This is a genomic window from Corynebacterium sp. KPL2825 (assembly GCF_037908445.1).
GTDB classification, from domain to species: Bacteria; Actinomycetota; Actinomycetes; order Mycobacteriales; family Mycobacteriaceae; genus Corynebacterium; species Corynebacterium kefirresidentii.
The window spans coordinates 1-115343 of sequence record NZ_JBBMGI010000002.1; the positions used below are offsets into that span (position 1 = coordinate 1).

At 58.2% G+C, this 115343-nt stretch carries 108 protein-coding genes and 4 tRNA genes (1 of these 112 running past the window's edge); 48 read left to right on the top strand and 64 right to left on the bottom strand.

Annotated features, from left to right (window positions below; genetic code table 11):
- The 3 genes from WMQ00_RS01570 to WMQ00_RS01580 form a co-directional block, all read right to left on the bottom strand.
- A tRNA-Gly gene (locus WMQ00_RS01570) sits at positions 1 to 76 on the bottom strand.
- Positions 77 to 114: 38 nt separating this feature from the next.
- A tRNA-Val gene (locus WMQ00_RS01575) sits at positions 115 to 186 on the bottom strand.
- Between the two features lie 46 nt (positions 187 to 232).
- Positions 233 to 308, bottom strand: a tRNA-Gly gene (locus WMQ00_RS01580).
- A gap of 245 nt (positions 309 to 553) precedes the next feature.
- Here WMQ00_RS01580 and WMQ00_RS01585 point away from each other — a divergent pair.
- The 5 genes from WMQ00_RS01585 to msrB all read left to right on the top strand — a co-directional run bounded on the left by WMQ00_RS01585 (position 554) and on the right by msrB (position 3964).
- A tRNA-Val gene (locus WMQ00_RS01585) sits at positions 554 to 628 on the top strand.
- Positions 629 to 700: 72 nt separating this feature from the next.
- Positions 701 to 1603, top strand: a complete 903-nt coding sequence (locus tag WMQ00_RS01590) for a DMT family transporter (protein ID WP_259824632.1) — start codon at positions 701 to 703, stop codon at positions 1601 to 1603.
- Between the two features lie 72 nt (positions 1604 to 1675).
- The gene (locus WMQ00_RS01595; protein WP_248098629.1) at positions 1676 to 2374 is read left to right on the top strand and encodes a pyrimidine reductase family protein; all 699 of its coding nucleotides are present in this window, start codon (positions 1676 to 1678) and stop codon (positions 2372 to 2374) included.
- A 6-nt stretch (positions 2375 to 2380) separates the two neighbouring features.
- The gene (locus WMQ00_RS01600; RefSeq protein WP_340440600.1) at positions 2381 to 3397 is read left to right on the top strand and encodes a glycosyltransferase family 87 protein; all 1017 of its coding nucleotides are present in this window, start codon (positions 2381 to 2383) and stop codon (positions 3395 to 3397) included.
- A gap of 144 nt (positions 3398 to 3541) precedes the next feature.
- Entirely contained in the window at positions 3542 to 3964 is a 423-nt protein-coding gene (gene msrB / locus WMQ00_RS01605) for a peptide-methionine (R)-S-oxide reductase MsrB (RefSeq protein ID WP_023021414.1), read from the top strand.
- A gap of 108 nt (positions 3965 to 4072) precedes the next feature.
- Here msrB and hemQ read toward each other — a convergent pair whose 3' ends face one another.
- Complete coding sequence (hemQ, locus tag WMQ00_RS01610; protein WP_034655844.1) at positions 4073 to 4774, bottom strand: hydrogen peroxide-dependent heme synthase; 702 nt, start codon at positions 4772 to 4774, stop codon at positions 4073 to 4075.
- Positions 4775 to 4987: 213 nt separating this feature from the next.
- Between hemQ and WMQ00_RS01615 the strand changes: the two genes are divergently transcribed.
- Positions 4988 to 5581: a DUF3000 domain-containing protein gene (locus WMQ00_RS01615; protein ID WP_232212620.1), complete on the top strand. Its 594-nt coding sequence runs from the start codon at positions 4988 to 4990 to the stop codon at positions 5579 to 5581.
- 1 nt (position 5582) lies between these two features.
- Entirely contained in the window at positions 5583 to 6827 is a 1245-nt protein-coding gene (locus tag WMQ00_RS01620; protein WP_340440601.1) for an HRDC domain-containing protein, read from the top strand.
- A 21-nt stretch (positions 6828 to 6848) separates the two neighbouring features.
- Here the strand turns inward: WMQ00_RS01620 and dxs are convergent, their stop codons facing one another.
- The 5 genes from dxs to dut form a co-directional block, all read right to left on the bottom strand.
- Positions 6849 to 8774, bottom strand: coding sequence for a 1-deoxy-D-xylulose-5-phosphate synthase (dxs, locus tag WMQ00_RS01625; protein ID WP_023021410.1), 1926 nt, complete (start codon positions 8772 to 8774; stop codon positions 6849 to 6851).
- 128 nt (positions 8775 to 8902) lie between these two features.
- Positions 8903 to 10126: a class I SAM-dependent RNA methyltransferase gene (locus WMQ00_RS01630; protein WP_340440602.1), complete on the bottom strand. Its 1224-nt coding sequence runs from the start codon at positions 10124 to 10126 to the stop codon at positions 8903 to 8905.
- Positions 10119 to 10847, bottom strand: coding sequence for a DUF3159 domain-containing protein (locus tag WMQ00_RS01635; protein WP_340440603.1), 729 nt, complete (start codon positions 10845 to 10847; stop codon positions 10119 to 10121). The genes WMQ00_RS01630 and WMQ00_RS01635 overlap by 8 nt, the downstream gene beginning before the upstream one ends.
- Before the next feature lie 17 nt (positions 10848 to 10864).
- Complete coding sequence (locus WMQ00_RS01640) at positions 10865 to 11812, bottom strand: DUF3710 domain-containing protein (protein ID WP_200288992.1); 948 nt, start codon at positions 11810 to 11812, stop codon at positions 10865 to 10867.
- 48 nt (positions 11813 to 11860) lie between these two features.
- On the bottom strand, positions 11861 to 12334 hold the full coding sequence (gene dut / locus WMQ00_RS01645; protein WP_340440604.1) for a dUTP diphosphatase: 474 nt from the start codon (positions 12332 to 12334) through the stop codon (positions 11861 to 11863).
- Between the two features lie 64 nt (positions 12335 to 12398).
- Here dut and WMQ00_RS01650 point away from each other — a divergent pair, with 64 nt between their 5' ends.
- Positions 12399 to 12935, top strand: coding sequence for a DUF3093 domain-containing protein (locus WMQ00_RS01650; protein ID WP_340440605.1), 537 nt, complete (start codon positions 12399 to 12401; stop codon positions 12933 to 12935).
- Positions 12936 to 13056: 121 nt separating this feature from the next.
- Here WMQ00_RS01650 and WMQ00_RS01655 read toward each other — a convergent pair whose 3' ends face one another.
- Positions 13057 to 13347, bottom strand: coding sequence for a DUF4193 domain-containing protein (locus WMQ00_RS01655; RefSeq protein WP_023021404.1), 291 nt, complete (start codon positions 13345 to 13347; stop codon positions 13057 to 13059).
- Between the two features lie 112 nt (positions 13348 to 13459).
- Positions 13460 to 14347 (bottom strand): inositol monophosphatase family protein, encoded by an 888-nt coding sequence (locus WMQ00_RS01660; protein WP_200288990.1) that lies wholly within the window; start codon positions 14345 to 14347, stop codon positions 13460 to 13462.
- Here WMQ00_RS01660 and ppgK point away from each other — a divergent pair.
- Positions 14346 to 15104, top strand: coding sequence for a polyphosphate--glucose phosphotransferase (gene ppgK, locus WMQ00_RS01665; protein WP_023021402.1), 759 nt, complete (start codon positions 14346 to 14348; stop codon positions 15102 to 15104). The genes WMQ00_RS01660 and ppgK overlap by 2 nt on opposite strands.
- A gap of 200 nt (positions 15105 to 15304) precedes the next feature.
- The gene (locus tag WMQ00_RS01670; RefSeq protein WP_023021401.1) at positions 15305 to 16783 is read left to right on the top strand and encodes an RNA polymerase sigma factor; all 1479 of its coding nucleotides are present in this window, start codon (positions 15305 to 15307) and stop codon (positions 16781 to 16783) included.
- A gap of 82 nt (positions 16784 to 16865) precedes the next feature.
- On the opposite strand, the gene WMQ00_RS01675 is transcribed toward WMQ00_RS01670, so the two are convergent.
- Together WMQ00_RS01675 and WMQ00_RS01680 are read right to left on the bottom strand one after the other, a co-directional pair.
- Positions 16866 to 18632 carry a DEAD/DEAH box helicase gene (locus WMQ00_RS01675; protein WP_023027865.1) on the bottom strand — a complete coding sequence of 589 codons (1767 nt, stop codon included), beginning with the start codon at positions 18630 to 18632 and terminating at the stop codon, positions 16866 to 16868.
- Positions 18629 to 18880, bottom strand: a complete 252-nt coding sequence (locus WMQ00_RS01680) for a DUF3039 domain-containing protein (RefSeq protein WP_340440655.1) — start codon at positions 18878 to 18880, stop codon at positions 18629 to 18631. Before WMQ00_RS01680 ends, WMQ00_RS01675 begins: the two co-directional genes overlap by 4 nt.
- A gap of 137 nt (positions 18881 to 19017) precedes the next feature.
- On the opposite strand from WMQ00_RS01680, the gene WMQ00_RS01685 reads away from it, so the two are divergent.
- The 9 genes from WMQ00_RS01685 (at position 19018) to galE (ending at position 28654) form a co-directional block, all read left to right on the top strand.
- Entirely contained in the window at positions 19018 to 19392 is a 375-nt protein-coding gene (locus WMQ00_RS01685; RefSeq protein ID WP_316328361.1) for a DUF3099 domain-containing protein, read from the top strand.
- Between the two features lie 15 nt (positions 19393 to 19407).
- Entirely contained in the window at positions 19408 to 20979 is a 1572-nt protein-coding gene (locus WMQ00_RS01690; RefSeq protein WP_200288972.1) for a DUF7782 domain-containing protein, read from the top strand.
- Positions 20980 to 21022: 43 nt separating this feature from the next.
- Complete coding sequence (gene dtd / locus WMQ00_RS01695) at positions 21023 to 21466, top strand: D-aminoacyl-tRNA deacylase (protein ID WP_200288971.1); 444 nt, start codon at positions 21023 to 21025, stop codon at positions 21464 to 21466.
- Positions 21467 to 21822: 356 nt separating this feature from the next.
- Positions 21823 to 23211, top strand: coding sequence for an HAAAP family serine/threonine permease (locus tag WMQ00_RS01700; protein ID WP_200288970.1), 1389 nt, complete (start codon positions 21823 to 21825; stop codon positions 23209 to 23211).
- 46 nt (positions 23212 to 23257) lie between these two features.
- Positions 23258 to 24631 carry an L-serine ammonia-lyase gene (locus WMQ00_RS01705; RefSeq protein WP_023021394.1) on the top strand — a complete coding sequence of 458 codons (1374 nt, stop codon included), beginning with the start codon at positions 23258 to 23260 and terminating at the stop codon, positions 24629 to 24631.
- A 146-nt stretch (positions 24632 to 24777) separates the two neighbouring features.
- Complete coding sequence (locus tag WMQ00_RS01710) at positions 24778 to 25569, top strand: helix-turn-helix transcriptional regulator (protein ID WP_023021393.1); 792 nt, start codon at positions 24778 to 24780, stop codon at positions 25567 to 25569.
- Between the two features lie 181 nt (positions 25570 to 25750).
- Positions 25751 to 26764, top strand: a complete 1014-nt coding sequence (locus WMQ00_RS01715) for a sigma-70 family RNA polymerase sigma factor (protein ID WP_023021392.1) — start codon at positions 25751 to 25753, stop codon at positions 26762 to 26764.
- Between the two features lie 223 nt (positions 26765 to 26987).
- A complete protein-coding gene (locus WMQ00_RS01720) occupies positions 26988 to 27665 on the top strand; it encodes a metal-dependent transcriptional regulator (RefSeq protein ID WP_023021391.1) in 678 nt (225 codons plus the stop codon).
- A 2-nt stretch (positions 27666 to 27667) separates the two neighbouring features.
- Positions 27668 to 28654: a UDP-glucose 4-epimerase GalE gene (gene galE / locus WMQ00_RS01725; RefSeq protein ID WP_248098650.1), complete on the top strand. Its 987-nt coding sequence runs from the start codon at positions 27668 to 27670 to the stop codon at positions 28652 to 28654.
- On the opposite strand, the gene WMQ00_RS01730 is transcribed toward galE, so the two are convergent.
- Entirely contained in the window at positions 28651 to 29751 is a 1101-nt protein-coding gene (locus WMQ00_RS01730) for a DUF4192 domain-containing protein (RefSeq protein WP_340440606.1), read from the bottom strand. The genes galE and WMQ00_RS01730 overlap by 4 nt on opposite strands.
- A 242-nt stretch (positions 29752 to 29993) precedes the next feature.
- Between WMQ00_RS01730 and WMQ00_RS01735 the strand changes: the two genes are divergently transcribed.
- Positions 29994 to 31058, top strand: coding sequence for a proteasome assembly chaperone family protein (locus WMQ00_RS01735; RefSeq protein WP_049361226.1), 1065 nt, complete (start codon positions 29994 to 29996; stop codon positions 31056 to 31058).
- A 34-nt stretch (positions 31059 to 31092) separates the two neighbouring features.
- Complete coding sequence (locus WMQ00_RS01740) at positions 31093 to 33636, top strand: DEAD/DEAH box helicase (protein WP_200288967.1); 2544 nt, start codon at positions 31093 to 31095, stop codon at positions 33634 to 33636.
- A gap of 88 nt (positions 33637 to 33724) precedes the next feature.
- On the opposite strand, the gene WMQ00_RS01745 is transcribed toward WMQ00_RS01740, so the two are convergent.
- Together WMQ00_RS01745 and WMQ00_RS01750 are read right to left on the bottom strand one after the other, a co-directional pair.
- The gene (locus WMQ00_RS01745; protein ID WP_049361224.1) at positions 33725 to 34249 is read right to left on the bottom strand and encodes a carboxymuconolactone decarboxylase family protein; all 525 of its coding nucleotides are present in this window, start codon (positions 34247 to 34249) and stop codon (positions 33725 to 33727) included.
- Positions 34250 to 34346: 97 nt separating this feature from the next.
- Entirely contained in the window at positions 34347 to 34940 is a 594-nt protein-coding gene (locus tag WMQ00_RS01750) for a peroxiredoxin (protein ID WP_023021385.1), read from the bottom strand.
- Positions 34941 to 35100: 160 nt separating this feature from the next.
- On the opposite strand from WMQ00_RS01750, the gene WMQ00_RS01755 reads away from it, so the two are divergent.
- Complete coding sequence (locus WMQ00_RS01755) at positions 35101 to 36045, top strand: hydrogen peroxide-inducible genes activator (protein WP_200288966.1); 945 nt, start codon at positions 35101 to 35103, stop codon at positions 36043 to 36045.
- A gap of 88 nt (positions 36046 to 36133) precedes the next feature.
- Here the strand turns inward: WMQ00_RS01755 and WMQ00_RS01760 are convergent, their stop codons facing one another.
- On the bottom strand, positions 36134 to 37042 hold the full coding sequence (locus tag WMQ00_RS01760; protein WP_340440607.1) for a hypothetical protein: 909 nt from the start codon (positions 37040 to 37042) through the stop codon (positions 36134 to 36136).
- 105 nt (positions 37043 to 37147) lie between these two features.
- Between WMQ00_RS01760 and hrpA the strand changes: the two genes are divergently transcribed.
- A complete protein-coding gene (hrpA, locus tag WMQ00_RS01765) occupies positions 37148 to 41035 on the top strand; it encodes an ATP-dependent RNA helicase HrpA (RefSeq protein WP_340440608.1) in 3888 nt (1295 codons plus the stop codon).
- Here hrpA and nrdR read toward each other — a convergent pair.
- Positions 41032 to 41490: a transcriptional regulator NrdR gene (gene nrdR / locus WMQ00_RS01770; protein ID WP_049361220.1), complete on the bottom strand. Its 459-nt coding sequence runs from the start codon at positions 41488 to 41490 to the stop codon at positions 41032 to 41034. The two genes, hrpA and nrdR, sit on opposite strands and share 4 nt — an antisense overlap.
- A 725-nt stretch (positions 41491 to 42215) precedes the next feature.
- On the opposite strand from nrdR, the gene lexA reads away from it, so the two are divergent.
- Both lexA and WMQ00_RS01780 read left to right on the top strand, forming a co-directional pair.
- Complete coding sequence (gene lexA, locus WMQ00_RS01775) at positions 42216 to 42920, top strand: transcriptional repressor LexA (protein WP_023021380.1); 705 nt, start codon at positions 42216 to 42218, stop codon at positions 42918 to 42920.
- A gap of 355 nt (positions 42921 to 43275) precedes the next feature.
- Entirely contained in the window at positions 43276 to 44058 is a 783-nt protein-coding gene (locus WMQ00_RS01780) for a DeoR/GlpR family DNA-binding transcription regulator (RefSeq protein WP_023021379.1), read from the top strand.
- A gap of 21 nt (positions 44059 to 44079) precedes the next feature.
- Here the strand turns inward: WMQ00_RS01780 and ptsP are convergent, their stop codons facing one another.
- A complete protein-coding gene (gene ptsP, locus WMQ00_RS01785; protein ID WP_316359948.1) occupies positions 44080 to 45768 on the bottom strand; it encodes a phosphoenolpyruvate--protein phosphotransferase in 1689 nt (562 codons plus the stop codon).
- A 194-nt stretch (positions 45769 to 45962) separates the two neighbouring features.
- On the opposite strand from ptsP, the gene WMQ00_RS01790 reads away from it, so the two are divergent.
- From WMQ00_RS01790 to WMQ00_RS01800, 3 genes are read left to right on the top strand one after another with little or no spacing between them, the layout of a single operon-like run.
- Complete coding sequence (locus tag WMQ00_RS01790; RefSeq protein WP_340440609.1) at positions 45963 to 46928, top strand: 1-phosphofructokinase family hexose kinase; 966 nt, start codon at positions 45963 to 45965, stop codon at positions 46926 to 46928.
- 13 nt (positions 46929 to 46941) lie between these two features.
- Positions 46942 to 49044 carry a PTS fructose transporter subunit IIABC gene (locus WMQ00_RS01795; RefSeq protein ID WP_340440610.1) on the top strand — a complete coding sequence of 701 codons (2103 nt, stop codon included), beginning with the start codon at positions 46942 to 46944 and terminating at the stop codon, positions 49042 to 49044.
- Between the two features lie 54 nt (positions 49045 to 49098).
- Positions 49099 to 49368 carry an HPr family phosphocarrier protein gene (locus tag WMQ00_RS01800; protein ID WP_023021375.1) on the top strand — a complete coding sequence of 90 codons (270 nt, stop codon included), beginning with the start codon at positions 49099 to 49101 and terminating at the stop codon, positions 49366 to 49368.
- Positions 49369 to 49436: 68 nt separating this feature from the next.
- Here the strand turns inward: WMQ00_RS01800 and WMQ00_RS01805 are convergent, their stop codons facing one another.
- The 3 genes from WMQ00_RS01805 to hflX all read right to left on the bottom strand — a co-directional run bounded on the left by WMQ00_RS01805 (position 49437) and on the right by hflX (position 53362).
- Positions 49437 to 50426: an HNH endonuclease signature motif containing protein gene (locus WMQ00_RS01805; protein WP_023021374.1), complete on the bottom strand. Its 990-nt coding sequence runs from the start codon at positions 50424 to 50426 to the stop codon at positions 49437 to 49439.
- A 131-nt stretch (positions 50427 to 50557) separates the two neighbouring features.
- Entirely contained in the window at positions 50558 to 51838 is a 1281-nt protein-coding gene (locus WMQ00_RS01810) for a uracil-xanthine permease family protein (RefSeq protein ID WP_023021373.1), read from the bottom strand.
- A gap of 30 nt (positions 51839 to 51868) precedes the next feature.
- Positions 51869 to 53362 (bottom strand): GTPase HflX, encoded by a 1494-nt coding sequence (gene hflX, locus WMQ00_RS01815; RefSeq protein ID WP_023021372.1) that lies wholly within the window; start codon positions 53360 to 53362, stop codon positions 51869 to 51871.
- A 75-nt stretch (positions 53363 to 53437) separates the two neighbouring features.
- Here hflX and WMQ00_RS01820 point away from each other — a divergent pair, with 75 nt between their 5' ends.
- Together WMQ00_RS01820 and WMQ00_RS01825 are read left to right on the top strand one after the other, a co-directional pair.
- Positions 53438 to 54235 carry a hypothetical protein gene (locus WMQ00_RS01820; RefSeq protein WP_340440611.1) on the top strand — a complete coding sequence of 266 codons (798 nt, stop codon included), beginning with the start codon at positions 53438 to 53440 and terminating at the stop codon, positions 54233 to 54235.
- A 35-nt stretch (positions 54236 to 54270) separates the two neighbouring features.
- Complete coding sequence (locus tag WMQ00_RS01825) at positions 54271 to 54876, top strand: hypothetical protein (RefSeq protein ID WP_034655392.1); 606 nt, start codon at positions 54271 to 54273, stop codon at positions 54874 to 54876.
- 23 nt (positions 54877 to 54899) lie between these two features.
- On the opposite strand, the gene dapF is transcribed toward WMQ00_RS01825, so the two are convergent.
- Genes dapF through WMQ00_RS01840 form a run of 3 tightly spaced genes read right to left on the bottom strand, consistent with a single transcriptional unit; the run spans position 54900 to position 57261 of the window.
- Positions 54900 to 55760: a diaminopimelate epimerase gene (dapF, locus tag WMQ00_RS01830; RefSeq protein ID WP_340440612.1), complete on the bottom strand. Its 861-nt coding sequence runs from the start codon at positions 55758 to 55760 to the stop codon at positions 54900 to 54902.
- A gap of 5 nt (positions 55761 to 55765) precedes the next feature.
- Positions 55766 to 56662 carry a tRNA (adenosine(37)-N6)-dimethylallyltransferase MiaA gene (gene miaA, locus WMQ00_RS01835; protein ID WP_239207608.1) on the bottom strand — a complete coding sequence of 299 codons (897 nt, stop codon included), beginning with the start codon at positions 56660 to 56662 and terminating at the stop codon, positions 55766 to 55768.
- The gene (locus WMQ00_RS01840) at positions 56662 to 57261 is read right to left on the bottom strand and encodes a hypothetical protein (RefSeq protein ID WP_200288947.1); all 600 of its coding nucleotides are present in this window, start codon (positions 57259 to 57261) and stop codon (positions 56662 to 56664) included. The genes miaA and WMQ00_RS01840 overlap by 1 nt, the downstream gene beginning before the upstream one ends.
- 136 nt (positions 57262 to 57397) lie before the next feature.
- Between WMQ00_RS01840 and WMQ00_RS01845 the strand changes: the two genes are divergently transcribed.
- A complete protein-coding gene (locus WMQ00_RS01845; protein ID WP_023021366.1) occupies positions 57398 to 58702 on the top strand; it encodes a DUF349 domain-containing protein in 1305 nt (434 codons plus the stop codon).
- Positions 58702 to 59832 carry a GNAT family N-acetyltransferase gene (locus tag WMQ00_RS01850; protein WP_284835397.1) on the top strand — a complete coding sequence of 377 codons (1131 nt, stop codon included), beginning with the start codon at positions 58702 to 58704 and terminating at the stop codon, positions 59830 to 59832. Before WMQ00_RS01845 ends, WMQ00_RS01850 begins: the two co-directional genes overlap by 1 nt.
- A gap of 40 nt (positions 59833 to 59872) precedes the next feature.
- Here WMQ00_RS01850 and WMQ00_RS01855 read toward each other — a convergent pair whose 3' ends face one another.
- The 5 genes from WMQ00_RS01855 to WMQ00_RS01875 form a co-directional block, all read right to left on the bottom strand.
- On the bottom strand, positions 59873 to 60499 hold the full coding sequence (locus WMQ00_RS01855; RefSeq protein WP_284835398.1) for an Rv2732c family membrane protein: 627 nt from the start codon (positions 60497 to 60499) through the stop codon (positions 59873 to 59875).
- A 22-nt stretch (positions 60500 to 60521) separates the two neighbouring features.
- Positions 60522 to 62084 carry a tRNA (N6-isopentenyl adenosine(37)-C2)-methylthiotransferase MiaB gene (miaB, locus tag WMQ00_RS01860; protein ID WP_340440613.1) on the bottom strand — a complete coding sequence of 521 codons (1563 nt, stop codon included), beginning with the start codon at positions 62082 to 62084 and terminating at the stop codon, positions 60522 to 60524.
- Positions 62085 to 62129: 45 nt separating this feature from the next.
- A complete protein-coding gene (gene recX / locus WMQ00_RS01865) occupies positions 62130 to 62732 on the bottom strand; it encodes a recombination regulator RecX (RefSeq protein WP_023021362.1) in 603 nt (200 codons plus the stop codon).
- A gap of 48 nt (positions 62733 to 62780) precedes the next feature.
- On the bottom strand, positions 62781 to 63917 hold the full coding sequence (gene recA, locus WMQ00_RS01870) for a recombinase RecA (RefSeq protein WP_200288944.1): 1137 nt from the start codon (positions 63915 to 63917) through the stop codon (positions 62781 to 62783).
- Between the two features lie 182 nt (positions 63918 to 64099).
- Positions 64100 to 64315, bottom strand: a complete 216-nt coding sequence (locus tag WMQ00_RS01875; RefSeq protein WP_005325117.1) for a DUF3046 domain-containing protein — start codon at positions 64313 to 64315, stop codon at positions 64100 to 64102.
- Between the two features lie 163 nt (positions 64316 to 64478).
- On the opposite strand from WMQ00_RS01875, the gene WMQ00_RS01880 reads away from it, so the two are divergent.
- Genes WMQ00_RS01880 through WMQ00_RS01890 form a run of 3 tightly spaced genes read left to right on the top strand, consistent with a single transcriptional unit; the run spans position 64479 to position 66366 of the window.
- Positions 64479 to 65042 carry a biotin transporter BioY gene (locus WMQ00_RS01880; RefSeq protein WP_023021360.1) on the top strand — a complete coding sequence of 188 codons (564 nt, stop codon included), beginning with the start codon at positions 64479 to 64481 and terminating at the stop codon, positions 65040 to 65042.
- The gene (locus tag WMQ00_RS01885) at positions 65042 to 65734 is read left to right on the top strand and encodes an energy-coupling factor ABC transporter ATP-binding protein (RefSeq protein WP_023021359.1); all 693 of its coding nucleotides are present in this window, start codon (positions 65042 to 65044) and stop codon (positions 65732 to 65734) included. Before WMQ00_RS01880 ends, WMQ00_RS01885 begins: the two co-directional genes overlap by 1 nt.
- A gap of 11 nt (positions 65735 to 65745) precedes the next feature.
- A complete protein-coding gene (locus WMQ00_RS01890) occupies positions 65746 to 66366 on the top strand; it encodes an energy-coupling factor transporter transmembrane component T family protein (RefSeq protein WP_023021358.1) in 621 nt (206 codons plus the stop codon).
- An 80-nt stretch (positions 66367 to 66446) separates the two neighbouring features.
- Here the strand turns inward: WMQ00_RS01890 and WMQ00_RS01895 are convergent, their stop codons facing one another.
- The 4 genes from WMQ00_RS01895 to pgsA form a co-directional block, all read right to left on the bottom strand.
- Complete coding sequence (locus WMQ00_RS01895; protein ID WP_023021357.1) at positions 66447 to 67307, bottom strand: PspA/IM30 family protein; 861 nt, start codon at positions 67305 to 67307, stop codon at positions 66447 to 66449.
- Positions 67308 to 67489: 182 nt separating this feature from the next.
- A complete protein-coding gene (locus tag WMQ00_RS01900) occupies positions 67490 to 67852 on the bottom strand; it encodes a helix-turn-helix domain-containing protein (protein WP_023021356.1) in 363 nt (120 codons plus the stop codon).
- A 26-nt stretch (positions 67853 to 67878) separates the two neighbouring features.
- The gene (locus WMQ00_RS01905; RefSeq protein WP_023021355.1) at positions 67879 to 68376 is read right to left on the bottom strand and encodes a CinA family protein; all 498 of its coding nucleotides are present in this window, start codon (positions 68374 to 68376) and stop codon (positions 67879 to 67881) included.
- A 7-nt stretch (positions 68377 to 68383) separates the two neighbouring features.
- A complete protein-coding gene (gene pgsA / locus WMQ00_RS01910) occupies positions 68384 to 68968 on the bottom strand; it encodes a CDP-diacylglycerol--glycerol-3-phosphate 3-phosphatidyltransferase (RefSeq protein WP_023021354.1) in 585 nt (194 codons plus the stop codon).
- Between the two features lie 59 nt (positions 68969 to 69027).
- On the opposite strand from pgsA, the gene WMQ00_RS01915 reads away from it, so the two are divergent.
- A complete protein-coding gene (locus tag WMQ00_RS01915) occupies positions 69028 to 69315 on the top strand; it encodes a YciI family protein (protein ID WP_316349122.1) in 288 nt (95 codons plus the stop codon).
- On the opposite strand, the gene WMQ00_RS01920 is transcribed toward WMQ00_RS01915, so the two are convergent.
- From WMQ00_RS01920 to dapB, 7 genes are all read right to left on the bottom strand, one after another.
- Complete coding sequence (locus WMQ00_RS01920; RefSeq protein ID WP_023027867.1) at positions 69312 to 70433, bottom strand: TerC family protein; 1122 nt, start codon at positions 70431 to 70433, stop codon at positions 69312 to 69314. The genes WMQ00_RS01915 and WMQ00_RS01920 overlap by 4 nt on opposite strands.
- A 169-nt stretch (positions 70434 to 70602) precedes the next feature.
- Complete coding sequence (locus tag WMQ00_RS01925) at positions 70603 to 73938, bottom strand: DNA translocase FtsK 4TM domain-containing protein (RefSeq protein ID WP_445293058.1); 3336 nt, start codon at positions 73936 to 73938, stop codon at positions 70603 to 70605.
- Between the two features lie 217 nt (positions 73939 to 74155).
- On the bottom strand, positions 74156 to 74791 hold the full coding sequence (locus WMQ00_RS01930; RefSeq protein WP_034655396.1) for a TIGR03085 family metal-binding protein: 636 nt from the start codon (positions 74789 to 74791) through the stop codon (positions 74156 to 74158).
- Between the two features lie 57 nt (positions 74792 to 74848).
- Positions 74849 to 76978, bottom strand: a complete 2130-nt coding sequence (locus WMQ00_RS01935; protein ID WP_023021349.1) for a ribonuclease J — start codon at positions 76976 to 76978, stop codon at positions 74849 to 74851.
- Between the two features lie 2 nt (positions 76979 to 76980).
- Positions 76981 to 77889, bottom strand: coding sequence for a 4-hydroxy-tetrahydrodipicolinate synthase (gene dapA, locus WMQ00_RS01940; protein ID WP_034655398.1), 909 nt, complete (start codon positions 77887 to 77889; stop codon positions 76981 to 76983).
- A 56-nt stretch (positions 77890 to 77945) separates the two neighbouring features.
- A complete protein-coding gene (gene thyX, locus WMQ00_RS01945) occupies positions 77946 to 78692 on the bottom strand; it encodes an FAD-dependent thymidylate synthase (protein ID WP_200288941.1) in 747 nt (248 codons plus the stop codon).
- 3 nt (positions 78693 to 78695) lie between these two features.
- Positions 78696 to 79442 carry a 4-hydroxy-tetrahydrodipicolinate reductase gene (dapB, locus tag WMQ00_RS01950; protein WP_340440615.1) on the bottom strand — a complete coding sequence of 249 codons (747 nt, stop codon included), beginning with the start codon at positions 79440 to 79442 and terminating at the stop codon, positions 78696 to 78698.
- A gap of 58 nt (positions 79443 to 79500) precedes the next feature.
- On the opposite strand from dapB, the gene WMQ00_RS01955 reads away from it, so the two are divergent.
- Both WMQ00_RS01955 and WMQ00_RS01960 read left to right on the top strand, forming a co-directional pair.
- Positions 79501 to 79971 carry a VOC family protein gene (locus WMQ00_RS01955; RefSeq protein WP_023021345.1) on the top strand — a complete coding sequence of 157 codons (471 nt, stop codon included), beginning with the start codon at positions 79501 to 79503 and terminating at the stop codon, positions 79969 to 79971.
- Positions 79972 to 80097: 126 nt separating this feature from the next.
- On the top strand, positions 80098 to 80793 hold the full coding sequence (locus WMQ00_RS01960) for an AMIN-like domain-containing (lipo)protein (protein WP_427846918.1): 696 nt from the start codon (positions 80098 to 80100) through the stop codon (positions 80791 to 80793).
- 94 nt (positions 80794 to 80887) lie between these two features.
- On the opposite strand, the gene WMQ00_RS01965 is transcribed toward WMQ00_RS01960, so the two are convergent.
- The 4 genes from WMQ00_RS01965 to WMQ00_RS01980 form a co-directional block, all read right to left on the bottom strand.
- Positions 80888 to 83134: a polyribonucleotide nucleotidyltransferase gene (locus WMQ00_RS01965; protein ID WP_023021343.1), complete on the bottom strand. Its 2247-nt coding sequence runs from the start codon at positions 83132 to 83134 to the stop codon at positions 80888 to 80890.
- A 144-nt stretch (positions 83135 to 83278) separates the two neighbouring features.
- Positions 83279 to 83548: a 30S ribosomal protein S15 gene (rpsO, locus tag WMQ00_RS01970; RefSeq protein WP_005278802.1), complete on the bottom strand. Its 270-nt coding sequence runs from the start codon at positions 83546 to 83548 to the stop codon at positions 83279 to 83281.
- 170 nt (positions 83549 to 83718) lie between these two features.
- Positions 83719 to 84651, bottom strand: a complete 933-nt coding sequence (locus WMQ00_RS01975; protein ID WP_023021342.1) for a nucleoside hydrolase — start codon at positions 84649 to 84651, stop codon at positions 83719 to 83721.
- On the bottom strand, positions 84652 to 85674 hold the full coding sequence (locus WMQ00_RS01980) for a bifunctional riboflavin kinase/FAD synthetase (RefSeq protein WP_023021341.1): 1023 nt from the start codon (positions 85672 to 85674) through the stop codon (positions 84652 to 84654).
- A 23-nt stretch (positions 85675 to 85697) separates the two neighbouring features.
- On the opposite strand from WMQ00_RS01980, the gene truB reads away from it, so the two are divergent.
- Entirely contained in the window at positions 85698 to 86591 is an 894-nt protein-coding gene (truB, locus tag WMQ00_RS01985) for a tRNA pseudouridine(55) synthase TruB (protein ID WP_023021340.1), read from the top strand.
- On the opposite strand, the gene WMQ00_RS01990 is transcribed toward truB, so the two are convergent.
- The 9 genes from WMQ00_RS01990 to rimP all read right to left on the bottom strand — a co-directional run bounded on the left by WMQ00_RS01990 (position 86588) and on the right by rimP (position 96142).
- On the bottom strand, positions 86588 to 87262 hold the full coding sequence (locus WMQ00_RS01990) for a 4'-phosphopantetheinyl transferase family protein (protein WP_023021339.1): 675 nt from the start codon (positions 87260 to 87262) through the stop codon (positions 86588 to 86590). The two genes, truB and WMQ00_RS01990, sit on opposite strands and share 4 nt — an antisense overlap.
- Positions 87259 to 88071, bottom strand: coding sequence for a metallophosphoesterase family protein (locus WMQ00_RS01995; protein WP_340440617.1), 813 nt, complete (start codon positions 88069 to 88071; stop codon positions 87259 to 87261). Before WMQ00_RS01995 ends, WMQ00_RS01990 begins: the two co-directional genes overlap by 4 nt.
- A gap of 84 nt (positions 88072 to 88155) precedes the next feature.
- Positions 88156 to 89496 carry an MATE family efflux transporter gene (locus WMQ00_RS02000; protein WP_023021337.1) on the bottom strand — a complete coding sequence of 447 codons (1341 nt, stop codon included), beginning with the start codon at positions 89494 to 89496 and terminating at the stop codon, positions 88156 to 88158.
- Positions 89493 to 90455, bottom strand: coding sequence for a DHH family phosphoesterase (locus WMQ00_RS02005; RefSeq protein ID WP_023021336.1), 963 nt, complete (start codon positions 90453 to 90455; stop codon positions 89493 to 89495). The genes WMQ00_RS02000 and WMQ00_RS02005 overlap by 4 nt, the downstream gene beginning before the upstream one ends.
- Positions 90456 to 90899, bottom strand: a complete 444-nt coding sequence (gene rbfA, locus WMQ00_RS02010; RefSeq protein WP_023021335.1) for a 30S ribosome-binding factor RbfA — start codon at positions 90897 to 90899, stop codon at positions 90456 to 90458.
- 263 nt (positions 90900 to 91162) lie between these two features.
- Positions 91163 to 94024 (bottom strand): translation initiation factor IF-2, encoded by a 2862-nt coding sequence (infB, locus tag WMQ00_RS02015; RefSeq protein ID WP_200288939.1) that lies wholly within the window; start codon positions 94022 to 94024, stop codon positions 91163 to 91165.
- 106 nt (positions 94025 to 94130) lie between these two features.
- Positions 94131 to 94478: a YlxR family protein gene (locus WMQ00_RS02020; protein WP_200288938.1), complete on the bottom strand. Its 348-nt coding sequence runs from the start codon at positions 94476 to 94478 to the stop codon at positions 94131 to 94133.
- An 84-nt stretch (positions 94479 to 94562) separates the two neighbouring features.
- On the bottom strand, positions 94563 to 95579 hold the full coding sequence (gene nusA, locus WMQ00_RS02025; RefSeq protein WP_023021332.1) for a transcription termination factor NusA: 1017 nt from the start codon (positions 95577 to 95579) through the stop codon (positions 94563 to 94565).
- A gap of 23 nt (positions 95580 to 95602) precedes the next feature.
- Positions 95603 to 96142 carry a ribosome maturation factor RimP gene (gene rimP / locus WMQ00_RS02030; RefSeq protein ID WP_023021331.1) on the bottom strand — a complete coding sequence of 180 codons (540 nt, stop codon included), beginning with the start codon at positions 96140 to 96142 and terminating at the stop codon, positions 95603 to 95605.
- Between the two features lie 38 nt (positions 96143 to 96180).
- Here rimP and WMQ00_RS02035 point away from each other — a divergent pair, with 38 nt between their 5' ends.
- The gene (locus tag WMQ00_RS02035) at positions 96181 to 97032 is read left to right on the top strand and encodes a DUF4439 domain-containing protein (RefSeq protein ID WP_200288937.1); all 852 of its coding nucleotides are present in this window, start codon (positions 96181 to 96183) and stop codon (positions 97030 to 97032) included.
- Between the two features lie 169 nt (positions 97033 to 97201).
- Positions 97202 to 97531, top strand: coding sequence for a transglycosylase family protein (locus WMQ00_RS02040; protein ID WP_023021329.1), 330 nt, complete (start codon positions 97202 to 97204; stop codon positions 97529 to 97531).
- A gap of 130 nt (positions 97532 to 97661) precedes the next feature.
- Here WMQ00_RS02040 and WMQ00_RS02045 read toward each other — a convergent pair whose 3' ends face one another.
- Entirely contained in the window at positions 97662 to 98024 is a 363-nt protein-coding gene (locus WMQ00_RS02045) for a DoxX family protein (RefSeq protein WP_034655866.1), read from the bottom strand.
- Positions 98025 to 98064: 40 nt separating this feature from the next.
- Positions 98065 to 99834, bottom strand: coding sequence for a proline--tRNA ligase (locus WMQ00_RS02050; protein WP_023027868.1), 1770 nt, complete (start codon positions 99832 to 99834; stop codon positions 98065 to 98067).
- 31 nt (positions 99835 to 99865) lie between these two features.
- Between WMQ00_RS02050 and yaaA the strand changes: the two genes are divergently transcribed.
- The gene (gene yaaA / locus WMQ00_RS02055; RefSeq protein ID WP_023021326.1) at positions 99866 to 100588 is read left to right on the top strand and encodes a peroxide stress protein YaaA; all 723 of its coding nucleotides are present in this window, start codon (positions 99866 to 99868) and stop codon (positions 100586 to 100588) included.
- Positions 100589 to 100618: 30 nt separating this feature from the next.
- Here yaaA and WMQ00_RS02060 read toward each other — a convergent pair whose 3' ends face one another.
- The 5 genes from WMQ00_RS02060 to WMQ00_RS02080 all read right to left on the bottom strand — a co-directional run bounded on the left by WMQ00_RS02060 (position 100619) and on the right by WMQ00_RS02080 (position 105647).
- Complete coding sequence (locus WMQ00_RS02060) at positions 100619 to 101932, bottom strand: DUF4921 family protein (protein WP_023021325.1); 1314 nt, start codon at positions 101930 to 101932, stop codon at positions 100619 to 100621.
- A 27-nt stretch (positions 101933 to 101959) separates the two neighbouring features.
- Complete coding sequence (locus WMQ00_RS02065; RefSeq protein WP_023021324.1) at positions 101960 to 102712, bottom strand: ABC transporter permease; 753 nt, start codon at positions 102710 to 102712, stop codon at positions 101960 to 101962.
- 45 nt (positions 102713 to 102757) lie between these two features.
- On the bottom strand, positions 102758 to 103657 hold the full coding sequence (locus tag WMQ00_RS02070) for an ABC transporter ATP-binding protein (protein ID WP_034655868.1): 900 nt from the start codon (positions 103655 to 103657) through the stop codon (positions 102758 to 102760).
- A 66-nt stretch (positions 103658 to 103723) separates the two neighbouring features.
- Positions 103724 to 104467, bottom strand: coding sequence for a response regulator (locus WMQ00_RS02075; protein ID WP_023021322.1), 744 nt, complete (start codon positions 104465 to 104467; stop codon positions 103724 to 103726).
- Positions 104460 to 105647: a sensor histidine kinase gene (locus WMQ00_RS02080; RefSeq protein WP_023021321.1), complete on the bottom strand. Its 1188-nt coding sequence runs from the start codon at positions 105645 to 105647 to the stop codon at positions 104460 to 104462. Before WMQ00_RS02080 ends, WMQ00_RS02075 begins: the two co-directional genes overlap by 8 nt.
- A gap of 67 nt (positions 105648 to 105714) precedes the next feature.
- Here WMQ00_RS02080 and WMQ00_RS02085 point away from each other — a divergent pair, with 67 nt between their 5' ends.
- Positions 105715 to 106536 carry a PhzF family phenazine biosynthesis protein gene (locus WMQ00_RS02085; RefSeq protein WP_200288936.1) on the top strand — a complete coding sequence of 274 codons (822 nt, stop codon included), beginning with the start codon at positions 105715 to 105717 and terminating at the stop codon, positions 106534 to 106536.
- Positions 106537 to 107892 (top strand): protein adenylyltransferase SelO, encoded by a 1356-nt coding sequence (locus tag WMQ00_RS02090; protein ID WP_200288935.1) that lies wholly within the window; start codon positions 106537 to 106539, stop codon positions 107890 to 107892.
- An 82-nt stretch (positions 107893 to 107974) separates the two neighbouring features.
- Here WMQ00_RS02090 and mqo read toward each other — a convergent pair whose 3' ends face one another.
- Entirely contained in the window at positions 107975 to 109471 is a 1497-nt protein-coding gene (gene mqo / locus WMQ00_RS02095) for a malate dehydrogenase (quinone) (RefSeq protein WP_248098775.1), read from the bottom strand.
- Positions 109472 to 109735: 264 nt separating this feature from the next.
- Here mqo and WMQ00_RS02100 point away from each other — a divergent pair, with 264 nt between their 5' ends.
- From WMQ00_RS02100 to WMQ00_RS02115, 4 genes are all read left to right on the top strand, one after another.
- Complete coding sequence (locus WMQ00_RS02100) at positions 109736 to 110767, top strand: alpha/beta hydrolase (protein ID WP_340440618.1); 1032 nt, start codon at positions 109736 to 109738, stop codon at positions 110765 to 110767.
- A gap of 27 nt (positions 110768 to 110794) precedes the next feature.
- A complete protein-coding gene (gene mtr / locus WMQ00_RS02105) occupies positions 110795 to 112198 on the top strand; it encodes a mycothione reductase (protein WP_200288933.1) in 1404 nt (467 codons plus the stop codon).
- 316 nt (positions 112199 to 112514) lie between these two features.
- Positions 112515 to 112892, top strand: coding sequence for a hypothetical protein (locus WMQ00_RS02110; RefSeq protein WP_340440619.1), 378 nt, complete (start codon positions 112515 to 112517; stop codon positions 112890 to 112892).
- A gap of 48 nt (positions 112893 to 112940) precedes the next feature.
- Positions 112941 to 113342, top strand: coding sequence for a hypothetical protein (locus WMQ00_RS02115; protein WP_248098788.1), 402 nt, complete (start codon positions 112941 to 112943; stop codon positions 113340 to 113342).
- A gap of 191 nt (positions 113343 to 113533) precedes the next feature.
- Here the strand turns inward: WMQ00_RS02115 and map are convergent, their stop codons facing one another.
- Positions 113534 to 114403: a type I methionyl aminopeptidase gene (gene map / locus WMQ00_RS02120; protein ID WP_238799681.1), complete on the bottom strand. Its 870-nt coding sequence runs from the start codon at positions 114401 to 114403 to the stop codon at positions 113534 to 113536.
- A gap of 78 nt (positions 114404 to 114481) precedes the next feature.
- Positions 114482 to 115343, bottom strand: the 3' end of a protein-coding gene (locus tag WMQ00_RS02125; RefSeq protein ID WP_340440620.1) for a penicillin-binding transpeptidase domain-containing protein. 992 nt of this gene lie beyond the right edge of the window; only the last 862 of its 1854 coding nucleotides appear in the window; its start codon lies beyond the right edge, outside the window; it ends in the stop codon at positions 114482 to 114484.

Below are 115343 nucleotides of genomic sequence, written 5' to 3' on the forward strand. Positions count from 1 at the left end.
TGGAGCGGATGACGAGACTCGAACTCGCGACCCTCACCTTGGCAAGGTGATGCGCTACCAACTGCGCTACATCCGCATGCGAAACCAGGCCCGGTTTCTAGGACAAAGTCCTTGTGCGCGATACTGGGATTGAACCAGTGACCTCTTCCGTGTCAGGGAAGCGCTCTCCCACTGAGCTAATCGCGCGCTATTCACTTAGAATCACTCTTCACAGGTAGCCCTTTGAAAAGCGTGGAGCGGATGACGAGACTCGAACTCGCGACCCTCACCTTGGCAAGGTGATGCGCTACCAACTGCGCTACATCCGCATTGCGCCGCAAACTTTTATTCCGTTGCGGTGCGAGAAGAAACATTATCGTGCTCCGCGCCAGTTTCCAAATCCCCAGCCCAGCGCCTTGCTTTTAACCGCCGATATTCCACGTTTGTACGTTCCCAAATCACACCGGTGTGATTCTTGTGGACCGCAGGCGCCCAGCCGCCTCCCGCTCATGAGTAGCCCTACGCAGCCAATTAGGTATTTGAATTTCAAGCGGTGTACATTTAGCCACCGCACGGTCCTATAGCTCAGTGGGAGAGCGTTCCGTTCACACCGGAAAGGTCACTGGTTCAATCCCAGTTAGGACCACCACTTCCCCGCCCTGCACTCCACTTCACAGGTAGCTTGGGCGGGTTTCTTTGTGTGCCGGTAAGGTGTTCCGTCGTGTTGTGGATCCTTTTAGGCATTTTTGCTGGGCTTGTTTTGCCCGTACAGACCCTGGTTAATACGCGCTTGCGCTTGTCAACAGGCACGCCCTTTTCTTCTTCGCTTATCTCTTTCGCCGTGGGCACGGTGACCTTGCTCGTTATCGCCACCGCTGTCACCGGCGGTGAATTCGGCCTTTCCCGCACAGCTGGCCAACCACTGTGGATATGGTTCGGCGGTTTGCTCGGCGTAGTTGCGCTTACTGGGAATATTCTCCTATTTCCCCACTTGGGTGCCGTCCAGACCGTAGTTCTTCCCATCGCCGGTCAGATCATCATGGGGCTCGTCATCGATCACCTTGGGCTCTTTGACTCCCCTATATCCCCGCTGACCGTGGTTCGCATGCTAGGGGCTCTCATCGTCCTAGGCGGAGTAATCGCCATCGTCGCCGGCCCCGGCGCGCCCACGAAGCATGAGGACAGTGCCACAGCGCTGTGGATGTGGCGCTTAGCGGGGTTTGTTTTTGGCTGTTTTACGGCAAGCCAATCCGCGATCAATGGTCACCTGGGCCAGATTACTGGCTCACCTGTTAGCGCGGCTTTAGTTTCTTTTAGCGTCGGGGTATCTGCCCTTGCCATTGTGAATATTGTTCTACGCTGGCGACCTCGCATTGAGCGCCCCGAGGGGAAGAACAATCCCTGGTGGATGTGGGTTGGTGGCGTCCTGGGTGCCTTGTTTGTTTTTGGCAACGCGGCCTTAGTACCGCAGCTGGGAACGGGGCTTACCGTGGTTGCGACGCTCCTCGGCTCCATGCTGGGGTCCGTACTTATTGATCGCTTGCGTGGCGCCCGCGTAACGCTGCGCCAGGTAGCCGGCATTGCAGTGATACTGGCCGGTGTGATTCTCATCCGTCTGGTGTAGCCCGTCTTGCTGAGGTTATGGCGCTGTTATTGCCATGCTGGGCACTCGCCGCTCTGGCTACACTGGGATGACATGGATATCTCTTCGCTTTTGGGTCCTGATTCCCGCGACACATTCACCATCCGTACGAATATGGTCAGCACGTTGACCGGATCGGCGACGATGAACCATGTCTCAGAAGACATGGGAAATGACACCGATGGACAACTTTTTGCAGCTCTACGGGACTGGGCAGACGTGGTGTTGGTGGGCGCGCAAACGGTGCGCGCAGAAGATTACTCCGGCGTTGTTCCTAGCACCGATGGCTCGCGCCCAGCTCCTATTGCAGTGCCTTCTCGCAGCCTTGATTTCGATATCGACTCGGACTTTTTTACAGACTTTACTACCCCACCTGTCATCTTGGCCCCACACAGCAGCTGGGAGGATGAAGACATCGTTACCCGAATCGAGGCTATTGAAAGCACGGGGGCGGAGGTCTGCGATGCCGGTGAAGGAAGCGTGCGCGACTACATATCCGTCCTGAAGGATCGCGGGTTTAAGCGCGTGCTATGTGAAGGCGGTCCAGGAATGATTGGGCAGTTGGTAGACGCCGATGCGATTGACCAGATGTATTTGACCCTGGATCCGCATCTGTCTACCGGCGTAGAGACTCCGATGGCTACTTTTAAGGGCGAGCATTCCCACCGCCGCATGCAGTTGGAAAATGTCGCGGCCGATACGGATGGCACGGTGTTTCTGCGGTATTCCCGCACCCGCGAGGACGTAGACTAAGGGCCCGTGAATTCCCGAATCAATGTTGCCGCTTGGCCCGTGGCCGTATTGCTCGTTGTGCACCGCGTATTCATCATTGCGCGCAACGGCACGCCAACGGATGATTTCACCACCGTGTATAACGCGGTGGCGCGCATGTCCAGCAGCCAGCCGGTCTACGAGCAGGCCTATAACCACGTTGACCCGCTGTATCTGTATACCCCGGGAGCCACGCTGCTGCTTGCGCCATTAGGGCACCTAGACTTCTCACTTGCGCGAGGACTATTCATCGTGGCGAATGCGGCCGCGATCATCGCGGCACTGGCGGTGCTTACCCTTATAGTGGACCGCAAGCTCACCTCGCCCGTGTGGCCGGTATCTATTGCGCTGGCGTTTGTCACGGAGTCAGTGACCAATACGCTTGCCTTTACCAATATCAACGGCGTTCTCTTGCTGTGTCTGGCCGTGTTTTTGTGGGCCTTTTTGCGGGCCGAGCGCACCCCGTGGTTGGGCTGGGTGGCAGGCGTGGTCATTGGCCTTGCCATCGTCATTAAGCCGCAGTTTGCGCCGCTGCTCTTCCTGCCCTTGGTAAAGCTCCAGTGGCGCAGTCTCGCCGAGGGCATCGGAGTTCCGGTGATTCTCAATCTACTGGCGTGGCCGGTGGTGCCGGGCGCCAGCGGCTTTTTCGAAAAGCTGCTGCCCTATCTTTCGGAAACTCGTGACTATGCCAATTCTTCCTGGGCGGGTTTCCACGCCTACGTTAATTTTGGCGCCGGGTTGTATTGGACCGTGTGGCTGATTTTTGCCGGCCTTACGGCCGCAGCGATTCTCGGGCTTTTACGCTGGCGCAACTCCGACCCAACCTTGTGGGCACTGACCACTAGCGGGGCGATAATGGTGGGAATTTTCTTCCTGTCTTCCCTAGGCCAGCAGTACTATTCCATGTGGCTTTTCCCGCTGATGTTTACCGTTGTGCTCCCGCGCTCGGTATTTCATTCCGCGGGAGCGTGGTTGGCGGCATTTCTCTTTTTGGCTCCGGTCTAGTGGGCGTCTACAGCGCACCCGGATGCTGGACGGTGGATGAATTTTTTCACGGCCACGGCAGGATGGGCGCTGCTTATCGTCGCAATTTTCGCTACGGTCGCTGGCTGGTGGCGTGCCGCGCGCAGAGCGGTTTAGACTCGGCCCATGACCGATTTCAAGCTCATTGCTGATACCGAATGGCGCCAGCGCTTAAGCCCCGAGGAATACTATGTTCTGCGTGAGGCAGGTACGGAGCCGCCCCATGTAGGCGAGTACACCAATACCACTACCGAGGGTGTCTATTCTTGCCGCGCGTGTGGAGCGGAGCTTTTCCGTTCCACGGAAAAGTTTGAGTCCCATTGTGGCTGGCCGTCTTTCTTCTCCCCGCTTGCCGGAGACAAGATCATCGAGCGAGAAGATAACTCGCTAGGCATGCGCCGAGTAGAGGTCTTGTGTGCCAACTGCGAATCGCACCTAGGCCACGTCTTTGAGGGCGAGGGCTACGACACCCCTACTGACCTTCGCTATTGCATTAACTCCATTTGCCTTGACCTGGAGGAAAAACCGGTAGAAGGTGGCACCGCTTAAAGGGCCCCGCCACAACTTACGCCCCGTCAACAGCCTGGCTGCCAGGCTAGTGAAAGGGGCGCAGCCCGGGACGTCGCCAAGCAGTGCTTCTGCTAGGCGGCGTTTCCTTTAGGGCAGTACTGCAATGAGTTCTGCCACGTCCTTGACGCGACGGCCGGTGTGGAAAGGAATTTCCTCGCGCACGTGGTGACGGGCTTCGGTATAGCGCATCAGGTACATCAGGTCGACGATACGGTGGAGCTCATCCGCCTCAAAGGCCAGAATCCACTCGTAGTCACCCAACGCAAAAGCCGGTACGGTATTAGCTCGCACATCAGGATAATCACGCGCTTGCATGCCGTGCTCCATAAGGATGCGGCGGCGCTTTTCCTCGTCCATGGTGTACCAGTCATAGGAGCGCACGAAGGGATAGACCGAAATCCACTCCTTTGGCTCCTCGCCCATGATGAAAGACGGCAGGTGCGACTTATTAAACTCCGCTGGACGGTGCAAAGCGTTGCCTACCCAGGTCACTTCGCTAACCTGGCCCAAGGTGGTCTCGCGGCGAAAGTCCCCAAAGACCTTCTGCAGGTCAGAGAATTCCTCGGCGTGCCACCAGATCATAAAATCAGCAGAATCGCGCATAGCCGTGAGGTCATAGATACCGCGCACCGTCACTTTGCCAGCCTCTTCAACGTCGGCGAAGAACTTCTGCGCTTGGGCGATGATTTCCGCTCGCTCGGTGCCGAGCGCCCCCGGGATCACCTTAAAAACTGCGTGCTGGGAATATTGCTGAACCGCATTGAGTTCCTTGTAGTCTAGCTTCGCCATTGCGTTCTCCTTTGCCAAAGCCTCTGGGTAATCGGACATATCCATCATAAGTTGGATATGAAACCTTGTCACTTCCCCCGCCGCGGGGATGCCGACACGCTCTCGCATCGGCGCGCCTCCCCCAGCTAGAGGCTGGGAAACTATAGCTTGAACGTCGTGAGCAATTCCGAATCGACCACCCCACGCAGCGCCGAGGCTTCCGCCCCCACTCCTTTGCACAGGCAAGCGGAAAGCCACGAACCAGCTACCCCCGCCGCATTCACCCAAGCAGTGGAGTCAATGCACGCGGCCGACCTGCGCCCCGAGATAACCCTGGGCTCCATTCGCCCACCGCAGCGCCTTGCGCCGTTTAGCCACGCTATCGGCCTCGAGGTGGGAGGCGAAGACAACCCAGACATCGTGCCCACTGATGCGGAAGGCGATGCATTTGGCCGCCTTATCTTGCTCCACGATCCGGGTGCTGAGGAAGCCTGGGAGGGCGCTATGCGCCTTGTGGCGTATATTCAGGCCGATATGGATGATGCCGTAGCAGGAGATCCGCTCTTGCCCGATGTGGCTTGGCAGTGGCTCAATGAAGGCCTAGAAGAGGAAGGCGCCGACCACACCAACTTGGGTGGCACCGTCACCTCTACCGCGTCCGTTCGATTTGGGGAGATTGGTGGCCCACCGCGCGCCTATCAAATTGAAATGCGTGCTTCGTGGACCGCTGAAGGCCTCGATCTGGCGCCTCACGTGCAGGCTTTTGCAAAGGTATTGGCTAACGTTGCCGGCCTCCCTCCTGAGGGCGTTACCAAGCTCGGCCACTAGAATGCCAGAATTGCGCAGCCGGCCGGTAGAGGGCATCCCGGCGGTCCTTGCTACCCGGGATGAATTCACCGCTGCCGCCGCACGCCTAGCTGCAGGTACGGGCCCGTTTGCCATCGATACTGAACGCGCCTCTGGTTATCGCTACGATGACCGCGCCTTCGTAGTTCAAATTCGCCGCTGCGGCGCAGGCACCATGCTTTTTGCCCCTGAAGGCCATCGCGCGGAGCTCACCGCTGCCCTCGCCCCAGTACTCAACGGGGCGGAATGGATAATTCATGCCGCGCATTCGGATTTGCCCTGCCTAGGGTGGCTTGGGCTATTCCCCGGCTCCATCTTTGATACCGAGCTAGCGGCGCGGCTCGCTGGTTTCGACCGCCCGAATCTGGGCACAATGGTTGCAGAGCTTTTTGATATCGAATTAGAAAAAGGCTACGGCGACGCTGACTGGTCAACCCCGCAGCTCAGCGAGGAACTCAAGGCCTATGCCGCACTAGATGTGGAGCTGCTCCTCGAGCTTGCCGATTCACTACGCGATATCTTGGCCGAACAAGACAAAATGGATTGGGCGCTAGAGGAATTTTCCTCCATTGTCCGCGAGCATGCCGGTGATACTCACCCGCAGCCACCTACTTGGCGCGACCTAAAGGGAGTCTCCAACCTGCGCAACGGCAGCCAGCTTACCGCCGCTCGTGCGCTATGGCTCAAACGGGACGCAATAGCTCGGCGCACCGATACTGCACCCGGCCGGGTTTTAGCGAATAAGACGCTGGTAGAAATTGCGCGCGCTCTCCCCACCTCTGGCAGCGATTTGGCCCGCATCAAGGGTTTTCCCCGCCGGCGCAAGGGGGCCACCGCCCGCTGGATGGCGGTGCTAAACCAGGCGCGCGCCATTCCCCCGCACCAGCGGCCTCGCGTGCACCGTACCCCGCGTCCGGTCCCTTCCAAGACCATCTGGACTAAGGACTACCCTGATCTCTGGGAGATATATCAAACTATTCGCGCCGACATCGCGGAACTAGGCGATGATCTTGGAATGTCCTCCGAGCTTATTATCCGCCCCGCCACCGTGCGCGCCGCAGTATGGGCGAAGGTAGGGGTACGTGCTGATAAACGCCACCGCGGACCTGATTCTGTTGCCGGTTCCATCCGCCAGCCAGACGACGTCGCTGCGTTTCTCCGCGCGGAAGGCGCGCGCGAATGGCAAATAGAATTGACCGCCCCGCTTATCGTGGACGGTCTTTTCTAGAAGATATTTATCAGGACAGGCCTAGCCTTCATTTCCCAGCTCATTGGCATCAGCAGTGAAGTTTTCTACCCACTCGCTAATCGAGGCCGCCATAAGTTCAGGGGTAAGCCCGAATTCCTCTAGGACCTCGCCGCGCGAGCCGTGCTTAGGGAAGTATCCCGGAACGCCAAGTCGGCGCACAGGGGTATTTACCTCGGCTGCGCTGAGGGCTTCAGAAATCATGGAGCCAATACCGCCGCGTACAAGGCCGTCTTCTGCCGTAACCACCAGATCGTGGTCAGCGGCGAGTGCCACAATAGAACTTGGAACCGGCACAACCCAACGCGGGTCAACGACGGTTACGTTAACGCCTTGCTCTCCGAGCAGCTTCGCTGCCTCGATGCTGCGCGCGGACATGGCACCGATAGAGACGATAAGCACCTCTGGGGTGTCCTCGCCAGCGTCGGCTTCGCCGTAGTGGAGGATGTCGACGCCATCCCCCAAGGTTTCTACCGCATCCATATCCGGCAGCAGGTTGCCTTTAGGGAAACGAACTACGGAGGGGCCGGATTCGATTTCTAGCGACTCCCGTAAGAGCTCCCGCAGGCGCGCGCCATCGCGCGGGGCGGCAATGTGTATGCCCGGTACGATGCTCATCAGCGCCATATCCCACACACCATTGTGTGATGCTCCATCGGAACCGGTAACCCCGGACCGGTCGAGCACGATGGTTACTGGCAGCTTCAGCAGCGCAATATCCATAATGACCTGATCCACGGCTCGATTTAAAAAGGTGGAATATACCGCCACGACCGGGTGCATACCCCCGAGCGCGAGACCAGAGGCGGAGGTCATCGCGTGCTGCTCTGCGATTCCCACGTCAAAGAAGCGTTCAGGAAAGCGCTCTTGGAACGGCGTGAGCCCAGTCGGCCCTGCCATGGCAGCGGTAATGGCCACAATGTCTTCGCGTTTTTCAGCAGCAGCTACAAGCTCTTCTGAAAAAGCTGCGGTCCAGCCAGGCTGCTTAGTTCCTTTTGCCACACCGGTGACCGGATCAATAGCACCGGTTGAGTGCATCTGATCCTTTGGCTCATTGACGGCTGGGGCAAACCCATGGCCCTTTTCAGTAACCACATGCACAATGATGGGTCCGTCATAATCGCGGGCATAGGTCAGGGCATGCACCAAGCTATCGATATCGTGCCCGTTAATGGGACCGATGTACTTCATGCCTAGTTCCGGGAACATCTCGGTTGGCAAGACCGTAGACTTGACGCCTTCTTTCATGGCATGCAGGGCATCGAAGGCTCGCTCGCCTACCCAACCCATTTGTTTCAGGCGGCGCTTGCCCTGCTCCATAAGTTCGTCATAGCCGTGCTGAGAGCGGATACGACCAAGATTTTCCGAGAGGCCACCGATGGTGGGCGAATAGCTGCGGCCATTGTCATTGACCACAATCACCGCATTGCGGTCCTTGTCCTCGGAGATATTGTTGAGTGCCTCCCAGCACATACCGCCGGTCAGGGCGCCATCACCAACGACGCCGATAACGTTGCGGTGACCATCGCCGCGGATTTTAAAGGCCTTTGACAAGCCATCCACCGTAGACAGCGAGGCCGAAGCGTGCGAGGACTCGGTCCAGTCATGCTCGGACTCGCCGCGGTCCGTGTACCCCGAAAGACCATCTTTTTGCCGCAAGGTATCGAATTGATCGGTGCGACCGGTAAGCATTTTATGCACATAAGACTGGTGCGAGGTATCAAAAATAATGGGCTCGCGCGGGGAATCAAATACGCGGTGCAACGCTATGGTCAGTTCCACCACGCCCAAGTTGGGACCCAAATGTCCGCCTGTGACGGAAACCTTATCAATGAGACGCTGCCGAATCTCTGCCGCAAGCTCTTCAAGCTTGTCTGCGGACAGTGCCTTGAGATCCTGCGGCGAGTTAATGGTATCCAAGATAGTCATGGAGCGGCCTTCAACTCCTTCTGTGCTTAGTTCTTCTTTTCTACCGTACCCGCGGCGGGCGGTGAATATTATATTCCGGCTAGGGCGCGGCACCGTACCCGGCCGCGCCTGGGCACCTATGCGGCGCATTAGGCAGGGGTAATGAGCGCAATCGTTTCGAAGTGATGCGTTCCGGGAAACGCGTTAATGAGCGCCATTTTTTCAATCCCGTACCCGTGTTCGTCCCAGTAATGCAGATCGCGAGCAAAGGTGGCTGGGTCACATCCCACGTGCACGACCGCTTGGGGTGCAGCGGCCGCCACGGAACGAATCACGTCTTTGCCTGCGCCGGTGCGTGGGGGATCGAGGACTACAGCGCCTGGTTTAGGTAACTGCACAGCAACCTGCTCCACCTTCGCGGATTTTAGTTCCACATCGCAGTCCGCCAGGCAGGGCTGCTCCGCTGCCGTTGCCGCTGGCGAATAATCCACGGAGATGACCTTGCCCTGCACGGCTGCTGCCAGTGCTGGAACGAAAAGCCCAACGCCGCCATAAAGATCCCAGGCGGTACGTTCCTGGTACTCACGTTGACCGAGCCACTCAGTTACCAGCTGGGTATACGCTGCCGGCGCCTGACTATGGGCTTGCCAAAAGGCAGTGGCGGGGAAGCTAAACGTCCTACTACCCACATGTTCTTGCACTTGGCCGCTGCCTTCTACCACCTCACGGATGGTCTCTACGCGGCGTCCGCGCGGGGCTTTGCGGGTTTCTACTACATGGCGGTCTCCCGCGCCATCGACAACAGCAATGACCTCTGCACCTGGGGTAAAACGACGTGCGCCTTCTCCGACGAGGCCGTCTGCCAATCCCGGAGCCAGCTGCGTACAGGCGGCTGCCGTAACGAGCTCATTGGACCGACGCTCACGGGTTCCAGCACGCCCTTGCTTGTCGACGCCCCACCGAACCCGAGTGCGCCAGCCCCTCACCGGCTCTAGGGTGTGTTGTTCAATGTCTAGGCCCGCACTGGTTTTAACGCCAGTGCGGCGCAGCTGCTCCGCTAAGATTTCTGCCTTAATCCCAGTTTCGGCCGCAGGATCTAGCTCTGCAAAATCGCAGCAGCCTGCCCCTTGTTCCGCAGCTGGGCACGACGATGGCACGCGCAGCGCACCCGGGGTCACTACACTGTCCAGGTCCGCCTTAATGAACGACTTCTTGACTCGGCCGGCCTTAGCCTTAACGACGTCTCCTGGAAATGCGCGTGGAACAAATACAACTCGCCCATCAGGCGCCTGGCCGATTCCTACCCCGCCGTGTGCCATGCGGTCAATTCTCACCTCAAGAATATCGCCCCGGCTAATCGTAGGTTCAGTCATTTTCTACCTCGGCCTCTTGTAGTGGTTCTGGTTGTGCCTGCGTACGCTCACCCGCGCCTGTAGCTTCCTCCACAGCTGTGTCCGCGCGCCGCACCATCCACACGGTAAGCGCCGTTACCAGAAGGGTCAGGGGCCATCCCATTAGGATTCTGGTCACTCCCAATGCTGTAGTTGCATCGGCATCATAGATGGCGCGCTGGACAATAAAACGGGCGAGAAAGATTACCGCCCACCCACCGGTAGCTATGGCATAGGCCCGGCGCGCTGGGGTAATCTTCTGCCACTGCGTTTCCTCGCCGTTAATCCCCTTCCAGATAACGCCCACCGCGGGCCACCGGAATAGGATCGAGAGTACGGCGGCAATGCATAGCGCCAACGACATCCAGATACCGTACAAGAAATACCCTTTGGCATCACCGGTAAACCAGGCGATTGCCGCACACAGAGCGACGCCCAAAAGCCCCGATATGGCTGGCTGAAGGGTCTCTTTGCGAAGCACCCTCCAGATAGCGATAGCAACGGCTACACCAAGCGCCGCTCCGAGGGCTGGGCCCAGCCCAAAAAAGTTATTGACTGGAATCAGCACAAGGACCGGCAAGGTAGCGGAAACGAGCCCGGATAGCCCACCCATTTGTTCCAATAGGGTGGGTTCGGCTTGAGACTCATTAGCGTCAAGGTTCTTTGCGTCCTGGGAGGACTGCGGCGAGGAAGAATGTGTCACGTGGTTTACTGCTTTGCCTAGTCTTTGGAAGTAGGTGCAGAACCCTCATCGGGGTCCTGCGGGGACGATCCATTCTCCCCCTCCTGTGGGGTGCCGCCCAAATCGCGCAAGTGCTGTTCCGCCTCTGCTTCTGCTGCAGGGTCTGGACCGCCAACGCCGTTTTCTGGGTGGTTCTGGGCATTAGCGGCTGCCTGCTGCTCCTGCTGGCGCTGGTCCATGGCCTGCTTGACTTGCTCTACGAGCTGCTCGGGCATGATGACCGGCAAAGCGTTTCCGGCCAAGATGGGGTCTTCTCCACGGTAGACAAAGGTGCGCGCGGCTACCTCGCGGGCCATTTCTGCCAGGTCAGCTTCCATTCCTGCCGGTGCCGCCAGCGTCATGCGCAGCATCCACCGTGGGCCATCTGCACCGATGACGCGAACCTGGCCATTGTCGTTTTTACCCACGACCTCAGCACCCCACGGGCCTGGCTCGGTAGTAACGGTGAGACCGTCGCGGCTCATGCCTTCCCTGATCTCCTCGACGGATTCTGCCCACTGGCCCGGCTTGCGTGGGGCGGCAAAGGCTACGGGGGTAATTCGGCCCACCTTGGTTACGATGTGCAGCATCCGCGGGCCTTGCTCGCCCATTTCTACTTGTACCTGGGATTCCTTTGGCAGTGGGATGCGCAGAGAGCCCAAATCTAAAATGCCGATGGAAAAGTCGCTGAAATCGAAAGTTTCGATATCTACGGAGTCACCATCAAAGGGGCCGGTCTGACCGTTGATAGCGTCATGGGCAAATTCGCGTGATTCATTGCCAGAAGCGGCCGCGGCATCGGCTGCGGTATCTTCTACCGGAGGATATGATTCCTGGGCATCTTTATCCACGGACTCGGGGCCCACCGGCTTTTCGCCCTTTGCTGCAGGCTTTGCCTGCTCCTTCTTCGCATCCTCGTTCTTCTTGCCAAAGGGCCAGATTCCCATGGTTGCTACATCCTTTCTAGAAGTTTCGTTAAGTCTCTATTGCTTTAGCTACACGCCGGTAGAGCCATAGCCACCGGCTCCCCGGTCGGTGTCATCCAATTCTTCGACCTCAGCAAATCCCACTAGTTCAACGCACTGGACCACGAGCTGAGCGATACGCATTCCGCGTTCGATTTCGATTGGGGTATGCCGGTCGTGGTTGATAAGGCAGACTTTGATTTCCCCGCGGTAGTCAGCATCCACTGTCCCCGGAGTATTAACTACCGAAAGCCCTTGTTTAGCAGCCAACCCGGACCGTGGATGAATCAAACCGACTGTTCCTAGTGGCAGCGCAATTGCAATCCCGGTGCCTACAAGGGCGCGCTCGCCGGGTTGCAACGTAAGTGCTTCTGCTGCGTAGAGGTCCGCACCAGCGTCGCCGCGATGGGCGCGTTTCGGCAGCGGAAGCTCCTTGTCTAGACGCTTGACTTTAATATCGCCGAAAGGGCTTTCTGGCTGAGAATATGGAAACGAGTCAGTCACCTGGCCAATCCTACCTGCCTTAGCAGGTTCATTCTGCGGTGCGTGTGGACTAGACTAGCTAGACGTGTCTGATACATCTGCTTCTTCCGCAACTCCGGCACCGTCGAGCTCCGCTTCTGCGCAGGGCACGATGGCCCCTCAGGTGCTCTACCGTGAACGCCAATGGGTGCCTTGGTGCTTTTGGCTTTTTGCCGCCGGCATCGTGGCACTTACTTCTGCTACCGCCGGGCTAAACCGCTCCATGTGGTGGACCATTATTCCTGCAATACTCCTTGGCGCCATCGCCGTGTGGGTACTTATTACGTGGTCCAATACGGTCATCGTGGTAGAGCGTGACCCAGACGGAACGCGTTGGCTCTCAGTCAAAGACGCCCAACTACCCAACGACGTGGTCTCGCGGTCTATCACGGTTCCTAAATCTGCACGGCGTAATGCGCTAGGCCCGCAATTCGATCCCGCGGCGTTCTTGGTCTCCCACGCTTGGATGGATGAGCACGCCATGATGGTGCTCAATGATCCTGAGGACGATACCCCTTATTGGCTCATCGCTTCGAAGGACCCAGAAGCTTTACTCCATGCCTTCCTGCCGGAACAGCACTAAATTTTAAAGACTTTGTAGGCATCCTCGAACCGGCAGATTCGAGGCGGCCACAACACCAAACCCCGCACTCGGCTTTAAGCAAGTTGCCGTGTGCGGGGTTTCTTTACTGCTGCGACTTCCTTTAAGCACAGTCCTTACAGATAGGCTGGCCATCCTCATCGTGGGAATAGCGCTTATTGGACTGCACTAGGAAACAAGAGCCGCAGGTAAACTCGTCTTCTTGGCGGGGAACTACCTCAACATTGAGCTCCTCACCGGTAAGGTCAACTGTTGGCGGCTGGAACGATTCGACGATTTCTCCGTCATCGTCCATGCCGTTGTTGTCGCTTTCAGCGGCTTTGAGCCCCTCTAGGGAGTCAGTTTCGAGTTCATCTTCCGCGCGCCGGCGCGGTGCGTCATAATCGGTGGCCATAATGCACGCCCCTAATGGTCAAATTGCTTTAAGGAATGGGTAATTATCGATCGCGCATAGTAAAGCACAAATGGCTAGATGTCATCTCACCGGCCGTTAGCGTGGAAAACTATTACCCCCGCAACGCGCCTGTGGCGTTGTGTGCTGCCAAAAGTTCCTCAAAGGCGGGGGCCAAATCTGCCCCCGCGGCCCAGGTAAGTTCGCCCTGAGCAGACCCCTTCTCAAAGCCTGGATGGTGCACCACCGCGCCTGCTTCGCGGGCAATAATTGCCCCGGCGGCAAAATCCCAAGCATTGATGCCGTGCTCAAAGTAGGCATCAACCGTGCCCTCAGCTACGCGACATAAATCCAGCGCGGCAGCACCGATGCGGCGAATATCTCGTACCTGGGGCAAGAGCTTGGTGAGCAGCTCGGCTTGCGCTGCTCTCCGTTGGGCATCGTATCCGAAGCCAGTGGCTACCAATGCCAACGCGGGATTTTTGGTGTGGGCGCACTGCAATGGGTGCGCCTTCCCGTCCGGGCCGGTGACCGTGGCGCCCTGACCGGCCGCGGCTGCATAAGTGCGCCCGCGGGCCACGTTGACCACCGCGCCAGCTACCAGGCGCCCCTGATATTCCGCACCGATAGAAACTGCAAAATCCGGCACCCCGTAGAGGAAATTTACGGTGCCATCAATCGGATCCACTATCCAGGTAACACCGCTGGTGGATTCCACATTGGCGCCTTCTTCCCCAAAGATTCCATCCCCTGGGCGTTGGGTACGAATGGTGGTGGCAATGAATTCCTCTGTGGCGGTGTCGACCTCAGTTACCGGATCCACATCACTGGACTTGGTGCTGGTATGCGCCGCGATGCCATCACCGGCGACAAGCTCTGCGCGCCGGGCGGCAATTAGTTCGGCCGCTCGCGTGGCGGTAGAGACGGCAAAATCCCGCAATTGGAGAAAATCGATGTGCTCAGTCATGCCAACTATTGTGCCTTCTTCTACACTGTCGGGCATGACTACTCTTTCTGGACATTCTTTTGGCGTCGATGTCGGCGGTTCGGGCATTAAGGGCGCAGAGGTGGACCTTGCCACCGGCGAATTCGTGGGCGAGCGTATGAAAATCGCCACGCCGCAGCCATCGACTCCGCACGATGTTGCCAAGGTGGTAGCCCAGATCATCCAGGAAAAGCAGTGGGAAGGCCCAGTAGGCATTACCCTGCCTTCCGTTGTCCGCAACCAAGAGGTAGAAACGGCAGCGAATATTTCCAAGGAATGGATTGGCATTAATGCTACAGAGCTATTCGCTGATTACTTGGATGCGGATTTTGCCGTGCTTAACGACGCCGACGCGGCGGGACTAGCCGAGGTTGCCTACGGAGAGGACATCGCCAAGCAGGGCTCCGTAATCTTTTTGACTCTGGGGACCGGCATTGGTTCGGCCTTCTTCTTGAATGGTCAGCTCTTTCCCAATACCGAGCTAGGGCACATGCTGGTGGGCGATGATGAAGCCGAAAGGATTGCATCTTCGGCCGTCAAGGACCGCGAAGGGCTCAAGTACAAGCACTGGGCTAAGCGGTTAAATAAGGTCCTTGCGGAGTATGAAAAGCTTTTTAACCCGCAGGCTTTCCTCATTGGGGGTGGTATCTCGCGCAAGTTTGAAAAGTGGGGCCCGCACCTTGACATTGCCACCCCCGTCATGCCTGCACAATTGCGCAATCGTGCAGGGATTGTTGGTGCCGCAATGGCGGCGGTAGAGGGCTTGAAACCATAAAATTTATGCACTGCTGGTGACCCTATCCACCGGCAGAGTAGAAAGATCCTCTATACTGGGCGGTCGATCCTAAGTTAAATAGCTCTAAGGCGTGTCTGGCCTGCATAAGGCCACAGCGCGTTAACATCACAGTGATGGACGAGCGCCCAGCTAGGGCGCACTGAGCTGTTTTAATCAAGAAGTAAGTCGAAAGGGCGTACGTGGCAGCCACTGAATCTTCAGACCAGGCACTCGGCGAGGGCGAAAACGCCGCCGGGGCATCTACTCCTGCAAAGAAGACCGCCAAGAAGACGGCAAAGAAAACCGCGAAGAAGACGGCTAAAAAGACGGCCAAGAAGACCGCTAAGAAAACAGCCAAAAAGACTGCGAAAAAGACCGCTAAGAAGTCGGCCAAGAAGACCACTAAAAAGTCTGCTAAGAAGGCCACGAAGAAGACGGTCCGCAAGTCCGCGGCGAAAAAGCAGGAATCCCCCGCTGAGTCCGAAAAGCAAGCACAGCCGGAGGTAGATGAAGAGCTCGACGAGGACGAGCACGACGAAGACGTCGACTTCGATCCCACCAATGCGGACATCGAGGAAGATGATGACTTCGCAGGCGGTGAAGACCTCGAGGACGAGGACCTCGAAGAGGACTTGGACGAAGACGATGAGGACGATGACGAAGAAGAGGACTCCTCCTCCGTCTGGGACGAGGAAGAATCCGCTGCACTGCGTCAGGCACGCAAGGATGCGCAGCTGACTGCCTCTGCTGACTCCGTTCGTGCCTACCTCAAGCAGATTGGTAAGGTGGCCCTGCTCAACGCCGAGCAAGAGGTTTCCTTGGCCAAGCGCATCGAGGCTGGTCTTTACGCACAGCACCGCATGGATGAGATGGAAAAAGCCCGCGCCGAAGGCGATAAGGCCGCTAAGCTCTCCCCCATGGAAAAGCGCGACCTGCGCAGCATCGCCCGCGATGGCCGCAAGGCCAAAAACCACCTGTTGGAGGCGAACCTGCGTCTGGTGGTTTCCTTGGCAAAGCGCTACACCGGCCGCGGCATGGCTTTCTTGGACCTCATCCAAGAAGGCAACTTGGGACTTATCCGCGCTGTGGAGAAGTTCGACTACACCAAGGGCTATAAGTTCTCTACTTACGCCACGTGGTGGATCCGCCAGGCTATTACCCGCGCCATGGCTGATCAGGCTCGTACCATCCGCATCCCGGTCCACATGGTGGAAGTCATCAACAAGCTGGGCCGTATCCAGCGCGAGTTGCTGCAGGACCTGGGCCGCGAGCCTACCCCGCAGGAGCTGGCAAAGGAGATGGATATCACCGAGGAAAAGGTGCTCGAAATCCAGCAGTACGCCCGCGAGCCCATTTCCTTGGATCAGACCATTGGCGACGAAGGCGACTCCCAGTTGGGTGACTTCATCGAGGACTCCGAAGCCGTTATTGCGGTCGACGCTGTCTCCTTCACTTTGCTGCAGGATCAGCTCCAAGACGTGCTGACCACCCTCTCCGAGCGCGAAGCCGGTGTGGTGCGCCTGCGCTTCGGCTTGACCGATGGCATGCCGCGCACTTTAGACGAAATCGGCCAAGTCTACGGCGTTACCCGCGAGCGCATTCGCCAGATCGAATCCAAGACCATGTCGAAGCTGCGCCACCCCTCTCGCTCCCAGGTATTGCGCGATTATCTCGACTAATCGTTTTACGTGGACAAGAACAAAGCCCGCACCTTTCTGGTGCGGGCTTTTGCGTAGCTGCCCTCAGGCGGTTGTGGCCAAACTACCACTTGCGCAGGTATTCGATGCGCTCGCGTAGCTGCTCAGCGTTGCACAGCGCGGTGGGCGGTCCACCGCAGGCCTTGCGGACCTCGGTGTGAATAGCACCGTGGGGGCGGCCAGAGCGTTGGGCGGCGATAGAAACCACCGTGTTGAGCTCCTTGCGCAGCTGGCCTAGCTCATCGACGACTCCGGTATCGCTTGACTCAGCTTCCACAGCCTTTTTCCGCGAGGCCGGGGCATAGTCCATGCCATAGAGCTTGCGACGGTGAGCCTCCTCGGCCTCAGCCGCGCGCCGCGCCTTTTCCTCCGCCTCGCGGCGGTCCATTTCCTCAGATTGCTTCTTGCGCAGCAGGTCCTTGACTTGTTCCGCATCGAGCAATCCGGGAATACCAAGGAAATCGGCTTCTTCATCCGTGGTCATGTCCCCAGTGTTGAACTGAGAACCGTTATAAAGCAGGCCCGAGAACTCTGCCTCGGCACCAAGCGACTCATAAGACTTCTCCAGCATGTCCGGTTCGGTCTTCTTCTGATTCGCTTGCTCTAGCAGCTCATCGTCCCAGCCCTCCTTGTCCGGCTTTTCCTCACCCAAAACGTGATCGCGGGACTTTTCCATATTTTCGGCCAAGCCCAGCAAGACAGGCACCGAGGGAAGGAAAACGGACGCCGTCTCCCCCGGCATGCGCGAGCGCACAAAACGGCCAATGGCTTGGGCGAAAAATAGTGGGGTCGATGCGGACGTCGCATACACGCCCACTGCTAGGCGCGGGACGTCCACTCCCTCAGACACCATGCGCACCGCCACCATCCACTCATCGGTGGACTCAGAAAATTCCTGAATGCGGTCCGAGGAGCCGGGATCATCAGACAAAATCACCGACACCGGAGTATTGGACAGCTGTTTGAGGATCTTGGCGTACGCGCGTGCGGTCGTCGTATCCGATGCCAACACGAGGCCACCGGCATCCGGCATATTGCGCCGCATTTGCATGAGCCGGGTATGCGCTGCCTGCAGAACTGCAGGGATCCATTCGCCCTTGGGGTCCAACGCGGTGCGCCACGCACGGGCGGTTTGCTCCGCATTCATAATGTCACCCAAGCGCGCGGCATGTTCCTCGCCAGCCGAATCCCGCCAGCGGGCCTCGCCGGAGTAAGAGAGGAAGACAACGGGGCGCACGACGCCGTCGGCAAGCGCATCGCCATAGCCATAGGTATGGTCCGAGCGGGATACCTTGTGCCCCTCCCCATCGTCTACATACTGAACAAATGGGATGGGCGAGTCATCGGAACGGAACGGAGTACCCGTCAGCGCCAAGCGATGGTTAACGTCGTCATATGCTTCCTTGACACCATCACCCCAGCTCTTGGCATCACCGGCGTGGTGAATCTCATCCAGGATCACCAAAGTGCGCCGAGCAGAAGCCACCGCGCGGTGCTTAAAGGGGTGCATTCCTACCTGCGCATAGGTCACCACAATGCCATCCATCGAAGGATTGACCGCGGAAGAATTGCTAAACGCAGGATCCAACGCCAAACCTACTCGCGCGGCAGCACTAGACCACTGGGTCTTAAGGTGTTCGGTGGGCACCACCACGATGACGCGCTCGACCGTGCGGTCTTCCATGAGCTCGGTTGCGATGCGCAGGGCGAAGGTAGTCTTTCCGGCGCCCGGGGTCGCCACCGCCATGAAGTCCTGCGGCTTAGTGGCGAGGAATTTATCGAGGGCGGATTGCTGCCAGGCGCGAAGGTTAGTCTTTTTAAAAGTCCTCACTTGCGGCGCAGACCCTTATACATACGCTCACAATCGGGGCACACCGGAGAACCCGGCTTTGCCTGCTTGGTCACCGGGAAGGTCTCGCCGCACAAGGCAACGACATACTTGCCGTTGACCGCGGAATCGAGGATGTGATCCTTTTTGACGTAATGGAAGAACTTCGGCGTGTCATTATCCGTCGTCGAAGTGTCTTCACGAATATCTGGCCGTTCAATTGTCTTCGTAGTCGTAGTCACGCCCTCCATTTTGCCGCATCGGCATCGAACTTTGCGAGTCAGGCGGCTACCCTTGGAGAACATGTACACGTCATGCTCGCCAGCCACTGCGCCCCACTCCCCTTATCGAGGGAACTCCGACGCACACGAGGGGAGCCGAGTCTAGGTTGTTTGGCAAAAAAGAGCGCTACCTCATCACAGATGCCAAGCTCACGCCTGGCCAGGACCGCAAGCGCCGCGAAATTCGGTACGGAATCTTCCAGTTTTTGCGCGTTCCTTCCCTACTCATCGCCGGCTATTTCCTTTATATGCATTGGTGGCTGTTAGCCGCAATCGTTGTGGGCGTGACTTTTCCCCTCCCGTGGATCGCCGTGGTAATTGGCAACGGCCGGGGAGAAAAGAAGGATAAGCGCGAAAAGAACGTGTACAAGCCAGCCATGAACCGGCAGCTTTATAGCCAAGCCCACGCCCCACAGGTATCCGGCGGCACCGCCCGGCCCATTGAGGCACACCACGACATCATCGATCACGAAGAAGAGTAAAGGATTCCTGCCCACATGACGACCGCTTTTGGCCCCGACTTTGATGCCCCCGCGCTAGCCAAGCTGGCCCCTGAGCTTTCCGACGTCTTTACCGCCGCCGGTTTTACTACCGATGGCGTGGCCGGGTACCTAGGGCCGGAGGTTACTGAAGCCCTATTCCGCGGCGAGCCGGCACCTGTTTCGCTAGCCGCGCACAGCGAATCTCAGATGGACTTGTTGATCCGCTTTTTCCTCCTGCACGAGCACCTGCCTGCCACGCTTTTGGGTGAGGCCGTAGGAGCGCGCCTGGCTACCCAGTTGCTGGATGCCAAGGTTGCGCTTGCCGACGCCCACGGCATGGCCTACATTGCCCTCGACATCCGCCCCCACACCATCGTGGGCGCTAACCGGCTCATCTTCTCCGACGTCGATGCCTCCCTCGTGGATCACGTACCCGGCCCTGACCATGTGCTGGGAGTAGGCGCGGCGAGTCTCTCTTTGCTGCAGTCCACGCCAGTAAGTCCAGTCAGCAGCGTTCTCGATCTGGGCACCGGCTCGGGTGTTCAATTGCTGGGGCAAATCGAATGCGCAGAAAAAATCACCGCGACCGATGTGCATGAGCGTGCCTTGGATTTGGCCACGGCCACCATCGCGGCCGCTGGTGAGGGCGACAAAGTGGAATTGCTCCCTGGGTCATGGTTTGAGCCCGTAGCTGGTCGCCGCTTTGACCGTCTAGTAGCTAACCCGCCTTTTGTTGTAGGCCTTCCCGAAGTGGGCCACGTCTACCGCGATTCCGGATTAAACCTCGACGGAGCCAGTGAATTGGTTGCCTCTCAAGCCACCGATCACCTGACGCCCGGCGGAACCGCTCACCTTCTGGCTGCATGGGTACACACCAGTGGCGAAACATGGCAGCAACGCGTTGCTTCCTGGTTGCCGGATAAAGGGATCGCCGCCTGGGTCATTCAGCGCGACGTTGCCGATCCCGCACTTTATGTGTCCACCTGGCTCGAAGATGAATCCCTCGATATTCGCTCCCCTGAGGGGCAAGAGCGCTCTCGCGCCTGGCTCGAACATTTCCAGGAACACGAAGTAAACGGCATTGGTTTTGGTTTCGTAGCTATTCAACGCATCGGTGACGATGAGCCTGCAGATATCTTGGCCGAAGAAATGCCGCAGGCCTTCAGCGATCCGCTTGGCCCCGAAGTGGAAGAATACTTTGCCCGTGTGGCGTGGCTGCGCGATCTTGTGCCGGGAGAACTGCAGGGAAAGCACTTCCAAGTAAGGCCCGGCTTGGCACGCGAAGATATCAGCACCCCAGATGAAGATTTGGGACAGGGATTCACCCGCGCCGCCTTGCGCCTAACCCGCACAGACGGCCCGCGTTGGAGCCACGAGGTAGATGAACACATTGCCGCAATTGTCGCTGGTCTCAACCCACAGGGTCTGAACCTAGAAGAGACAATTGGGCTGTATGCGGCGGCGCACGGATTCGATGAGGAAGAACTCACCGCCGCTGCCCTCCCTGCAGTCATCGATATGGTCCGCCACGGTCTGCTTATCCCAGCAGATCTCCTCTTGGACACCGGTTCAACGAACCTTAGCTGATACCGCATTTTCAACCCACTGGATAGATAAGGAGAAGTAAGCGGTGCGCGCAGTTTTGACTCGAGTTTCAGAGGCCACAGTAACCGTCGATGGAGAGACCGTCGGGGCCATTGATTGTCCCGATACCGGCGGTCTTCTCGCGCTCGTCGGCGTCTCGCGCGAGGATATGGATGATTGGCAGCCTCGAGCAGAGAAAATGGCGCGCAAAATTGCAGAACTGCGCATTCTTGACGGCGAGGTCTCGGTGCTCGATGCCGCAGCTCCGGTACTAGTAGTGAGCCAATTTACTTTGTATGGTCGCACTGCCAAGGGGCGACGCCCTTCATGGGCGGATGCCGCGCCAGGTCCGGAAGCTGAGCCGGTTGTTTCAACGATTATCAACCACCTCAAGGAACGCGGCGTGTCAGTAGAAACAGGCCAATTCGGGGCTAAAATGCGCGTCTCTTCTGTAAATGAAGGCCCTTTCACCGTTTTAGTTGAGACGTAATTTGCGCGCCCTTCTCCCGCCCCAACGATCCTCAAAACGTATTAAGCAGGACTTTCATTAGAGCACTTGTGACTGGTGCCACTCTCGGTGAAATTATATGGAACAAGCCATAAAGAACGGCAGATTGCAAATTTTTCGAGAGTGATAAATGCCCTACCTGTAGTGCAATAATTTATTATCATCCTGCAAGTTTCTGTTCTATACTGAAGGCACAGCGAAGCAAAAGGGCTGGACAAGCAGGATGAGAGAACTTTTCTCAAGGTCCTACTAACGCAAAGTTGAATGAGAATTTTTTTCTCAGTCACGGTTGCAGAAGCCCAAACGCTTCGGCCGACCAACTAGATGTAGGAAAGAAAATGTCCCACTCACTCAAGCGGCGCAATTCAGCCCAGCACCCAGAAAACAGGGCAGAAATGCCCGAAACCCCCAAGACAGCCGCACCGGCTCCTGGCATCGACACCCCCTTCGATGGCCAGAAGGGCGCACCGAAGTGGAATAAGGAAGACACCGTATGGATGCTCTCCCTGTTCGGCACCGCCATCGGCGCCGGTGTCCTCTTCCTCCCCATCAACGCCGGTATCGGCGGTATCATCCCGCTGCTCATCATGACGGTCGTAGCACTGCCTATGACCTACTGGGCTCACCGCGGAATGACCCGCTTGGTACTGTCCAGCTCCAAGCCAGACGGTGACCTCACGGACGTCGTCGAAGAGCACTTTGGCAAGAAGGCCGGTGTTCTCATGAACATCCTGTACTTCCTGTCGGTCTACCCCATCCTGCTGGTTTACTCAGTCACCATCACCAACACGGTCAACTCCTTCCTGGAGCACCAGCTCGGCGTTACCCCGCCGCACCGCTGGCTAACCTCTCTCTTGCTCGTTGGTGGACTCATCTTGATTGTCCGCATGGGCAAGGACGTCGTGGTTCACGTCATGTCCTACCTGGTATACCCGTTCATCGGCATCCTGGTTCTCCTTTCCCTTTACCTCATCCCGAAGTGGAACACCGCACTCTTCGATTCCTTTGACCTAAACGTTGCTCGCGAAGCCTCTGGTCACGGCATGGGCGTTACCCTGATGCTCTTGGTTCCGGTTATGGTCTTCTCCTTCAACCACTCCCCGATGATTTCTTCCTTCGCCGTTGACCGCCGCCAGACCTACGGCAAGTTCGCAGAAGCCAAGTCCCGCAAGACCCTGCTCCGCGCTGAGATCCTCATGGTCGTCGTGGTTATGTTCTTCGTCTTCTCCTGCGCCCTGAGCCTCTCCCCGGCTGATATGGCAGAAGCTAAGGCACAAAACATCACCATCTTGTCCTACCTGGCCAACCACTTCGATACCCCACTTATCCAGTGGATTGCTCCTATCATCGCCATGATTGCAGTTGCTAAGTCCTTCCTTGGCCACTACCTCGGCGCAGCCGAAGGCTTCGAGGGTCTCATCGTCAAGGGCAGCAAGAACGCAAGCAAGGATGACGCACAGTCGGCTCACAAGCTCGACACCATCACCCTCATCTTCATGCTGGTTACCGCTTGGCTCGTCGCTTGGGCTGACCCGTCCATCCTGGGCATGATTGAAACCCTGTGTGGTCCAACGATTGCCATCATGCTCTTCATCATCCCGATGGTCGCTATCCACAAGGTTCCTGCTCTCCAGCGCTACAAGGGCAAGGCTTCCAACTACTTCGTCTTCTTCATGGGCCTCGTCGCCCTAGCAACCATCATCTACTCCATCGTCCACGCCTTCTAAGCACCGCCGTAGACGAGAAATTCGCAGAGGATTCAAGGAAAGAACAATGTTCATCAGCATCTTCGATATGTTCAAGATTGGTATCGGCCCCTCAAGCTCACACACCCTAGGGCCAATGAAGGCCGGCAAGGCTTTCGTAGACGAGCTCAAGGAAAAAGACCTCTTTGACAAGGTCACTCGAGTGCAGGCAAATGTCTACGGTTCCCTCTCCCTCACGGGTATCGGCCACTCCACCGACAAGGCCATCCTCCTCGGCTTGGCCGGTGAAGAGCCAGAGACCGTTGATATCGACGGCATCTCCGAATTCATGAAGAACGTCCGCAGCAGCGAGAAGCTCATGCTGGGCGGCACCCACGAGGTAGAATTCCCCAAGGACGGCGGCTTCTTCTTCCACGACGAATACCTCCCGATGCACGAAAATGGTATGTGTCTTATCGCCTTCGCCGGCGAAGAAAACATCCTGCACAAGACCTACTACTCGGTCGGCGGCGGTTTCATCGTCAAGCAGGAAGACTTTGCAAAGCGGCAGGACGTCAAGGTTGATATCCCCTTCCCATATGCCAGCGCTGCAGAAATGCTCGAACTGTGCGAAAAGAACGATATGACCCTCCCCGAGCTGGGCTTGGCCAACGAATTGGCACTGCGCTCTGAAAATGAGGTCAATGAGCACCTGCGCAAGGTTCGCGATGTCATGTACACCGGCATCAAGCGCGGTTCCTCCACCGATGGTCCGCTGCCTGGTTCCCTGCTCGTTCCGCGTCGCGCGGCTGCCCTTAAGCGTCGTCTTGAGCAGTCCGAACCGCACGATGGTTTGAACATCCTCAGCTGGGTAAACATGTTTGCACTGGCTATCTCCGAAGAGAATGCAGCCTGCGGCCGCGTTGTTACCGCTCCTACGAACGGCGCCTGTGGTGTCGTCCCCGCAGTCCTGGCTTACTACGACAAGTTTGTCGAGCCAGTTACCACGGAGATGTTCGCTGACTACATCTTCGCCTGCAACCAGATTGCTTCCCTGTACAAGATGAACGCTTCCATCTCTGGCGCTGAGGTCGGCTGCCAAGGTGAAGTTGGTGTGGCGTGCTCCATGGCTGCCGGCGGACTCGCCCAGCTCATGGGCGCTACCCCAGAGCAGGTATGCATCGCAGCTGAGATTGGCATGGAACACAAGCTTGGCTTGACCTGTGACCCAGTCCTCGGACAGGTTCAGGTACCCTGCATTGAGCGTAACGCCGTTGCTGCGGTCGACTCCATCACCAGTGCTCGCATGGCGCTAGAGCGTGAGAGCAAGCCGTGTGTTTCTTTGGACGAAGTCATCTGGACCATGTACAAGACTGGTAAGGATATGAATGCCAAGTACAGGGAGACCTCACAAGGTGGTCTGGCCCTAGCAGTTCACCCACCAGTCCCGGTGTGTGGATAAAGAACACCCTGTAATGAAGCGATGAGCCGGGTGAGCACAGCGCTAAGCCGCTAGTGTTCACCCGGCTTTCTTCGGACTATTCCCTTTCTTCCACCGAGTCGCTTCCATGTGGTACCTTCGCTATAACCTGACAGGAATTAAAGGACATGCTTCAGCTAATGAATTTTCCTAGCGGCAGTGCCTCCGAAGAAAACTTCCTCGAGCAGTATATTCCCCTCGTCGAATTCCTCGGTAAGGCAATGGGCCCCAACACCGAAATCGTCCTCCACGATCTCGACGTTCCCGATAAATCCATCATGGCCATCGCCAATGGGCACATCTCCGGCCGGCAACTTGGCGGCCCGGTGACCGACTTCGCTCTATGGTTTATGAAACAGGGCGATGCCGCAGCAATCCCCATGATGACCGGCTACCGCGCCGTCAATGCGGAAGGCAAGATTTGCCGCTCCTCTAGCTACTTCATCCGAGACGACTCCGGGCATATGCGCGGCATGCTGTGCATCAATGTTGATGTATCCGAATTAGTACACATTCGCGATGCGGCCGCAGCACTCATCGGCAAGGCCGATGATCCCGCATTCGATAAGTCAAAGGCTTTCGGCGGCTACCCAGGTGAAACTGAGCTACCCAACCGCCCCGTTGCAGTACCAGACCCAGTTCCAGATAAGGAACCGGTAGAGGAAGAAGCGGACAAGGAAGGAGTCAGCGAGTCTTTGCGTTCCAACGTGGAACACCTTCTGGACTCAATGTTGGACTCCGCCATTTCTAACCAAAACACCCCTGCCCCTCGCATGCAGCGCGAGGAGCGCCTCGAGGTGGTCTCAGATTTGGAGGATGCGGGATTCTTCCTTCTTAAGGGAGGAATTGCCGCAGCGGCAGAGCGGCTAGGTGTTTCCGAACCCACCATTTACCGCTATCTCGTACAGGTACGCGGATAGTACTCCTACGTACCTGCCCCATCGCAGAGCGCGGCGTTCTCCGTGGCACATCTCCCCCGAAAAGGTGGAGTCGTACCACGGGGAACGCCGCGTTTTATCAATTCTTTCCACATTGGGAACTAAATCTCTAAAGACTCCGTTGTACCTTGTGAAACCGGCGACAAATTCAGGAGGCTTCACTATGACGAAGACATCTGCCACCACCGCCAAGGGCGCTTCAGCTGCCACTACTAATGAAGAACAGGAAGTAGATCGCGGTTCTCGCCGCAACCAAACCAACGACAACCCCTCTGCCGACCTCGTTCGTGTTTATCTCAACGGCATTGGCAAGACCGCATTGCTCAGCGCGGAAGATGAGGTAGAACTCGCTCAGGCCATCGAAGTTGGACTGTACGCGGAGTACAAGCTCAATAACGCTGAAAAGCTCACCCGTGCAGAAAAGCGTGACCTTAAAATCCTCGCCCGCGAAGGCAAAAAGGCACGCTCCCACCTGCTTGAAGCCAACCTGCGCCTCGTGGTCTCGCTGGCAAAGCGCTACACCGGCCGCGGTATGCCACTGCTGGATCTCATCCAGGAGGGAAACCTCGGCCTCATCCGCGCGATGGAAAAGTTCGATTACGCCAAGGGCTTTAAATTCTCCACCTATGCCACGTGGTGGATCCGCCAGGCAATTACCCGCGGCATGGCTGACCAGTCTCGCACCATTCGCCTCCCAGTCCACTTGGTAGAACAGGTCAACAAGCTGTCCCGCATTAAGCGCGAGATGTATCAATCCCTGGGCCGTGAAGCTACCAATGAAGAGCTTTCGGAGGAATCAGGCATTGACGAAAACAAGATTGAGATGCTGCTGCGCCAGTCGCGCGACCCAGTCTCTCTCGATATGCCGGTAGGTACCGATGAAGAAGCTCCTTTGGGTGACTTCATTGAAGACGCCGAAGCTACCGATGCAGAAACCGCGGTCGTAGCCTCCATGCGCCATTCCGATATTCGCGGAGTGATTGACACCTTGGAAAAGCGCGAGCAGGACGTAATTCGTCTGCGCTACGGCCTCGATGATGGTGTTCCGCGCACCTTGGATCAGATTGGTCGCCGCTTCGGTCTTTCGCGCGAACGTGTACGCCAAATTGAGCGCGAAGTTATGGCAAAGCTGCGCGATGGCAACCGCGCCGATCGCCTGCGCGAGTACGCTCTTTAATCTGGGCTGGCAGCGCTCCGCGCCCAGTCCCCCTCCCCGAGTCCATTCGGCACAATACTGCCACGGGCTCGGGGTTTGGCGTTAGAAAGGCAGCGGCTTAGTTCGACGCGGCGAGCAAGGGCTTAGGTAGGCTAATCTGGACTGCAGAGTCTAGAAAGCGCTTTCCCGTCCTTGGTCGGGAGATTAGCCGCGAAACTGTATTCACACAGAAAGGTATGCCCACGTGAGGGACCTAGTTGATACAACGGAGATGTATCTACGCACCATCTACGAGCTAGAGGAAGAAGGTATTACTCCCCTTCGCGCCCGCATCGCGGAGCGTTTGGAGCAGTCTGGGCCTACGGTTTCTCAAACTGTAGCTCGCATGGAACGCGACGGCCTTTTGCACGTGCGTACCGACCGCAGTTTGGATCTCACGGACAAGGGCCGCGACCTGGCTACCGCAGTCATGCGCAAGCACCGTTTGGCAGAGCGTTTGCTTACCGACGTCCTCGGGCTCGACATCGCAAAAGTTCACGACGAGGCCTGCCGTTGGGAGCATGTGATGAGCGAAGAAGTAGAAAAACGCATGGTCGCGGTTCTCGATGATCCAACCCGGTCACCATTCGGCAACCCTATCCCGGCGCTGTCTGCACTGGGCTTCGATGCTCCGCAGCCGGACCAGGGCACCCGCGCAGTCGATCTCCCCAATGGTGAGGAGGTCTCCGCCACCGTCATCCAGGTCAATGAGATTTTGCAGGTTGATGATGGCACCTTCCAGGAACTCACCGCTGCCGGAATCCGCGTGGGAGCAAAGGTATCGGTAGTCAATAACAGCGGCACGATTACGTTGTCGACACCGGATGGCGGCAGCGTCGTGCTTTCCGACGACTTGGCGCACGCAGTGCGCGTGGAGGTATAACCATGAAACTTCTTGTCACCGGTGGCGCCGGCTATGTCGGCAGCGTGTGCGCCGCTGTATTGGTCGAACAAGGCCATGATGTAACCATCATTGACAATTTCTCCACCGGAAACCGCGAAGCCGTTCCAGAAACAGCCCGCGTCGTCGAGGGCGACGTGGCGGATAAGGCCGCCGAGGTCCTGGGAGAAGGTGGTTTCGAGGGTGTCATCCACTTCGCGGCGCGCTCGTTGGTGGGCGAATCCGTGGAAAAGCCCGATGAGTATTGGCAGCACAATGTCGTTACTACCCTGACGCTGCTCAATGCCATGCGGGATAACGAGGTCAAAAATCTCGTCTTCTCCTCCACCGCTGCAACCTACGGTGAGCCGGACCAAGTGCCGATTACAGAGGATATGCCAACCCAGCCCACCAATCCCTATGGTGCAACCAAGCTTGCCATCGACTACATGATCACCTCTTTCGCCCACGCCTATGGATTGGGGGCGACCTCCCTGCGCTACTTCAATGTGGCTGGAGCCTACGGAAACATCGGTGAGAACCGCGAGGTAGAAACCCACCTCATCCCCATCGTGTTGCAGGTGGCCTTGGGCCACCGCGATAAGATCTTCATGTTCGGTGATGACTGGGATACCGCAGACGGCACCCCAGTGCGTGACTATATCCATATCCGTGATCTGGCCGATGCCCATGTGCTTGCTCTCGAATCCAATGAATCTGGTAGTCACCGCATTTACAACCTGGGTTCTGGTGATGGCTACTCCGTCAAGCAGGTCATTGAGATGTGCCGCAAGGTCACCGGCCACGACATTCCTGCTGAGGTGGCTCCGCGCCGCGCAGGCGACCCCGCCACCCTCATCGCTTCCTCAGAGAAGATCAAGCGGGAGCTCGGATGGAGCCCCACCCGCACGGATCTGGAAACGATCGTTACCGATGCATGGAATTTCACCCGCCAACTAGGTGATAAGGCACATTCAGCGAAGCGGGCCTAGCCTCCAAAGCTACTTTGCGGGGCATCAGCGCCAAGCCCCGCCGCTTCGCGGGCTAACTCACAGCCATGGCAGAGGCTCGTGACCAACCGCCTTCCCATGCCGCTGCGATACCCCTGCGCTATGAGGCGCCCCAAATTATGATGGGGCGCCTCTTCTACTAGTACAGAAAGCGCCGGACCCGCATAAATTCCGAATTCATGGGATACCTGGCTAGCTGCGTATAAGGCTAGGGCGTTATAGCGGATGGACCCCTGGAATGTACGTGCCACCGCTAGGAGGAGGTCCCCTGCTTCCCGCGGCGCAGACACCAGCTCTGTGATGACCAGGTCACGGGTCCACGTGGTAGACATCCACATGGCTGCTGCACACAGCAATTCCTCATTTTCCAAAGTCTCCTCCAGCGATTCCACCTCACTGAGCACGAAGCGGACATCAGCGATAAGGCGCTTGACCACCTGCACTGGATCTGAAGTTTGGTAACCGCGCCCGGCGCGCAGTTGGCGGGCGATTTCTCTGCAGCATCGCTCCATTGCGCTAATTTCTTCTTTCCCAAAGTATGGGTTGTGGTCCTTAAAACGCTGAACCAAGTCATTGCGGCTGAGTTCAGGAAGCATGCCATTATTCACGCACTCACGCATGGAGTGGCTCGTCGATATGGCGGGAATGGTTCCTTCCATCCAATTCTGCATCGGGCCCTCGCCGTCCTCGGACGCGTGGCCAAAAATAAGGTCGTAGGCGGTATCAGTAGATAGCTCTTCGGCCAGCCAACAGGCGTCAATGCCCACACCAGAGCGATCCTGAAAGCGGTAGAGGGAGTGCATGATATCCCATAGATCTTCTTCTTGGCGTTGAGAGAGAACGAAACCAAAGATGCTTTCGGGGTTGCCGCAGTGAAATGCATCCATCACTTCTTGCAAGGCGGCAGGGACATCGTTCAGATTGAGGCGAGCTACCGGCCCCATACTGAATCCGCGTGGGCTGGGCTGGATGGAAATGAGGATGACTGATTCGGAGGGGAAGAATCCGAGAATTCCTGGGATATTGGCGAGGATATCGCCGGGCGTACGAATGGGCTGAGTTGGTGTTGAGATGTTCATGGCCCCAGCTTCAGCCACGCGCGCAACCATGTATAGGACAAGCATCGAGAAGTGGTAAGAATCTGGGGATAGGCGGGGTGAGGGGGCGTCGGCAGGCGGCTTGTCCACACCCCGCCCGGGATTGCGCTGGCAATGTGCGGCGGTTTGGGGCACAATCAGTTATTTAACCTCCCAGTGCGCGCGGGAATACTGAGCCCGCCTGCGGCGTTGGGGTAGGTAAGAAAGCAAGGAGGTAACACAACATGCACGAAGAAGATCGCCGCATGTATGAGCTGGAGTATCCAGCCCCGGTGATTAGGGATGATTCCGGTGACGGACAAGGCCCCACCATGATTGTTGCCATGCACGGCTATGCAGACGCCGGCCAGGCCATCGAGGCTAGTGCGGACCACTTGAAGGCAGCTTTGGAAGGCCGCCAACTGGCCTCGTTTAACTCTGATGAGCTGATTGATTACCGCTCGCGCCGGCCAGCTGTCACCATCGATAAGGATCGGGCGCTAGAAATTGAATCGATGGACCTGGGTATCAAGGTCCTGCGCGATAATTCCGGCAAAACCTTCCTACTACTGTCTGGCCCAGAGCCCGACATGCGCTGGGAGGCTTTTACCACTGCTGTGGTCAAGCTGGTGGAAAAGTTCAATATCAATGACACCATCATGCTCTATGCCGCACCTATGCCAGTTCCGCACACCCGCCCCACGGTGGTCACTGCGCATGGCACTTCCTCCCGTCTGACTGAGCATATGTTGTCGATGGATTCCACCATGATGGTCCCAGGCTCTGCTGCACTGTATCTGGAAAAGGCACTGGCGGAGAAGCAGCGCACCGTAGCCGGATATACCGTCCACGTGCCGCATTATCTTGCGGCTTCGCCCTACCCGCAAGCCACTTTCCAGTTATTGAATTCGGTAGCTCGGGCTGCGCACCTCAATATTCCTTTGGGCAGCATCGAGGCTGATATTTCCCGCGTAGAAAACCAACTGGAAGAACAAGTTGGTGGCTCGGATGAGATAGAAAGCGTGGTTCAGCAACTCGAGCAGCAGTATGACGCCTATATGGAGCGCTACCGCAAAGAACACCCGCAGGCTATCATGCCCGGCGAGGAAGCCGTGCCTACCGGCGAGGAAATCAGCGAGGAATTCCAAGCCTTCTTGGCTTCTTTGGATAAGGAAGAAAGCCAGCAGATCATTAACTCTGACATAGATGACCGCGAAGATTCCGCCGATGGCGAGGGCTCTCAAGCCGATAACGGCAAGGATGATCCAGATTCCGCTCAGGGCGATAGCGACTTAGGTGACGATATCTAACTAACCCACCCTCATCACCGCTAAGGTGGTGGGGGTGAACTTATCTCAGCTGCTGCCAGATTTATCGGAAGTGCCCGAGTCCCTCGTAGATGAGGCAATCTGGGATACCTTTACCTCGTGGACCACCGGCCGGGGCATTAATTTGTATCCAGCGCAGGAGGAGGCCTCGCTGGGGATCTTGGCCGGCGATAATGTCATCCTCGCTACCCCGACTGGCTCCGGAAAGTCCATGGTGGCCAATGCCGCACACTTTATCGCCTTGGCCCGTGGCCAGCGCAGTTTTTATACGGCACCCATCAAGGCTCTAGTAAGTGAGAAGTTCTTTGCTCTCTGCGATATCTTTGGCGCGGAAAATGTGGGCATGATGACTGGTGACGCCACCGTCAACGGCAATGCCCCCATAATCGCCGCTACGGCTGAGATTGTGGCTAATATTGCGCTTCGCGATGGCGCCGAGGCCAATATCGACCAGGTGGTGATGGACGAGTTCCACTACTACTCCGAACCGGACCGCGGCTGGGCCTGGCAGGTGCCGCTGCTGGAATTGTCCAACGCGCAGTTCTTGCTTATGTCCGCCACCCTGGGCGATACCACATGGTTGGAAGAAGACCTTAGCCGTCGTACCGGCCGCGCTACCGACCTGGTTGCTGGTACCACGCGCCCCGTGCCGCTGGATTTTTCCTATGTCTTTAGTGCGGTACACGAGACCATCGAAGAGCTCTTGGCCGATAAGAAGGCCCCCATCTACGTAGTGCACTTTTCCCAGCGGGAGGCCGCCGAGCGCGCCCAGGCGCTCACCTCGCTTTCGGGGATAATCACCAAAGAAGAAAAAGAGGCCATTGCCCAGGAAATCGGCGGCTTCCGTTTCACCACTGCCTTTGGCAAGGATCTATCTAAGTTGCTGCGCAAGGGTATTGGCATCCACCACGCGGGTATGCTGCCCAAGTACCGCCGCCTAGTAGAGCGTTTGGCACAAAAGGGCCTGCTCAAGGTTATCTGCGGCACCGATACCTTGGGCGTGGGCATTAACGTGCCTATCCGTACCGTACTCATGACGGGGCTGGCTAAGTTCGATGGACAGCGCCAGCGCATTTTGAAATCGCGCGAATTTCACCAGATTGCTGGGCGTGCCGGCCGCGCCGGCTATGACACCGAGGGCACCGTGGTGGTCGAGGCCCCCGAGCACGAGATCGAAAACGCTAAGGAACGCCGCCGCATCGGTGATGACCCCAAGCGCTTGAAGAAGCTAAAGAAAAAGTCCGCTCGAGAGGGCGAGGTTTCGTGGTCCGAAAAGACCTTTGCGCGCCTTACTGAGGCTGAGCCTGAGCAGCTGACGTCTCAATTCCGCGTCTCTAACTCGATGCTGCTTAATGTATTGGCGCGGCATGGCAACGGCTATGAACACATGCGCCATCTGCTGCGGGACAATCACGATAATCGCAGCAAGCAGAATAAGGACATTCTCACAGCCCTCGACCTTTTCCGCGGGCTGGTGGATTCTGGCGTAGTGCAAAAATCCACCAAGGGCTTGGATATCTACGGCCGACCCTATCATTTGGTGCGAGAACTCCCCCGCGATTTCGCGCTTAACCAACCGCTGGGACCATTCGCCCTAGCCGCGCTCTCGCTGCTGGATCCGGAGGCGGACACTTATAACTTGGACGTTATTTCCGTATTCGAGTCCATCCTGGATGACCCGCGTCAGGTGCTCATCGCCCAGCAGAAACAGCGCCGTGGCGAGGAAATTGCCGCGCTGAAGGCGGATGGAGTGGACTACACCGATCGTATGAATATCGTGGAGGATATCACCTGGCCCAAACCGCTCGAGGAGCTTTTGGAGCAGGCCTACGATACTTTTGCGGAGACTAATGCCTGGGTCAAGGAATTTGAGTTGCGCCCCAAGTCCGTAGTCCGGGACATGCTCGAAAATGCAATGACCTTCTCGGACTTGGTGGCCACCTACGGCTTAGCCCGCTCCGAGGGCGTGATTTTGCGTTACTTGACCGATGCCTGGCGTACCCTCAAGCAATCCATCCCCGATGAGTACAACACCCCGGAGCTCGAGGACATCGTCATCTGGCTGGGTGAGCTTATCCGCCAGGTGGATTCCTCGCTTGTCGACGAATGGGCGCAGATGGCCGGCGAAGACTCCCCCATCGACCAAGACACTGTGGACCGCGAGCTTGCCTTCGGCGTGGAGGACCCCACCGCTCTTACGGCCAATCGCCGCGCCTTTACCATTATGGTGCGCAATTACATGTTCCGTTTGGTGCAGCTTTTCGCGCTAGAAAAAGAAGACCGCTTGGCGGAGCTGCTCGATTACCTGGACGAGGTGCCGGGCTTCGGCGCTATCCTAGATGATTACTTCGATGAGTATGATGACATCGATTCCGGCCCCGAGGCCCGCGGCCCGGAGTTTTTCCGCCTAGGCGATACTGACTCGCGTGCGTGGTCCGTGCGCCAGATCATCAAGGACCCAGACGGCGACCACGCCTACCAGTTCGTCGCTACGGTAGATCTCGATGCCTCCGATGAGGCTGGCGAAGTCCGACTGTCGGACCTGCGCGTGGAGTACTAGCCAGCCAAAACGACAAAGCCGCCCTAGCTGCCACGCCCCGAGTGAGGGGGACGTCGGCAAGCGCGAGGGCGGCTAAAGGCCGGCTATTTTAGCGTGCGGCCTCAATCTGGACAGCCTGTGCCACAGCCTGAACCACGGCAGCGACCTTGACGGCCTCCCAGACCTGCTCCTTGCTCAGACCAGCCTCGTTGAGCTCGTGAGCGTGAGCACCCAGGCAGTGCTCGCAGCCATTGATGGCGGAGACTGCGGTATTCCACAGCTCGAAGTTGGCCTTGTCCACGCCTGGCTTGGAGATGATGTTCATGCGCAGGCCAAACTTTACCTGTGCGTAGTCATCGCCCAACCAGCCCTTGGCGCGGTAAGCAACGTTATTCATCGCCATGACGGTGGCTGCGCCGTAGGCTGCCTCGATAGCCTCCTCGGAGAGGTGCTCTTTTGCTTCCTCAGCGATTTCTGCCAGCACGGTGTCATTGCGGGTTGCTGCGGCCGATGCCAGCAGGCAGCCCCACAGCTGCTCTTCGTCCAAGTCCTTGGAACGGGTCAGCGCACCGAGGTTGAGCTTCTGGTCCTTGGCGTACTCCGGCAGTGCAGACTTCAGATTATCAATAGACATAGCTTTTCTCCTTTTAGGTTTTGATAGGAATTTACTGCGCTGGATTTAAAAGGAAACCCCGCCACGAAAGCGGGGTTAACCTGCATCTCAGTGAGATTTAGAGCGCGGACTGAACGACGTCCATCTTGTTGATGTTCTTGGTGGGGTCGTTCTTCTCCCAGTTGCAAGCGCAGACCTCTTCGGACTGCAGGGCGTCGAGCACGCGCAGAACCTCGTCTACGTTTCGGCCGACAGCATCCGGGGTAACGGAGACGAACTGGATAACACCATCCGGGTCGATGATGAAGGTAGCGCGGTCAGCAACACCATCAGCGTTTTCTACGCCCAGTGCGCGGATGAGGTCGTGGCGCACGTCAGAGAACATTGGGAATGGAACTTCCTTCAGCTCCGGGTGGGTTGCGCGCCAGTTGAAGTGAGCGAACTCGTTATCGGTGGAGCCGCCGAGGATCTGGGTATCGCGGTCCTGGAACTCCTCGTCCAGCTTGCCAAAGGCAGCGATCTCGGTCGGGCAGACGAAGGTGAAGTCCTTCGGGTAGAAGAAGACGACCTTCCACTTGCCCTCGTACTTGTCCAGGGATACCTGCTCGAAGTAGTCCTCCGGCTGGTTAGCGTTGACGTCGTGCAGATCGCCACCGGTCAGGGCAGTGAGGTTGAACTCTGGGAACTTCTCGCCGACGGTCAAAATAGGCATAGTCTTCAACTCCTTTAGCAAAGGCTTTTCCTCTAAGTTTCCTGCCGCTTGGCGTACAAGCAGCGGGGCCGGACCGTGTCCGGCCCAACACGATCAGTTATACCATCTTTTCGGCTCGCGTCAATAGCAAATCCTATAGGTGAGTGTTAGAGTGATAGGCATGCATAATAAAGAGTATCGCCCTACACTTGCTCAGCTGCGTACCTTCGTCACCGTTGCGGAAAACAAGCACTTTGGTACCGCAGCCGCCAAGCTCGAAATTTCCCAGCCCTCCCTCTCCCAGGGCCTCGTTGCCCTCGAGCAGGGCTTGGGCCTGCAGCTTATTGAGCGCTCCACCCGCAAGGTCATCGTCACCTCGGCTGGTGAGACCCTCCTCCCCTACGCCAAGGCAACGCTTGAAGCAGCCGATACCTTCCTCGCCCACGCTCGCGGCGCCAACGGCACCCTTGCCGGCCCACTAACGATCGGCGTTATCCCCACCATCGCCCCCTACATCCTCCCCGATCTGCTCTCCATGCTTGCCGAGGCCTACCCGGATCTCCAGCCGCGCTTCGTCGAGGAGCAAACCCAACACCTCATCACCCGCCTGCGCAACGGCAACCTGGACCTAGCCATCATGGCCCTTCCTTCCGAGGCCACCGGCATGGTCGATAGCCCGCTCTACACCGAGAAATTCTCCATTGTCTGCCCGCCCGATCACCCCATCGCCGGCCGTGAGGACGTCGAGCTTGCGGAACTCAAGGACCTGGATTTGCTGCTGCTTGACGACGGCCACTGCTTGCGCGACCAGGTAGTCGACCTTTGCCGCCACGCCAATATCAACCCGGCCGAGGCCACCAATTCGGTCACCCGCGCCTCCTCCCTGACCACCATCATGCAGCTGGTCATGGGCGGGCTGGGCTGCACCCTCGTCCCAGAATCCGCCCTGGCAACCGAATGCCACGGCAAGGATGTAGCCGTAGCCCACTTCGCCCCCGACGTCACAGCCGAACGCGAGGTCGGCCTCGTATTCCGCTCCTCCGCTGCCCGCGCCGAGGAATTCCGCGAATTCGGCACGCTCATCACCGCCGCCTATAACAAGGCGATTGAGCGCTCCCGGCAGTAATCGTTCACGGCAAGCCCCACGGGGGCGTCGCCAAGCACACCAAAGGCCACCGCCCCTAACTGGAACGGTGGCCTTTAACTGTGGTGCGCTACGCCTGCGGGAGAGTATTGCGCCCCGCGCACTGGCGGAACATGTGCGCCTGTGCCAAGAGCGTAACCGGATACGCCACGATAAGGCCGATGCCCAAAAGCAAGAAGCCGGCAACAATGATGAAAAAGTTCAAAATGGCAAGCAGCAACATCTGGCCATAGTTGTCCTTGCCTGCCTTAAAGCCATTCTTTACTGCTTCGCCAACGCCATCGCCGTCAGCCGCAAACCACTGCATCAGTGAGAAAAGTGGTTGAATAAAGAAACTAATCACCAAAAGTACGCCCATGATGCCCATGACGCTTAATACTGCCGCAACTGCTTCTTCCTCCGTGAGATTCTCGGCGTCACCAAGCAGCCCAGTGACGGTTCCACCTACTACAGAGAATACAATGAACATCGACACCGCCCCGATGACGAGCATGATGACCAGCGGCTGCCACCAACGCACGTTCTTAAACAGGTAGCCCCAACCGGTGCGAGAGTCATCAATCTGGAAAAGCGCCAGGCGCATAACTACCAGCGACAAAACAAGGCTTAGGACAGTCGAAATGAGTTGAGAGACCAAAGAGCCTGCGGTTGCCTGACCCGCGCCGGAGTCGCCCGCCGCATTGATGCCAGCTGCAATAACAACAAAAACAATGCCTAGCGCAAAAAGCGCTAGAGATCCCAAAATCCACAGCTTCCAATTGCTAAAGACGGTCCTAAACGCCCAAGAAACGACGTCTACGGCAGAGACCTTGCCGGTATATGGGCGCTGGCCTGCTTGGTAGCCCACATAGCCCTGGGTGTTTTCTTCATGGCTTCCGCCATAGGACGGAAGCTGTCCGTAGTTTGGTCGGTCCTCGGGGTGATCGGTCGGTTCGTAGCGCGGAAAATCATCATTTCCACCCGAATACGGGTTCGTCATAACCGGGGTTCCTCCTTAAGGAATGCGAATCAGTGCATGGATAAGTATTTTCACTTTAACAACTTTTCCTCATTTCAGGCGGGCAGGTAAACTCTGTGCCTAGTCATGACTATGAATGAAACCCCTTCCCGCGACGAGCTTTTCGCCGCACTCGAAAATGTCACCTTGGCCGAAGCCCGCTCCTTCCGCCGCCGCCTGAAAAAGGCCCGTGCCCCGAAAGCGCTCCAAGAAATCGGCGCTGAAATCCACGCTGCGGCTGAGCGCGTCGCGCTTACCGACGCCGCCGTCCCCACCATCACCTACCCCGACGCCCTCCCCGTCACAGCCCGTAGAGACGACATTGCCGAGGCCATCCGGGATAACCAGGTAGTCATCATTGCCGGCGAGACCGGCTCCGGTAAGACCACACAGATCCCAAAAATCTGTCTTGATCTGGGCCGCGGCCGCCGCGGACTAATCGGACATACCCAGCCACGCCGCATTGCAGCACGCACCGTGGCCGAACGCATCGCCTCAGAACTGGACCAAAAGATTGGCGAATCCGTCGGCTACGCCATCCGCTTTGATGATCGCGTCTCTGAGACCACCGCGGTGAAACTCATGACCGATGGCATCCTACTCGCCGAGATGCAGCGTGACCGCTTCCTCAACAAGTACGACACCATCATCATCGATGAGGCCCACGAGCGCTCCCTCAACATCGACTTTTTATTGGGCTATCTCAAGCGTCTTTTGCCCAAGCGCCCCGATCTCAAGGTCATCATTACCTCCGCAACCATCGATCCGGAAAGCTTCGCTGCCCATTTTGCCGACGCCGACGGAAACCCTGCCCCCATTATCGAGGTCTCCGGCCGCACCTACCCGGTAGAAATCCGTTACCGGCCCCTCGAGTTCGAGGCCGGCGGAAAGGTGGTGGACCAAGACCCGCTCGACGGTTTGACCGAGGCAATCGAAGAGCTGATGCACGAAGGCGACGGCGATATCCTTTGCTTCTTCCCTGGCGAACGCGATATCCGCGATGCCATGGAGGCCATCGAAGGCAAGAAGTGGAAAAACGTCGAGGTCACTCCCCTCTTTGGCCGCTTATCTAATCAAGAACAGCATCGCGTTTTCAGCGAACACCGTGGCCGCCGCATCGTGCTGGCCACGAATATTGCAGAAACCTCGCTTACTGTGCCCGGCATCCGCTATGTGGTTGATACCGGCACCGCCCGTATCTCGCGCTATTCCACGCGCACCAAAGTCCAGCGCCTGCCTATCGAGCCTATCTCGCAGGCCTCCGCCAACCAGCGCTCCGGCCGCTGCGGCCGCGTTGCCGATGGCATCGCCATTCGCCTCTATAGCGAACAGGACTTTGAAAGCCGCTCCGAATTCACCGACCCAGAAATTCTGCGCACCAACCTCGCCAGCGTCATCTTGCAGATGGTCTCGCTCAAGCTAGGCGACATCGAACAATTCCCGTTCATCCAACCGCCCGAGCACAAGGCCATCCGCGATGGCCTTAACCTCCTGCACGAGCTCGGCGCTCTCCACGACAAGCAGGATAAGCCCACGCTGACCGCCACTGGCCGCGACCTAGCGCGCATCCCGCTAGATCCCCGTATGGCACGCATGCTCATTGAGGCCAATACCAACGGATGCCTCGATGATGTCATGGTCATCGTCGCCGCCATGACCATCCAGGACGTTCGCGAACGCCCCCTTGATTTCCAGGCCCAGGCCGACCAAGCCCACGCCCGCTTCAAGGACAAGTCCTCGGATTTCTTGTCCATGCTTAAGCTCTGGGATTACATTAAACAAACCCGCAACGAGCAATCCGGCAATAAATTCCGCAAACGCATGAAGCAGGAGTTTCTCCATTACATGCGCATTCGCGAGTGGTTTGACCTGGTGCGCCAGCTCAAGGACGTCGCCAAGCAGCTGGGCTGGACATACCAGGAAGGTACCGAGCGCCGCGCCGATGATATCCACATGTCACTCCTGTCAGGCTTGCTATCCAATATCGGCGCCCGCGATGGCAACTCCAAAGAATTCCAAGGCGCGCGCAACACCCGATTCCTGGTATTTCCTGGCTCCGCCTTGGCCAAAAAGCCGCCGGAGTTCCTCATGGCCGCCGAGCTGGTGGAAACTTCCCGCCTCTGGGCACGCGACGTCGCCACCATCGATCCCGCCTGGGTAGAAAAGCTGGGCGCAGACCTGCTCAAGCACAACTATTCCGAGCCCACCTGGTCCCGCAAACGCGCCGCCGCCATCGCTCACCAGAAGTCCACACTCTACGGTGTACCCATTGTGGCCGACCGCACCGTGCCCTACCACCGCGTCGATCCCACCGCCGCGCGCGATATGTTCATCCGCAACGCGCTCGTTGCCGGCGACTGGAATACCCACCACGCCTTCTTCAAAACCAATGCCCAAGCGCTTGACGACGCCGCCGCATACGAAGAAAAAGCCCGCCGCCGCGGCCTCATCGTAGACGAAGACACCCTCTTCGACTTTTATGACCAGCGCATCCCAGCAAAGGTAACAACCGGCCGTCATTTCGACTCGTGGTGGAAAAAAGAACGCCGTCGCAACCCTGAATTGCTGGATTTCGATCCGGCAAAGCTCATCGATGACTCCCACGAGGTCACCGAAGAATCCTTCCCCGACCACTGGAGAAAGGGTTCCATCGACTACGAACTAACCTATAAATTTGAACCCGGCGATCCACTCGATGGCGTTACCGTGATGGTGCCCATCCCCATGCTCGCCGGCTTAGATACCGAAGGCTTCGATTGGCTCGTCCCTGGCCTGCGTCTCGAGCTCGTAACCGAACTCATCCGCAGCCTGCCCAAGGCCCTGCGCCGCACTGTTGTTCCCGCACCCGAATTCGCTGAGCGCGCCATCGACCGCCTCGTCCCTTATGAAGGCACCATCACCCAGCAGCTTGCCGACGTCCTCCATGAACTCGGCGGCCAAGGCATCAACGCCACCGATTTCCAGCCCGGCAAGCTGCCGATGCACCTGAGGATGAACTACGGTGCCATCGACAAGCGCGGCAAGATCGTCGACTCCGACCGCGACCTCGCAGCGCTTATCCGCCGCCAGTCCGGGCATATCAAATCCTCTGTGTCCCGTGTCTCTCGCACCGCTGAGTCCACCGCTGTCAGCGAGTGGACCGACGATACTCTAGGTGCCATCGATGACACGGTTACCACCAACGTCGACGGCCACGAAGTCACGGCTTACCCCGCCCTCGTCGCCACAAAGGACGGCGTTGAACTCAAGGTACATCCCACCAAGGCCGCAGCCGATGCCGCTATGGTTACCACCACCCTTACCCTGCTTATGCGCGACATTGCAGTCAATACTGCGCAAATGGTCAAGGGCCTGCCGCTGCAACAACGCGTCGCCGCCGACTCCTATCCCCACGGCGGCGCCGATGGCCTGGTCAACGACGCCCGCGTCGCTGCCATACGCGACCTGATGCTAGAGGCCGGCGGACCCGTCCGCACTCCTTCCGCTTTCCAGAAGCTCAAAGACACCATCAAGCCCCAGGTTCCGGGCCGTGTGCGTCAAGCGGTGGTGGCTATCGCCCCAGGACTCGCCGAGTATTCCAACCTGCAAGCCGAACTCGCCCACTGGGACGGTGCGGCCATCGATGACATGCGAGAGCAATTGGAGTTCCTCCTACCCCGTAATGCCATCACAATCCATGGCATGTCCCACCTGCGTCATCTACCGCGCTATATCCAAGCCATGCGCATTCGCTTAGAGGACATGAACCTTGACCCTGACCGCGACGCGGACCGCCAGGCCGAGGTCGATAACGCCAAGGCCTACCTAGCCAACCGGCTGCGCAGCCTACCACCTGGCCGCGAAAAGACGCGCGAAGTCAAGGACATTCGCTGGATGGTGGAGGAACTTCGCGTTTCACTATTCGCCCAACGCCTCGGCACAGCTCACGCCGTGTCGCTCCGCCGCATCCAGAAGGCCGTTGACAAACTGCGCTAGAAATCCTCTCGGTCGCGCCTACGCATGAGACGAATTTCAGATTCGAAATCATCAGCGCTTTCAAAGGACTTGTAGACCGAGGCAAAGCGCAGATAAGCCACCTCATCAAGATCGCGAAGCGGTTCCAAGATGGCCAGGCCAATCTCATTCGCGTTGACCTGAGAGGAACCATGCCCGCGTACGGTCTCTTCCACTTCTTGCGCCAGTTTTTTCAGGGCATCGTCACCCACATCTCGCCCCTGACAGGCGCGCCGTACGCCGCGAATCAGTTTATCTCGACTAAAAGGTTCCGCGAGTCCGTTCCGCTTGACCACCAACAACACGGCCTTTTCGACCGTGGTAAAACGCCCCTTACACGAAGCACACTCACGCCGGCGCCGAATCGACGCTCCAGCATCGACGACGCGGGAGTCAATGACACGGGATTGCTCATTATGGCAGAAGGGGCAATACACAGAGGTCCTTTCACTGACGTTGTTACCCCAGTAGTTTACTCGCCCAGCAGTCCGCCCAACTACCGAGCATAAGGCCACCGCCTCACTAATGCACTACAGCAGCCTCGACCTGTTGAATGTCTGAGGTCGGCGGTTGCGGTGCACTACTTCCTTCCGCCCCTGCCAATCCGCCTAGGAGCGTGCCCAAAAAGACCGCGATTCCAAACACGCCACCTAAAACGTAGTTACCTGTGTTCGACTTCACCGCGCTACGTTGAGCTCTCTGTGAAAGACCGTCGCCCCCGCCAGATTTCACTCGATTCGAACGATGTGTCGTTCGATCTTCTACGCGGAGAGTTCGAACATACCGCGAATCACCGCTCCCTCGCGCCGCGCGAGGGGCATATCGATCCACGTCCCATACAGATGCGGGAGAAACCACTAGAGCGCCTGCAGAATTACGCTTTGCCAGGTCATTTCGAGAATTAATAAGTAGAGACATGTTTTTCCTTTCGACGACCGAACTCACCATAGGCATCCCACTGGACACTTAATTTGAAACAGTCGACATAATGTTCGATTTAGTTGGTACGTTCGATTTATAGCACCGCTTCGAATACTTGTCCACCCGTGGACACAAATCTCGAACATCTGTACTTTTCGTGCTACAAATGACTTGTGGCACTCTAAATCCGCCCACTAATAGACCGACAACGAAGTCACCCGACCCTACGTAGGAGCCAGCAATGGGCCGCAAGCCAAAAAAGTCCGCCGAGAAGACCGATTACGCATCCCTATCCGACCGCCAACGACGAATCCTCAATGTCATTAGTGACGCCGTCATGCTGCGTGGCTACCCACCAAGCATTCGCGAAATCGGCGATGCAGCAGGCCTGCAGTCCACATCCTCAGTTGCCTATCAGCTGAAGCAATTGGAAGAAAAGGGATTTCTCCGGCGCGACCCAAATAAGCCGCGTGCCGTAGATGTTCGCCATCTCAACACAGACGAAGGCACCAAGAAGCCTGGCCGCAAGCCCGCTAAGCCCGAACAGCAGGTTCCCGAGGACGCAGGCGCTGTGTCTTATATTCCTGTGGTCGGTCGCATCGCTGCGGGAGCACCCATTACCGCTGAGGAAAACGTCGACACGTACTTCCCCATGCCTGACGAGGTTGTCGGCAGCGGCGACCTATATATGCTGCAGGTAGTCGGCGATTCAATGAAGGATGCAGGGATTCTCGACGGTGACTGGGTGATTATTCGCTCCCAGTCAGTTGCTGAGGAAGGCGAATTTGTCGCAGCGCTGCTGGACGGTTCCGAGGCCACCGTTAAGGAATTCCACCGCGATTCCTCGGGCGTATGGCTACTTCCCCACAACGATGCTTACTCGCCCATTAATGGCGATGATGCAGAAATTATGGGCAAGGTTGTATCCGTGTTCCGCAAACTTTAAACACTCACCCAGCATCACTCCGCCCCGCAACGGCCGCCCCAGGCCGTGCGGGGCTTATTTGTGCGCATTTCTCATTAATATAGCCTCTCCGCCAGCCACCCCCATTTTGGCGCCATTTTGGACCCAGACAGCAAAGGAGACGAAAATCCCACTTTCCCACTTTTTGCCCTGACCAGCTATTTTCGTACTTCGTAGCGCGGTGATAGCTGTGCAAATTTTTGCTTTAGTCCGGTTATTCCCGATTTTTGAGACAATGGACTAAGAAAAACAACATCGCGGGACTTTCCTATCCACAAAATCCGGGAATTTTTACCCCCGCTACTCCCCGCGGTGTGCTTAAGTCCAAGGAGGAATAATGTACGCAGAAGAGCGGCGCCGCCAGATAGCGTCTCTCACCGCCGTTGAAGGTCGCGTCAACGTCACTGAGCTATCCGAGCGCTTCGAAGTCACGGCCGAAACCATTCGACGCGATCTAGCGGTGCTGGATAGAGAGGGCGTCGTCCATCGCGTGCATGGCGGCGCGGTAGCATCCCAGTCCTTTCAAACTGCGGAACTTACCCTAGACACCCGGCAGCGTTCCGCCTCCGGCGCGAAAGCCGCCATCGCCCGAGCTGCGCTGGATTTTCTTCCCCACGGCGGCGGCAGCATTTTCCTCGACGCGGGAACTACGATTAATGCATTTGCTGAGCTGATAGGACAGCAATACCCCCAAGGCCAGTTCAACATCGTCTCCAATAGTCTGCCCATCGCCTTGTCCTTAGCAGGCAGCGGAGTACCGGACGTCCAGCTGCTTGGCGGCACGGTTCGCGCGATCACCCAAGCTGTCGTCGGCGACACCGCCCTGCGCACGCTAGCGCTCATGCGCGCCGACGTCGCCTTCATCGGAACCAATGCCCTGACCCTGGATCACGGGCTTTCCACGGCCGATCCCCAAGAAGCAGCCATCAAGTCTGCCTTTGTCACCAACGCCCACAAGGTCGTAGTGATGTGCGATTCCAGCAAACTGGGCAATGACTACTTGGTAAGCTTCGCCCCCGCCGCTGATATCGATGTCGTCATCACTGACGCCGCAGCCCCCGATTCCTTTGTGGAGGCGCTGCGCGAGCACGAAATTGAAGTCGTACTCGCCAGCGAATAAATCCCGCTCCTTCGCCTCAAGCTAGGCGAAGGATGCCATGGTTTCTACCACTGCAGTACGGGCGGCATCAGGGCTTTCCGCATCCAATGCCACCTCAGCGAGCTGTTGGCACTGTTCCAAGGTAATTTCTGCCAACTGTGCGCCTACGCCTGCTACTGCAGTAGACGCTGCGGACAGCGAATTCACGCCCAAGCCCGTAAGCACGCAGGCCAGCATGGGGTCGGCCGCTGCTTCTCCGCATACGCCTACCGCAACGTTATTGGCCTGGCCCACAATGCAGGTGTGCTGGATAAGTCGCAGCACGGCCGGCTGCCACGGGTCGGTCAGGTAGGCCAACTGCGGGGACAGACGGTCTGCAGCCATCGTGTACTGAGTCAGGTCATTGGTGCCGATGGATACGAAGTCGAGGTGCGGCATGATTTTATCCGCCATAAGCGCTGCGGCGGGAACCTCAATCATAGCGCCAGCAGTCAGGCCGCGTTCACGACACAAGTTGGCAAACCACTGCGCTTCGGTAGAAGTGGCAACCATGGGAGCCATCACCCACGTAGAGGCTTTATCATCACGGGCTTCGGCAGCCTGCGCAATTGCATCAAGCTGGCGGGTCAGCAAAGCTTCATTATCGCGCGCGATACGCAGACCGCGAACGCCCAATGCCGGGTTTTCCTCAGACCTTAGCGTGGCATAAGAAATTGGCTTATCGGAGCCTGCGTCCAATGTGCGCACAACAACCTTGGATTCGGGGAAGGCCTTGAAAACCTTTCCGTAGATCTTTGCTTGTTCCTCCACGCTGGGCTCTTCGCTGGCCGAAAGGAAGGACAACTCCGTGCGATACAGGCCGATGCCTTCTGCCTGAGACTCCGAAGCGATGCGGGCGGCATTGCCATCAGCAACATTTGCCAGCAGCTGCACGCTGTGACCGTCCTTGGTCTTAGCTGGTCCGCGCCACTGAGCAACGCGTGCTGCACGCTCACGGTATTCAGCGACGGCCTTGGTGGAGGTCTCCGCATCAGCACCACAAGTCACGGTTCCTACTGCGCCATCGACAAATACCAGCGTGCCGCTTTCAATGTCGCCAAGCGAAGCGCCCACCGCCACGATGCACGGAATGTCCAATTGGCGCGCGATGATGGCCGTATGGCTAGTGGGGCCACCGAGCTCCGTAACAAGGGCTTTAATGTGTTTGGTATCTAGCGTTGCGGTATCGGCCGGGGCCAAATCATCTGCAAACAAGACGGCCTCGCCATCTACCAAAGGGAGGCCTGGCTCATCCTCACCACGTAGCTCAGCGATGACGCGGTCGCGTACGTCCTTCAAGTCGGTCGTGCGCTCGGCCATCACACCACCAGCGGCTTCGAACATGGTGACAAACTTGTCAGTCGCGCCAACAGTGGCAAATTCCGCATTCCTACCGGTGCGGATATTCTTGCGCACTGTTTTGTGCCAGCCACGGTCTTTGACCATACCGGCGGTTGCAGTGAGAACCTCGGCCGCTTGGCCCTCTGCGGCTGCCGCGCGCTTCTCCAATCGATTAGCAACCGTATCTACGGCCGCAAGAAAGCGGTTGTACTCGGATTCACTCGCTTGCTCTGGGTCAATGCTTCCCTCGGTAGGCAGGGCCGGGCGAGGGCGGACCCACACGGCTTCGGCGTAGGCGACTCCGGCAACGACACCGGTGCCTTTGATTGTGGACTCAGACGCGTTTTCCATGAGCGTACTTCCTTCGAAGATAGCGGTTATTGACTTCCAGAACACCACAAAACGGATAGAAAAGCAATGTATACCACAGTTTTCTGTTGACTTTCGGACACATTCGGACAAGAATCAACATTAAGGGCGGGCCATTCCCAAAGGTTCTCTCCAGCGGCGTTCGGCCCCAATATATAACCTGCGAAAGGGACAACTTGATTCTCACGCTGACCCCCAATCCCAGTATCGACGCCACCCTCGTACTCAGCGGGCCTTTAACTTCCGGTGATGTCCACCGTGCCAGCGAGGTCACACAGGTTGCAGGCGGCAAGGGCGTAAACGTCACCCATGCCGTGCACCTAGCCGGCGAGCAAACCCTGGCACTTTTTCCGTCCCACGACTCCGATTCCTTCCTGAATCTCATCCACGCGGCCGGATTGCCTTCTTCGGCTAATGCTATGGACGGCTCCATTCGCGTCAACACCACCATCACCGAGCCCGACGGCACCACCACCAAGGTCAACGGCCCAGGCCCCGTGCTTTCCGACGCCGATGCCCAAGCCATTACCTCCACCCTCACCGCCCGCGCCCTCGCGGCCGACTGGGTGGTGCTAGCCGGTTCCTTGCCGCGCGGCGTGGACACCGATTGGTATTGCGAGCTCATCTCCGCTATCCGTGCGGCCGCACCACAGGCCCGCATCGCGGTAGATACCTCCGATGCTCCGATGCTGGCCATCGGGAAAAATCTCGAGTCTTCGGCACCCGATCTCATAAAGCCCAATGGTCTAGAGCTCGGCCAACTCACCGGCACCGACGGCCGCGAGCTGGAAGCACAAGCCGCCCGCGGTGACTATTCGGGAGTGGTTAGCGCGGCACGCGACGTCGTCAAGCGAGGCATCGCAGAAGTGCTCGTCACCCTCGGTGGCGCCGGTGCCGTACTGGTTACGGCTGAAGGAGCATGGGCTGCCACTCCCCCTCCAGCCACCGTGAAATCCACCGTAGGTGCTGGAGACGCAGCGCTCGCCGGATACCTTCTCGGCCGCACCGCTGGTAAATCTCCGGCCGCAAGCCTTGCCCGATCCGTGGCCTACGGGACCGCGGCTGCATCCAAGCAAGGCACGCAATTTCCTCGTCCTGAAGAAATAGATATCGCTAATACCACCGTTAACTCGCTAGCCTAAGGAGCGCCCCAAAATGGCTTCCGAACTCATTACTACGGAACTTGTCGCCCTTGACGCCGACTTTGGCGACAGTGTTGACTCCGTCATTACCAACCTAGCCGCGCTAGTCCACGACACCGGCCGAGCCACCGACGTCGCCGGATTGGCCCAACCCGCCATCGACCGCGAGGCTAAAGCCGGCACCGGCGTACCCGGCGGTGTTGCCATCCCGCACTGCCGTTCCGAGGCTGTCACCGAACCAACCCTCGCATTCGCCCGCCTAGGCCGCGGTGTAGATTTCTCCGGTCCTGATGGAGACGCCCAGTTGGTCTTCCTCATCGCCGCTCCGGCCGGTGGCGGCAAGGCTCACCTAAAGATTTTGTCCAAGCTAGCCCGCGCCCTTGTCCGAAAAGACTTCCTCGAGGCACTGCGCAGCGCCCCCACCAAGGAAGAAATTGTTCGCCTTGTCTTGGATGTAGTCAACGCAGAAAAGCCAAAGAAGAAACCGGCCGCCGAGTCGGCTGCCCCCGCCGCTGGTGCCGCCGGTACAGGCTCCTCCGCCGCCCCCAACGGCTCGTCCTCGGCGACCCCAACTACCGCGGATTCTTCGGACAACGTCACCCGCATCGTGGCCATCACCGCCTGCCCTACCGGCATCGCCCACACCTACATGGCGGCCGACGCCCTCACACAGACCGCGGCCGAACGCGATGACGTAGCGCTGACCGTAGAAACGCAAGGTTCGTCGAATAATGAGTCCGTCTCCCAAGCCACCATCGATGCGGCCGATGCGGTCATCTTCGCCACGGACGTTGGCGTACGCGACCGGGAGCGATTCGCTGGCAAACCGGTAATTGAGTCTGGCGTCAAGCGCGCCATCAACGAGCCTGGCACCATGCTCGACGAGGCCATCGCCGCCGCCCGAAACCCCCACGCGCACAGGGTATCCGGCACCGCTACCCGGGCCGATGCAGAAGAAGAGGGAAAGTCTCTCGGTTGGGGCAAGCGCATCCAGCAGGCCATCATGACCGGCGTATCCTATATGGTTCCATTCGTCGCGGCCGGTGGTCTTCTGCTTGCCCTTGGCTTCCTTTTTGGCGGCGCCGATATGGCAAACGGTTGGCAGGCACTGTCGACGGACTTTTCACTAGGCAATCTTCCTGGTCATGACGTAACCGTGGACGGCGAACTTATGCATTTCGAGCGCTCCGGGTTCTTGCTGTATCTCGGCGCTGTTCTTTTCGCCATTGGCCAAGCAGCGATGGGCTTTATCGTTGCTGCTCTTTCCGGTTATATCGCCTACGCGCTCGCCGGCCGTCCAGGCATCGCCCCAGGCTTCGCGGGCGGCGCGATCGCGATTACCCTAGGTGCTGGTTTTATCGGTGGCCTGGTAACTGGTCTTCTGGCGGGCTTCGTCGCTTTGTGGATTGGCAATTGGAAGGTACCACGCTGGCTGGGCTCGCTCATGCCAGTTGTCATCATCCCACTACTGACCTCGCTCGTCGTCGGCCTTGCGATGTACCTACTGCTGGGCGCACCGCTGGCAGCCATCATGGATGGCCTGCAGGATTGGCTTTCGTCGATGTCCGGTTCCTCGGCCGTGCTCCTAGGAATCATCCTCGGCTTGATGATGTGCTTTGATTTGGGCGGCCCTGTCAATAAGGCGGCTTATCTCTTCGCTACGGCCGGACTTTCTACCGGCGACGAGTCCTCCATGCAGATCATGGCCGCGGTTATGGCCTCCGGCATGGTTGCACCGATTGCGCTCTCCCTGGCCACGTTCATCCGCAAGTCGCTGTTTACTCCGGCCGAGCAGGAAAACGGCAAGTCCGCTTGGTTGCTGGGCCTGTCCTTCGTCTCGGAGGGTGCCATCCCGTTCGCCGCGGCCGACCCCTTCCGCGTTATCCCTTCGATGATGGCCGGCGGCGCGGTGACAGGCGCGGTTTCGATGGCCTTGTCGGTCGGCTCCCGAGCTCCACACGGCGGTGTGTTCGTCCTCTTCGCCATCGACCCGTTCTGGGGCTATCTCGTCGCTATCGCGGCCGGTGTGGTTGTCTCGACCGCAGCGGTGCTGGCAATGAAGCAGTTCTGGCCTAGTAAAGCCGTCGAAGAAGCTGCTCAGAACGTGGCGGCATAAACCAAACACTCGTACACTGGATTGCAACAATCCCCATAAGAAAGGATCTTTTCCATGGCTTCCAAGACTGTAAAGGTAGGTTCCTCTGTAGGCCTGCACGCACGTCCCGCCTCCATTATCGCGGACGCAGCTGGCGAGTTCGACGAAGACATCTTCCTCAACCTCGTTGGCGATGACGATGAAGATGAGACCGATGCGGCCTCTTCTTTGATGATTATGGCTCTTGGCGCAGAACAGGGCGATGAGGTTACTGTTACTTCCGACAACGAAGAAGCGGTAGAAAAGATTGCTGCCCTCATCGAAAAGGACCTAGACGCTTCCTAAGCCCTAAAACGGTTCGCTTTAAAGCTCCCCGCCTGTGTGGTGGGGAGCTTTTCGCTTGCCGACGCCACCTATCCCCACGGTGGCACCCAGCTCACCTGCCCGTTTATCCGGGCCAGCCGTCCTCTGCGAGGTGGGGCATTGGGGGCATCGTCATTGACTCCATTATGGTAGGGACAACAAGTCGCGAGGTTCGCAGCGTTAGTCTCACCGCCGTGCTTCCACGCCTTCAGGTGGTGGACCTGGCATTCATCCGCGGGAAAATTACAGCTCTCCCACGGGCACACCGGGTTTAGCGCAGCCGCCATCAGCCGCTGCTTGTCGTTGGCTAGCCGCGAGGTTCGATAGAGGTTTACCGGCCCCTCGTGCGGGTGAACGAGTGTGACATAGCCGTGATCGCTTAGTGTCCGCGCCACGAGCTCCGCTCCCGTCATTTGAGCGCCATTGGTCAACTGCAGGGTAATTTCTTCGCCCCCACCGTCGACTATTCGGTCGAGCTCATCGAGGGTGAGCACTACCTGTGTCGTTACCGTCGTGCGTGCTGCATTCGCTTTCCCGAAAAAGAGGTCTTTGGCAGATTCCAGCGGCTTATTGGCATCCAATGCGGCGTGCATATCTGCTACATCGGCTGAATCCCCGGTAATGGTCAGCGACCACGGGCCGCCGGAACGACGGGTAATGCGCACGCCTTTTTCCGGTGTGCGGCGCGGGCGCAGCTCGCGGACCAAGGCCCGAGCACGCTTTTCTAGTGCTGTAGCACTGCCACGAAAGGCACACAGTTCGCAGCGTAGGGTCCAGGCATCTCGCTGCGTCGGCAAGCGCAGGGCGTATTTTTCAATGAGCAGCAGCACGTCGAGGGAATGAGTAGTCTGTCGCGCTGCTCGCTGTTTGGCAGAAAAGCCGCACTTGCCAAAGTAAGTATCGCACAGTCGTAGCAGGTCACGCGCGGCAATGTCGGAAGCACCTTGCGCGATGAGCTCGCGATCACTGAGCCCTTGAGCGGCGGCGACGATATCCATTCCGGCGCTCATGGCGTCTAAGTATGCGTCCAATGCGGTCATGCCGCTGAGTTAAACAGCCTGCGCAAGCCCATGCGAGCCAGGCACAAGAGCGGTGTGGATAACCCGCGTTGCCCCGTCAACAACATAGCCCGCCGCGGGCGCGCGGCGGGCAACTATCCACAGCAGAAAAATTAGTACTTGGCGGCGTGGCCTTCGCCGACGGAATCGTATAGCTTCTTCATGATCGGATAGGCGACGATAATGCCCACTGAACCCCACGCGATGCCTTCCAGGGAAACCCCACCAACGCTGAGAGTCAGGTTGCCGATACCCGCGATGAGCGCCACTGCGGCCGCGGTCAGGTTAACCGGGTTATTGAAATTGACCTTATTGTCCATCCAAATGCGCACACCCAACATGCCGATGAGCCCGTAAAGCACGATGCAGGCCCCACCAAGAACGCCGGTAGGAATGGTGAAAATCAGCGCGCCAAACTTCGGCACGAAAGCCAGAAGGATGGCGGTAAATGCTGCTACCCAGTACGCGGCGGTGGAATAGACCCGGGTAGCGGCCATCACTCCAATATTTTCAGCATAGGTCGTGGTGCCAGAGCCGCCGAAGCCGCCAGCGAGGGTAGATGCGAGGCCATCGGCGATAAGGGCGTCACCGGCCAAGTCATCGAGATCGCGCTTTGTCATCTCGGAAACGGCCTTGACATGGCCGACGTTTTCCGCGATGAGGACCACCAGCACGGGAAGCGCGACGGCAATGGCGGAGACGTTGAAGGAAGGTGCGTGGAATTGCGGCAGGCCCACCCACGGGGCGGCATCAATGGCCGCGACTGCGTCATCGCCGAGGTTGCCGGTGAGAGCGGCGAAAATCCAGCCCACGACCACGCCGAGGAGAATGGACAGGCGCGAGACCATGCCGCGGCCGGCGACGGTGGCCAGCAGGATTACCAGCAGCGTCACTGCCGCCACGAGCGGCTGAGAGGCGAAGTTCTCGGCCGCATTCGGCGCCAAGTTCAGGCCGATAAGTGCCACAATCGCACCGGTTACGGCCGGTGGCATGACGGCGTCCAACACGCGGCGACCGGCGAACTTTACGGCGACGCCCACCGCGGCAAGGACAAGGCCAGTAACCAAAATGGAGCCGGCCTGCGCGGCGATGCCGTACTGCTGCGACGCCGAAAGAGGTGCGATGAACGCGAACGAGGAGCCGAGGTAGGACGGCAACCGGTTGCGCGTGATAAGCAGGAACAAAATTGTGCCGAGGCCGGAAAAGAGCAGCGTCGTATTGACGGGGAATCCGGTCAAGGTGGGAACCAAAAGCGTAGCTCCGAACATGGCCACCACGTGCTGCATACCGATGCCGATGGTGCGGCCCCAGCTGAGTCGTTCTTCCGGCGCCACCACCGCGCCTGGGGCAATCTTTTTACCGTCTCCGTGGACGGTCCAACCTTTTAAGCTCACGAGCCTTAATTATGGATCACCGGAGCTGGTTTAGGAAACTTCCTCCACGATGAATTCAGCGAGCTCACGGGCGGTGGGTGAGGGAAGGCGGACGTCGACAAGCGTGCCATCGGCCGTATACTCCTCGTGGCGCACCGTGCCTTCGGCATGCACGCGTGCCACCACATCCCCGCGCGTGAAGGGAACCTGCAGCTTAACGTGACTATCGCGGGAGTTGAGGAAGAGTTCCACACGCGCGGTAAGCTCGTCGATTCCCTCACCGGTACGGGCAGATACGTAGACGACGTCCTCATGGTCAAGAACGTGGCGCAGCTCAGCAAGCACCAGCGGATCGGCCTGGTCGATCTTATTGATCACGATAATTTCGGGCGGGGCCTGCTCCCCTGTCTCAGAGACGATGTCATAGATGACCTGATTGACCGCCTCAATCTGTTTTAGTGGGAACGGGTCTGAGCCATCGACCACGTGCAGCATAATATCGGCGGCTAGTACCTCTTCCAGGGTGGATTTAAAGGCCTCCACTAGCTGCGTAGGCAGGTGGCGGACGAAGCCGACGGTATCGGTGAAGACGACCTGGCGGCCGTCGGCAAGCGTGGCACGGCGAGTGGTGGGGTCCAATGTGGCAAAGAGCGCGTCTTCCACCAATACCCCGGCGCCGGTCATGGCGTTAATGAGGGAGGACTTTCCGGCATTGGTGTAGCCCGCAATAGCTATCTGTGCAATGGTTGAGCGTTGGCGCTTGGAACGCTTGACCTCACGTGCGGTCTTCATGGCGCGCAGTTCCTTGCGCAGGCGGGCCATCTCCGTGCGGATGCGGCGACGGTCTGTCTCAATTTTGGTCTCACCGGGACCACGCAGGCCCACGCCGCCATTGGAACCGGCGCGGCCGCCTGCCTGGCGCGAGAGGTTGCCACCCCAACCACGGGTATGCGTATACAAGTATTCCAACTGCGCCAATGAGACTTGGGCCTTACCCTCTTTTGATTTCGCATGCTGGGCAAAGATGTCAAGGATGAGCATGGTGCGGTCAATGACCTTGGTGTTAAGCGCACGCTCGAGTGCGGTGAGCTGGCCGGGGTTAAGCTCACCATCGCAGACCACGGTATCGGCACCGGTGGCCTCGACGATATCGCGCAATTCCTTCACCTTGCCGGAGCCGATGTAGGTGCCGGAGTCCGGCTTATCGCGCTTTTGGTAAATCATCTCCACTACTTCGGCGCCGGCGGTTTCGGTTAGCGCGGCCAGCTCGTCCATGGTGGCTTCCACTTCGGCCACGGTGCCTTCGGTCCACACGCCGACCAAAATGACTCGCTCGAGGCGCAGCTTTCGGTACTCCACCTCGTAGCCATCGGTAGTGTCCTCGGCGCGGATGGTGGTCTCACGGGTAACGCGGCGGAAGGCATTGCGCTCTGCCAGATCGAGGTCACCGGTGGTGGGCGTCGCCTCCGGCGTGGCCGGGGCGTCGTTATCGCGAAAGGCGCGGGCGAGGAGATCGTCGTTATTATGCTGGGAAAATTCGGTCATACTACCTTTCATTTTTGCATGTTGCGGCCGAAAGCGGGAATTTCGGATTCTTAGCTGGGTGGACAAGGCGATACAATGGCGGGCATGAACGTTAAGGACACTGGGGTGAAGCAGAATACCGAGATGCAGGCCATTGGCCTCAATTTCGAGCGCTGGCAGGATGCGGTCGAGGCGGCCATCGCCAGCGACCGCTTAGCCGTTACCGGTGAGGTGCGCGGTGGCCAGCTCATTCAGTTCACCGATCCGTCGGGCGCGCAGCTTAATATCCTCGCGGTAGAGCCTTTTGCCACCTTCATCGGCTTCGATGCCGTCACGCAAGGGTTTGCCCACGTGGAGATGGTCAACGATGTCCTGGCCCTGCTGGAAATCATCGATCCTTTCGGCACCACCATCGCCCAGGCCACCGCAAACCTGGCGCAGGGGCCTTTGCTTGTCGACGAACCCTTGCAGCAGTGGCAGCAAATTTCCCTAACCGCCATAGGGCTGGATGTGCGCACCTACGATTCCGCCGCTGCCTATGAGGCGGCCGAGGGCGAGTTCCCCGCGCTCTTCGAATCCGCGGGGGCCAAGGTTATTTCCTCCGGCTCCGGTGCCAAGGTCCCGACCCCTGCCGCCTCCTTTGCCGCACGCGTCATGGAATCTGAGTGGCGCACCAACGAGCTGACCGGGGAGAAATTCGCTCACCTCGTCATGGATGGACTATTCCCCTTCGACCTCTGCCTGCCAGTGGGAGCCGGCGAGCTGCCGGCGAAGGACTCTATCGTGGCCGGTACCGCGATGCTTACGGCGTCTATTGAGCTGCCCAGCGGCGGTTGCGGCGATGGCGCTGGCTGCGGTTGTGGCTCCGGTGGCTGCGGCTGCGGCGGCCATTAGAACGGACATAAAGGCCTGGTGAAATAGCTGTGTGGATGCCCTTCCCTGAAAATGCGAGGAACCGGCGGGTAATGGTTCTCGTGCTGATCCTGGTGGGATCAGTGGCGGTTGTGGCAACCCTGAAAGTCTCCGGGGTTTTCATTGCAGCGCTGCTCATCGCGGCGGCGCTGCTTATGCTGCATACCCGGCCGGATGCCTCAGAGCAGGCAGCCCTGCGCAGTTCTATTCGCCTTTCGGCGGAAGACATCGAAGACGTCGTGGCGGAATACGAGGACTTCCGCTCCTCCGCGGACGCAGAGAAAATGGCTGACCGCACGCTCTACCGGCCGGCGCTTTTAGATTTGGATTGTTCCGACCCCACCATCCAAGCCTTCCATTACGAGCTTTCCGGCGCCCGGCGGTTCCTGCGTCGGTTGAACTTGCGCGTTAATGCGGAAGAAATTAGCACCAACGAGTTGGAATCTTTGCTCAGGGTCACCGATGAGCGCGCCCGCGAACTGAAAGAAACGTGGTTGTCTGCCCGCCGTGCTGCCTTCGCGCTCGGGCCGAAGTATGAAAAGAACGAAGTAGAAAATCGCGCGCTGCGCCGCCAAGAACTCGAAGAGCAAGCCTTCGAGGAAGGCGAAGGGCGCAGCGCCTAAACACTAGCCAGACACGAGGCGGTCTACAGCGAGGTCTCGCCGGTAGCGACGATCGCGGAAGGTCCGGTCAAGCGCGAGCCGCCCTCGTAAATATCGACGATAACTTCCCCGCCCGGTACGTGTACGTGCACGGTGCCGTGGGGGGTGCTGGTGTGGTCAACGGCGGCGTCGGCAAGCGCGGCGGTCGCTGCCGCCACAGTGCCGGTGCCGCAGGAGCGAGTCTCTCCTACTCCGCGCTCGAAGACACGCATGTGCACGTGGCCGTCGCACAGTGGAGTCACCAGCTCGACGTTTACGCCATCCGGGAAGAAAGCATCATCGATGACGGGCTTTTCCAGAGTCTTTGCCGCAAGCTCCTTAGCCTCCAGCCCCGGCAACACGGCCGCCAGGTGGGGATTTCCCATGTCTACGCCCAAACCGGCATATTTTTCCCCCGCCATGGATGCGGTGGACACGCCAATTACTTCGGCCGGGCCCATCTCCACCGTGACCTCGGCCGCGTGTGCATCACACGAATGGACAGTAACGAGCTTGGCGCCCGCCCGAGTGCCGATGGTGAACTTATCTTCGTCCACTAGGCCGCGCGAGCGCAGCCAGTGGGCGAATACGCGGGTGCCGTTGCCGCACATTTCGGCCACGGAGCCATCGGCGTTGCGGTAATCCATGAACCAATCATAGGGCGCAATGCCCTCGGCCAGTTCGGCGATTTCACCTGCTGCGAGCAAAGCATCGGCGCGCACGACGCGCAGCAAACCATCGCCTCCGATACCGGCGCGACGATCGCACAGCGCCGCTACGCGCTCGGGACTAAGCGGCGTGGCAGCCGCGTGGTCTTCCACGATGACGAAGTCATTTTCAGTTCCATGACCCTTGGCAAATTTCATGTTCCCTACCCTAGCGCGCGCAACGCCTGGGCGGCCGTATCGCCTGCAGCATCCAGCCATGTAATGCGCTTATCGCGGTTGAACCAGGAGCGCTGACGGCGCACATACCGCCGCGTCCCGGTAATGGTGCGCTCTACAGCCTCATCCCACGTGAGTTCGCCGCGCTGGGCTTGAAATACCTGGGCATAGCCGATGGCGCGGCCAGCGGTGGAATCAGCCACCAAGCCTTGTCCTTGGAGATTCTCCACTTCCTCGATGAGCCCACGTGCAAACATCTGGCGCGTGCGCAGTTCAATGCGCGGATTCAACCAGTCCGCGGTGGTGCGCAGCCCCAAGAGGCGGGTTCCCCACCGCGGCGGGGCATCCTTCGGCGGCTGGCTGGCTTTAAAGGGCTTGCCGGTTAGTTCAATGACCTCGAGCGCGCGGACGGTACGGCGCGGATCCTTATCCTCGATAATGGCGGCTGCGGCCGGATCCACCTGCGCCAGCTCCTCATGCAGGGCATCGGTACCGATTTCCACGCGCCGTGCCTCGTACTTGGCACGAACGGCGGGGTCGGTGGGTGGGAACTGCCAGTCGTCGACAAGCGCTTGGGCATAGAGCATGGAGCCACCGACCAGAATAGGCGTTTTGCCGCGGTCCATGATACCTTCCACGTCCGCGATAGCATCGCGCTGGTAGCGCGCCACGGAAGCGGTCTCGGTCACCTCCCACACATCGAGCTGATGGTGCGGGATCCCCTCGCGCTCGGCCGGGGTGAGCTTGGCGGTGCCAATATCCATGCCGCGATATAACTGCATGGAATCGACGTTGACCACCTCTCCGTCTAGTTCATGCGCAAGCGCCAGACCTAAGGCAGATTTTCCGGAGGCGGTGGGACCAAAGACTGCAATCGGGTGCATTAGACCTCCCATCCTGCGACATAGCGGCCAACGCCCAAGGTGGCATCGGTGGCCAAAAGCTGCGCTTTCTTTGGCCGCAAGCCCGCCAATTCCTCCCACAGTGCGGGTTCTATGACGCCGCGCTGGGAAAGCCACTCACCTGCCCTGCTTGCCGACGCCCCCATCAGCACCTCCTCGCACCACTCGTGCGCCGCCTGGGCGTCTGGAACAAGCGCCAAAGGGGCGCGCTCGGTTAGGCCTGCACTGCCATCTGCCACGACGATGGTCAGCGCCGCTGGATCCGGCTGGCCGATAGCCTCCCGACTACCGCGGACGCTAAGCTGCGGCACGCTGTGTAGTACGTAGCGCGCCATTATCTCGGGCAAAAAATTGCCGCCGCCCAGGTCCGTGGCTGCTCCCCAGGCCTGTAAACTGCCGGTATGGGCGGTATACCAGCGCTGGTCTTGGCTGCCAACGATATCCACGGCTGTGATACCGGCCGCGGCAGCCTCCACCGCAAGGGAGCGAGCAGCGGCGAGCAGTGCGCGAGAGGCAGCGTCATGAGCGGAAAGCTCCACGGCCAGCGCTGGTGAGGCTGGCATTACCATGAGATTGAACATTATTTCTCCATACTATCTACCCAAGTGGAGGTAATTAAATAGAATCTGGGCGCGCGCGAGATATTCGCGGTAATGTATCCAATGATTTTATCCGGCAGCCGTGACGCGCGGCGATCTATGCATAGGAGGGCTTGTCATGTCTCCCATCCCTACCCCAGGTTCCATGCCCAAAAAGGGCCCTCGCCCCACCGCAAAGCCTGTTCCCGTTCAGGCCCCACGCAACAATGACCCGGCCAAGTGGGGCCGGGTCGACGCAGATGGTTCCGTCTTCGTTTCTGCTCCAGAGGGCGAACGCAAGATCGGCGAGTGGAAAGCCGGTACCCCCGAGGAGGGCCTTAAGCACTACGGCGCGCGTTATGACGATCTATCTACCGAAATCGAGCTGCTCGAGGCACGCCTACGCGCCAATCCTGATGAGGCCGTCGGCATTAAAAAGACCGCAGCGCAGTTGCGCGAAACCCTAGCTACTGCTTCGGTCATCGGAGACATCGCTGCCTTGGATCGGCGCCTTAGCGCGGTGATTGAACACTCGGTAGAAGCCGGCGAGCAGGCGCAGGCCGATAAGGAGCGTCGCCGCGAAGAAGCAATCGCTGCCAAGGAAAAGCTGGCGGCTGAAGCAGAAGAAATTGCTGAAAACTCCACCGAGTGGAAGGCCGCTGGCGACCGCATCCGCGCCATCTTGGAGGAGTGGAAGCAGATTAAGGGTATCGACCGTAAGACCGATGATGCCCTGTGGAAGCGCTACTCTCGCGCCCGCGATTCCTTCAACCGCCGCCGCGGCTCCCACTTTGCTGAGCTGGACCGCGCCCGTGCGGTTGCCCGCAAAAAGAAAGAGGAGCTCGTCGAGCGAGCCGAGGCCATCCAGGATTCTACCGATTGGGGTCCCACCGCCCGCGCCTACCGCGATTTGATGACCGAATGGAAGGCCGCCGGCCGCGCTCCACGCGAGGTGGACGATAAACTCTGGGCCCGCTTCCGCGCCGCCCAGGACAAGTTCTTCAATGCTCGCAATGCCGTCAATGACGAGCGCGACCGCGAATTCGCAGAAAATGCCAAGGCCAAAGACGCCTTGATTGCAGAATACGACGGTCAAATCGATCCTGCTAAGGGAATCGAGGGAGCTAAGGCCAAGCTGCGCGAGTTGCAGGAAAAGTGGGAAGAGATCGGCTTCGTTCCCCGCAAGCAGGTGCGCGAATACGAGTCCAAGATCGCGGCGCTGGAGCAGCGCGTTACCGATGCGGAAAAGTCCGAATGGCGCCGCACCGACCCAGAGGCGCAGGCACGTGTGGCACAATTCCAGGCCAAGGTCGATGAGTTTAAGTCTCAGGCCGAGGCGGCTGAAGCCAAGGGCAATGCAAAGAAAGCCGCTGATCTGCGCGCTCAGGCCGAGCAATGGCAGGCTTTTGCCGACGCCGCCGCTAACGCCGTCAACGATAAGTAGTGCACCTCGTCCACATTGCGCGTCCACCGCGGCCGCCGCACGCATCTCCCGTTGACGCACGGCCCAGCGAACCAGCGGATTGCATTCGCAGCTTCGTCTTTTGGGCCAACTTGGCGGCCCAAGAAGCAAGCGGCGATGCCGCGGCATCGACGTCACCGGGCCGCGTGGTCCAGCGCCTGCAGGGTTCTAGCGAATCACAGACCCATCTCTTTGCCGTAGTGGACGGCGACTCCACCCTGGGCGAGGTCTCTGAGCTTGGGCTGCCGCTAATACCTGCGGTGGAGCCCAGCCCAGAGCTGGACTACCTCGGATTCATCCACCTCAGCCTGCCGCTTTTAGAAGAGCGCGAAACCGCCGAGATCGAATGCGTGCTGTGCGATCTGCCTCTCCCTGGGCAAGAACTCGAGGAGGAAGGGCAGAAAGTAGCCGAGTGGATGGGCATAAAGGCGCTGGAGCTTGCCCGGAAGCTCGGCCGCACCATTGCGCACGTCGGTCTTCTGCATCCACCGGGGACGGACCCAGACTACGATGTCATGGGAAGCGTCTACCGCCAGCTGGGGTTTAAGCACCGGCATGCAGAACACCAACTCGTGATGGACATCCCCGAAAGCCCCGTGGCGGCACTCCTTCCAGCGGGAATCACCTCGCAAGCGTGGGCTGATTACGACATCCCAGAAAGCTACCTCGACGAGGTCATGCGGCTGCTTACCCTAGCCTCCCAAGACGCGGAGACCGGGGATTTGACGGTGGAGCCCATCGTCTGGACTCGCACGCGGTTGCGCGAAGCCCACAGCCGGCTGCGTTCTCGCCGCGGACATACGTTACTTATCGCACTCACCAGCGAAGAGGGGAAAATCCTCGCGCTGGCAGAAGTAGCCAGGCACGAGGATGCGAATCCTGAGGTAGCCGAGTGGACTTTGACCGTCACCGATCGTCCGCACCGGCGCCGCGGACTTGCGCAATTAGCCAAGCTCACGGCGCTTCACGCCGTTGCACGCCATTGGCCACAAGTACGTCGTTGCTACGGCTCCGTGGCGGACAAAGACGAAGCGATGAATGCCATCTACCGTAGATTGGGTGCCCGAGAGCTTTCCCGCTCTTGTGCATGGGAGTTGCGATTGCGAGACTAGAGCCGCAGGCGTCACAGATAAAGGCGCGGCGGCGCGCTTTTTACTCGCCGCGTTGGGCGCGGTGACGCTCAGCAGCTTGCTTGCGGCGATTATCCACAATTGGCACCTGCCGCGGCGCCGCGTTAATAGCAGGTTGGAATTCGCCCACCTCATCGAGCTGTCCGGCGGTGGCACGCACTTGAGCCTCGGCAGCCTTTTGCTCTGGGCTGCGGCGCAACGCCACTAAGCAATAGGCCAAAAATGCTAGGAAGGTAGCCAGCATTCCTACCCACATTCCCAGCGATGCCCCGTCAGCGGTAGACCCGCGGAACCAGAAACCCCACAGGTTGGCAAAGAAGGACACAGTCACCAGCATCCAAGCGACAAGTCCAGGCGTAGCTCGGCGGGTAAACAGTGTCACCGGGGTGAGAACGCCCAATCCAAGGAGAGCGAGCCACGCGGAGACGGTTTCCATGAGGGATATTCTGACTCCGCTGGACGTGGTACCGAAGGTCAACGCTTCCCAACCGTGTGAGGGGCCGGCGTAGGGCAAAACCAGGTAGTGGATATAAGCCACCACCGCGATGCACAGTGTGACTTTGTGGCCGCCGAGGTCCATTGTTTGTGCTGCGCGGCGCTCCGCGGTAGCTGCTTTCTGGGCGGCGGTGGTGGGCTTTTCCTCAGTCATGGGTCCCTAGCCTACTCCCCTCTTAGCAACCGCAAGAATCGCCGGATTCAGCGGCCGCTGGCTTTCCAATAGACGGCAATCCCAGACCCACGCCGATGGGCGCCGTCGTCGGGGTCTCACCGGCGGCCGACATGTCGCCGGCCTTGGTGCGGGTGTGGGAGGTAACGGCGGCGTCGGCAAGCAAGAAGAAAGAACCCGCACCGGTGACCTGAGTATGGACCACATCGCCCGGGCGAATCGCGGTGGAGATGTCCGCACCGTCAGAATCAACCGGGGTGAAGTGCACTAAGCGCCCATCACGAGCGCGACCAGTCATGCGGTGGGTCTCATCGTTCTTGCGGCCGCCCTCTGCCTGGACCAAAAGTTCAACGTCTGTGCCGATGAGCTTCTTGTTCTCCTCGGCCTGGATGCTATCTTGCAAAGCAATGAGGCGCTCGAAGCGATCTTGGACGACGTCCTTAGGAATCTGGTCCTCCATATCCGCGGCCGGGGTGCCTGGGCGCGGCGAATACTGGAAGGTAAAGGCAGAGGCAAAGCGGGCGCGGCGCACCAGTTCCATCGTGTCTTGGAAGTCTTCCTCGGTCTCGCCTGGGAAACCCACGATGATATCCGTGGTAATCGCGGCGTGCGGAATCTTCTCCCGTACCTCATCCAAAATCCGCAGGAATTTCTTCGTGCGGTAGGAACGGCGCATGTCCTTAAGAACCTTGTCGGAGCCAGACTGCAGCGGCATGTGCAACTGCGGGCACACGGACGGGGTCTCCGCCATGGCGTCGATAACATCAGAAGTAAATTCCGCCGGGTGCGGGGAGGTAAACCGCAGGCGCTCAAGGCCTTCGATCTTGCCTACCTCGCGCAGCAGCTTAGAGAAAGCGAAGCGGTCGCGCGGCATCTCCGGATCGGCGAAATTAACGCCATAGGCATTAACGTTTTGTCCCAGCAAGGTGACCTCAGATACGCCCTGATCCACCAGCGCTTGGACTTCGGCCAAAATGTCGCCCGGCCGACGGTCCTCTTCTTTACCGCGCAGGGAAGGAACGATGCAGAAGGTACAGGTGTTATTGCAGCCTACTGAAACAGAAACCCAGCCGGCATAGGCAGACTCACGCTTGGCCGGCAAGACGGACGGAAACGCCTCGAGGGAATCGACAATCTCCACTTGGGCTTCATCGTTGTGGCGAGCGCGCTCTAGCAGGGTCGGAAGAGCCGCCATGTTGTGGGTGCCAAAGACGGCATCGACCCACGGTGCATTATCAAGGACAGTGTCCTTGTCCTTTTGCGCCAGGCAACCGCCCACGGCAATCTGCATGCCTGGGTGGTTTTCCTTGGTTTTCTTCAAAGCGCCCAAGGTGCCATAGAGCCGCTTATCGGCATTCTCACGCACGGCGCAGGTATTAAAGACGATAAGGTCTGGCTCTACACCTTCGCCGGCGGCCGAGTAGCCTGCCTCCTCCAAAAGGCCAGAGATGCGCTCGGAATCATGCACATTCATCTGGCAGCCGAAGGTTCGGACTTCATAAGTACGGGTATCTGCGATTGTCTGCTCCACGTCGGCATAGTTTAGCCATGTAGTTAGGCATCTCATAACTGCCGGACTTGGCCATTCCGGCGCTACCCTTCCTTGGCCGTATCAGTCCTCTGCGCGCAGTTCCGCGCACCGCGCGTCAAGCGCTGCGATTGCGATCTGCAATGACATTCCTTCATTGAAGCCGCGGCGTGCCAGCACACCCACGATGCGGCGTAGGGCCTTGTCGCGCTCCTTGCGATCCGGCGGGACAGTCTTAATGGAGCGAGCCTTCTTTTCCGCAAGGGCCTGCGCCATGGCTTGTTCATCGGCAGGGTCAATTTGCTCGAGGGCCTCAGCACGGTCGGCCTCGCTCACGCCCTTTTCCCGCAATTCCCTGTTGAGAACCGAGCTGGACTTGCCGCGCCGCTTATGCCGTTGGCGCACCCACTCGTGTGCAAAGGCTGCGTCATTCACCAGCCCCGCGTGGGCTAAATCATCTAGCACGTCCTCAACGACATCTGGCTCAAACTCGGCCTTTACCAGACGATCATAGAGCTCTTTCCGGGACCTAGAACGCTGATCCAAAAGGCCCAGCGCCCGAGAGCGGACCTTGGCCTTGGCTTCCTCTGCCTCTCGATCAAAAAGCCCGCCCCCAGCTGCTCCATTCTCATAGGCCTCGAGGGCCTGACGGAGTTGGGCGAGCTTTTCGGGGGCGGGCTGATTCATGATGCAGATTCAAATGGTACGCGGTGTGCGGGTGCGGGTTAGACGATTCTAGTCGTCGTCAAAATCGACGTTTGGAACGAGATCAACGGACTCATCGGTCAATGGGTCATCGGCGCCAGGAACATCCATCGCGGCAGCCTCTTCACCCTCGGCCGCAGCCTCGCCGATGCCAAGCTTCTGGAAAATCTTCTGCTCGATTTCATTGGCAAGGTCCGGATTATCCTTCAGGAAATTACGCGCCTTCTCCTTACCCTGGCCCAGCTGGTCGCCTTCGTAGGTAAACCAGGACCCGGACTTGCGGATGAAGCCGTTTTCGACGCCAAGGTCGATGATGGACGACTCGCGAGAGATGCCTTCGCCATACATGATGTCGAACTCGGCAATCTTAAATGGTGGCGAGACCTTGTTTTTTACTACCTTGAGCTTGGTGCGGTTACCGATGGCATCCTGGCCATCTTTTAAGGTCTGGATGCGGCGGATATCGCAGCGCACGGAAGAGTAGAACTTGAGCGCCTTACCACCGGTGGTGGTCTCTGGCGAGCCGAACATCACGCCAATCTTTTCGCGCAGCTGGTTAATGAAGATAGCGGTGGTACCGGAGTTGTACAGGGCACCGGTCATCTTGCGCAGCGCCTGCGACATCAGGCGGGCCTGGAGGCCGACGTGGCTATCGCCCATTTCACCTTCAATTTCCGCCTTCGGGGTAAGTGCAGCAACGGAGTCAACGACAATGATGTCAATTGCGCCAGAGCGTACCAGCATATCGGCGATCTCCAAGGCCTGTTCGCCGGTATCTGGCTGGGAAACCAAAAGGTTATCGGTATCCACGCCAAGCAGGCGAGCATACTGCGGGTCGAGCGCGTGCTCGGCGTCAATAAACGCGGCAATGCCGCCGTCCTTTTGTGCAGATGCAATGGCGTGCAGCGCAACAGTGGTCTTACCAGAAGACTCCGGGCCATAAATTTCTACGATGCGCCCGCGCGGGAAACCACCAATACCCAGAGCAACATCGATTGCGGTATTACCGGAAGAAATGGCCTTAATCGGTGGGCGGTTGTCATCACCCAGGCGCATCACAGCGCCTTTGCCGTAATCCTTCTCAATCATGGCCATTGCGGCATCGAGGGCCTTTTGGCGGTCATCTCCCTTAGAGGCGGCAGAAGAAGACTTCTTTTTGGTTGCCATTAACTTTCATCCTTATCTTTAACGACGATGTACTAACGCATTATTAGACTGCCGTGGAACTCAAACGGTTCCCTCCGTCAACGCCATCCCACTGTAGACGACTGCATCGACACCTCCGCCATATTACATACATCTGTTCGAATTTTGAAAGTGAACACGCCAGTCCGCCAAATTCGACGGCGCTATAAAGTAGGGTAATCGACCCCCAACCTGCGCTCCTTCGGTACATCAAAGTCATCGCACAGGCTCAGCCAGACGCGACGCGGATCGACGCCGCGTTCGATAAGCTCATCGGGCGTTGCCCCGAGGTCGGGCAAGACATGGGAGTGACTAATCCACTTTCCCTTAGACTCGCCAAATTCGTCCACAATGAGCTGGTGATACTCAGTCAATCGCATGCGCGCCATCCTACTCAGCACTAAAGCACGGGCGCCAGCGGTCCAGAAAGTGTCGATTGGGAGCCCGCCGCAATGGCCCCACCTCACAATTATCAGCCTCAGATGAACACCGTTCAAAACCCTCAATTGTCTGCAGTTTTCATGCAGTGCTAACCTCTTGAACATGAAAAAGAACTCTCTGGCAACGACCATTGCCTATGTTGCCGTGTTTACCGCTCTCGTCATCGTCCTTGCCTTCGTGTCCATTCCCATCGGTTCGGCCGGCGTGCCCATCGTGTTGCAAAACGCAGCGCTGATCCTCGCCGGCCTTATTTTGGGTAGCAAGCGCGGCGGTTACGTGGGACTCCTCTTTTTGTTCCTGGGCCTTGCCCTCCCAGTTTTAGCAGGTGGCGGTACCACGCTGCGTGCCTTGGCAGGCCCAACCGCGGGCTACATCATCGGCTATGTTCTCTCGCCAGCGGTTGCAGGTGCAATTGCCTACCGCTCCCCTAAGAACAAGGGTGGCATGGCGGTCATACTTGCCATTGCTGCCATTGTCGGCCTTGCCGTCCAATACATCTGCGGCGCCTTTGGTCTCATGATCCGCTCTGGCTTGGAAATTGGGCCAGCCTTCGCAGCCCAATTGCCCTTCATCCCTGTCGATGCCGGAAAGCTTGTCGTTGCCGTCATCATCGCTCTCGGTGTTCACTCGGCCTTCCCCGATCTGATGGGACGAAAGGCCGCCTAGTGCCCACGATCGAATTTTCCTCGGTTTCGGTAGCTTTTGATGACACCGTGGTGCTCGAGGACATTAACCTCACCCTCACCGAACAACGCATTGGCATCATCGGCCAGAATGGTGGCGGAAAATCCACCTTGACCAGGCTCATTAATGGGTTGGGCGAGCCTAGTGCCGGTACGGTGACGGTGGACCAGATGGACGTCGCCAAGCAGGGCAAAAAGGTGCGCGAAAAGGTGGGCTTTGTCTTTTCGGATGCCGAAAACCAGATTGTCATGCCCAATGTGCGCGATGACGTCGCCTTTTCGCTCCGCCGTTTTAAGCTGCCCAAACACGAGCGCCTCGCCCGCGTGGATGCTGCCCTCGAGCGCTTCGGACTCGCCGAATTTGCTGAGCGCTCACCGCATACGCTCTCCGGCGGACAAAAGCAGCTCCTCGCGCTGGCAGCGGTCATGGTCATCGACCCGATTCTCATCATCGCTGATGAGCCCACTACCCTGCTGGATCTGCGTAACCGCGATCGAATCAAAAGAGAATTCGCGCGATTGGAACAGCAACTAATTGTGGTGACGCACGATCTGGAATTTCTGCGCGATTTTAATCGGGTCATTTGCATCGATGACCACCGCATCGCCGCGGATGGCCGACCGGCGGAGGTCATAGATTTTTACCAAGACCTCATGGCCCAGCGGCCGCTGTAGGGAGAATTGTCATGCAACGACGCACGAATCTCCCACTTTCCGTCTATGTTGATGGCACCAGTTTTGTTCATCGCATCAAACCCAGTTGGAAGATCGCATTCCTCTTAGTCTTTATCCTTGTTACCAGCATCTTTTTCAAGTCCATTCCGTGGGCAGCAGGCGGGGTCATCTTCGTTGTCATCCTTTATGCTTGCGCTCGGATCCCACTGGGCATTGCGTGGAGTCAAATCTGGCCGCCTCTCTTTTTCCTAGTCCCGTTGGCAGGCTTTCAATGGTGGGCAAAGGACTTCGACTATGCGGCGGTGATGTTCCTCAATGTCTTCGCCGCTATGATGGCTGCCTTCTTGCTCACGCTGACCTCCACGGTAGATGAAATCATGGAGTCGCTGGAAGAGTCGCTGCAGCCCCTAAAGCGACTAGGAATACCGGTAGAAAACATCAGCTTGGCTATGTCACTGACTATTCGGCTCATCCCGCTGATGTTTGAAACCGTCTATGAAGTCCTAGATGCCCGCAAAGCGCGCGGTGCCGGGATGTCCCCGCTGGCGTTTGGCACCCCCGTTATTATTCGCTCCATCCGGCGAGCGCGCGCGATGGGGGAAGCGTTGCAGGCCCGCGGCGTCGGTGACTAGCAGCGTAAGTTATCGCCTCCCTTGCACCACCAAATGATGGCCAAGGGAGGCGATAACTTTTTAAAAGACAGTCGAGGGTTTTACTCCCCACGCAACTCACGCAGACGGGCCTGTACAGCATCGTTGTTGGCACTGCCTGGCTGGGCAGCGCTGTCGGCAGCAGAGCCAGAAGCTTTATTGCCCTCAATGGCCTGAGCCTTATTGGCTTCCACGGACTTAGAGGAGTTCATTTCACTGCGAATCTGCTCCAAGCGGGAATGACCGGCCATCTGTATGCCCGCCTGCTGAACCTCGGCCATGCGGTTTTCCACGGAGTTCTCAGCAAGCTCGGCCTGGCCTAGCGCCTTGGAGTAACGGCGCTCAATCTTATCGCGCACAGCATCCAGAGACGGCGTATTGCCATTGGCAGTTAGCTCGTTCATGGAGTTCAAAGACTCAGAGACCTTTTCCTGCATTTTTGCCTGCTCCAGCTGGGAAAGCAGCTTGGAGCGCTCATTGACCTTTTCGCGCAGCGCGGCGTTATTACGCTGAACCGCATTCTTGGCCTTTTCTGCCTGCTGTAGTGCCTGGTCGTGCAGCTTCTTGGTATCCTCCACGGACTCCTCAGCCGTAACCAGCTGGGCGGCGAAGGCCTCTGCCGCGTTCTCGTACTCCACGGCCTTATTTTCATCGCCCTTAGCACGGGCCTGATCAGCCAATTCCAGAGCCTGGCGAGCATTGCCCTGCAGCTTTTCTACCTCTGCCAAGCGGCGGTTAAGCTGCATTTCCAGCTGACGCTGGTTACCAATCACGGCGGCCGCCTGCTGAGACAGCTCCTGGTGCTGGCGCTGAGCATCCTCAATAGCCTGCTCGATCTGCACCTTCGGATCGGCGTTTTCCTCGATCTTACTATCGAAGAGTGCCATCAGGTACTTCCAGCCCTTAACAAATGGGTTCGCCATGGTGTGCTTCAACCTTTCTAGGTTAAAAATGTGCGTAATGTTCTGCTGTTTATACTAGCGAAGCGCTGTTTCCACCGCTTGCACTCCCCGCGGTCGCGGGCGCTTGCCGACGCCCCCTTAACCACCACAGCCGACCCTCCTCGCGAGAGAATAGGCCGGCTGTTGACATAGACCGCTGTGTGCTAGAGCTCTGATGCGGCAGGTGCCGTATGGGCTAGCTCCTCATCCATAGAGGGCAGGGCCATGTAACCGGCTGCTTCAATCAATACGTCAGAGACCGAGCAATCTAGCGCGTGGCACACAGACGCAAGGAGCTCAGAGGAGACCTCCTTGCGACCGCGTTCGAGCTCTGAAAGGTAACCCGGCGACACGCGGGCCACCCCGGCCAATTCGCGCAGGGTCACTCCCTTGTCCGCGCGGAAGGCGCGCAGCGTCAACCCAAGAGCCTCACGCAAAAGCGGCTCAGGAGTACGAGCAGTGGCGGGCGCCGCTGGTGCAGTAGCGCCGTTTACCGAGTGTTCGAGGACTGCAGTAGAAGTGTTCATCACTATGGTCAACGCTCCTTGTCTCGCTATTGTTCCCGCAGTGCCGGATTTTCTTCCACAGTTGCGCACAGTAGACGAAAGGCGGCTGCGACCGTGGCCTCTCTAATTTCGTTGCGCTCCTTGCCCAAACCGGATAGCAGCTGGGAGAAAGCGACTCTAGCAGGAGAATAGATGCCGATATATACGGTGCCCGCCGGCTTGCCTTCTTGTAGGTCTGGTCCTGCCACTCCGGTAAGGCCTATTCCCCAGTCCGCAGCGGTTTCTGCCACCGCTGCGCGGGCCATTGCAAGGGCGGTCTCCCCAGAAACCACTCCGGCAGCTTCGATATCGGCTACCGGTTGATGCAAAAAGTGGGATTTCACCTCGGTGGCATATGTTATAAGCCCTCCGCGCAATACAGCCGAAGCTCCAGGGACAGAAGCGACCGTGGCGCTGGCCAACCCAGCAGTAAGTGACTCACAAAAGGACAAAGTCTCGCCGCGCTCGGTGAGCTCGGACACGAGGCGGGTTGCCATGGTGCTCATGAACTACCTAGCTATTCTGCTTCTTGCCGTCAATGAGGTACTGGACGCCGGTAACTAAGGTCACCACTGCAGCCAACAGCATCACTAGGAAGGTAGGAACGTTCATCCACTCCGGCAACGGCCACAGATACAGCCCGACTGCCAAGGATTGCAATACAGTCTTCAGTTTGCCGCCCTTCGAAGCAGGTACCACCTTGCCGCGGCGCAACAACACCATACGCCAGATGGTGATACCGAACTCACGGATGAGAATGACCACGGTAATCCACACTGGCAGCACCCCGATGATGTTGAGGCATACCAGTGCGGTAGTCATAAGCGCTTTGTCCGCGATGGGATCAGCAATCTTGCCAAAATTGGTGATAAGGCCACGGGCACGTGCGATGTCCCCGTCGAGCTTATCTGTGAGCATTAAGGCCGTGAATAGGCCAAAAGCCCACCATTCATGGCCGGCAATGACCAGCCATGCGAAAACCGGAATGAAAAGAATGCGCAGGCTGGTGAGAATATTTGGCAGGTTCCAATTGGACACCTGCGGATTCACATCCGAGGATTGCGCTGACTGTGTTCCGGGTTGATTCACGTTATACATACTACCTGTTAGCACCAAGCACCTGCGCTTGGATGCCCCTGCATTTTAAAATGCGAAGCATGAAGTATTTTGCTGTTAGCTACGACTACAACCCCAATAATCCTGAGATTGCTAAGGCTCGCCCCGCGCACCGCGAGTTTACCGCGCAACTTTTTGAGGAGGGCACCATCATTGCCACCGGCCCCTTGACGGATTCCAAGGGCGGCGCGCTCATCATTGCGGGGCTTGCCGACAACGCCGTGGTCGCCGACGCCATCGCCCTCATGGACAAAGACCCCTTCTACCAAGCCGGCTGCATCACCGGCCGCAGCTTCCGCGAATGGAATCCCGTAAACGCCCGCTTCTAGTGTGGTAGCTCTTCCTTGGGCAGGTCTTCGGCCTTGCCCACGAATTCGCCCTTCTTGTTCCGGACGATCTTATTGCCCTCCTCGTCCCAGTCGAAGTGATTGTGCGATACCGGTACTCCGCCTTGGTTCTCATCGCGTTTGTTTTTAATAATCGAGGCGATAACCGTAATAACCAGGACGCCCACGATCACGATAAGTGAGGTGATGGTGGAAAATTCTGGGATCGACTCCACGTTCTCGCCGCCGTTGACAAACGGCAAGTTATTCTCATGCAGCGCATGGAACATGAGCTTTACACCGATGAAGCCCAAAATGATGCCCAAACCATAGGGCAGGTACACCAAGCGGTCCAGTAGGCCATCCAGCAGGAAGTACATCTGGCGCAAGCCCATGAGGGAGAAAGCATTCGTGGTAAAGACCAAGAACGCTTCCGAGGTAATACCGTAAATGGCCGGAATGGAGTCGAAGGCAAACATCACGTCGATAAGGCCGATGGACACCAACGCAATAAAAAGCGGGGTGAACGCGAATTTACGCTTGCCCGAAGAATCTTCCACGCGGTGCGTAAGCTTATCGCCGTGGTAGCGCGGGGTGACGTGGACTACCTTGCGGATCAGCTTGATGATGCCCATGTCATTGGGATCGGTTTCGGGGGCGTCCCGAATCTCGTCGACGATGAGCTTGATTGCTGTGTAGATAAGAAATATCGCGAACAGGTAGAAGATATCGGACCATGCCGCGATGACCGCAGCACCCAAAAGGATAAACACCAGGCGGCATGCCAAGGCAATAACGATGCCGATGAGCAATACCTTTTGCTGGTACTTGCGCGGGATCTTGAAGGCGCCCATGATAAGCGCGAAAACAAAGAGGTTATCTACGGATAGCGCCTTCTCTGTCACGTAACCCGTGAGGTATTGGATGCCGTGCTCGTGGTCCCATATGGCCCATACGCCGGCACCAAAAAGTAAAGCAATACCGACATAGAATAGGGTCCAGAACCCGGATTCCTTCAGCGTCGGCTCGTGCGGGGTGCGCACGTGGGAGTAGAAATCAAAAACAAAGAATCCAAGAATGACGACGATGGAAATCGCCCAAATCCACAATGGCACATGCATTGGTACATCCCTCCGGTCGAAGATACAACAAAGTGACCGGAGGTCTCCCCCGCCCGGCTAGATAGCTGCAGCCGGGCCGGCACGACCGGGAGCATAACGCTTCCGTGCTGACGATCGGTGCCGAAGGATGGGGTACTCCCCTCCAAGACCCGTCCAACTTTACACGATCTTAGAAGGCACCTGTCGAAGGGTTATACGTTGCCTGGACGGTACGAGTGTCGCCAGCATCGCCCTGCGGGGAGGAATCGGAGCCTGCGGAGGAGGCGTCGGAAGTAGCGGCAGCTTCGTCCTCCTCTTGCTGTTGCATCTCCTCCTGAATTTCCTTTGGCGCCTCGGCAGGGTCGGCTCCCTTGATCATCCAGATGATGGTATCAAGCTCTTCCGGCTTCACGAGGACCTCGCGAGCCTTAGATCCTTCGGATGGACCAACAACGCCGCGGGATTCCATGAGATCCATCAGGCGGCCGGCCTTGGCAAAGCCAATGCGCAGCTTGCGCTGCAGCATCGAGGTCGAGCCCAACTGGGCGGTGACCACCAGCTCGACGGCTTCGAGGAGGTCGTCCATGTCCTTGCCAATTTCCTCATCGATTTCCTGCTTGGCCTCGGATTGCTTCTCTTCAGTCACGCCCTCGGTGTAGTTCGGCGCGGCCTGCGACTTGGCGGCATCGACAACCGCCATAACCTCATCATCTGAGACGAATGCGCCCTGCATACGCACAGGACGCTTACCCTGCGGAATGAAGAGGCCATCGCCCATACCAATGAGCTTTTCCGCGCCACCCTGGTCCAAGATAACGCGAGAGTCCGTCAGTGAGGACGTCGCGAAGGCCAAGCGTGAAGGCACGTTGGTCTTAATCAGACCGGTCACCACGTCAACGGACGGGCGCTGGGTTGCCAGGACCAGGTGAATTCCGGCGGCACGCGCCTTCTGAGTGATGCGGACGATGGAGTCCTCAATCTCCTTTGGCGCAGTCATCATCAGGTCCGCCAGCTCGTCGACGACACAGACGATGTACGGGTACGGGCGTACCTCGCGCTCGGAGCCTGCCGGTGCTTGGTATTCGCCGGAGACCACCTTGCGGTTATAGTCCTCAATCTTGCGCACGCGAGCAGCCTTCATATCCATGTAGCGCTGCTCCATCTCCTCCACCAGCCACTGCAGGGCTGCTGCGGCCTTCTTCGGCTGGGTAATGATGGGCGTGATCAAGTGCGGAATGCCCTCGTACGGGGTAAGTTCCACCATCTTCGGGTCCACCAGGATGAGGCGAACCTGCTCAGGGGTGGCTCGGGTTAGCAGCGAGACCAACATGGAGTTGACGAAAGCGGACTTACCGGAACCGGTAGCACCGGCGACCAGCAAGTGCGGCATCTTTTGTACCGAGAACGAGGTGTATTCGCCTTCGATATCCTTGCCCAATCCAATAAGCATCGGGTCAGGAGAGCTAGTCATGCTGGGCGCATCAAGCACCTCACGCAGGTGTACCATCTCGCGGTCTGGGTTGGGAACTTCAATGCCAACAGCTGACTTGCCGGGGATAGGCGTCAGCAAGCGCAGGTTGTCCGTGGCTACGGCGTAGGCGAGATTGGACTGCAAATTCGTAATCTTGGATACCTTGACGCCTGGCCCCAGCTCGATTTCATAACGGGTCACTGTTGGACCACGGCTGAAACCGGTGACTTGCGCATCCACCTTGAACTCTTCAAAGACATCAGTAATGGCCTCGATAATGCGGTCATTAATCTCGGTGCGCTCCTTGGCTGGGGTTCCCGGAGTCAACAAATCCGTAGAAGGAACCGCGTAATTCTCGTTGCCAAACTGTGCGGCGGGCGCGGCGGCGGGCGCCTCAGCTGGCGCGGGCGCACCGGCACTACCCGTTCCCGCTCCTGGTTCGGCCGTCGGTTGAGAGCTATCCACCTGCGCGCCGGTCGTTGCATCGCGTCCAGAACGTTCACGGAAGAGCTGGCGAGCCTTCTCGTGCGCGGACGATACTGCATCCGCGCCTCCTTGTGCAGCGGACCCAGCGGCACCTGCGGCAGCACCTGCTACCGCGGCTCCAGCGGCTCCGGCAGCACCGGCACCTGCAGCCTTAGCTGCGCCACGTGCCGCCCCTGCAGCTCCCACAGCGCCAGCGGCTGCCCCCGCAGCCGATCCCACAGCGGAACCGGCGGCGGTACCCGCTGCTGAAGCAGAGCGAGCAGAGTCAAATGCGGAGCGCTGGCCAGCGGTGCCCAGAACGCGGGTCGGCTCCGAGTCTACGGAGTCTGGCTGGGCCGGCGAAGACGCAGCAGGACCTTCTACGACTGGAATCTCATCGGTATCCTCAATATCGCGCGAAACTGGCTTCTCCGCCGGAGTGGACACGGACTGAAAGCCGCCACGCGTTGGCGCGCTAAAGGTACGGGTTGCTTCGTCCTCCTCCGCCGCAGCGGGGGACTCTGTGGGATAAGAGGAACCACGCGGAGAGGGGCCTTCAGTGCGGCCTCGGAAAGCGCGCAGGCTTCCACCGCGTTCAGAGGTTCGGCGCTTGGCTGCAGGTCGGGCCGGGCGGGTGCTGCGCTCACGCCCTTCCGCAATATCATCGATATCGCCGGTGACGTGTCCATAGAGGTCATCGCCTTCGTCTTCGTAATAATCTTCATCCGCACCGCCAAAGCGAGAGAAAGCTGCAGCGATGGCATCAGCCACCAACTCATAAGCCTCGCGGATGGTGATTCCGGTGACCAAAAGGGCGCCGTAGATAATGACGAGGAAAAGCAACGGCACTGCAACGAAGGAGGTAAAGGCAGTCTCCAACAGGCCACCAATGGCATAGCCGATTACTCCGCCCGCGCCACCGGCACTTTCCGGGGTAAAGCCAAGTTCAGGGGTGCCAGCAAAGATATGGATCAAGCTGAGCATGGCCAATACAATGACGCTAATTCCGCCCACAATGCGCGGCTTAAAATGCCCCGCCGGGCCGGAGATATCCATCATCAAGGCAATGGCCAAAGCCACTAAGGCCACTGGCAGCACCCATGCGCCCGCACCAATGACATAGCGCACGATATTGCCCACCCAGGCACCTACTTGGCCAGCGACACCGAACCAGACCGTAGCCGCGAGCACGATGGCAATACCGATGAGCACGAGTGCCACCGCATCGGGATTTTTCACCTGAATGCCGCGCGACTCCGACTCACCCAATTCCATGGTCGAAGGGTGTTCTTCCGCTGCTTCATCATTGGCACGAGTAACCTTGCTTTTCTTTTTATTCTCCCCGCGTGCAGAAATTTCTTCCGGCTCCCTTGTCGTCTCGTACTCCTCGGTGTCATATACGTCTTCGCTCGGCTTCAGCCCGGCCATTCCATGGCTTACACCTCGCGCCATGTTTCCCATGCCGCGCGCCGTGGCACCAAACACTGCGCCCAAGCCCTTGCCGACGGCCCGGAACGCACTACCAGTGCGCTCCTGTGAGGTCGCTGCAGCACGCCGATGCGAGGACGTCATAGCCAAGGTTTCCGGCATGCCAGCACCGGACCGGCTGCGGCCAGATGGCCGTGAACGATTCGTCTTTCGGCGCGTCCCGCGCGAAGAGGCATTTTTGACAGACATGCCTCTACCTTAACCGTGACACCCCATAAATCACATTAGCCACACGCGTTTCCCCCGAGGCCTAGGGTCATAATCTAAAGTCACACCCCCAACGGCGCACGACGATTGCGATAATAGTACTAATTCAAGGCTAGAGAGTTGACCGTACGGCGGCTTTGGCATCTCCCTCGAGCGCGACTTCGGCAGCGTCACGTCCGAAGGACCACAGAATCAGTTCGCCTACCTCCCCCGATACTCGGACTACGGCATCTCCCTTATCTGCTACGCCGTGCTTATCCGCGGCGACAATGCGCGGTAATCCTTCGGGCTGCATAATGACCGGGCGAGTCGAGTTTCGCAGGGCCACCTTAGCTAAGAGCTTCAGGTAGCTATGCATCTGCTGTTTGATTCGTGCCGAGAAATCTCGCGGACCCATGCCATTAGCCCGGCGAATGTCCTCGTGGTGAACAAAATGCTCTACAAAGTTTTGCTGTGCATCCACGAAACGAACGGGGTTATAGGTAGCCGGTCCCCTCCCCCAGTCATCAACGAGCTCATCAAAGTCGCGTTCGGAAACCTTGCGCGATTCCTTTTCAAGGTGGCCGGACAATGCCTTGACAAAAATTCCAGCGGCTGCATCGGGGCGATTTTCCCGCACCCACAGATGTACGGCTAGGTCACGGGTAGTCCAACCCTCGCACAAAGTAGGGGCATCAGGACCAAGCTTATGAAATAGCGCGACCATTTTGGCGCGCTCAGCAGAACAAAACGACATAGGCCCCAGCATACCGAGCTAGCTAGCATGCTGGGGCTGCGTCTGCCTTTATACGAAGAACCCTGCTATTTACAGGGACTCACGAGAAGCATCTACGTCTTCATCATCGGTAACCAATGGGCCGGAGTTGGTCGGCACGATGGTCGGCAGAATGACCGGCTCGCGCTTGTACTTCGAATCCATAAGTTTAGATACCTTGCGGCGCAGTTTCTGCACCATGCGGTAGGTATCGTTCTCGCCCTCGGCGGCGAGATCATTCATGGTGTTTTCTACCATTTCTGCGACCTCCGGCACGATGCCGCGGTCATCATCGGAAAAGCCTGTGGTAGATACCGTTGGGTGCTCCAATAGGCGCGAGGTGCGGTTATCAATCACGCACGTGATAGATACCACGCCACCAGTTCCCAGGTTGGTGCGGTCGGCCAAGGTATCGGCATCCACATCGCCCATGGACACACCATCGACGTAGAGGTTGCCCACCTGCATCTGGCCTACGACCTCGGCGCGGCCCTTGCGCAAATCCACGACGACGCCGTTTTGTGCCAGCACCGTACGATCGCGGTCCACACCGGTGGAAATGGCCAGCTCCTTATTGGCACGAAGGTGGCGCCACTCGCCGTGCACCGGCATAGCGTTGCGCGGGCGCGCTGCGTTGTACAGGAATAGCAGCTCACCGGCATAACCGTGGCCCGAGGCGTGCACCTTGACGTCTTGGTTAGTAATGACATTAGCGCCAATCTGAGACAGCATATTAATCACGCCGTAGACCGCTTCCTCATTGCCCGGGATAAGCGAGGAGGAGAAGATGATGGTATCGCCATCACGTACGGTAATTTGGCGGTGCTCGCGACGAGCCATGCGCGATAGAGCGGCCATTGGCTCACCCTGCGTACCGGTGGTGATGAGCATGGTCTTGTGCGGAGCCATCTTGGCAGCCTCATCAATGGGGATAATGGTGCCGCGAGGGACCTTCAAAAAGCCCATCTTTTCCGCGATTTCCATGTTGCGCATCATCGAACGGCCGTTGAAAGCCACCTTGCGGCCATTTGCCACGGCAGCGTCGATGGCAGCCTGCACGCGGTAGACGTTGGATGCAAAGGAAGCCAAGATAACGCGCTGCTTCGCGCCGGCAACGAGACGCTTAAAATTGGCGGGGATATCACCCTCAGATGCAGATACACCAGGCACGGTGGCATTGGTGGAATCACACAACATGAGGTCAACGCCCTCATCACCGTAACGAGACAGGGCTGGCAGATCGGTTGGACGATTATCCAGTGGGGTCTGATCCAGCTTGATATCACCGGTATGGATGATATTGCCCGCTGGGGTTCCCAACATGATGCCCAAGGCGTCCGGTACGGAGTGGTTAACTGCCCAGAAGCGAACCCGGAATGGTCCATAAGTCACGTCGGATTTTTCATTAACCTCGACGAACTTCGGCTTCTGACGATGTTCCTTACACTTCGCGGCAATGAGCGCGATGGTAAAGCGGGAAGCAACAATAGGGATATCCGGGCGCAGCTTCAGCAGCCACGGAATAGCTCCGATGTGATCCTCGTGCGCGTGAGTAACGACGAGGGCCTTGACCTTGTGGATCTTCTTCTCGATGGGGCCAAAGTCAGGCAGGATAAGATCCACGCCCGGCTCACCGGAAGACGGGAAGAGCACACCGCAGTCAATGATGAGGAGGTCATCACCGTACTCGAAGACGGTCATATTGCGACCGATCTCCGAGATTCCGCCCAAAGCATAAATGCGGAGTGCATCCTTCGGCTGCTTTGGTGGCTCTGGCAAACGCTTGGTTAGATCCGCACCCTGCATCGACTTGGGCACGTTGCGGCGACCACGGTTATTGCGGCCGCGGCCCTTACCGTTGCCATTTTTGTTGTTGCCGCCATGGTTATTATTTCCACCATGGTTATTGCCGTTGCCGTTACCACCACGGCCACGGCCGCGGCTACCACGGGAACGGGAGCGGCGGTTGTTACCACCGCCATCATGGTGGTTATCGGAAGAATTCTTTTTGCCAGAGTTGTCCTTATCGCCCTTAGCCGGCTTATCCTGTGCGGAATTGCCAGCATCAGTAGCTGGGGCTTGGAAAACTGGCGAAGCCGCCTCGTTGGAGGCGGTTTCGTTTTCCGCCGGTGGGCCCGCCTTGCGGGTCACCTTGCGGGAACGGTTACGGGGTTCATTCATTCTTAAAGGGCTCCAGATTGTTCCAGATCACGGCGAAGTACCTCGCGTTCCTCCTCGCTCGCAGCGGTAATAGGAAGACGGGTATCGCCAACTTCGATGCCCTGCAGGCGCAGGGCTTCCTTTGCAAACGTCGCTCCGCCCAACCGTGCTTGTGCCCGGGTAAGCGGAAGGAGCGTTGTGGTATTGATTTCTCGGGCGCGGGCCATATCGCTCGCGTCGAAAGCTTCATAAAGTTCTGCCAAGGCACGCGGCACAACATGGCCGATGACGGAGATGAAACCAGAAGCGCCGAGGGAAAGCCACGGCAGGTTAATCGGATCATCACCGGAATACCAGGCCAGACCGGTTTCTTGGATCAGTTCTGCGGCCGCAGGAAGGTCGCCCTTGGCGTCCTTCACGGCTTGGATATTCGGCAAATCCGCAAGGCGGCGGAGGGTATCCGGCGCCACTGGGATGCCCGAGCGGCCAGGAATGTCATAGACACAGATTGGTAGATCCGTGGCTTGCGCGACTGCGGCGAAGTGCTCATAAACCCCCTTTTGGGAGGGCTTCGAGTAGTACGGAGTCACCACCAATAGGCTATCTGCCCCCGCATCCGCGGTGGCCTTGGCCAACTTGATGGAAGCTGCGGTGTCATTCGTTCCGGCACCGGCGCATAGCTTTGCGCGGTCTCCGACTTCTTCCTTTACGGCTTTGAGCAGCTCCAGCTTCTCTTCAACCGACGTGGTCGGTGATTCGCCCGTGGTTCCACCTAGGATGAGCGAATCAACGCCATTGTCTACGAGATGAGCCGCTAGGCGACGACCTGCTGCAACGTCCAGCGCACCGTCACGGTCAAACGGGGTAACCATGGCGACGCCGATGCGTCCAAAGGTGTCGACGCCAGTCTTTGCTGTCATACCTGTGCTCATAGGCGTCAAGATTACCCTTTTGGCTAACAATTAGCCGCATCGGGGTCTCGCGCGTGTTAGGCGTAGGGGCTTGCCGCCATCTGGGTGCCATCAGCCAACGTGGTGATATTGAAGTCATTAAAGAGCACCGGCGCCTTGCTCTGCAGCAACTTCAAGCACTCTACCGCGACGTGGCGCAGCTCTTCATCGGCCTGTTCCGCGGCACGTGCACCGATAAAATGCCGCCACGCGCGATAATTGCCGGTGACAACGATGCAGGTTTCTGTTGCGTTGGGAAGCACGGCACGGGCCGCCTGGCGAGCCTGCTTTTTACGCAGGAGTGCATTAGGCTCATCCAGTTTCTCTTCGAGCGCGCTAAGCAGCTCGTCATAGACAAAGCGAGTTTCATCTACAGCCTGCATGACCAACCGGCTAAGCTGCTCGTCTTCGGCCACCAATTTAGGCAAAACCACTTCAGTTTCATCTGGGTGGACAAAGCGCTGGGAAAGCTGCGAGAAGGAAAAGTGCCGGTGGCGTACAAGCTCATGGCTCGCCGAACGCGACAGCCCCGTGATGTACATCGTTGCTGTGGCATGCTCAAGCAATGCGGTATGACCTACCTCCATGATGTGGTGCAGATAGGCTTCATTCGTTGCCGTGCGGGGATTTGGTTTGTCAAAAGACTCGTAGCACGCTCTTCCAGCAAACTCGACTAGAGCTTCCCCATCTGAGGCCGAATCATCCGCGGTCCAGTCCACAGTGCGCGGGGCGTGAAATTGCGTTGCGGCAATGAGCTGAATGTCTAGCTCACTTGCTTTAGCCATAGCTTAAAGCCCCAAGTACTTATCTAGGCCGACGACCAAACCTGGGTGTTGCGCAATCTGGCGCACGCCCACCAGTACGCCCGGGGTAAAGGACGCACGGTCATAAGAATCTTGGCGAATAGTCAGAGACTGACCTTGGGCACCGAAAATAACCTCTTCGTGTGCGACCATGCCGCGAGTGCGTACCGCGTGTACCGGGATGCCGTCGACATTGGCTCCGCGTGCACCGTCCAGTTGCTTTTCCGTGGCATCCGGCATCTCGCCTAGGCCTGCCTCCTTGCGAGCGGCTGCAATCCCTTCAGCGGTATGGATGGCGGTACCGGACGGCGCATCCAGCTTTGTCGGGTGGTGGAATTCAATGACCTCTGCAGTTTCAAAGAACTTAGCGGCCTGCTTTGCCAACACCATGGTGAGCACAGCGGAGATGGCAAAATTCGGCGCAATCAGGACATTGCCAGCACCGTCTTGCTTAGTCCACTCCTCTACCTGCGCCAAGCGTTCCTTATCAAAGCCAGTGGTCCCCACCACACAGTGAATGCCTTGGGCAATGCAGAATTCCAGATTTCCCATGACGGAGTCCGGCTGAGTAAAGTCCACGATGACCTCCGCGTGGGCGTCGACAAGCTGGTGCAAATCATCACCGCGGTCGATTTCTGCCACCAGCTCTAGATCATCTTCTGCGTTTACACCTTCGACGATTGCTTGACCCACGCGCCCGTGAGCACCTAGTACGCCAACCTTGATAGCCATGGTGTGTTCTCCTTATTTCAGCCACATCGTTAATACTTTTCTCCCCATCCTAACGCGCATGATAGCTGCGCAATTCCTCGCCTGCTGCAAAGAACGTGTTCTCCTAAACGGTGCCCGAGCTTCATCACTAGGATGGCCTGCATGCAGATATATCGCTTCCGTTCCCGTAGATGACGTTGCACGCGCTCACGATTTCTATGTCAACACGCTAGGATTCCGCGTTAAGGATGACGTTACCCACGGCGATTTCCGCTGGCTTACCGTCACCAATGCCGATGGCGAGGGAGACACCGAGCTACTTCTCGAGCCGAAAGGCCACCCCGCAGCAAAAGACTATGCCGCGGCGCTAAAGGCCGATGGAATTCCGGTCACCCAATTTCTCTCCACGGACATAGAAAGCGAATACAAGGAGCTCAGCGACAAGGGCGTGCACTTCACCATGGAGCCCACCGATGTTGGCCCCTCCATCATTGCCGCTTTTGATGACACCGTGGGAAACCTTATTCAGCTCGTGCAGTTAAAGAAGTAGGCCTACTTCCCGCTTCCGCAACGTGCCTCTTAGGACGTTTAACAATTGCATCACTTTCTAACCCCTGCCCCATCAGCCTCAGTAGGATGAGGCTATAGCACGGTAAGCACCAAGGAAGTGATGAACTTGTCTCGTTCAATTTTCTCTCGCACTCTCGCCCTAGCCACCAGCGCAGGTTGCGCATTAGCGCTTGCCGCTTGTTCCGCAGAGGATTCCACGCAGCAAAGCTCACCGGCGCTTAGCGAGGTTCAGTCAACTGTCGACACGGCTGAAGCCGAGACCAACACCGCCGCACCTACTACTTCCGCCCCGCAAAGCACCTCAGCGGCGGATGCTGGCCAGCAATCAATCCCACAAGTCGCGTCCCCAGTTGCGTTTGCGGGCATGGGCACAGCCTCGCTCGAGGACCAACAACATATGCCGGAAGGACTTGGAAACCTCATCCCCACGGGTGTGCGAGTGGGAGCTCATGATGGGTTTACGCGCGTTGTTATCGACTTGGAGGGCGAAGGTGAACCGGGGTGGTTTACCTCCTATACCGATGCCCCCGCCCAACAGGCATCCGGCAAGCCAGTTGAGGTTCAGGGCACTACCTTTCTAAACCTAGGCATTGAGGGAACGCCATGGCCTTCAACCCCTGGGCTCAAGGAAAAATACATGTCCCCAGGCACTACTCTGGGTGCCGGGGTGGTGAGCGAAATCAACTACACCACCACATTTGAGGCACAAACCCAGCTCATTATCGGCCTTAAGAAAAAGACTCCCTACTCGGTGACTTTTCTGCAAGAACCATCGCGCGTGGTGATTGATTTCCAGAATTAAAGTTCTGACATCACCGCTCGGGGTACGCAAACATCAAGAAAGGCCCTGACTTCCAGTGGGTGAACTGGAGCTCAGGGCCTTTTAGGCTTGAGGATTAATCCTCAACCGGAACCAGGGAAATCTTGCCGCGGTTATCGATGTCAGCGATTTCTACCTGAACCTTATCGCCAACGTTGATGACATCTTCTACCTTTTCGATGCGCTCATCGCCACCCAGGTTGGAAATGTGAATCAGGCCGTCGCGACCCGGGGTCAGGGAAACGAATGCGCCGAACGGAACGGTCTTTACCACGGTGCCTAGGAAGCGCTCTCCTACCTTCGGCAGCTGCGGGTTAGCAATGGAATTGACCTTTTCGATGGCAGCATCTGCAGCTTCACCGGTAGCAGCGGAAACATAGACGGTTCCGTCATCTTCGATGGAGACATCTGCGCCGGTCTCCTCGGTGATCTGGTTGATGGTCTTGCCCTTTGGCCCAATGAGCTCACCAATCTTATTGACCGGGATCTTCACAGAGGTGATCTTCGGGGCGAGGCCAGACATCTCATCCGGCGTATCGATGACCTCAGCCATGGTTTCCAGGATGGTAGAGCGGGCATCACGAGCTTGCTCCAATGCCTGAGCCAAGACCTTAGACGGGATACCATCCAGTTTGGTGTCTAGCTGCAGGGCGGTGATGTACTCGGAAGTACCTGCGACCTTGAAGTCCATATCGCCAAAGGCGTCCTCGGCACCGAGGATATCGGTCAGGGCGACGAACTTCTCCTTACCGTTGACCTCACCGGAAACCAAGCCCATTGCGATGCCGGCTACGGGTGCCTTCAGCGGAACACCGGCGTTGTAGAGGGACAAGGTAGAGGCGCATACGGAACCCATGGAGGTAGAGCCGTTGGAGCCCAAGGCCTCAGAGACCTGACGGATGGCGTATGGGAAGTCCTCGCGGGAGGGGATGACCGGAAGCAGGGCGCGCTCGGCTAGTGCACCGTGACCAATCTCGCGGCGCTTCGGGGAACCTACACGGCCGGTTTCACCTGTGGAGTATGGCGGGAAATTGTAGTGGTGCATATAACGCTTGGATTCCACTGGGGTCAGGGAATCGATCTGCTGCTCCATCTTGAGCATGTCTAGCGTGGTAACGCCCAAAATCTGAGTTTCTCCGCGCTCAAACAAGGACGAACCGTGAGCGCGTGGCACCAAATCCACCTCAACGGAAAGGTCACGGATATCGGTAACGCCGCGGCCATCAATGCGGAAGCCCTCAGAGAGGATCTTCTGGCGCACGATCTGCTTCATCAGGGCGTTATACGCGCCACGGATCTGCTTCGAGGCGTTGTCCTCATCCAAATCTTCGAACTGGTCCAAGAGCTTTTCTTCGACCTGCTCCATGTATTCATTGGTAGCATCGTCGCGTTCCTGCTTGCCCGGAATAGTCAGCAGCTTCTCTAGCTTCTTGGTAGCAGCGCTTTCCACAGCTTCGAAGACGTCATCACTATAGGCTGGGAAGAGGGGGAATTCCTGAGTTTCCTTGGCGGTACGCTCCGCCAGACCGTTCTGGGCCTCACACAGGGTCTTAATGAATGGCTTGGCTGCTTCCAGGCCTGCAGCGACGGTTGCTTCCTGCGGCGCAGGGGCGCCTTCAGCAATGCGCTCTGCAACGTTGGTGCCGGCACCGGCCTCGACCATCATGATGGCCACGTCGTCCTTGCGGCCCTTCTTTACCATGCGGCCGGCAACAACCATCTCAAAGAGCGCGCGCTCGTGCTGCTCGTGGTTCGGGAAAGCCACCCACTGGCCTTCCGGGTGCTTATCGTCGGCGATAAGAGCCATGCGGACGCCGCCTACAGCACCAGAGACGGGCAAGCCAGACAGCTGGGTAGCGGCGGAAGCGCCGTTGATGGCAACGACGTCGTAGTACTCTTCCGGATCCTGGGACATGACGGTGACGACAACCTGGACCTCATTGCGCAGGCCCTTGACAAAGGTCGGGCGCAGCGGGCGGTCGATGAGGCGGCAGGCCAGGATAGCCTCAGAGGAAGGGCGTCCCTCTCGGCGGAAGAAGGAGCCCGGAATCTTGCCAGCGGCGTACATTCGTTCTTCTACGTCAACGGTCAAGGGGAAGAAGTCGAATCCCTCGCGCGGCTGGTTAGAAGCGGTGGTGGTGGCCAACAACATGGTGTCATCGTCCAAGTAGGTGGTCACGGAGCCGTCTGCCTGGCGGGCTAGCTGGCCGGTTTCAAAGCGCAACGTGCGGGTACCAAAGTCACCATTGTCTAGCGTGGCAATGGCTTCGGTAATGCCAAAGTCCTCGTCAATGTTGAACTCGACGGAGTTCTGAACGCTCATTAAAAAATGTCTCCTTGAGTGGTTTAGGCGATCGTCGGTGCCGCCTGGTCAATTTTGTCTACGACAACGCTGTCAAATTCTAACAGAAAAACCACAAAAAGCCCCGCCTAAGGGCGGGGCGAGAGGGCCAAAGCTGAGCCGAAATTAACGACGCAGGCCCAGGCGAGAGATCAGATCACGGTAGCGATCGACATTGTTCTCAGCCAGGTACTTCAGCAGGCCACGACGGCGACCAACCATCAGCAACAGACCACGACGGGAGTGGTGATCGTGCTTGTGGAACTTCAGGTGCTCGGTCAAGGTATTGATGCGGGAGGTCAGCAGGGCAACCTGTGCCTCGGGGGAACCGGTATCGGTTTCGTGCAGGCCGTACTCCTTGAGGATTTCAGCCTTCTTCTCAGTGGTCAAAGCCATGAGTATTTCTCCTTTATTTCAGTCCACATTATCGTGACGCATAAGCCTGCGCGGTGCGCGGGACTTGTACGTGCCGCAACTGCTGTGAACCGCAGTCGCTAAGCCAAAGAAACACCTTACAGCGTTCGGACACAGAAAATCAAAACCACCTGCCCCTTAAGTCTGGCTTGCTAGAGCTCGCTAAAGAGGGTTTCCAGTAGTTCTACAAACTCCCGCACAAAGCGCTCGCTATCTACACCCACAGCTACTTTCGCGGTTGCCGGTGTCGAAAGCCGGGTTTCGTCTGCGATTGTCCGACCGCGGGTAGGGCCGGTGGTATCGGTCTTGAGGTTTATCGAAAGGACGTCGACAAGCGAGGCATCTGCCGCCACCGCCACGGCCAGTGGATCGTGCAGGCCGCAACCGCCCAAATACGGCGACGTAGTGGCATAGGCACCAATATAATAATCGACCATATCCGCGAAGATGCGGCCGGCACGGGTACCCGAAGCGCGCCAACGAGCGGATTCCTCCGCAGTCAACAACGTGCGCAAAGTGACATCCAGGCCCACCATGGTGATATCGCCGGCATGGCGGAATAGGTAATCGGTAGCCTCCGGATCCTGGGAAATATTAGCCTCAGACCACGGGGTGACATTTCCAGGTACTGTGAGCGCCCCGCCCATCATCACCAGGTGCGCGTTCGCGGCAAAACTGGGGTCTTGGCGCATTGCGGCCGCAATCGTGGTGGAAGGACCGGTAGGAATAATGACCAAATCAGCGCCATGCTCATGGACGGCTTGGATGAGGAATTCTGCCGCGGGTTGAGACTGGACCTGCCCGGTTGCCGGCGGCAGGAGGACCTCGCCTACGCCGTTGCGGCCATGGATAAAAGAAGAAATCTCGCTCGGCCGAAAGCCATCCGGGCTGGGGCCGGCAAAAACCGGAATATCGCCTTTACCCAGCAGCTCCAGGAGGGCAAGTGTATTGCGCACGGCCAAGGGCACAGTCACGTTGCCGTACGTACAGGTCACACCGATTAGCTCCAAGTCTGGATGGGCTATGGCATACGCCAGCGCCAAGGCATCATCAATGCCGGTATCGAGATCGAGAATGGCCTTCATTTATTTCTCCCGTAGGAAATAGTCTTTGGCAGTCCAGCCTTGTGCCTTAGCATCGGCGGCAAGCACCTGGCGCGCCTTGGCTACGTCATTGGCCATGGCCTCTAGCAGCTCATCCACGGAATTAAATTTCACCATATCGCGAAGGTGACCGACGAAATGCACCGTGGCCTCATATCCATACAGATCCGCATCGCGGTCGAGCACGAAGGACTCGATGGAGCGCTCCTCGTCACCAAAAGTGGGGTTGGTGCCCACGGAAATAGCAGCCGCGTAGGCCACGCCAGGGCGCATGTCGCCGTCTATGGAAGCGTCAGAGTGAACAATAAACCACCCTGCATAAACACCATCGGCCGGGATGGCCACCGTATCCGGGAAGTACTGATTGGCCGTAGGAAATCCCAGTTCCTTTCCTCCCCGACCCGCGCCGCGTACCACGGGCCCAGTCACGGTGAAATGGCGGCCGAGCGCCCAATTAGCGGATTCAATGTCCCCGTTCGCAAGACACTCGCGAATATGGGTAGAACAAATCCGCACGCCGGCATCATCCAGCAACGGGACGATATCTACGCTAAAGCCAAACTCGGCACCAAAATCTTGCATGGCCCGGGCGGTTCCGGTGGCGCCAGCGCCAAAGGTGAAGTTCTCCCCCACCACTATGTGCTGCGCATTGAGCTTTCCCACCAACAGTTCTTCCACGTAGGGCCGCGGCTCCACGCCGGCTAGGTCTTTGGTGAAGTCGATGACAAGCACGGCATCAATGCCTAGCTCTTCGGCCAATTCCAGCCGGCGCTCAAAGCTGAGTACTGCCAGTGGGGCACGCTCCGGCAAGAATACCGACACCGGGTGCGGGTCAAAGGTCACCATGACAGGGCGCTCGCCATTGGCGCGAGCGTGCTCCACACAGGCGGAGATAAGCTGCTGATGGCCGCGGTGTAGGCCGTCAAAAACGCCGATTGTTACTGACGTTGGGCCTAATTCCGCAGGGATGTCATCGATTCCATACCAAATATCCACGCAGACCATCGTAGAGCATAGACTTAGAGGCTATGACTGATGCGCTCGCAAACTCCGGACTCGTCATCGTAGACAAACCCGCCGGTATGACCTCCCACGATGTTGTCGGCCGCCTACGCAGGTATTTTCACACCAAAAAGGTGGGCCATGCCGGCACCTTGGATCCCATGGCCACCGGCGTGCTTGTCCTTGGCCTGGAGCGGGGCACCAAGTTCTTGGCCCACATGGTTGCCTCCACTAAGTCCTACGACGCCACTATCCGGCTCGGCGCCGCCACCACCACCGATGACGCCGAGGGGGAATACTCCTGGGGCGCTAGCGCTGCAGGCGTTGACCGCCCTGCAATTGACGCTGAAATTACCAAGCTCACTGGCGATATCATGCAAAAGCCCGCGGCCGTATCAGCCATTAAGATTAATGGCCGCCGCGCCCATGAGCTCGTACGCGAGGGCCACGAGGTAGACATTCCCGCGCGTCCGGTAACGGTGGATACATTCGACGTTCTCGCACAGCGCCGCGAGGGCGACTATATCGACTTAGATGTCACGGTAGATTGCTCCTCTGGCACCTATATCCGCTCCCTGGCCCGTGATTTGGGCGAGGCGCTTCAGGTAGGCGGGCACCTTACTGCTTTGCGCCGCACAAAGGTGGGCCCTTTTACGCTTGCCGACGCCCTCTCGCTCGACGACCTTGCCGATTCCCCGCGCCTTTCCTTGAGCTTGGACGAAGCCTTGGCTCGCTGCTTCCCGGTTCTATCCGTCACCGAGGATGAGGCGGCGGCTCTAGCTATGGGCAAATGGCTCGAACCCCGCGGGCTTAAAGGCGTGCATGCTGCCGTGGCTCCCAATGGTCAGGCGGTCGCGCTCATCAAGGAAAAGGGCAAGCGCCTAGCCACCGTGTTTGTCGCACGGCCTTCTACCCTTTAATGGCTAAAGTCTAGGGCCGGAACCGATGTGGACACGATGACGTAGCCATCTCGAATCACCCAGCGCCCAGTGATAAACGGCACCGGAGTGGGCCGGGCCAAAATATAGGAAATGAGCGTGCCATCCTCGCGCAGATCAATTTCAGCTTGATCAAAGTCGAGCCAGCGGAAGGTCATGGGAAACCACGATTTATACGTGGCTTCCTTGGCGCAAAAGAGCAATCGGTCTGCGCAGTTAATCCCCGCCTTACTTAGCCGCAAGAGCTGCGGCATCTCCCCGGCTCGGGCAATCATGGCAAGAACATGATCCGGCAGCGGCTCGGCGGGTTCTGCGTCCAAGCCCACAGATTTTAGGGCGGAGGTTGGAGCAACCACCGCGGCCCGCATTCCCTCAGTATGCGTCATCGATCCGATAAAGCCTTCTGGCCATAGCGGCATGCCCCGCTCGCCGCGCAAAATCGGCGTCGCCGGGTTAGCACCCAATTCCTGCAAGGCTCGGTGCGCGCACCACCTAGCATCGCCGAACTCGGCCTTGCGCGCATCAACTGCCTGAGAAACGAGAGACTTTTCTTCAGCCTCAAGGTCTTCAAAGTTCGCCAAATCCGCGTAACTCGAATCCGTGCGCACATAGCAATATCGCGCACTGTCAGGAAATAGCTCTGGATACATCATGGTGTCCCCTCCTCCGCAAAGGAACGCAGTACCGGATAGGGCCACGCCTGGGCGGTCTCGCGGCCCTGCCACTCTCGGGGATACCCCAACGATGTCTCTATGTGGTCCACGCCGTCCACATTGATGCGGGAGGACATGTGCAAGTGTCCATAGATTACGGATTCGGCGTTATAGCGGCGCGGCCACGACCGTGTATGCCGCGTTCCGCACCATAAGGCAATCTCGGGAAAGCGCAACAGCATCGTCGGCTCTTGCATCAACGGCCAATGGTTGACCAGCACCGTAGGACCATTCACGCGGGAAAGACGTTTAATGGAATAGGCCAATCTATCCCAGCACCACGCCCGAATGTCTACATAGGGGGCAATGGCGAACTCATCCGTCATCATCAGTTGCTTTGCACGTGCCGCTGCAATAGCTTGGTCCACGCTAAGACCATGTGGACGGAAGCTATAGTCATACAACGTAAAAAGCGGCACGATAGTAGTCCCGTGGAATACCGGATACGGGTCTTCGGGAGTGATAACTCCGATTTCCCTACACCTATCTACCAGGTGCGTGTATTTGTCTCGGCCTTGATATTGCTCTTGTGAGCGCGAGAAAAGTTCATGATTGCCAGGCACCCAGATGACTCTGGCATAGCGGTCTTTGAGCTGCCGCAGAATTCGAATGATGAGATCGGTGCGCTCTGCTACGTCTCCAGCCACGATGAGCCAATCCGCGGGATCTGGCGGCGTGAGCTGAGCAATGCGCTCACTATTGGCGCTTACCGCACCATGCAGGTCAGAAACCGCCCACACTGTTGGCATAGGTTCTACCTGCCTTCCAAACAACTGCGCACTGCACGGAGACGTGCATCACCCGCGAATATCAATACGCCCACTTTAGCGCAGCTAGTTCTCTTGTACTACGGCCCATTTCATGGATCGGAACCGGTAGACCACGCCCACCATACGGAAAGCAATGAATGCAGCAAGGCCGCACCACACGCCAGTCAACCCTGTGCCCATAAAATGCGCCAAGATGACGCCTGGCAAAAATCCCACCAAGACCGAAGAAATGGTCAAAGTGCGCAAGAACGCAGCATCGCCGGCGCCCAGCAGGACACCATCGAGCGCGAAGACTACGCCACCGCCAATGACCATGGCTACCAAGATCCACCACGGCTGGCCAATGGCATCGAGTACCTCCGGAGCGGAGGTAAAGATGCGTGGAATAATTCCCGCGCCGGCAGCGAAAACGGCGGCCAGCAGTCCCGAAAAAATCGTAGAGTACAACACGACCTTGCTGCCTACACCGCGTGCATGCTTAGCAGAGCCAGCGCCTAGGGCCGCTCCCGTCAAAGATTGTGCGGCAATGGCCAAAGAATCCAAGATGAGGGACATAAAGTTCCACAACTGCATCATGATCTGGTGACCGGCCAGAGAAGCGGTACCCACCCGGGAGACCACGGCCGTGGCGGTGAGGAAGGCCACCTGGAAGCTAGCCGAGCGCAGAATAAGATCGCGGCCCAAAATCAACTGCTCCCGTATTACATGCCATTGAATGTGCCAGGAGCCGGTATGTTCCTTGTGTAATTCGCGGACAAATAGCGCAGCAATAATGCTCATCCCCAGTACCGTGGCTATAGCGGAGCCGGCCAGCCCCCAGAAATGGACAAAGATGGGCACTGCAATCGCGCCGGGAATCATGCCAGCCAAGGTGAAATACAGCGGTTTCTTTGTATCTTGGACTCCGCGCATCCACCCGTTGCCAGCCATTTCCACCAATGTAACGGGAATGGCAAGTGCCGCGATGCGCAGCCACAACGCCGTTCCGGCAGCCGTGGCGGGATCACCAGTTAAAGCACGAGCAAATACGCCGCCGAAAATCCACATGATAACCGCGAGAAGCCCGCCTACTCCCAAGGCCACATAGGTAGCTTGTACGCCCTCAGCAACCGCAGCCTCGCGTTTTCCGGAGCCAAAGAGGCGAGCAGAGCGAGCGGTCGTGCCGTAGGACAAAAATGTCAACTGCGTAGTCACCACGGAGTGAATCGTGGTCGCTGCGGCCAGAGAAGCTAGCTCTTGCGCGCCAAGGCGGCCGACCACCGCGGTATCCAACAGAAGATAGAGTGGCATCGCCGCTAGCACGCCAAGCGCAGGAAACGCGAGGCCAAAGACCTCGCGTGCGGTTACTGTGCCGGCGGTGGAGCGATCCTGGGTGTTCAATCCATCCGTCTGCCCTGTACTCATTGAATAGCGGCCACCAATTCCTTAATGATTTCTTCTGGAGCTCCGTGAGCGGTATACCCTGCGGCTGGAACATGCCCGCCGCCGCCAAAGTTAAGCGCAACGGAGGAGCAATCAATCCTAGAGGAACGCAGGGATACCGCCCATACCTCCGGAGCTTGCTCTTTAAACACCACGCCTATGGTGGTTCCTTCTAGCGCACGGACGAATTCCACCAGTGACTCCACGGCCGAATCTGAGTGGCCGTGGATATCATCCCTTCGCGCGACAAGGATGCCTAGGGTGTGCTCCCCTGCTTCCTCAATACGCAGACCAGCCAGTACCCTACCAATCATCTGTAGATCGTCCGGTGTGTTGGAATCCAAGAGGTCAGCGGCGATCTGCTTGGTATCGAGATCATAATGCATAAGGCGGGTGGCAATATCGTGCATTGCCGGCCTACCCCAGCGGAAGCTGCCGGTATCAGTCATCAAACCAGCATAAAGGCAATGCGCGATATGACGGTCAACTTGAATTTCTAGAGAATCCAGGATGCTCAGCAAGACCACGGTGGTGGATTCACATTCGGTATCCACCACATTGATGGCACCGAATCCTGGATTAGAAGAATGGTGGTCAATGCACAGAACCCGGCCTTGCTGGGCTAGCTGCTCAATGTGGTCTGCAAAAAATCCCGTCCGGTCCAAGGAACCACAATCAACGGTGACATAAAGGTCGTAGCCTTCGGGCAGTTCGCGGCTGACGATGACGTCCTCGGCACCGGGAATGGTGTATAAGTTCCGGGAGATTTCCCGATCTTGGCCCACGACGGCGCACACGTCTTTGCCCTGTTGCCGCAACGCGAGCAGCAACGCCGCAGCAGAACCGATAGCATCGGCGTCCGGCCGCAGATGCGTGACAATGCAGATGCTGTGGGCATCCTGCAGGGCAGCAACGGCCGGCTGGTATTGCTTTTTAGTCACTTAAGCCTCGTCTTCATCGGAGGTCTTATATGGGTTTGCGTCCCCTGCGGGCTGGGCGTTTTCCTTCAGCTTCGCCAACTCCTCGTCGCGGGCACGGGCACGAGCTAATAGTTCTTCCATATGAGCTGAAGCTTCTGGGACGGTATCGACCTCGAAGGTCAGCGTCGGGGTAAAGCGCACGGAGAGTTGATCTCCTACAATCTTGCGCAGCTGCCCCTTAGCGCGCTTGAGAGCTTCTTCTGCTTGCTGGAAATCCGGCTCGGAGTCAATGTCTTTTCCGCGCACGGTATAAAAAACGGTGGCATCGTGCAGGTCGCCTGTGACTCGAGTATCCGTGATGGTCACCAGCTCAAGGCGGCGATCCTTAATCTGGCGTTCGATGGCGCTTGCCACGATTTCCTGAATGCGCTTGGCCATACGCGCTGCGCGTGCGTGATCAACCATGTGAACCTCCCAGCTCAAAAAGAATCCATCTTTAAAATTACCGCCAACCGGTATAGAAACCACCAGTTTAGTGCGCAATACCGGACAATGAAAACCCGTACCGCTTGCACAGGTACGAAGTGGGCCATGCAAAATCATCGCTATAAACAAGCTGCTAAAGCAAAAGGCCCACTTCCACTCTCCCCAATCCTCCCACCTGTGTGCTGGAAGCACATTCAGTGGAGAGACGGTGAGTGTAGAAGTGGGCCTTGCGGCGGCGTCATTTAGTCGCGCGGAACCTCGACCTCTTCGTAGGCCTGGATGATGTCGCCTACCTGGATATCCGGGTAAGAGAGCACCATACCGCACTCATAGCCGGCCTTGATCTCGGTTGCGTCGTCCTTCTCGTGACGCAGGGACTCAATCTTGGCGTCGGCAGTGATGACGTTGTTATCGCGCAGCAAGCGAACCTTGCCGTTGCGGACAACCTTGCCCTCGGTGACCATGCAGCCGGCGATGGTACCCACTGCGGAGGACTTAAACAGGGCACGGATCTCGGCCGCGCCGGTGTCGCGTTCCTCGTAAATCGGCTTGAGCATGCCCTTAAGCGCAGCCTCGACCTCTTCGATGGCCTTGTAGATGATCGTGTAGTAACGAATATCCACGCCCTCTTGGGTGGCCATCTCCGTCGCCTTGCCTTCCGCACGAGTGTTGAAGGCAATGATAACGGCGTCGGAAGCCGCAGCCAGGGAGACGTTGGTCTCGGTCACAGCGCCCACACCACGGTCGATGATGTTGAGCTCGACTTCGTCCTCGGTCTTGATATCCAGCAAGGCGTCTTCCAGTGCCTCGACGGAACCGGCATTGTCGCCCTTGAGGATGAGGTTGAGGGTCGAAGTCTCCTGCAATACCTTGTCCAGATCCTCCAAGGAGACGCGCTTGCGCTGCTTGGCCTGCAGGGCAGAGCGCTTGCGGGCGTCACGCTGATTGGCAATCTGGCGGGCAACGCGGTCGTCTTCCACCACGAGCAGGTTATCGCCAGCGCCAGGCACACCAGACAGGCCTTGGACCTGAACCGGGCGGGATGGACCGGCCTCTTCGACGTCGCCGCCGAATTCATCGAGCATGCGGCGCACACGGCCGTGTGCATCGCCCACGACGATGGAATCGCCCACGTGCAAGGTACCGCGCTGGACAATGACGGTAGCAACCGGACCACGGCCGCGGTCGAGGTGTGCCTCAATTGCCACACCCTGTGCGTCCATATCTGGGTTAGCGGTCAGCTCCAAGGCCGCATCCGCGGTCAGGATGACGGACTCGAGCAGCTGATCGATGTTCTTACCCTGCTTCGCGGAGATGTCCACGAACATGGTGTCGCCACCGTATTCCTCCGGAACCAAGCCGTATTCGGTGAGCTGGCCACGGATCTTGTCCGGCTGCGCTTCCGGCTTATCCACCTTGTTGACCGCCACGACTACCGGAATATCCGCAGCCTTGGCGTGGTTGATGGCCTCCACGGTCTGTGGCATGACGCCGTCATCGGCAGCAACCACGAGGATAGCCAAATCGGTGGACTTAGCACCACGAGCACGCATGGCGGTAAAGGCCTCGTGACCCGGGGTATCCAGGAAGGTAATGGTGCGTTCGCCGTCCACGTCTACCGTGGTCTGGTATGCACCAATGCCCTGGGTGATGCCGCCTTCCTCGCGGGCGCCCTCGTTGGTCTTGCGGATGGCGTCCAGCAGGCGGGTCTTACCGTGGTCAACGTGACCCATGACGGAGACGACTGGAGGACGATTCTCCAGCGCTTCCTCGCCGCCTTCGTCCTCACCGAACTGCAGGTCGAAGGACTCGAGGAGCTCGCGGTCCTCATCCTCAGGGGAGACGACCTCGACGTTGTAGTTAATCTCAGAGCCGAGCAGCTGCAGCGTATCTTCCGATACCGAAGCGGTCGCCGTCACCATTTCGCCAAGGTTAAACAGCGCCTGCACCAGTGCTGCTGGATCCGCACCGATCTTCTCAGCGAAGTCCGAAAGGGAAGCGCCACGACGCAGGCGGACGGTCTTGCCCTTGCCATCTGGCAAGCGCACGCCGCCTACGACATGCTTCTGCTGCTCTTCGTACTCATGACGCTTCTGACGCTTAGACTTCTTGCCCTTGCGTGGAGCGCCACCTGGACGGCCGAATGCACCTGCGGTGCCACCGCGACGTCCGCCGCGTCCGCCGCCACGGAAACCGCCTGGACGGCCGCCACCTGGCCGACCGCCGCCTGGTCCTCCGTGACCACCACGGCCACGGCCACCGCGTCCACCACCGCTCGGTGCCTTAGACGGCATCGATGCAGGATTCGGATGGGAAGGCATCATCGCTGGGGATGGACGACGACCGCCGCCACCCTGGCTATTGCCGCCCTGGCGGTTATTTCCGCCCTCGTTTTGGCCGCCGCGCTTGCCGCGGTTATCAGGCTTGTTACCGCCACGCGGGCCCTTAGAGCCGCCTGGACGTGGGCCCGGCCGGTTATCGCCGCCGCCCGTGGAGAACGGGTTATTGGCTACGCGGCGGGTACCGCCTGGCTTCGGCATCGGGCGAGGCATGGAATTGCCTGGGGTCGGGCGCTCGCCCGACTTCTTGCCACCAGCCTGGCCGGGCTTAGGTGCGCCCTGGCCTGGCTTTGGTGCGGCAGGCTTGGCCCCCGGCTTCGGAGCCTGTGCGCCCGGCTTCGGTGCAGCAGCCTTTGCCCCGGGCTTCGGTGCAGCCGACTGTGCGCCGGGCTTAGGAGCGCCCTGACCTGGCTTTGGTGCGGCAGGCTTGGCCCCCGGCTTCGGAGCCTGTGCGCCCGGCTTCGGTGCGGCAGCCTTTGCCCCAGGCTTGGCCGCAGCGGACTGCGCCCCTGGCTTAGGAGCATTTGCCTTGGCAGTGCTCTTAGCAGCACCCTTGGCAGGCTTTTTGTCTTGCTTCTTCTCGGCGGACTCATCGCCACCGGACTGTGCTTCATAATGAGCTCGCATCTTCTTAACCACCGGCGGTTCGATGGTGGAAGAAGCAGTCTTTACAAACTCACCCTGTTCTTTCAGGGTGGCGAGCAGTTCCTTGCTGGTTACTCCGAGCTGCTTTGCTAGCTCGTGAACACGTAGCTTTCCGGGCACTTGTCTCCTCTTGGTATCGACTAGGAGCCAAGGCCACGGAAACTGGCCTGACCCCTAGTTAGGTTTGTTGGACGTTCATCGCTGATGCTTCATCGTTGTGCGCTCATCAGTGTTCGGTCTTCCTTTGTAACTCTGGTTTGTACGAATCTAACGCGGTGTCTTCCGCCTTAGCTACTTGTCCGCGCTGCGCTTCCAAGTATTGACGTACCTGACCTGTGTCCACGGGTGCGGACGTGCGAAGCGCGCGCTTGAAAGCACGTTTGCGCTCCGCCAGCTCGAGTGCAGAAAGGGTGGGGCTAATCCACGCCCCACGACCGGGAAGCCGGCGGTGGGGATCTGCTACCAGACGGCGGCCATGCGGATCATCTCGGTCGATAACCACTCGTAGCAAGTCCGTATCTGGCAGGCGGCGGCGAGTAGCGATGCAGGTCCGGAGTCTTAGCCTCTCAGACATTCAACTCCTTACTTTTCGCGTCGCCACTATGCCCCATTCTGCAACTGGGCCATTTACTAGACTACGCTACAACCGCGCAGATCCTTAATTAGCGTCAGCGTCCGAGTGAATATCAATCTTCCAACCGGTCAAACGAGCAGCTAGTCGGGCATTTTGCCCCTCTTTACCAATGGCCAGGGAGAGCTGGTAATCCGGCACTACCACACGGGCGACCTGCGCCTCGTTGTCCACGACGGTGACCTTTACCACCTTTGAGGGGGCTAGCGCATTGCCTACATAGACCGTGGGGTCCTCACTGAAGTCAATGATGTCAATCTTCTCACCGCCGAGCTGACGCATGATGTTGTTGACGCGCTGGCCGCGGGGCCCGATGCAAGCGCCCTTCGCGTTCAGACCCTTCGCGTGGCCCACAACCGCTACCTTGGAGCGGTGACCCGCCTCGCGGGCGATGGCAATCATTTCTACGGTTTCATCGGCAACCTCTGGAACTTCCAGCTCGAAAAGGCCACGCACCAATTCAGGGTGGGTACGCGAGAGGTTGATCTGCACCTGGGCACCATTGCGATTCACGCCGACAACGTAGGCCTTAATGCGGTCGCCGTGCTCCAGCTTTTCACCGGGAATCTGCTCGGCAGGCAGTAGAATGCCGTCCTGGGATTCCAGCTCAGAGCCCAACTGGACCACGACGATGCCGCGGGCATTAGCGCGGGCATCGCGCTGGACGATGCCACTGACCACGCGGCCGGTAAGCCCCGAGTAGGAATCATAGGTGCGCTCTGCCTCCGCCTCGCGCAGCTTGCGCAAGATGGCCTCGCGCACGGCCTGTGCGCCTACGCGGCCAAAGTTCTCTGGGGTGTCATCGTATTCGGTGGTTACTTCCCCAGTTTCCGGGTCGCGCTCCGAGACGATGACGCTGACTGCACCAGTGGTGGTATCGATATCGACGCGGGACTTGGCGCCTTCCACCTTGCCGCCAGCATTAGACTCGCGGTAATCCAGGTAGGAATACAACAAGGCACCCGCAATCGCTTCCAGCAAGTCCTTTACCGGGACGTTGCGTTCGGATTCGATGGTGCGAAGTGCCTGCAGATCAATATTCACTTGTCATTCCTCTCGGTTGCCGGTTAATTCTCGGCTTCTTCAAACGTCTTGTGCACCGCCGCTATTTCCTGTTCGGACGGCTGCGCAAATTCAATTTCTACCACTGCCCGGGCAATGTTTTCCAATCGCTCTGCGCGCGTCTGCACGTCCTTTTTATTTGCCGTGATGAGGATTACGGCATCGGCGGCGTCGTTAAGCGCGCCAATGCGAGCTGTCTGAGACTTGCCATCGCCAAGGTCGAAGGAAACCTTGCGCCCCCGATTGCGGCGCCAGTGGCGTGGAGCGGTCAACGGCAAATCCACTCCAGGGGTGGAAACCTCCAGGGTGTAGCCGGCACCAAAATTGAGCTCCCCTGCTTCTTCCTTGGCGTCAAAGAAAGCAGAAATCTCATTAGATACTTCCTCCAGCACGTCCGAGCTAGGGCGCTTATCACCATCAATACGGATAACCACCTGGGATTTCTTCCCCGCCTTGGTGGTCTTAATGTCTTCTACATCCAATCCCCGCTCAGCTAGCTTTGGCTGCAAGAGTTCGGTCAATTGTTGTGCATCTGGGAAAGCCATGCCCACTAGCCTACGTGCTACCGGGTACAGTCTTTTGCGTGAACCGCCGACGTATAGCTTTGATCCTCGTAGCCACAACCGCCACCCTGCCCGCCTTAACCGGGTGCCAGGCAGTTGATTCCGTCGTCGACTATTTCGGCCCCCGGCCGGAAAATAGGCTGCTCGCGCTTGCCGACGCCGCCGCAACCGACGCCCTTACTTTAAACGGCGTCGACGATCACGCCGCGGGGATCCGCAGTTCCCAGGCCGATGCCCTCTATGCCGAAATTACGCGCCTCTGCGGTACCGACGATGCCGGCAATCCCCCACGCTCGTGTGAGGTAGAGCGCCCCACTAAAGCTAACCGCGCCGCGGATTCTTCCGAAGTCATGGAAAATGCCGCCTCTGCTACGACAGCGGCAGCCGATGAAGTCACCGTTGAATCGCGCATCCTAGTGACCGAGCAAGCCATCGCACTCAATGCTTGGCTGCCAGGCGATGCTCCCGCTATCCCAGAGCTTTCCCAACCAGAGCAAAAAAGTGCTGCCGATCTCCTTGCCTGGGAGTATGAACAGGTTTATGCGCTGGATTTCGCGCGAGCCTACGTCGGCGCAGAGCACGAGGACAACGTGGACCACCGCTTAGAAGTCCACCACCGCCGCATCGATGCCCTGCAGGAGGCCTTAGGCCGGTATGGCACCGTGCCGCAACCCGAGCCGGCTTATTCTTCCGGCGACCAAGAACTTCCCCATGATTCCGCATCTGCGCTGGACTTTTTAGGCGGCCTCGCCGAACAGGACGGCCGGAAATGGTCCGCCGCCGCTGCGCAGGCGGCGCAAGAAGAATCACCAGATCAAGACTGGATCACCTGGCTCATCGGCATCGCGGCCGAATCCCACGGCATGCGCTAGAACGCGACGCCTGCCTGTCAATCCCCTGAACGCCGGACAGTGAAAATATAGCGAGCTCTACGACGCTATGCATTGCTTCTGCTCTACAAGCGTGCGTAGGTTGGTGCACCATGAGCTTGCAGGAGATACCGCGAGCCTAAAAGACACAAAGAGAAGGAGTTTCCTCTCAATGCGTTCTAAGAAGACCATTTTGACTGTATCCGCCGCCGCACTGGGCCTTGCTGGCCTTGCCGCCCCTGCCGCTACTGCCGCACCGGCTAGCGCTTGGGATCAGGTTGCCGCCTGCGAGTCCGGCGGTGACTGGCATATCAATACCGGAAACGGTTACCAGGGTGGCCTGCAGTTCAACGCGCAAACCTGGGCTGCCAATGGCGGCACCCAGTACGCTGCAACCGCTGACCAGGCAACGCGAGAGCAGCAGATTGCCGTGGCCGAAAACGTTCTGGCCACCCAGGGCGCTGGCGCATGGCCTAACTGCAGCGGCCCAGTTGCCGGCTAAGTCCTAGGCTCCGGCACGAAAGCGAAAACCGGCCCCTCCTCCCCACCCTGCGGCGTTTCCGCGGGGTTGAGGACGGGGCCGGCTTTTCTGCTGCGTCTTCCTGGCTAGCGCACAGCAATGCCAATTCCTTTTAAGCCTCGTGCTTGGCGATATTCCAGGCATACATCATAAGCAGCACCTGCAGCGGCTGACGGATGATGTGGTAGATCTTTTTCGGCCATCCTGCCTTGCGCTCAATCCAGGCGTGGTACATATTGGCTGGCCATACAGCGGCAAAGAGCGCAAGCGCAGAAGCACCGCCGAACCCACGGGTAGCGCGGCGCCGCAGCAACGCGCCAGTGACTATCTCCCAGAGACCAGAAGCAAAGTTATAAAACCGTGCGGGGCCGGGCAGCTGCGGCGGAACGATGGATTCGAAAGTTTGCGCCTTCACAAAGTGCAATACGCCCATGGCGGAAAGCACCGTGGAAAGTCCATTCTTTTGGAAATTCATGCCTTCCACGGTACCCCGACGCGAATCATTGCGCGCTTTTCTAACCGCGAACCAGCTCAAGAATCTTGTCCACGATTTCCTCCGCCGGGACCTCTAGGGTCTCTCCGCCGCGGATGCGCAGCTCTATCTTGCCTTCCTTGAAGGCACGGCCCAAGACTGCCACAAATGGCATGCCTAGCAGCTCTGCATCCTTGAACTTCACGCCTGGGGAGACCTTCGGGCGGTCATCAAAAAGCACCTCGATCCCCTTGGCGGACAGCTCTTCCACCAATGTGTCGCCGGCCTCCATGGCTGCGGCGTCCTTATTAGCCACTGCCACATGGACCTGGTACGGCGCGACAGCTACCGGCCAGTTAAGGCCCTTGTCATCATGGCGCTGCTCGGCTAGCACAGCCAGCATACGAGTGATGCCGATGCCATAAGACCCCATGGTGGGAACCGCACGCTTGCCGTTTTCATCCAAAATCTGGACGTCGAAGGCCTCGGTGTATTTGCGGCCCAGCTGGAAGATGTGGCCCAGCTCGATGCCGCGCTCCAAGGTCAACGTGCCCTGGTTATCCGGGGCAAGATCGCCTTCCTTGACCTCTGCGGCCTCAATGAACTCATCCACGGTGAAATCGCGGCCAGCCACGCAACCAACCACGTGGCGCTCGCTTGCGTCAGCGCCGGTAATCCACGCTGTGCCCTTGACCACGCGCGGATCGGCCAAGATTTTAATGTCATTGGCGTTCAATACGCGCGGTCCAACATAGCCCTTGACTAGGAAGTCATTGTCAGCAAAGTCCTTGTCCCCGGCCAATTCAAACTCCACCGGCTCGAGTGCAGCCTCGAGGCGCTTTTCATCCAGTTCACGATCGCCCGGGATGAGCACGGCGGCCAACTCGGACTCGCGCTTTTCGCTCTCAGCAGCTGGGTGGAAGAGCTTTACCATCATGCATTTGAGGGTATCTGCGGCCGTTGCCTCGCGGCCGTCGATAGTAATGCCTGCTTGCTTTGCCCAGGAAACGAGTGAATCAATGCTCTCTGCATTCGGGGTGTCGTATTCCTGCGCCTCTGGCTGGCCCTCGATGTCCTTCTCCGCAGGTGCTGGGGTAACTACGGCTTCCACGTTGGCAGCATAATCGCCTTCAGTAGAGCGCACGAAGGTATCTTCACCGACTTCAGAGACGGCGAGGAACTCCTCCGAGGCAGAACCACCCATCGCGCCAGAGGTGGCCTTACAAATGGCGTAATCAATCTCTAGACGGTTGAAAATATTTTGATACGCCTTCCGGTGGCGGCCATAGGACTCATCCAATCCTTCATCGGTCATGTCGAAGGAGTATGAGTCCTTCATGGTGAACTCGCGGCCGCGCAGCACACCGGCGCGGGGGCGTTCCTCATCGCGATACTTGGTCTGAATCTGATACAGCGTAACCGGAAAATCCTTATAAGAGGAGTACATGTCCTTTACTGCGCTGGCAAACATCTCCTCGTGGGTAGGGCCGAGTAGCATGTCTGCGTTCTTGCGGTCCTTCAGGCGGAAGAGATTATCGCCGTATTCAACCCAACGGTTGGTCTTTTCATAAGGCTCGCGCGGCAACAAAGCAGGAAAAAGCATTTCCTGACCGCCAATAGCATCCATTTCCTGACGGACTACGTCTTCAATCTTGCGCAGCGTGCGCAGGCCCAACGGCAGCCAGGTATAAACGCCCGGCGCAACGCGGCGGACATAGCCGGCGCGCACGAGCAGCTTATGGCTGGGGACCTCAGCATCAGCCGGGTCCTCACGAAGGGTACGGAGAAATAGTTCAGAAAGGCGGGTAATCATGCACAAAAATATACCTCGCTACCCTGTATATATGCTCATTATCCTCCCTCCTTCAGAAACTAAGGACCACGGCGGCACAGGCCACGCGCTTGATTTCGCGCAGCTTTCCTTTCCGGGACTAAACGAAACCCGGCGCGAAATTGCAGCTGAGCTGCAGTCTCTTTCGGTAGATGAGGCAATGAAGGTGCTGAAACTCTCAGAAAAGCTGCGCGGTGAAGCCGAGTCCAACCAGGGGCTTTTTACCACCCCCACCATGCCGGCCGTGTTGCGTTATACTGGCGTGCTTTTTGATGCCCTAGACGCTCCCACCCTCCCCACATGGGATCGCCTTGCCATTGGCGACGCCCTTTTTGGCATCCTCCGCGCCAGCGATCCCATCCCTCATTACCGGCTTTCGGGCGGGACAAAACTTAGCGGCCGCACCATGAAATCGCACTGGGGCAAGCAGATTACGCAGGCTCTCGAGGGGGTAGACGAGCTTATTGTTGATCTGCGCTCGGGTACGTACCAACAATTGGGCCGGGTGAAAGACGCGGTAACGGTGCGGGTAGAAAGCGTGCAAGAAGATGGCTCGCGCAAGGTAGTCAGCCACTTTAATAAGCACTACAAGGGCCTCCTCGCCCGCGAGCTAGCGCTCTCTCCTGCCGATGCCTATAGCGCCGCCGACGTTGCTGCTATCGCGCGCGCCGCAGGTATGACCGTTGAAGAACCGCGGCCGGGTTCGTGCGAGCTCACGCTCCTGGTCAGGCGCTGAGCCGACCACCGTTTGCCCAGCGCGGTCTGTTTAGCGCAACTGCGGGTTATATAGCAGGCTATTGCGTTGCACCGAGCACTCCGTCGCCACGCGTATTGAGCCGGAAACATGTCCGGATTCGCGCAGGGGGTAAAGCTGGCCTACTACCCTATCGCGCAGGTCCCAGGGCGAAATGGTGTTGAGGTAGATCTTGGTACCGCCTTCGAATCCAGCGAGCGTAGAAATACGTAACTTGATAAGAATGCGCCATGGTTGGGCAACATCGACGTCTGCGGGCTTGTGGTGCCATTCCTCATTGCAGGGCACCTCGCGGCCTACTGCGGCGTGGGCAGCGTGGACTAGATCGCTCATGGCACGAATTTCTTCTTCCGACTGCAGCCACGGCTCGCAGGTTGCGGACTTGGAGTACACCTCCAATGTGGGATAACGGTGTCCGAAGCCGGCGAAGAGGACAGCACGGTCGTTTTCCGCGATGACGAGATTGCGGCTAGCGGCATAATCCACCGCCCACTCGTTGTACATGTTCATATTGCTGCGCAGCATCTGGACCTCTCGGTGAGAAGCCATACCGCGATCATCAATAGCAACGAGCTGCTTGTGCAGGTGCTCGAAGGAAGCACCGGCTGGCTGCAACCAGTTTTGGAATGCCACCACGTACGGGGCGTAGCGGTTGCGCTCGTAGAGATCCCGCATGGCGTCGATAGTCAGCTGCATAAAGAGCAGGTGTTCTTCAGCGCTTAGCGTGCCCGAAGATGCCAACTGCGAATCATCCTGTGCGCCGCGCTCAAAATGGCGGCCAGCCACGATGACGTCGTGACCGCCGGCGAAGAATCCAGCAGCCTGGTCCACCAGTTCTTCTTCGCTTGTCTCAGGCAAGTGCGCTGCTTTGCGCTTCGTGCGCACTATCTTGAGCACATGTTCCCGTCCGACCGGATCGCTAAGGTAGTTCTCCATGCGCTGGCGGGTTTCGGCATCCATCTCAAAGCCGTAATTGGCATGCCAATAGTCATAAGAGACGATTTCAAACAGATTGGGGATGCGCCGAAAGGCCGGCACTGTGTGATCGTATTCCTGCAAGGGCAATCCACGCACAATCCCGCCGGAAGGCAGAATGCGTGCCTTTTCCGGCGGGGTATCGGTCAAGCGCCCAGAGCAAAAGGCGCAGCGATGGCTAAAGTCTTCCTCTTGCAGTGGCTGCGGGTTAGCTACTGGTACAGACAGCGGGCGGTTGCCGCGGCCTGGCACGGTCCATACCTCGGTTCCCGAGAACGGGTTGACCTGTTTGACCGTGCCATCCCGCATGGTTTGGATGGGCTCAATGCGGGCAAAAAGTGCATCACTCATGCCCACTAGGGTAGTAACGTCTAGTACCTATTTCGCAACAGAGCGACGACGCGCCACCGCACAGGACCCACCAACGGTGAGCACGATCATCACGATTAGAACGACAGCGGCGACAGCTCGAGATTGCTCATCACCACTGCGGTTGGCGCCCATTACTAGCCCCCAAGCGTTGGCATCAGGTAGCACGCGGAGGATAGCCTTAGCCCAAGGAGCGCTAACGGCATCGAGGGCGGTTTCAATGACGAAATACTCTGCCACGAGAATCATCGCTGCGAATGCACCACTGCGCAAAAGGTAGGCCAAGCTGGTAGCTAACAGGATAAAGACAGTCCACTCAACGTAGGCAAGGATGAACCCATTGTTATCCGGCCAATGCATAAAGCTGTCAAAATTGAAATCACCTCCGAAGGCAGTAATCAACAGCGTGGCTACCACCATGCCCAGTGTGGCCGCGAGCAGTAGCGAAAAGGTGATGATGAAAAATTGGCTCAGCACTATACCTACGCGGCGATTTGATGAGAGGTATGACCATGAAACTGTTCCTTTACTTTGGTCGCCGCCTACCATCATGGCGGCAGCAAACACCATCACGACAATGGCGAGTGAACCGGAAATAGACACATCGACAGCCTCGAACTTGCCGTCGACCGTACCATTGAAGTCATTCGCCCAAGCCAACAAGACAGCGCCGGCAGCCATGCCAGCTGAAACTACGGCGAGGTATATCCAAGTAGAGCGGAGCGAAAATAGTTTCCGGGATTCAGAAATCAGAGCGTTCATGTGAATCTATCCTTTGCAGATGGAGCGTGTTGTGCAGGTGAAAAACTATGCAGAGCGGTAGGCCACGTGGTCGGCTGTCGCGCCGAGGTAGGCCTCTTCCAGGGAGGGCTGCTTGCGTTCCAAGCTGGAGATGAGAATGCGGTTATCCAGACAGATGCGGCCGATGTCGGAGCCTTCGAGGCCGCGCACGCGCAGGACCTCACCGTCAAAGGAGGTCTCCGCATCGGTGCCGTGCAACAGCCGCAGGAGTGCATCGGGCTGGTCCACAATCACTTCGAGGCTTGCGCCTCCCGTGCCATTGACAAACTCCTCCACGGTGCCCTCGCCCAGCAACTTGCCCTTGCCGATGACCACGAGGCGGTCTGCGGTGAGCTGCATCTCCGAAAGAAGGTGGGAGGAAACCAACACGGAGCAGCCGGCCTCGGCGAATTCGCGGATGCGGGCACGCATCCAGTGCACGCCTTCGGGGTCGAGGCCGTTGACGGGTTCGTCAAGAAGCAAGTGCTTCGGCTCGCCGATGAGCGCACAAGCAAGGCCCAGGCGCTGCTTCATGCCTAGCGAATAGCCGCCCACGCGCTTGGTGGCTACCTGGGTCAGGCCGACGCGGTCCAGGGTGTCATCCACGTGGTTCATGGACACGCCCTGCAACGCGGCCATGTAGCCCAGGTGAGCACGGGCGCTGCGGCCTGGGTGGAACCAGGTGGCGTCCAACAAGGTGCCCACCGTGGTAGCGGGATTGGACAGCCCGCGGAAGGGCGTGCCATCAAAAGTCGCGGTGCCGGAAGTCGGATTCTCCAACCCCACGCACATGCGCATGGTGGTGGATTTGCCAGAACCATTCGGTCCGAGGAAGCCGGTGACTTGACCGTCTGGGACCTCAAAGGAGAGGTCATCTACTGCTTTAAAGGAACGGAAATTCTTGGAAAGGTGTGAAACTTTGAGCATGGTTTCCATCGTGCCGCCTGACCAGCACGAAGTAACCATCCTCGGGAGTGATTTAGCGGGTCATACCTAGGGATGAGACAGCAGCTCCTCCACCGAGACCACGCCATGAGTTAGGGCATACAGCACGGCATGCACACGGTCGCGCGAGCTGGTCTTAGTAAGAATATGGCGCACGTGGGTCTTGACCGTGGCCATGGACACGAACTCGCACTCCGCGATTTCGGTATTCGAATACCCCAGTGCCATCAGCTTGAGGACGTCCAGCTCGCGTGGCGTGAGATCTTCGGCCGGAGGGGCGGTAGCTGCTGCCGCAACAGGGGTGGCATGTAAATCGGGCTGTGCTGCAGACTGTTCGCTGCGCAGTTGCTGCAGCACCTGGGCGGTAATGCGCGGTGAAAGGACGGCCTCGCCGGAATGTACGGTACGAATAGCGGCGAGGAGTTCCTCCGGTTCGACGTCTTTGAGCAGGAATCCAGAGGCCCCAGCGGAAATTGCTCCGTGGACAAAATTCTGGTCATCGAAGGTGGTTAACATAATGACCTGGGTGTCCGGGAATTCCGGCAGCAGCCTTTCTGTGGCGGCGATGCCATTGACGCGGGCCATCTGGACATCCATAAGCACAATATCGGCAGGTTGCGCGCGGGCGAGGTCGAGGACTTCATCGCCATCGGAGGCCTGCCAGGCAACGTCCAAATCCTCTTGGGAGCCAAGGAGCATGGCGAACCCGGCGCGCACGAGGGGCTGATCATCGACTAGGCCGATACGGATGGGGCCAGCGGGCGCACCTGTTGGCTGCTCAGGGTTAGTCATTGGGTACCTCCACGGTAATAAAGAAGTGTCCATCCTCGGTGCGGGTAGCAACGCTGCCGCCATAGGCCTTGACACGCTCGCTCATTCCAATAAGTCCGTAGCCGGGCTTGTGATTATCCGGCATGCGTGCGGCCGGATTTTCGGCACTCAATACTAGGCCGTTTCCAGTAGAGCGGAAACGCAGTACTCCCCTTTTATCACGCGAATGCTTGATCATATTGGTCAAAAGTTCTTGCACCACGCGGTAGACGGTGAATTGGTAGAGTTCGTCGCTTTCGGTCGGCAGGTCCTCCAGCCCGTGCACGGTGATATCGAAACCGGTCCGGCGCGCTTCCGAGATGAGACCGGCAATATCGCTCGCGCCGGGCGCCTTGGTATCGGCGCGGGAATCACCATCTCGCAGCACGGAGAGCAAACCGCGCATCTGTTTGAGGGAATCGCGGGAGGTAGAGGCGATGGTCTCCAAGGCTTCTGTGGCCGCTGCGGGATTTTTGGCGGCGGCGAACCGGGCGCCGTCGGCAAGGGCAATAACGCCCGCTAAATTATGCGCCACGATGTCATGCATCTCGCGGGCAATGCGGTTGCGCTCTACCGCGCCGGCCATCTCCGCACGTTCAATCAGCAGCTGCTGGTCGTCGCGCTTTTTGCGGTCATTGGTGCCCAGCAAGAAGAAAAATCCCATGACCGGCCACGCGATGATAACGACGAAGCCGAAAGCAGGCAGAGGGCCGATGCTGTTGGCATCTTCCAGACCAAAGTCGATGCCATCCATGAGTCTCCGCCCATAAAGGTCCGCTGCAGTGGCCGCCAAGGTGCCTAAGGCAATCCACCCTATCCAGAACCGTTGTAAGCGCTTGGGTGAATGTGCACCTATAAGAAATACGCAGTATGCAACTGGGAAGAAGTGAGCGTTACCCATGGCAGCCAGCGGGGTAAAGATACACACCGTTAGTATTACTGCGATGAAGCCAATGGCGTACTCCTTGAGCTTGGGGTGCAGCCATAATGCTAGTGGAATACCGACTGCATAAAGCACGAGGACCAACATTTGGAAAGGCGAGGATCCATCAATAACACCTTCTGCCACCCGCACCGAAGAAGTCCAGAAAAACAGCGGAATGAGAATTCTCCACGGTGGGCCTACCCACGCGCGAAGTGCATCGGGCCATAGCTTCTTCATGACCTTATAGGCTAGCGCAGGCTTTAGGCTATAGTCCTCATCCCTGGGGCTGACTAGACTGGCGGGCATGCAGCACGAGTTCTTTGAGGTTGATGTTTTTGCCACGGGTGCCTTTAACGGCAACGCCCTTGCGGTGATAGCCGGCGCGGATGGGCTTAGCGCCCAGCAGATGCAAGCAATCGCGAACTGGACCAACTTTTCTGAGACCACCTTCCTGCTCGAGCCTCACGACGCCCGCGCGGACTACCGCGTCCGCATTTTCACCCCGTACGAGGAGTTTGACTTCGCTGGCCATCCCACCTTGGGCAGCGCCGCTGCATGGCGCGCCCTAGGCAATCACCCGCAGTCGGAGGGAAGTATCGTCCAAGAATGTGGTGTGGGCCTAGTTACCGTACGCGAAGAGGGCGATGTCTTATCCTTTGCTACCCCGCCGCTGCGCCGCGAAGAACCGCTAAGCCCGGCGGATCTGAAGGAGGCCTGCGGTGGGCTGGGGCTAGATAGCGCGGATATTGTGGACCACGGCTGGGTGGACAATGGCCCGGGCTGGCGCCTGCTCCAATTGCGCGATGCCGAGGCGGTGCGTGCGGTTAAGCCCCATGGCGAGCGCCCCAAGGTCGGCGTAGTGGGCCTTAATCCCAACGCCGCAGAGGGCGAGTCGGCCTATGAGGTTCGGGCCTTTACCACGCAATTCGAAGACCCAGTCACCGGTTCTTTCAATGGCGGCGCCGCGCAGTTTATGCGCGCGCGAAACCTGGTGCCAACGCGTTATACCGCAACACAAGGCAGCCAGATAGGCCGAGCGGGCGAAGTATTTATCAACGATGACGGCACGGATATCTGGGTAGGCGGGCGCGCCCATATTCGCGTGCGCGGAACACTGGAGGTTTAAATGCAGCTACACCACGATTTTGCCCAACGCCTTCCCCACTTGGTTCGCCCTACCGAGGGCGAAGAGCAGCCGAACCCAGAGATGGTCATCCTAAACGAGGAACTGGCCAGGCAGTTGGGCTTTGACCCGGACTGGCTGCGCTCCTCCGAGGGAATCGAGTTCCTCACGGGTCGCGCGGGCGGACACGCCATGGCCTATTCTGGCTTCCAATTCGGTGCGTTTAATCCGCAGATGGGAGACGGCCGCGCCATGCTCTTAGGGGAGTTAGAAAAGGACGGCCGGCTCTGGGACTTGCACGCCAAGGGAACCGGACTAACTCCTTATTCCCGCCTCGGGTCCGATGGCCGCGGAACGCTGTCTTCCATGCTGCGCGAGTACCTCGTCTCTGAGGCCATGCACGCCTTAGGTGTGCCCACCACCCGGGCGCTGGCGGTCATCTCCACCGGCCGGCCCATCCAACGCGGGCATGTGCAACCGGCCGGCATCGTGGTGCGCGTTGCCGCTAGCCATATTCGCGTGGGCACCTTCCACCTAGCCGCGCAGACGGATTACACACGTCAGCTGGCCGACTACGCCATCGCCCGCCATTATCCCGGGTGCGACTACCGGGACTTTTTCCTCCAGCTGATGGATGCACAAATTCGCACTGTATCCCAGTGGATGCGCTTAGGCTTCATCCATGGCGTGATGAATACGGATAACACCACCATCTCCGGCGAAACCATTGACTACGGTCCTTGTGCCTTTATGGAGGCATACTCCCCTGACACGGTGTTTTCCAGCATCGATAGGCAAGGCCGTTATGCCTTTGGCAATCAACCTTCCATCCTGGGATGGAACCTGGCCCGCTTGGCGGAATCCCTCCTGCCGCTATTTGATATGGACATGAAAAAGGCCATGGACTTAGCCCAAGAATCCATCAACGGCTTTACCGACCGCTTTGCGGACCAGCACAGGGCAGATTTAGCAAAGGCTTTGGATACCTCTCGAGAAGTCGCTTCTTCTTATGCGGCTGCCATGCAGCTCAACGGCCCAGATATTACGCTGGCCCACCGCGCTCTTGCCGACGCCGCCGCGGGCCACCCCACCCCCGCCCGTGAGCTTTTGCCCGAGGGAGACTTTTTGGATGAGTACCTAGCGTCCTCGCCCGATCCATCCCGCGTTAATAGCGCGATGCCGCGGGTTATCCCGCGCAACCTCGCGGTGGAAGCTGCCCTTAACGCTGCAGAACGCGGGGACATGAGCCCCTATCAAGAACTCCTCCACGCGGTAACCCACCCGTGGGAGCCCAACCCCTCATTCGAATCGCCGGACCCCAATGGCTTGGAGGGATACCTCACCTACTGTGGCACCTAGCTGCTGTTCACCGAGCCCAGACCGAATAACCCCCTGTACCGTCTCGGTGCGGTACAGGGGGTTATCTAGGAAGAAGCTGGTTCTAGCGGTCTAGCTTCAAGGTCTTCTGGGTGTACTCCCACATCTCGTCATAGAGCTTTTCATCGTTGCGCAGCTTGATGCCATAAGACGGAACCATCTCGCGGATCTTATCCGCCCAATCGATCATGTGCTCGCCGAAGCAACGCTCCAGCAGCTCCAACATGACGGCAGGGGTAATGGATGCGCCCGGGGATGCACCGAGCAGGCCGGCGATATTGCCCTCCTGGTTATTGACCAGGGTAGTACCGAACTCGAGGGAGCCGAACTGCGGGGCGCCTGCAGGCTTGATCACCTGCACGCGCTGGCCGGCGATGACGGTCTCCCAGTCGCTTTCCTTTGCCTCCGGGACGTACTCGCGCAGGGTCTCAACGCGGTCGGAGAAGTTCTTGCGTACCTCGTCTACCAAGTACTTGGTCAGGCCGAACTCCTGGACGGCAACGCCAAGGTAAGAAGTGATGTTATCCGGGCGGATGGACTTAAATAGGTCCAGGTAGCTGCCCTTCTTCAGGAACTTCGGGCTCCAGCCGCCGTAGGGGCCGAATAGCAGGCCCTTCTCGCCGTCGATAACACGGGTATCCAGGTGAGGCACGGACATTGGCGGGGCGCCCACAGCAGCCTTACCGTAGACCTTCGCCTGGTGCTGCTCGATAAGCTCCGGGTTCTTGGAACGCAGCCACAGACCGGATACTGGGAAGCCTGCGTAACCGGCAACTTCCTTCACCTTGGCCTTGCGCAGCAGATCCAAGGCATAACCGCCAGCACCCACGAAGACGAACTTAGCCTTGACTACCGTGATGTCACCGGTGTGCTTGTTCTTGGAATAGACCTTCCAGGAAGAGCCATCGCGCTTGATGTCGATGACCTCATGTCCGTAGCGGATCTCGGTGCCGGAGGCCTTAGCCGCGGTCAGGAACTGCTTGGTCAGCGCGCCGAAGTTAACGTCAGTGCCGGCATCGGTCCAGGAGATGGCTACCTTATTGGAGAAATCACGGCCCTGCGCCATCAGGGGCAGCTTCTCCGCAAAGACAGAATCATCAGCGGAGAACTGCATGCCTGGGAACATGTGCTTCTCGCTCAAAACGTCATAGCGACGCTTAAGGTAGTCAACCTGGATTTCGCCCTGTGCGAAGGACACGTGCGGAACCGGGTTAATAAATTCGCTCGGGTCGGTCAGAATACCGTTGTTGAGCTGGTGAGACCAGAACTGGCGAGACTTCTGGAACTTCTCATTAATCCCCAGAGCCTTGGAGATATCAATGCGACCATTCTTCTCCGGGGTGTAGTTCAGCTCGCACAGTGCGGAGTGGCCGGTACCGGCGTTATTCCACGGGGAGGAGGACTCCAATGCGGGGCCGTCGAGACGCTCAAAGACCATCTGGGTCCAGCTAGGCTCCAGCTCGCGGATCATTGCGCCCAAGGTGGCGCTCATGATGCCGGCACCAATAAGTGCTACGTCGACCTCGTCTACAACCTGTGCTGTCTTCTTAGCGGAGGACACTCTGTTATTACCTCTTCAAATAGAAAATAGATATCCATCGGCGCGGTCTACGCCTTGACTTATAGCGCTTAGCGCCCCGCGCCACCATCGTTGCACTAAGACAACCTGGCAGTGCGTCACGCATTAAGGCCTTACTCTACGCTTTTCTTATCCAATTTGGGGTTTCTCCCCCAGACCAGTGGCAAAAATGTGAGAATTTCCGCCCCCACTATCTACACCCCAACACCAGCACCATAAATCCTTTATTACACCTAGAATCGAGGCATGGTTACACACTCCCCGGTATGGGGCCCAGACAAACTCGGCCCCGACTATGAAGCTGCCACCATTGACTTGGGCGCAGACCCCGACGGCGAGGGCAACGTGGCCACCACGCTGGTGCACTACGCGCCGCAGCAGGCGGACGATGCGGCACGCGAACCATCCGCCACCTCATCGCGCCCGGCTTTGGTGTGGCTACACGGTATGACCGACTACTTCTTCCACACCCACGTAGCCGAGCACTTTGCCGCCCAAGGTTATGACTTTTACGCTGTCGATCTGCGCAAGTGTGGTCGCTCGCGCCGCTCCGGCCAGTCATGGCACTATGTATCGGACTTGGCGTTCTACTTTGCTGACCTCACCGCTGCACTCGATGCCATCCCTAATGATGAGGTTATCTTCATCGCTCACTCCACCGGTGGCCTCATCGCCCCGCTATGGATGGATCATCTGCGCCGAACCGACTACGAACGCCACCAGCGCTTGAAGGGGCTCATCCTCAATAGCCCGTGGCTCGACATGATGGGCGTACCCGGCCAGGTTCTTACCCCGCTCAAACCGCTGTTGCACGCACTTGGCCGCATCGCCCCCAGGACTCCCCTGCCCGGTGGCAACTTCACCGCCTACGGCGAGTCTGTCCACCAAGATTTCTACGGCGAGTGGGAATTTGACCTCCGCTTTAAGCCACTGGCTGGCCATAAGAAGTATGTTGGCTGGCTAGCCGCAGTATTCCATGGCTTTGATGCCATCCATAGCGGTCGTATCGATGCCGGCGTACCAATTTTGACGCTGCAGTCCACTCGCACTCAACTGGGCCGGCCTTATTCCGATAGCGCGAACCACGCGGATGTCATCATCGACGTTGCCCAAACGCGCCGCTGGGCAAAGGAACTAAGCGCCCACTACACCTTGCACCCCATCAAGGGCGCTAGGCACGATGTTTTTCTATCCCTTCCGGATCCGCTGCAAGAGGCCTTCAACGCCTGCGATGAGTGGTTGCCCACCGTCTTAGATTCCGCTAAACCCGTCCAGTAATTTACTCCCTATATATAAGGAATAAACGTGACTTCTTCACACCAGAACCATACGCCCGCGGCCGAGGAACATTTTGACCTCATCATCATCGGCACCGGCTCCGGAAACTCCATCCCTAGCCCGGAGTTTGATGACCAAAAGATCGCCATCATTGAAAAGGGTACTTTTGGCGGTACCTGCCTCAACGTGGGCTGCATTCCCACTAAAATGTATGTCTATGCCGCCGATATCGCCTTGGCCGCGCGCGAGGCCGGCCGTCTAGGCCTAGATGCTCAGGTCAATAGCGTGGATTGGGATTCCATCGTGGACCGCGTCTTCACCAACCGCATCGACCAGATTGCCAAGGGCGGCGAGCAGTACCGCCGCGGGGAGGAAACCCCAAATATCACCGTATTTGACGAGCACGCCCGCTTTATTGGCCCGAAGACTATTCAGACCGGCGAACATGTCATCACTGGCGAGCAAATCGTCATCGCGGCCGGCTCCCGCCCGGTCATTCCAGAGGTCTATGCCAAGTCTGGCGTGAAGTACTACACCAATGAAGACATCATGCGCATGGACCATCAGCCACAAAGCCTCATTGTGGTGGGCGGTGGCTATATCGCCATGGAGTTTGCCCATGTCTTTGACGGGCTCGGCACGGAGGTCACCGTGGTCAATCGCTCCGAGACTTTGCTGCGCCACCTTGATGATGATCTATCTAGTCGCTTCAATCAGATTGCTCGCGAGCGCTTCGACGTCCGCATTGCCAATGGCACCCAGCTCGAGAAGACCGACAAGGGAGTGCGGTTGGAGCTAGATGATGGCACCTCTATTGAGGCAGAGGCCATTCTGGTTGCCACTGGGCGCACCCCCAATGGCGATCAGATGGATATGGATAAGGCAGGCATTGAGCTGCTTGCCGACGGCCGCGTAAAAACCGATGAGTTCGGCCGCACCACTGCCGAGGGCGTATGGGCGCTTGGCGACGTCTCTTCGCCGTACATGCTCAAGCACGTAGCCAATGCCGAGATGCGCTCCGTACAGCACAACCTGCTGCACCCAGAAGACCTCCGCCCGCTCCCCCATGACAATGTCCCTGCCGCCGTCTTTACCCACCCGCAGATCGCAACGGTGGGCCGGACCGAAAAGCAGGCTCGCGAGGAAGGCTTCGATGTAACCGTCAAGGTGCAGAACTTTGGCGATGTTGCCTACGGCTGGGCCATGGAAGATAAAACCGGTATATGCAAGCTAGTGGCAGATCGCGCTACCGGGCAGCTTCTCGGAGCTCACTTGATGGGACCGCAGGCTTCTACCCTCATCCAGCAATTGATTACCGCGATGGCCTACTCGTTGGACATGCGGGAGTTCACCCGCAACCAATATTGGATTCACCCCGCGCTACCAGAAGTAGTGGAAAACGCCCTTTTGGGACTGGAGTGGCAAAAGTAAATTGTTACGTGACCTTCCTCATACATACCCAGATTTTTCCCAGCTTCCAGGGCATATTCCCATTTCACGCCAAGGAAGTCACATTCGTGACTGCAGGAAATTCACCACCATTTAGGGACACACGTTAATTTAATGGATGAAATTCCGGTCTTTGACGCGCAAAAGGACAAGAGTTTTACTAGATTTACTGGGGGCACCGGCTCAAGCCGATACGAACACGGCTACCGCGTGTTTCTGTATGTTCCCTGTACATTCAATAACACTTTGGTTTCCCAGTGTGGAAGCCTTGCAAGTACGACCTTTAAGGAATTTTGATATGCGTATCCGCAATGCAGCTATCGCTGGCGCAACCGCTCTCGCCGTTGCTTTCGGCGGCACCACCGTTGCCGTAGCAGCAGAGGGTTCCTCCTCCGCTGAGGCTACCCAGACCACCACCGCTAACGAGGGCTCCTCCCAGCAGGCTTCCTCTAACGAGGGCCAGAGCTTCCCTAACAAGGTTGACCAGGACCTCCAGCTTGAAGGCGAGAAGCCAGCTGACGGCACCAAGATCTTCGGCTCTTCCAAGGACTTCTCCGAGCAGCCGGTATGGGCTAAGGTTCTGTACTCCCTGACCATCCTGGGTGGCATCGGTGCAGTTCTGGGCGGCGTCATCGGACCAGTCGTCAACTTCATCAACCACGGCCCTTCCTTCTAAGCAACAGCCCTACGGCTTCATCAAAACTTCCGAAAGGTAATTTTCACAATGCGTAACTTCCGCACCGCAGCCGTTGCTGCTGCTACCGCTGCTACCGTCGCTTTCGGCGGCGTCGCTGTCGCTTCCGCTGAGGACACCACCAACGATCGTGCTTCCTTGGGCGAGAACCTGTCCTCCGTCATCAAGGACACCAAGGATGACAACGGCGAGTACGAGACCTTGTCCTCCAAGATCGGTGCTAACGCTGACAAGGATCAGCAGGTAACCGGCCACGCCCTCCTCGGCGAAGAGAAGGACAAGGACAACCCTCGCTGGGGCGAGATCTGGCGCGACGGCACCGTTGCTCTGGGCATCACCTCCATTGTCGGCGCAATCATCGGCGCTTACAACTACGCCGTTTACACCGGCATCGTCCCGCAGCACATCTTGGACCCAATCTTCCGCCGCTAATTATTAGCCGCAGATTGGCTCTAGATAGCTAGGACTTGCAGGGGCCCCGTTTTAAGAACGGGGCCCCTTTGCTATGTGCAGCTACGTGCTGAGTGCTGATGCCTTGCGCGGGACGTCGGCAAGCAAAGTACGCAAAAGGCCGCCTCCACTTCCCCGCTTGGGGTCGTGGAGGCGGCCTTCGTTAGCGAAGCTTAGTCCTCATCGGGGATGGTAAGGATTTCGTTGCCGTCCTCAGTAATGACGAGGGTGTGCTCAAACTGGGCGGTGAACTTGCCGTCCGTGTTTTGGACGGTCCAGTCATCATCCCAGATCTCGTAATCCAGCGAGCCAAGATTAATCATCGGCTCGACGGTAAGCGTCATACCCGGCTCGAGGATATCGCGGTAGACGGTCGAGTCATGGTGCAAGACAACTAGGCCGTTGTGGAAAGTCGGGCCGACGCCGTGGCCGGTAAAGTCGCGCACGACGTTATAGCCAAATCGCTTGGCATAAGACTCGATAACTCGACCGATGACGTTAATCTCACGGCCAGGCTTTGCAGCCTTAATGCCGCGCATCGTGGCCTCTTTCGTGCGCTCTACCAGCAGGCGGTGCTCCTCGGAGACATCGCCGGCAAGGAAGGTAGCGTTATTATCGCCGTGCACCCCGTTCTTATAAGCGGTGATATCGATATTGACGATGTCGCCATCTTCAATCACGGTGGTGTCTGGGATGCCGTGGCAGACAATCTCATTAAGGGATACGCAGCTGGACTTAGGGAAGCCACGGTACCCCAGCGTAGAAGGGTAAGCGCCGTGGTCACACATGTATTCGTGTGCCACGCGGTCTACATAATCAGTAGTTACCCCCGGCTTAACGGCCTTTCCAGCCTCCTTGAGGGCGTTGGCCGCAATCTTGCAGGCCTCGCGCATCTTCTCAATGACCTCTGGGGACTGGACATAGGGCTCGCCAATGCCCTCTTGTACCTCATCCTTCCACACGTACTCTGGGCGCTCAATGCTTTCCGGAACGGTGAGGATCGGAGTGGGCTTGCCTGGCTTTAGCTTTCCTCGATTACTCATGGTTTCCCATGGTAGTCCTCTCCACCGCGAACGCGGGAGCCGGGGTCCTGCGGCGGGGTTGCAGACGCAGCGCGGCGACTATCCCTCGGCCGGCGGCGCTGCACCTTCGTGCGGACCGGAGCGGTAGGCATCGACCTTCTGCAAGAAATTGCTGGTGATATTGACCGAGGCATCGGAGCCGCCACCCAAAACCACGAGGGTGGCAAAGGCAATATCATCTTCTTCCCGGTAGCCGGTAAACCAGGCGTGCGAGCCTTCATTGATTTCCGCCTCACCGGTCTTGCCGTAAATAGTCCCGCCAGCGGCCATGCTGCGAGCAGTACCACTAGTAACCACTTGCCGCATCATGGCACGGACATTGTCCAGCACGGGCTTGGGAATCTGCTGCGGTTTATCGGATGCTTTGGTCTTGTGCCCCTCGATAAGCGTCGGTGTAGGCGTTTTGCCGTTGGCAACCGTGGCAGAAACAAGGGCCATGCCAAAAGGACTTGCCAAGTCGTAACCCTGACCATATCCGGATTCAGTGCGCTCCAATGGCTCCTTTCCGTCTGGAATAGAGCCAGTGATGGTCGTCAACCCGGGGATGTCATACTCAACGCCGAAGCCAAACTTCTTGCCCATATCCTTCAACTCACCAGGCTTGAGCTTGGTGGAGATATCCGCAAAGGTGGTGTTACAGGACTGCGCGAAGGCTTGGCTAAGCGGAACACTGCCCAAAGAAAAGGAATTGTAGTTGGTCACTACGCGGCCATAGATATCCATAGTGCCCGGGCACGGAACGATGGTATCGGTATTTAGGCCCTGTTTGTCCACGCCAGCCGCGGCAGTGAGAATTTTAAAAACAGAACCAGGCGGGTACTGGCCTTGGAGGGCGACGTCGCCGTCCTCATCAGCCTTCTCGGTTTGCGCTACGGCCAAAATATCGCCATTGGAAGGTCGG

Bases quoted from the DNA above. Each gene is read 5' to 3' on its own strand.
- WMQ00_RS01595 (WP_248098629.1), top strand. From the start codon at position 1,676: ATGGATATCTCTTCGCTTTTGGGTCCTGATTCCCGCGACACATTCACC.
- msrB (WP_023021414.1), top strand. From the start codon at position 3,542: ATGACCGATTTCAAGCTCATTGCTGATACCGAATGGCGCCAGCGCTTA.
- hemQ (WP_034655844.1), bottom strand. From the start codon at position 4,774: ATGGCGAAGCTAGACTACAAGGAACTCAATGCGGTTCAGCAATATTCC.
- WMQ00_RS01620 (WP_340440601.1), top strand. From the start codon at position 5,583: ATGCCAGAATTGCGCAGCCGGCCGGTAGAGGGCATCCCGGCGGTCCTT.
- dxs (WP_023021410.1), bottom strand. From the start codon at position 8,774: ATGACTATCTTGGATACCATTAACTCGCCGCAGGATCTCAAGGCACTG.
- WMQ00_RS01630 (WP_340440602.1), bottom strand. From the start codon at position 10,126: ATGACTGAACCTACGATTAGCCGGGGCGATATTCTTGAGGTGAGAATT.
- WMQ00_RS01640 (WP_200288992.1), bottom strand. From the start codon at position 11,812: ATGGGAATCTGGCCCTTTGGCAAGAAGAACGAGGATGCGAAGAAGGAG.
- WMQ00_RS01655 (WP_023021404.1), bottom strand. From the start codon at position 13,347: ATGGCCACCGATTATGACGCACCGCGCCGGCGCGCGGAAGATGAACTC.
- ppgK (WP_023021402.1), top strand. From the start codon at position 14,346: ATGACTACTCTTTCTGGACATTCTTTTGGCGTCGATGTCGGCGGTTCG.
- WMQ00_RS01660 (WP_200288990.1), bottom strand. From the start codon at position 14,347: ATGCCCGACAGTGTAGAAGAAGGCACAATAGTTGGCATGACTGAGCAC.
- WMQ00_RS01680 (WP_340440655.1), bottom strand. From the start codon at position 18,880: ATGGAGGGCGTGACTACGACTACGAAGACAATTGAACGGCCAGATATT.
- WMQ00_RS01690 (WP_200288972.1), top strand. From the start codon at position 19,408: ATGACGACCGCTTTTGGCCCCGACTTTGATGCCCCCGCGCTAGCCAAG.
- WMQ00_RS01700 (WP_200288970.1), top strand. From the start codon at position 21,823: ATGTCCCACTCACTCAAGCGGCGCAATTCAGCCCAGCACCCAGAAAAC.
- WMQ00_RS01705 (WP_023021394.1), top strand. From the start codon at position 23,258: ATGTTCATCAGCATCTTCGATATGTTCAAGATTGGTATCGGCCCCTCA.
- WMQ00_RS01710 (WP_023021393.1), top strand. From the start codon at position 24,778: ATGCTTCAGCTAATGAATTTTCCTAGCGGCAGTGCCTCCGAAGAAAAC.
- WMQ00_RS01715 (WP_023021392.1), top strand. From the start codon at position 25,751: ATGACGAAGACATCTGCCACCACCGCCAAGGGCGCTTCAGCTGCCACT.
- galE (WP_248098650.1), top strand. From the start codon at position 27,668: ATGAAACTTCTTGTCACCGGTGGCGCCGGCTATGTCGGCAGCGTGTGC.
- WMQ00_RS01730 (WP_340440606.1), bottom strand. From the start codon at position 29,751: ATGAACATCTCAACACCAACTCAGCCCATTCGTACGCCCGGCGATATC.
- WMQ00_RS01735 (WP_049361226.1), top strand. From the start codon at position 29,994: ATGCACGAAGAAGATCGCCGCATGTATGAGCTGGAGTATCCAGCCCCG.
- WMQ00_RS01745 (WP_049361224.1), bottom strand. From the start codon at position 34,249: ATGTCTATTGATAATCTGAAGTCTGCACTGCCGGAGTACGCCAAGGAC.
- WMQ00_RS01750 (WP_023021385.1), bottom strand. From the start codon at position 34,940: ATGCCTATTTTGACCGTCGGCGAGAAGTTCCCAGAGTTCAACCTCACT.
- WMQ00_RS01755 (WP_200288966.1), top strand. From the start codon at position 35,101: ATGCATAATAAAGAGTATCGCCCTACACTTGCTCAGCTGCGTACCTTC.
- WMQ00_RS01760 (WP_340440607.1), bottom strand. From the start codon at position 37,042: ATGACGAACCCGTATTCGGGTGGAAATGATGATTTTCCGCGCTACGAA.
- hrpA (WP_340440608.1), top strand. From the start codon at position 37,148: ATGACTATGAATGAAACCCCTTCCCGCGACGAGCTTTTCGCCGCACTC.
- lexA (WP_023021380.1), top strand. From the start codon at position 42,216: ATGGGCCGCAAGCCAAAAAAGTCCGCCGAGAAGACCGATTACGCATCC.
- WMQ00_RS01780 (WP_023021379.1), top strand. From the start codon at position 43,276: ATGTACGCAGAAGAGCGGCGCCGCCAGATAGCGTCTCTCACCGCCGTT.
- ptsP (WP_316359948.1), bottom strand. From the start codon at position 45,768: ATGGAAAACGCGTCTGAGTCCACAATCAAAGGCACCGGTGTCGTTGCC.
- WMQ00_RS01795 (WP_340440610.1), top strand. From the start codon at position 46,942: ATGGCTTCCGAACTCATTACTACGGAACTTGTCGCCCTTGACGCCGAC.
- WMQ00_RS01800 (WP_023021375.1), top strand. From the start codon at position 49,099: ATGGCTTCCAAGACTGTAAAGGTAGGTTCCTCTGTAGGCCTGCACGCA.
- WMQ00_RS01805 (WP_023021374.1), bottom strand. From the start codon at position 50,426: ATGACCGCATTGGACGCATACTTAGACGCCATGAGCGCCGGAATGGAT.
- hflX (WP_023021372.1), bottom strand. From the start codon at position 53,362: ATGACCGAATTTTCCCAGCATAATAACGACGATCTCCTCGCCCGCGCC.
- WMQ00_RS01820 (WP_340440611.1), top strand. From the start codon at position 53,438: ATGGCGGGCATGAACGTTAAGGACACTGGGGTGAAGCAGAATACCGAG.
- WMQ00_RS01825 (WP_034655392.1), top strand. From the start codon at position 54,271: ATGCCCTTCCCTGAAAATGCGAGGAACCGGCGGGTAATGGTTCTCGTG.
- dapF (WP_340440612.1), bottom strand. From the start codon at position 55,760: ATGAAATTTGCCAAGGGTCATGGAACTGAAAATGACTTCGTCATCGTG.
- miaA (WP_239207608.1), bottom strand. From the start codon at position 56,662: ATGCACCCGATTGCAGTCTTTGGTCCCACCGCCTCCGGAAAATCTGCC.
- WMQ00_RS01840 (WP_200288947.1), bottom strand. From the start codon at position 57,261: ATGTTCAATCTCATGGTAATGCCAGCCTCACCAGCGCTGGCCGTGGAG.
- WMQ00_RS01845 (WP_023021366.1), top strand. From the start codon at position 57,398: ATGTCTCCCATCCCTACCCCAGGTTCCATGCCCAAAAAGGGCCCTCGC.
- WMQ00_RS01855 (WP_284835398.1), bottom strand. From the start codon at position 60,499: ATGACTGAGGAAAAGCCCACCACCGCCGCCCAGAAAGCAGCTACCGCG.
- miaB (WP_340440613.1), bottom strand. From the start codon at position 62,084: ATGAGATGCCTAACTACATGGCTAAACTATGCCGACGTGGAGCAGACA.
- recX (WP_023021362.1), bottom strand. From the start codon at position 62,732: ATGAATCAGCCCGCCCCCGAAAAGCTCGCCCAACTCCGTCAGGCCCTC.
- recA (WP_200288944.1), bottom strand. From the start codon at position 63,917: ATGGCAACCAAAAAGAAGTCTTCTTCTGCCGCCTCTAAGGGAGATGAC.
- WMQ00_RS01875 (WP_005325117.1), bottom strand. From the start codon at position 64,315: ATGCGATTGACTGAGTATCACCAGCTCATTGTGGACGAATTTGGCGAG.
- WMQ00_RS01880 (WP_023021360.1), top strand. From the start codon at position 64,479: ATGAAAAAGAACTCTCTGGCAACGACCATTGCCTATGTTGCCGTGTTT.
- WMQ00_RS01890 (WP_023021358.1), top strand. From the start codon at position 65,746: ATGCAACGACGCACGAATCTCCCACTTTCCGTCTATGTTGATGGCACC.
- WMQ00_RS01895 (WP_023021357.1), bottom strand. From the start codon at position 67,307: ATGGCGAACCCATTTGTTAAGGGCTGGAAGTACCTGATGGCACTCTTC.
- WMQ00_RS01900 (WP_023021356.1), bottom strand. From the start codon at position 67,852: ATGAACACTTCTACTGCAGTCCTCGAACACTCGGTAAACGGCGCTACT.
- WMQ00_RS01905 (WP_023021355.1), bottom strand. From the start codon at position 68,376: ATGAGCACCATGGCAACCCGCCTCGTGTCCGAGCTCACCGAGCGCGGC.
- pgsA (WP_023021354.1), bottom strand. From the start codon at position 68,968: ATGTATAACGTGAATCAACCCGGAACACAGTCAGCGCAATCCTCGGAT.
- WMQ00_RS01915 (WP_316349122.1), top strand. From the start codon at position 69,028: ATGAAGTATTTTGCTGTTAGCTACGACTACAACCCCAATAATCCTGAG.
- WMQ00_RS01920 (WP_023027867.1), bottom strand. From the start codon at position 70,433: ATGCATGTGCCATTGTGGATTTGGGCGATTTCCATCGTCGTCATTCTT.
- WMQ00_RS01925 (WP_445293058.1), bottom strand. From the start codon at position 73,938: ATGCCGGAAACCTTGGCTATGACGTCCTCGCATCGGCGTGCTGCAGCG.
- WMQ00_RS01930 (WP_034655396.1), bottom strand. From the start codon at position 74,791: ATGCTGGGGCCTATGTCGTTTTGTTCTGCTGAGCGCGCCAAAATGGTC.
- WMQ00_RS01935 (WP_023021349.1), bottom strand. From the start codon at position 76,978: ATGAATGAACCCCGTAACCGTTCCCGCAAGGTGACCCGCAAGGCGGGC.
- dapA (WP_034655398.1), bottom strand. From the start codon at position 77,889: ATGAGCACAGGTATGACAGCAAAGACTGGCGTCGACACCTTTGGACGC.
- thyX (WP_200288941.1), bottom strand. From the start codon at position 78,692: ATGGCTAAAGCAAGTGAGCTAGACATTCAGCTCATTGCCGCAACGCAA.
- dapB (WP_340440615.1), bottom strand. From the start codon at position 79,442: ATGGCTATCAAGGTTGGCGTACTAGGTGCTCACGGGCGCGTGGGTCAA.
- WMQ00_RS01955 (WP_023021345.1), top strand. From the start codon at position 79,501: ATGATAGCTGCGCAATTCCTCGCCTGCTGCAAAGAACGTGTTCTCCTA.
- WMQ00_RS01965 (WP_023021343.1), bottom strand. From the start codon at position 83,134: ATGAGCGTTCAGAACTCCGTCGAGTTCAACATTGACGAGGACTTTGGC.
- rpsO (WP_005278802.1), bottom strand. From the start codon at position 83,548: ATGGCTTTGACCACTGAGAAGAAGGCTGAAATCCTCAAGGAGTACGGC.
- WMQ00_RS01975 (WP_023021342.1), bottom strand. From the start codon at position 84,651: ATGAAGGCCATTCTCGATCTCGATACCGGCATTGATGATGCCTTGGCG.
- WMQ00_RS01980 (WP_023021341.1), bottom strand. From the start codon at position 85,674: ATGGTCTGCGTGGATATTTGGTATGGAATCGATGACATCCCTGCGGAA.
- truB (WP_023021340.1), top strand. From the start codon at position 85,698: ATGACTGATGCGCTCGCAAACTCCGGACTCGTCATCGTAGACAAACCC.
- WMQ00_RS01990 (WP_023021339.1), bottom strand. From the start codon at position 87,262: ATGATGTATCCAGAGCTATTTCCTGACAGTGCGCGATATTGCTATGTG.
- WMQ00_RS01995 (WP_340440617.1), bottom strand. From the start codon at position 88,071: ATGCCAACAGTGTGGGCGGTTTCTGACCTGCATGGTGCGGTAAGCGCC.
- WMQ00_RS02000 (WP_023021337.1), bottom strand. From the start codon at position 89,496: ATGAGTACAGGGCAGACGGATGGATTGAACACCCAGGATCGCTCCACC.
- rbfA (WP_023021335.1), bottom strand. From the start codon at position 90,899: ATGGTTGATCACGCACGCGCAGCGCGTATGGCCAAGCGCATTCAGGAA.
- WMQ00_RS02020 (WP_200288938.1), bottom strand. From the start codon at position 94,478: ATGTCTGAGAGGCTAAGACTCCGGACCTGCATCGCTACTCGCCGCCGC.
- rimP (WP_023021331.1), bottom strand. From the start codon at position 96,142: ATGGCTTTCCCAGATGCACAACAATTGACCGAACTCTTGCAGCCAAAG.
- WMQ00_RS02040 (WP_023021329.1), top strand. From the start codon at position 97,202: ATGCGTTCTAAGAAGACCATTTTGACTGTATCCGCCGCCGCACTGGGC.
- WMQ00_RS02045 (WP_034655866.1), bottom strand. From the start codon at position 98,024: ATGAATTTCCAAAAGAATGGACTTTCCACGGTGCTTTCCGCCATGGGC.
- WMQ00_RS02050 (WP_023027868.1), bottom strand. From the start codon at position 99,834: ATGATTACCCGCCTTTCTGAACTATTTCTCCGTACCCTTCGTGAGGAC.
- yaaA (WP_023021326.1), top strand. From the start codon at position 99,866: ATGCTCATTATCCTCCCTCCTTCAGAAACTAAGGACCACGGCGGCACA.
- WMQ00_RS02060 (WP_023021325.1), bottom strand. From the start codon at position 101,932: ATGAGTGATGCACTTTTTGCCCGCATTGAGCCCATCCAAACCATGCGG.
- WMQ00_RS02065 (WP_023021324.1), bottom strand. From the start codon at position 102,712: ATGAACGCTCTGATTTCTGAATCCCGGAAACTATTTTCGCTCCGCTCT.
- WMQ00_RS02070 (WP_034655868.1), bottom strand. From the start codon at position 103,657: ATGCTCAAAGTTTCACACCTTTCCAAGAATTTCCGTTCCTTTAAAGCA.
- WMQ00_RS02075 (WP_023021322.1), bottom strand. From the start codon at position 104,467: ATGACTAACCCTGAGCAGCCAACAGGTGCGCCCGCTGGCCCCATCCGT.
- WMQ00_RS02080 (WP_023021321.1), bottom strand. From the start codon at position 105,647: ATGAAGAAGCTATGGCCCGATGCACTTCGCGCGTGGGTAGGCCCACCG.
- WMQ00_RS02085 (WP_200288936.1), top strand. From the start codon at position 105,715: ATGCAGCACGAGTTCTTTGAGGTTGATGTTTTTGCCACGGGTGCCTTT.
- WMQ00_RS02090 (WP_200288935.1), top strand. From the start codon at position 106,537: ATGCAGCTACACCACGATTTTGCCCAACGCCTTCCCCACTTGGTTCGC.
- WMQ00_RS02100 (WP_340440618.1), top strand. From the start codon at position 109,736: ATGGTTACACACTCCCCGGTATGGGGCCCAGACAAACTCGGCCCCGAC.
- WMQ00_RS02110 (WP_340440619.1), top strand. From the start codon at position 112,515: ATGCGTATCCGCAATGCAGCTATCGCTGGCGCAACCGCTCTCGCCGTT.
- WMQ00_RS02115 (WP_248098788.1), top strand. From the start codon at position 112,941: ATGCGTAACTTCCGCACCGCAGCCGTTGCTGCTGCTACCGCTGCTACC.
- map (WP_238799681.1), bottom strand. From the start codon at position 114,403: ATGAGTAATCGAGGAAAGCTAAAGCCAGGCAAGCCCACTCCGATCCTC.